Origin of the sequence: Micromonospora aurantiaca ATCC 27029, from assembly GCF_000145235.1 — a bacterium.
Taxonomy (GTDB): Bacteria; Actinomycetota; Actinomycetes; order Mycobacteriales; family Micromonosporaceae; genus Micromonospora; species Micromonospora aurantiaca.
Genome location: NC_014391.1, coordinates 5,878,994 through 5,991,335 on the forward strand (window position 1 = coordinate 5,878,994; position 112,342 = coordinate 5,991,335).

The following is a 112,342-nucleotide window of genomic DNA, read 5'->3' on the forward strand; positions in this document are numbered from 1 at the left end:
GCCGCCGCCCGGCCCGGTGCCGGCGGGCGGCGTGCACGCGGCGGGGGTCCAGTGGGGCGGTGGGCTGGTCACCTGTCGACGGGCGGGCGGGTGCCTCGTCACTCATCGGCGGGATCGGCCGGCGCGACGGGGTCGGCGGGCGGGTCGACGACCGGCGGTGGATCGACAGCGGGTGGCGGCGGCACCTCGGCGGTGGGGGCGGTGGGCGGCGCGGTGGTGGCCGCCGGGGTGGTCCGCGGCACGGTCGGGGCGGTCCGGGTCGGCCGTGGGTACCGAGGGCTCGGCGAGGCCGTGGCGGCGGGGGCGACGGAGGTGGCCGGCACCCGCACCGGAGCGGTCCGGACGTCGGCGGGCGCGTCCGGCGTGGGACGGGTCACAGCGGGCGCGGGCGACGCCGGCGGGTTCGGCGAGGGCAGCCGCTGCTCGCTGGTCGGCTCGACGAACGGGATGACGCTGTCCGGGGTGATCGGCCCGCCGGCGAAGCTGACCCCGACCATGACCGTGTAGACCACACCCGCCGCGCCGGCGCAGTAGGCGAGACGGCGCAGCCGCCGGCGTCGCCGCCCGCTCGGGTCGACGAAGACGGGGGGCGATTCCGGTACGATGGGAATCAGTGCGGTCGGGCCATCCACGCGGCAAGTGTAGATGCGAAAAAATCCCGCCTTCTCCCCTGGCTAGCCGGTGTGACCAGGCAGAACGGGCAGCACTGACCTCGATCTTGTAGGTTGGGTGCCGTGGCGCGCAGCGTGTACCTGACCGGCGTTGGTTCGGGCGGGGGAAAATCGACAGTGGCGCTCGGCCTGGCCGAGTTGTTGTCCCGCCAGGTGGAACGGATAGGTGCGTTCCGGCCGCTCGTCGCCGGTGACGGCACCGACCCGATCCTCGCCCTGCTCACCGAGCGCTACCGGATGGAACTGCCGGTCGACGAGCTGTACGGCGCCACGTACGCCGAGGCGAGCGCGCTCGTCGCGGACGGCCGCCGGGAGGAGTTGATCTCCCGGATCGTCACCCGCTACCGGGAGGTCGAGCGGCGCTGCCCGGCGATAGTGGTGGTCGGCAGCGACTTCGCCTACGGCGACGGCACCGGCCCCCGTGAGCTGGCCTTCAACGCCCGGCTGGCGACCGAGTTCGGCAGCGTCGTGGTGCCCGTCGTGGACGGGTTCGGGCAGACGCCCGACACGATCGCGGCGGCGCTGCGCGGCGCGTACCACGATCTGGCCGACCTCGGCGCGACGGTGATCGCGGCGCTGGCCAACCGCGTGCCGGAGCCGATGACGCTGCCCGAACTGCCGGTGCCCGCGTACGCGATCCCCGAGGTGCCGACCGTGTCGGCGCCGACGGTGGCCGAGGTGGCGGCGGCGCTGCACGGCACGGTGCTCACCGGCGACGAGACCGCACTCGACCGCGACGTGCTCGACTACGTGGTGGGGGCGGCGCACGTGCCGACGCTGCTGGACCACCTCACCGACGGGGCGCTGGTGATCACCCCGGGCGACCGGGCGGACCTGCTGGTGGCCGCCGGCGCCGCGCACGTGGCCGGGCAGGTGTCGCTGGCCGGGCTGGTGCTCACGCTCGGCGAGCAGCCCGATCCGCGGGCCATGCGCCTGGTCGAGCGGATGAACACCGGGCTCCCCGTGCTGTCGGTGCCGAGCGACAGCTACGACACGGTGGCCGCGTCCAGCCGGATCGAGGGCCGCCCCAGCACCGCCAACCCGCGCAAGGTCGAGGCCGCGCTCGGCGCGTTCGAACGCTGCGTGGACACCGACGACCTGGCCCGCCGGTTGCGGGTCAGCCGGTCCGCGCGGGTCACCCCGCTGATGTTCGAGAACGACCTGATCGACAGGGCCCGCGCCCGGCGCCGCCGGCTGGTGCTGCCCGAGGGCGCGGACGAGCGGATCCTGCGCGCGACCGAGGTGCTGCTGCGCCGGGGCGTCGCCGAGATCACCCTGCTCGGCCGTCCGGACGAGATCGCCCGGCGGACCCGGGAACTCGGCGTCGACCTCGGTGACGCCCAGGTCGTCGACCCGGTGACCAGCCCGTGGCGGGACGAGTTCGCGCAGGCGTACGCGCAGTTGCGCGCCCACCGCGGCGTCACCGTGGAGCTGGCGCACGACATCGTGGCGCAGCCCAACTACTTCGGCACGATGATGGTGCAGACCGGTCATGCCGACGGCATGGTCTCCGGCGCCACCCACACCACAGCCGCCACCATCCGCCCGGCCTTCGAGATCATCCGGACCGTGCCCGGCGTCTCCGTCGCCTCCAGCGTCTTCTTCATGCTGCTCGCCGACCGGGTGCTGGTCTACGGCGACTGCGCCGTCAACCCCGACCCCGACGCCGACCAGCTCGCCGACATCGCCATCTCGTCGGCCGACACGGCGGCCCGGTTCGGCATCGAGCCGCGGGTGGCGATGCTGTCGTACTCCACCGGCAGCTCCGGCGCCGGCGCCGACGTGGAGAAGGTCGCGGCGGCCACCAAGCTGGTCCGGGAACGCCGGCCGGACCTGCTGGTCGAGGGTCCGATCCAGTACGACGCCGCGATCGACCCGCAGGTGGCGGCCACCAAGCTGCCGGACAGCCCGGTCGCGGGGCGGGCCACGGTGTTCATCTTCCCGGACCTGAACACGGGCAACAACACGTACAAGGCGGTGCAGCGGTCGGCCGGAGCGGTGGCGGTCGGGCCGGTCATGCAGGGCCTGCGGCGGCCGGTGAACGACCTGTCCCGCGGCGCCACAGTGCCGGACATCGTCAACACGGTGGCGATCACCGCCATCCAGGCCGCCGCGGAGGCGTCGGAATGAGCCGCATCCTGGTCCTCAACAGCGGATCCTCGTCGGTCAAGTACCGGCTGTACGACGGCGACGACGTCCTGGACAAGGGCACGGTCGAACGGATCGGCGAACCCGGCGGCGGGCCGGCCGACCACGAGAGCGCGGTCCGGGAGATCATCGGCCGGCTCGACCTGACCGGGCTGACCGGCGTCGGCCACCGGGTGGTGCACGGCGGGCGGAAGTTCAGCGCGCCGGTACGCATCGACGACGCGGTCGTCGCCGCGATCGAGGATCTGGTGCCGCTCGCGCCGCTGCACAACCCGGCCAACCTCGCCGGCATCCGGGTGGCCCGGGAGGCGCTGCCGGACGTCCCGCAGGTGGCCGTCTTCGACACCGCGTTCCACCACACGCTGCCCGAGGCCGCCGCCACGTACGCGATCGACAAGGCCATCGCCGAGCGGTACGGGGTGCGCCGCTACGGCTTCCACGGCACCTCGCACGCGTACGTCTCGCGTCGCGTCGCCGACCTGCTCGACCGCCCGTACGACCAGCTCAACACGATCACGCTGCACCTGGGCAACGGGGCGAGCGCGTGCGCCGTCCAGGGTGGGCGCAGCGTGGCCACCTCGATGGGCATGTCCCCGCTGGAGGGCCTGGTGATGGGCACCCGCAGCGGCGACCTCGACCCGACAGTCATCTTCCACCTGCGCCGCGAGGGCGGCATGGTGGTGGACGACATCGACGACCTGCTCAACCACCGCAGCGGCCTGCTCGGGCTGACCGGCGTCAACGACATGCGCGAGGTGCTGGCCCGCCGCGACGCCGGTGACCCGGACGCGACGCTGGCGTTCGACGTCTACTGCCGCCGGATCACCGGCTACGTCGGCGCGTACTACGCGCTGCTCGGCCGGGTCGACGCGATCGCGTTCACCGCCGGGGTCGGCGAGCACGCCGCGCCGGTACGGGCGGCGTCGCTGGCCGGACTGGAGCGGCTCGGTGTCGCCGTCGACCCGGCGCGCAACGATGGTCACGGCGACCGGCTCGTCTCCCCCGACGACGCGGAGGTGGCGGTGCTGGTGGTCGGCACCGACGAGGAGCGGGAGATCGCCCGCGAGACCCGCGAGGTGCTCGGCGTCTGACCGCCCGGCCCTCCGCGCGGCCGGGCCGGATCAGCCACGGTCAGCCCGGGTCAGCCGGGTCAGCTCGGGTCAGCCCAGGGCGATCCAGGCGACCAGGGCGACCACCACGACGGCGGCGACGGCCACGCCGGCGATCAGCGGCAGGCGGGACGGCGCCGACGCCGACGCGGCCGGCTCGGGAGAATCGACGAAAGCGCGGAACTGCGCGGTGTTGCCACTCGGGTCGGTGTAGTTCTCAGCCATGCGGCTGACCCTAGCGAAGCCGACCGGACCGGAATGTCCCGCCGGGCCGCCACCTGCGGATCCGGGTGGCGGGATCGGGCAAACCCGGCCACCCGGTGGAGGCGGGAGCCGCCCGGGTGGCGGCACCGACCGGCCCGGACGGCGGGCGCGGGCCGACCGCTCGGCTGCCTACCGTGCAGGTGTGAGGGGGCAGCGGCTGGTCGCCGCGCTGATGACGGCGCTGCTGGCCGGTTGCGGCCCGGCCGTGGCCACGCCCGACCCGGTCCCGGCCGCCGTCGGGCCCGCGCCGGAGCGCCCGTACTCGGTCGGGATGCGACAGTTCACGCTCGACCCGGACGGCAGGCGGCCGCTGCCGGTCACCGTCTGGTACCCGGCGCAACCGTCCCCCGCACCCCCTGACGTCGTCGACCCGCCGGTCGATCCCGCCGCCGGGTCCGACGTGTCCGGCCCGTCCGGGCCGCGCGCTGCGGCGGCCCTGCCGTCTCGCCCATCGGTCTTCGCGGCCCCCTCCGGCTCCGGCCGCGCCACACCGGCGAGCCCCGGCCCGGAGCGCGGACCGCGTGTGCGGCCGGGTGCGCCGTTCGCGGCCGGACGCTTCCCGGTGGTCCTCTACAGCCACGGGCTGCGCAGCCTGCCCGCCCTGCACGCCGCGCTGACCACCCGCTGGGCCGCCGCCGGGTTCGTGGTGGTCGCACCCACCTATCCGCGTACGAACCAGCGCGCCCGCGCCTACACCCGCGACGACGTGCGCAACCAGCCCGCCGACGCCTGGCGACTGATCCGTCATCTGGTCCGGCTGGGCGCCCGCCACGGGGATCCGCTCGGCGCGCACATGGCCGTGGACCGGTTCGCCGCCGCCGGGCACTCGGCCGGCGGGCACACCACGCTCGGCATGTTCGCCTCCGGGCAGCCGTCCCCGGTACGGGCCGGAATCGTGATCGCCGGTGGCCGGATGGTCGCCGGGCTCTCCCGCCCACTCGCACCGATGCTGTTCGTGCACGGGAGCGCCGACCGGATCGTGCCGGAGTCGATCGGCCGGGCCGCGTACGCCCGCTGCCTCGGGCCGGCCGCCTTCCTGAGCCTCACCGGCCAGGGCCACGGCGAGTACCTGACGCCGGGACGGCCCGGCTTCGCCCAGGTGCTCGCCACCACCACCGACTTCCTGCGCTGGACGCTCTACGCCGACCGCGCCGCCCTGCACCGCCTCCCCACCGACGCGACAGCGCCCGGCACCACCCTCACCACCCGCGCCCTCCCCACCTGAAGCGTCCCGCCCCCACCTCCCACCCTCCCCCTTGTCCCGTCGATCATGAAGTTGACGGCGTTCGCTGTCCGGTTTGTCGCCGCCAACTTCATGATCGACCGGGTCTGGGCGGGGGGTGAGGGTCTGGGCGGGCGGCGGGGTCCGGGCGGGGTGGGTAGCGTGCGCGGGGTGGACGGGGTGGCGGGCCGGCAGCTGAGGGCCATTCGGGAGGTCGTCGACGTCGCGGGCGCGTGCGGGATCGACGTGTGGCTGCGCGGGGGCTGGGCGATGGACTTCCACCTCGGCGAGGTGACCCGTCCGCATGTCGACGTCGACTGGTACTGCTGGCGGCGCGACGCCGAGACGCTGGCCGACCGGCTCGGCGCGCTCGGCTGGCGCCCCGACCCCCGGATGCCCGCCACGACGCAACTCGACCTGCTGCGCGACGACGTCGAGCTGAGCTTCGCGTACCTCGACCGGGACGCGGACGGCCGGGTCGTCGTCGGCGCCGGACCGTGGGCGGGCACCGCCCTGCCGGAAGGCATGCTGGCCGGGCCGCCCGGCCGGATCGGCACGCTCGCGGCACCGGTGATCAGCGTCGCCGCGCAGATCGAGTTCAAGGAGATGTTCCCGGTCTGGATGCCGGAACGCCAGCGCCGGGCCAAGGACGCCGCCGACCTGGCTCGTCTCCGGGCGTCAGCGGGCGGTCACCCGCCGCGCTGACCGGGCCTGGTAGCCGCGATCGCGAGGCACAATCGAGTTCATGCGCCGTCGTCCCGCCGCCCTGATCACCGCCGCCGTGCTCGGCGCCGCCCTCACCGGCTGCTCGGAGCAGCCCACCGCCCCGGCCGGGCGGCCCGCCCCCGACGCCCCACCGACCAGTGCCACGCCGGCGCAGCGCGTACCCGCCGGCAAGGCGCCCACGGAGAGCTTCGCGGTCGGCGTACGCCAGGTGAAGCTGAACCGCGACGGCGACCGGCCGTTGCCGGTGACGCTCTGGTACCCGGCGGCGGGCGCGGCCGGTGGCGCGGTCGAGCGTTCCGCCCCGGCGGCGGACGGGCGGTTCCCTGTGGTGCTGTTCAGCCACGGGCTCAGCGCCCGGCCGGAGGACTACCAGGCGCTGCTGACCCGCTGGGCGGCGGCCGGGTTCGTGGTCGCCGCGCCGCGTTTCCCGCACACCTCCCGGGGCACCGACGGCAACCCGCTGGACGTGCTCAACCAGCCGGCCGACGTGTCGTACGTGCTGACGCGCGTGCTCGCGCTGGGCGAGAAGGCGGGCGATCCGCTGCGCGGCCGGCTGGACCCGGAGCGGGTGGCCGCGACCGGGCACAGCGCCGGTGGCGTGACCACGATCGGGCTGTTCACCGCGGGCCGGGACGAGCGGCTGGACGCGGGCATCGTCTTCGCCGGCACCGCGCTCGGTGTGGGCACCGCGTTCGCCGGTGCCGCCGCGCCGCAGCTGTTCGTGCACGGCGAGGCCGACGAGGTGGTGTCGTACGCCGCCGGCAAGGCCGTGTACGACGTGGTGCCGTGGCCGAAGGCGATGCTCAGCCTGCCGAAGGGTGACCACGGCCGGGCGCTGCTCGGCGACGGCAAGGCGCTGGGCGTGGTCGCCGACACCACTGTCGAGTTCCTCCGCTGGACGCTCTACGGCGACCCGGCGGCGAAGAGGCGCCTCCCGGCCGACGCCGCCCGGGGCGGCCTGGCCACCCTCGACGATCGCCTGTAAGGAAGGGCCCCTTCTTAACGTCTCCGGTAGAGAAGGGGCCCCTTCTTAACAGGCCGTCCGCACGGCGCGCGCCGTCCGCGTCAGGCGGTGTGGTCGACGACCACCTTGCCGAAGACCTCACCGGAGTGCAGCCGGGCGAACGCCTCGGAGATCTCGCTGAACGGCACCACCCGGTCGACCACCGGGCGCACCTCGTGCTCGGCGCAGAACGCGAGCAGCTCGGTCAGCTCGTCCGGGGTGCCCATCGAGGTGCCGAGGATCTCCAGTTGCATGGCGAAGACCCGGCGCAGGTTGATCTTCGGCTCGTGCCCGGAGGTGGCGCCGGAGACCACGATCCGGGCCGTCGGGGCGGCCGACTTCAGCGAGTGGTCGAAGGTGGCCGCGCCGACCGTCTCGATCACCACGTCGACCCGTTCCGGCAGCCGTGCGCCGGGCTCCAGCGCGGTCGCGCCCAGCTCGGCGATCCGCTCCCGCTTGGCGGCGTCGCGGCTGGTCGCGTACACCCGCTTGCCGAGCGCGACGCCGAGCGCGACGGCCGCGGTGGCCACGCCACCGCCGGCGCCCTGGACCAGCACCGACTCGCCGTCGGCGACCCGGCCCTTGGTGGTCAGCATCCGCCAGGCGGTGAGCCAGGCCGTGGGCAGGCACGCCGCGTCGGTGGCCGACAGGCCGTCGGGCAGCGGCAGCAGGTTCATCCGGGGTACGGCGACACGCTCGGCGAACGTGCCCTGGTAGTGCTCGGAGAGGATGGAGACCCCGCGCGGGTCACCGGGGGTGGGCACCACCGGGTAGATGACCACCTCGTTGCCGTCCGGGTCGGTGCCGACCGCGTCGCAGCCCAGGATCATCGGGAGCTGGCCGGCGGTCAGGCCCACGCCGCGCAGCGACCAGAGGTCGTGGTGGTTGAGCGAGCTGGCCCGGACCTGCACGGTGACCCAGTCGTCCTGCGGGTGGGTCGGCTCGGGACGGTCGCCGACGGCGAGCGCGGCGAGCGGGTTGTCGGCGTCGAAGGCCGAGGCATAGGCAGCACGCATGATCGGCACGGTAACAAGCTGAGCAGCAGTTAAGAAGGGGCCCTTCCTCTACCGAAGGCGTTAGGAAGGGCCCCTTCCTTACATCTCAGCGGCGGGCGACCCCGTCGCGGCGGGCGGCCTCCGCGACGGCCTCGGCCACCGCCGGGGCGACTCGCGGGTCCAGCGGCGACGGCACGATCGCGTCGGCGGTCAGCGACTCGGCCACCACGCCCGCGATGGCGTCGGCGGCGGCCACCTTCATCGAGTCGGTGATCCGGGTGGCCCCGGCGTCCAGCGCACCCCGGAACACACCCGGGAACGCGAGCACGTTGTTGATCTGGTTCGGGTAGTCGCTGCGCCCGGTGGCGACCACCGCCACGTGCCGGGCGGCCACCTCGGGGTGCACCTCAGGGGTGGGGTTGGCCAGCGCGAACACGATGCCGCCGGGGGCCATGCCGGCCACCGCCGCCTCCGGGATCTGGCCGCCGGAGACGCCCACGAGCACGTCCGCGTCGCGCAGCGCCTCGGTGATGTCGCCCTGGCGGCCCTCGGCGTTGGTGAGCTCGGCCAGTTCGGCCTTGGTGCCGGTCAGCTCGCGGTGCCGGCCGATGATGCCGCGCGAGTCGCACACCACCACCCGGTCCGGGTCGACGCCGCCGGCGATCAGCATCTTGGTGACCGCCACCCCGGCCGCGCCCGCGCCGCTGACCGCCACCCGCAGGTCACCGAGCTTGCGGTTGAGCAGCGCCGCGGCGTTGCGCAGCGCGGCGAGCACCACGATCGCGGTGCCGTGCTGGTCGTCGTGGAAGACCGGGATGTCCAGCGCCTCGTCGAGCCGGCGCTCCACCTCGAAGCAGCGCGGGGCGCTGATGTCCTCCAGGTTGATCCCGCCGAACGAGGGCGCGAGCGCCTTGACCGTCGCCACGATCTCGTCCACGTCCTGGGTGTCCAGGCAGACCGGCACCGCGTCCACGCCGGCGAACTGCTTGAACAGCACCGCCTTGCCCTCCATCACGGGCAGCGCGGCGCGCGGGCCGATGTTGCCGAGACCGAGTACTGCGGAACCGTCGGTGACCACGGCGACGGTGTGCGACACCCAGGTGTAGGTGTCGACGAGCGCGGGGTCGGCGGCGATCGCCTCGCACACCCGGGCCACACCGGGGGTGTACGCGAGGGAGAGGTCCTCGCGGCTGGTCAGCGGCACTGTGGAGGCGACTGCCATCTTGCCGCCGACGTGCAGGCGGAAGACGGGATCGGCGGGGTCCGGGGTGGACGAAGACATGGTGACTCCAGGATCTGTCGAGCAGACGGACCGGCCGGCGTGGTCAGCGGTGGTCAGCGACCGGCGGCGCGGCGGTGCGGGGGTCACCCGGGCACTTTTCGAGCATAGTCACGCTTCGGCACCCAGTATGTGAGCGGGGTCATATCCGCTCCGGTCGTTACCGTCCCCTGACCCGTCCCGGACGCGGCCACCAGCGGGCCACCACCCGGCCCCGGACGTCGGCCACGCCGTACGCGCGGGAGTCGTCGGCGACGAACTCGTTGTCGCCGCGCAACCACCATCCGCCGTCGCGGGGTTCCACCGCCCGCTTGACGACGAGCAGGTCGGGACGGCTGCGGAACACGGCGACGACCACGTCGCCGGGGCGTACCGGCCGGCCTTTCGTGCGGACCAGCACCGCGTCGCCGTGACGCAGCGTCGGGGCCATGGACGGGCCGGTCACCAGCACCGGCACCAGCGGGCCGCGCAGGGCCGGAGGTTCACCGGTGGGCGCCATGTCACCTCCCAGCCCCGGAGGGCGTCTCCAGGAGTAATGTCGTCTTGGATCATCGCAAACAACCCATGGAGGACCCTGATGCGCCTTCCCCGCATCCTCACGCCCCGGGTGACGGCCAGCGCTCACTGCGACCTGCCCTGCGGCGTATACGACCCGGCCCAGGCCCGGATCGAGGCCGAGTCGGTCAAAATGATCTGCGAGAAGTACCAGGCCAACACCGACCCGGAGTTCCGCACCCGCGCCATCCTGATCAAGGAGCAGCGGGCGGAGCTGGTCAAGCACCACCTGTGGGTGCTCTGGACCGACTACTTCAAGGCGCCGCACTTCGAGAAGTACCCGCACCTGCACCAGCTGTTCAACGAGGCCACCAAGCTGGCCGGCGCGGCCGGCGCCAAGGGCGGCACCGACCCGGCCAAGGCCGACGAGCTGCTGGCGAAGATCGACGAGATCTCGAAGATCTTCTGGGAGACCAAGCAGGCGTGACGTCGCCCGACGGCACTCCGACGATCCGGCCGGTACGTCCCGAGGACGTACCGGCCGTCGTCGCCATGGTGCACGAACTCGCCGAGTACGAGCGCGCGCCCGAGCAGTGCCACCTCACCACGGCACAGCTCGACGCGGCGCTGTTCGGCCCGTCCCCGGCGCTGTACGGCCACGTCGCCGTCGACGCCTCGGACCAGCCGGTCGGCTTCGCGCTCTGGTTCCTCAACTTCTCCACCTGGGCCGGCGTGCACGGCATCTACCTGGAGGACCTCTACGTCCGCCCGGACGCCCGGGGCACCGGCGCGGGCCGGATGCTGCTCGCCACGCTGGCCGCGATCTGCGTGGAGCGCGGCTACCAGCGGCTGGAGTGGTGGATGATCCACTGGAACCCGGCGGCCCGCTTCTACGCCGCGATCGGTGCCACGCCGATGGACGAGTGGACGCCGTACCGCCTGGCCGGGCCGGCGTTGCACGAGCTAGCGACGCACGCGACGGCCGCGCCCACGCGCCCCGCCCGCTGACCGGGTAGAGTCCCGCACCGGGGGGAGGAGCCGTGACTCAACTGACCGGGCACCCGACGACCGATGACGACGTCGTCCACCTCACCGTGCCCGCCGACGGTGGTTACCTCGGCGTGCTCCGCACCGCCACGGCCGGCCTCGCGGCCCGGCTCCAGTTCGCCCTCGACGAGATCGAGGATCTGCGCATCGCCGTCGACGAGGCGTGCGCCATGCTGCTCGCCATCGCCACCCGCGACGCCGAGCTGGAGTGCCGGTTCGCGGTGACCGACGACGCCCTCACCGTCGAGGTGACGGTGCCGACGGTCCGGGGCGCCACGCTGCCGTCCGAGTCGTCGTTCGCCTGGAAGGTGCTGACCGCGCTGACCACCGGGGCGAACGCCCACGCATCAGGCGGCCGGGCCACCATCTCGCTGCTGACCCGCCGCGCCGGCGGCTTCTGACCGATGCGCGGCTTCTGACCGACGCGCGGCCACGGCCCGGCGGCGTCCAGACCCGGCTGCGCCCCAGGCCCGGCTGCGGTCCAGAAAGGGCCGCGTCAAGACCGGGCGGCGCTCAGCGGGCCGACTCGCCGAATCCCAGCGCGCGGTTCGTCGGACCGCTCACCAGCAGCCCGACCATGCCGATCCCGAGCGCCATCAGCGGCACCCCGAGCCAGCCCATGCCGCCCTCGATCATGAACCAGCCGACCGGCAGCAGCATGAGCTGGAGCACGATCGCCGGCGCACGAGCCCCGGCTCGGCGGCGGGACAGCGCGCCGCCGAGCGCCCAGAGCGCCACCGCGCCGCCGACGGCGAAGACGGTCACCAGCAGCGCCGAGGTCAGATCCGTCGTGTCGGCGGTGAGGTCGGACCAGATGAGCCACACCGCGATCAGCCCCAGCGCCACCGCCTGGGCACGTAGCAGGAGCACCGCGGCGCGCAGCGTGCCGGGGAGCGGGTCGGAGTCGATCGTCACGGGCGCCACGATACCGGTGGGTAGTCGCGGTACAGTGCCGCCCATGCGGGCCGTCCTGGTGGTCAATCCGAAGGCCACCACCACCAGCGAGCGCAGCCGGGACGTGCTGGTCCGGGCGTTGCGCAGTGAAGTCGACCTGTCGGTGCGCTACACCCGCCGACGGGGCCACGCCACGGATCTGGCCCGGGAGGCCGCCCAGGAGGGCGTCGACCTGGTCGTCACGCTCGGCGGTGACGGCACCGTCAACGAGGTGGTGAACGGCCTGATGGCGGCGGAGCCGCCGACGTTCCGTACCGGACAGACCTCGGCCGAGCGGCTGCCCGCGCTGGCCACCGTGCCGGGCGGTTCGACGAACGTGTTCGCCCGCGCGCTCGGGCTGCCCCGGGAGTGGCCGGACGGCACCAGCATGATCCTGGAAGGGCTGCGACTGGGCCGGTCCCGCACGATCGGGCTGGGCCGTGCGGACGACCGCTACTTCACGTTCTGCGCCGGCTTCGGGCTGGACGCGGCCGTCATCCGCCGGGTGGAGCAGGCCCGCAAGAAGGGGCGCGTCTCCACCCCGGCGCTCTACTTCCGTTCCACAGCGAGTCAGTACTTCGTCGGCTCGGACCGCCGCCACCCGTCGATCACGCTGGAGCGCCCGGGTGAGGCGCCCGCGACGGAGTTGGCCACGGCGATCATCCAGAACACCGCGCCGTGGACGTACCTGGGCGACCGCGAGATCAACCCGAACCCGGAGGCGTCGTTCGATCTCGGGCTCGACGTGCTCGCGTTGCGGCGGCTGCGGGTCGCCAGCACGGCCCGTACGGCGGTGCAGTTCTTCTCGAAGCAACCGGATCCGCACGGCAAGCAGGTGTTGCGGCTGCACGACGTGGCGGAGTTCACGCTGGTCTCGGACCGGCCGTTGCCGTTCCAGCTGGACGGGGACTACCTCGGCGAGCGGGAGAAAGTCCGATTCACATCCGTACCGGCCGCACTGAGAGTAATCTGCTAGGTCTCGGGTATCCCAGTCGGTTGACGCGGACCGCCCGCCGCGCGGGCGCGGTGGCCGCCACGCCGAGGAAGGGTGCCGGAAATGTCAGCAACGTCACGCAGACCGTACTACATTGATTATCGACTGTGGCACGCCGGGTAACCAGGGCTCTGGCAAACCCGGACAAATGGGTGGTGAGCCCGCTCACTGTTCGGAGTTTTTCCGAGCGTCACCCTTGACATCGCTGTAGTTCGTGAAAGTATTCACAAGCGAACTCGTGTTGCCGGGACATTGCCTGGATATGCTCGTTCGGTTGAGCTGTTCCAGCAGGTCCGGGCATCCCACAGCCTGCTCACGCTGCGCCGAATTGATGGATGCTGACCGTCACCATTCGGCAATGCGGACGCATATAGAAATAGCAACAACGAAGCGTTATCTGGCCACCCACTAAGAATGAGGAGTGTTGCCGCCATGGACTGGCGCCACGATTCGGTCTGCCGCGACGAGGACCCGGAGCTGTTCTTCCCGATCGGGACGTCCGGCCCGGCCCTCCTTCAGGTGGAGCAGGCGAAGGCCGTCTGCCGGCGCTGCCCCGTGACCGACCAGTGCCTGCAGTGGGCGCTGGAGTCCGGTCAGGACGCCGGCGTCTGGGGTGGGATGAGCGAAGAGGAGCGTCGCGCGGTGAAGCGCCGCGGCGGCCTCCGGGTGCTGCGCGCTCACTCCGCCTGACCCGTACACGCTGACCGCCCCGGCCGGGATTCCGGCCGGGGCGTTCTGCTGTCCCGGACCGGGTCAGCCCGCCACCGCCTCCACCCGCCGCCGGACCAGGTCCGCCAGCTCCGGCAGGTCGGTCAGGGGGTCCGCCACCGCCACCGCGCCGGCCGACCGGGCCGACGCGCGTACCCCGTCGTGGAACCGGCCCGGCGCCAGGAAGTAGGCGGCCACCGCGACCCGGCGGGCGCCCGCGGCGCGCAGTCGCGTGACCGCGCCGCCGACCTCCGGGGGCGCCGCCGAGGCGTACGAGACGCGGCAGGGCACTCCGAGCCCGGCGCCGAACGCCGCGGCGACCCGGCCCACCGAGGCGCGCGCCGCCGGATCCCGGGTACCGGCCGCCGCCAGCACCACCGCGTCCAGACCACCCGGCCCGTCACCGGTCGCCTCCGCCAGACGGCGGCGCAGCCCGTCCAGCAGCCCGCCGTCCACCCCGCCGCCGGTCGGCCCCAGCACGTCCGTCACCCGTACCTCGATGTCCGCGCCGGCCGCCGCGACCGCCGCCGGGATGTCCACCTTCCGGTGGTACGCGGCGGTCAGCAGCAGCGGCACCAGGACCGCCCGGGAGTGACCGGCGTCGGCCAGCCCGCGCAGCACCTCGGCCGGCCCGGGATCGGTGTGGTCGAGCCAGCTCGGCAGCACCGGACGGCCGGGGCAGGTGTCCGCCACGGCCCGGGCCAGCGCCCGGGTCGCCTCCGCCGCACGCGGGTCACGGCTGCCGTGCGCCACCAGCACCACCGGCGGCCCGGCGCTCAGGTGTGCAGGCCGCACTCGGTCTTCTCGAACATCGCCCAGCGCCCGGCGCGCGGGTCCTCCCCCGCCTTCGTCCGCCGGGTGCACGGCCAGCAGCCGATCGAGCCGTAGCCGCGGGCGAACAGCTCGTTGACCGGGATGTCGTACCGGGCCACGTAGGCGTCCACCTCCCGCTGCGTCCAGGCCGCTATCGGGTTCACCTTGACCTTGCCGCGCCGCGCGTCGAAGCCCACCACCGGCGTGTTCGCCCGGGTCGGCGACTCGTCCCGGCGCAGCCCGGCGGCCCAGGCGTCGTACCCGGACAGCGCCCGCTCCAGCGGCTCCACCTTGCGCAGCTGGCAGCAGTCGTCCGGGGACCTGTTGAACAGGCGCGGACCGTACTGGCCGTCCTGCTGCCCCACAGTCATCCGCGGCCGGATCGAGCGCACCCGCACCGGCATCCGCCGGGCCACCTCGTCGCGGACCCGCAGCGTCTCCGGGAAGTGCAGGCCGGTGTCCAGGAACACCACGTCGACGCCGGGCGCGACCCGGGAGACCAGGTGCGCCACCACGCCGTCGGCCATCGAGCTGGTCACGCAGAACCGCTCGCCGAACGTCTCCACCGCCCACCGGGCGATCTCGATCGCGGGCGCGTCGGCCAGCTCCCGGCCGGCCTCCTCGGCCAGCGCGCGCAGCTCCTCCGGGTCGCGGCGCGTCGGCTCGGCCGCGCCGATCAGGCCGAGGCCGGCGGCGGAGACGAGGCCGCTCACCGGGTCACCGCCCGGCTCAGCAGGCCGGTGAACTTCACCGCGAAGACCCGCGCGCAGGCGTGGCACTCCCAGGCGCCGTGCCCGGCCTCGTGCGGTCGCAGGTCCTCCTCGCCGCAGTACGGGCAGTAGAGAGGCGCAGATCGGGCATCGCTCATCGGAGCTCCTCCTCGTCGGCTCTGATCACCCAGTTGGCGAACGTCTCACCCTCGGTCCGGCCGGCCAGGTAGCGGCGGGCGAGCCGTTCCACGTACTCCGGAAGCTCCTCGGCGGTGGTCTTCAGACCGCGCAGCTTGCGGCCGAAGCCGGCGGTCTGCCCCTGCGCCATGCCGAGGCCGCCGCCGAGGTGCACCTGGAAGCCCTCGACCTGCCGGCCGTCCGGGCCGACCACGAGCTGGCCCTTGAGCCCGATGTCGGCGACCTGGGTGCGGGCGCAGGCGTTCGGGCAGCCGTTGAGGTGGATGGAGATGTCCGCGTCGAAGTCGCGCAGCCGCTCCTCCAGGCGGGCGACCAGCTCCTCACCGCGCCGCTTGGTCTCGACGATGGCGAGCTTGCAGAACTCGATGCCGGTGCAGGCCATCGTGCCGCGCCGCCAGGCCGACGGCCGGGCCTCCAGGCCGATCCCGCGCAGCGCCGCGACCAGCGAGTCGGTCCGCTCCGGCGCCACGTCCAGCACGAGCAGCTTCTGGTACGGCGTGAGCCGCACCCGGTCGCTGCCGTGCGCCTCGACCACGTCGGCGAGCTGCGCCAGCTGGGTTCCGGACACCCGGCCCACCACCGGGGCCGCGCCCACGTAGTTCGCGCCGTCACTCTGCCGGTGCACGCCGATGTGGTCGACCGGCTTCGCCGGCAGGTCGGCGGCCGGACCGTCGAGCAGCGTGCGGCCCAGGTACTCCTTCTCCAGCACCTCCCGGAAGCGCTCCACGCCCCAGTCGGCGACCAGGAACTTCAGCCGGGCCCGGTTGCGCAGCCGACGGTAGCCGTAGTCGCGGAAGATGCCGACCACACCGGCCCACACGTCCGGTACCTCGTTCAGCGGCACCCAGACGCCGAGCCGCTTGGCGAGCATCGGGTTGGTGGAGAGCCCGCCGCCGACCCACACGTCGAACCCGGGCCCGTGCTCCGGGTGCTCCACGCCGAGGAACGCGATGTCGTTCGCCTCGTACGGCGTGTCGACCAGCCAGGAGATCGAGGTCTTGAACTTGCGGGGCAGGTTGGAGTACGCCTTGTCGCCGACGTACCGGCGGACGATCTCGTCGATCGCCGGCGTCGGGTCGAGCACCTCGTCCCGGGCCACCCCGGCGACCGGGCTGCCCAGCACGATCCGGGGGCAGTCGCCGCACGCCTCGGTGGTCTGCAGGCCGACCGCCTCCAGCCGGCGCCAGATCTCCGGCATGTCCTCGACCCGGATCCAGTGGTACTGGATGTTCTGCCGGTCGGTGATGTCGGCGGTGTCCCGGGCGAACTCGCGGGAGATGTCCGCGATCACGCGGAGCTGGGCCAGGTTGAGCTGGCCGCCGTCCACCCGTACCCGGAGCATGAAGAACTCGTCCTCCAGCTCGTGCGGCTCCAGCACCGCGGTACGCCCGCCGTCGATGCCGGCCTTGCGCTGGGTGTAGAGGCCCCACCAGCGGAACCGGCCGCGCAGGTCCTGCGGGTCGATCGAGGCGAAACCGTTGTGGGCGTAGATGTTCTCGATCCGGTCCCGCACGTTCAGCGGGTCGTCGTCCTTCTTGATCCGCTCGTTGGGGTTGAGCGGCTCACGGTGTCCGAGCGCCCACTGCCCCTCGCCGCGTGGCCGGCGGGGCGCACGGGCGGCAGGCGCCGGGGTGTCGGGACGGGTCGGGGTGCTGCTGACCGCCATCGCGGCGTCCTCCATGGTCTGCTGCGGTGCCTGGAGCGCGGACGCGGCGGCCGGCCCTGGAGAGGGCCGTGGACGGCGATGTCGATGACGGCCGGCGCGAGTACGCGCCCGAGACGGAAAGGTCGGGCGTCGTCAGTGGGCCGGACAGATCGCGCTGCGCACGCGGCCGTAATCGACGTGGCGACGAGCCACGAAGCGGCGGACGACAGCGGCGGTCATGTGCCTCATGCTGCCACACCACGCCCCGCACGACCACAGCTCCGCACTGTGATCCCACATCACGGGCCCACCACCCCCACATCGACCCCCATCCCCCTCCCCGCCCTCTCCCCGGTGATCAAGGAGTTAGCGTCCCCCAACCCACCACCCCGGGCCGCAATCTCCTTGGTCAACAAGCTCAACCCCACCCACCCGCTCCATTGATCATGAAGTTGGCGGGGACAAAAGGGACGGTGCGTGCCGTCAACTTCATGATCGACCGGGTCCGGGCGTGGGGCCGGGGCGAGGGCCGGGTCGGGGGGCCGGGTGGGTGGGAATCGGTGGAGCGGACGGGCGGGAAGGGCTGGGCGTGTGAGGCTGCGGGGGTGAGGAGGTTCGCGCCCGCGTCCGTCCGCAGCCGGCCGGGTCCGGTGGTGTGGGTGATACCCGGACTGCTCACGCTCGCTGTGACACTGACCGGCATCGGGCACGCCCAGCCGTGGCGGGACGAGCTGGCGACCTGGAGCGCCGCCATTCGCCCGGTACCGGACCTGGTCCGGATGACCCGCACGATCGACGCCGCTACCGGGCCGTACTACCTGCTCGTGCACGGCTGGACCGCCCTGGCCGGCGCGTCGCCGACCGCGCTGCGGCTGCCTTCGGCGCTGGCCATGGCGGTGGCCGCCGCGCTCACCGCCCGCCTCGGCGCAGTGCTTGTCGGCCGGAGGGCCGGGCTGCTGGCCGGACTGCTGTTCGCGGTGCTGCCGGTCACCTCGCGGTACGGCCAGGAGGCCCGCCCGTACGCCCTCGCCACGCTGTTCGCCGTGCTGGCCACGCTGTTGCTGGTCGAGGCGCTGCGCCGGCCGACCTGGCGACGCTGGGCCGGGTACGCCCTCGCCGTCGCCGCGCTCGCCCTGCTCCACCTGATCGCGCTCACCCTGCTCGCCGCCCACGCCGTGGTGGTGCTGCTGACCGCCGCACGTGGCCCCGCGGCGGTCGTCGATCCGCCCGGCCGGTCCCGAGCCGAGATGCCCGACGCGAGCCGGCCATGCCGCAGACACCCGTGGCGTTCCACCCAGCCACGAGATCGAGCGCCGGTGGAACGCCACGGGTGTCACGGCGCCCCGCAGACACCCGCGGCGCTCCACCCAGCCACGAGATCGAGCGCCGGTGGAACGCCACGGGTGTCTCCCGGGAGCAGGGAGCACGGCACGGACGCGCCGGAAGCGGAACGGCAGGACGTGACCGGCGAGGCTCGGGAGGGGTCGGCGCCCGGCCGACGGGTGCTGGCCGGGTGGCTGCTGGCGCTGGTGCCGGTCGTCGTGCTCGTCACCCCACTGGCGCTGGTGGCGCGGGGGCAGCGTGGACGGCAACTCGACTGGGTGGACCCGGCGCGCCTGCCCGACCTGGCGGCGTTGCCGGGCGCGCTGGCGCAGAGCGGTGTCGTCGGCGGGTTCGTGCTCGCGCTCGCGGCGCTCGGCGCGGCCCGGCTGGGTCGCCGGGCGCTGCTGCCGGTCGCCGCCGTGCTGCTGCCGGTGGTGCTGGTCTTCGCCGCCGGAACGATTGTGCCGCTGTGGGTGACCCGCTACCTCGTCTTCACCGTGCCGTTCGCCTGTGTACTTGCCGGCGCCGCGCTGGCTGCCGCGCGGGTCACTCCCGCGCCAGCCCGAACGCCGGGAACAGCGACGCCCGCCGAACCCGAGCGCACGGCGACACCCGCCGCAGCCGGCCGCACTGCCGCGCCCGCGGAAGCAGAGCAAGGACCGACGTCGCCGCGCGGACGGATCGCGGCGGGAATCGCGGTGGTGGTCCTGGCCGGGCTGCTCGGGCTGCCCGACCAGGTGGCCCTGCGCCGTACCCACGAGTGGCCGCGCAGCGCACCCGTCGACTACGCGGGCGCGGCCGGGATCATCCGCGCCGAGCAGCGGCCGGGCGATGCGATCGTCTACTCGCCCCGGGACGGGTGGCTGTTCCCGGATCTCGGCATGGCGTACCACATGGGGCGGAGGCTGCCGCGCGACGTGCTCGTGGTCCGCGACCAGCGGCAGGACGCGAGCCTCTGGGCCGTGGAGTGCGACGACCCGGCGCGGTGCCTGGCCGGGGTGGACCGGGTGTGGCTGGTGGTCACCGGCCGCCGCCCCGACCCGCCGGCGGCGGTGCCTGGCGCGAAGGGCGACGCGCTGCGCGCGGGCTACACGGTGCGGCAGGTGTGGCCGCGGCCGGGGATCACGGTGGCCCTGCTCGTCCGGTGAGGCGGTCGGTGGTGCCGCGGGCCAGCGGTACGACGATGGCCGCCTCGGTGCCGCCGTCGGCGCCGTTGCGCAGGTCGATGGTGCCGCGCAGCTCGCCGGTGACGAGCGCCCGGACGATCTGGAGGCCCAGGTTGCCGCCGCGTTCGGCGTCGAACTGCTCGGGCAGCCCTCGGCCGTTGTCGGTGACAGTGACGTGCAGTTGCTTGCGGGCCCGGTGCGCGGAGACCACCACTTCGGGCCGGGGCGCGGAGACCACGGCCTCGGGCCGGGCCGCGTCCCCGGGCGACGGGGCAGCGGCCTCCTCGTCGGCCGGCGGGAAGCCGTGTTCGACGGCGTTGAGCAGCAGTTCGTTGAGCACCATCACCAGCGAGGTGGCGATCTCGGCGGGCAGTACGCCGAAGGTGCCGCGGCGGCGCATGCCCACGCTCACCTCGGTGGCGGCGACCTCGGTGGCGGCGCTGGCGACCCGGTCCACGATGCCGTCGAACTCGACCGCCTCGTCGCTGGACATGGAGAGCGTCTCGTGCACGAGCGCGATCGAGGCGACCCGGCGTACCGACTCTTCGAGCGCCACCCGCGCCTCGGGCATGGCGACCCTCCGGGCCTGGAGGCGCAGCAGCGCGGCGACGGTCTGGAGGTTGTTCTTCACCCGGTGGTGGATCTCCCGGATGGTGGCGTCCTTGGTGATCAGGGCGCGGTCGCGGCGGCGTACCTCGGTGATGTCGCGGACCAGCACCAGCGCGCCGATCGGCACTCCGGCGGGCATCAGCGGCAGCGCCCGGGTGAGCATGGTGGCGCCCCGCGCGTCGATCTCCCGGCGGGGTGGCGCCTCGCCGCGCAGCGCGGCGAGCACGGCGTTGCCGGCATCGGTGCCTTCGAGTGGGTCGCCGGCGAGCCGGCGATGCAGCTTGGCCAGATCCTCCCCGACGAGGTGGGAGGCGTAGCCGAGGCGGCGGTACGCGGACTGCGCGTTCGGGCTGGCGTAGGTGACCTTGCCGTTGGCGTCGAGCCGCACCAGACCGTCGCCGACCCGGGGCGCCGAGGTGGTCTCGCCGGGGTGCCGGGGCGGCGGGAACGTGCCGTCGGCGATCATCTGGGCGAGGTCGTCGGCCGTGGTCAGGTAGTTCAGTTCGAGCTGGCTCGGGGTGCGCGCGGTGGACAGGTTGGTGTCCCGGCCCACCACGGCGATCACCTCGCCGGCTTCACCGTCGCCGGTGCGCAGCCGGACCGGGATCGCCTCGTGGCGGGCCGGGACGTCGCCGTACCAGACCGGGTCGCCCTCGCGCCAGATCCGTCCCTGCCGGTGGGCCACCTCCAGGTGGGCCACCTCGGCCCCGCCGACGATGCGCCCGACCTGGTCGTCCAGGTAGGCGGTCGGCGCGGTGGTGGGACGGACCTGGGCCACGCAGAGGAACGTGCCGTCACCGTCCACCGGCACCCAGAGCAGCAGGTCGGCGAAGGACAGGTCGGACAGCAGCTGCCAGTCGCCGGCGATCCGGTGCAGGTGGTCGATGTCGGCCGGGCGGAGCGCGGTGTGCTCCTCGGCGAGGTCACGGAGGGTGGACACGCCACACAGCGTGCCACGCCGGACCTCACATCGTCGCCGTGACCTTCTTCAAGCCGCGCGGCGCGTCCGGGTCCTCGCCCCGGGCCAGGGCCAGGGACAGCGCGAGCCGTTGCAGCGGCAGGATGTCGAGCAGCGGCGCGTACCGCTCGTCGACCTCGGGAACCGCCATCCGGGTCTCGCCGACCTCGGCGGAGCCGACCACGACCACGTCGGCGCGGCGTTCGCCGAGGCGGGGCAGCACCTCGCGCATCGACGTGCCGCCGGGGCCGGAGCCGACCACGGCGAGCACCGGGACGTCCGGGTCGGTCATGGCGAGCGGGCCGTGCAGCAGGTCGGCGCCGGAGAAGGCGAGCGCCGGGAGGTACGACGTCTCCATCAGCTTCAGCGCCGCCTCCCGGGCGGTCGGGTACGCGTACCCCCGGCCGGTGGTGACGAGCTGGGCGGCGAACCGGTAGCGCGGGGCGAGCCGGGGCGGGGTGTCGTCGGCGAGCGTCTGCGCTGCCAGCTCGGGCAGGCGGCTCAGGGCGGCGTGCTCCTCGGCGGGCAGCACGCCGTCGCCGGCGCGTACGCCCTCGATCAGCATGAGCAGCGCGAGCAGCTCGGCGGTGTAGGTCTTGGTGGCGGCGACCGCGCGCTCGTGGCCGGCGGCGATGTCGACGCTCAGCTCGGCGGTCTCCACCAGCGGCGAGCCGGGGTTGTTGGTGACCGCGAGGGTGAGCGCGCCGGAGGCGCGGGCGACCCGCAGCACCTCGGCCAGGTCGGGCGAGCCGCCGCTCTGGCTGACGCCGACGACGAGCGCGTCGGAGAGGTCGGGCCGGGCGCCGAAGACGGTGATCGCGCTCGGGGAGGCCAGCCCGGCGGGCAGTCCGAGGCGGATCTCGGTCAGGTAGGCCGCGTAGAGCGCGGCGTGGTCGGAGGTGCCCCGGGCGGTGAAGACGACGTGCCGGGGGCGGCGTTCGGCGACGACGGCCGCCACCTCGGCGATGGCCGCCGCGTGCTCGGTGGAGAGCAGACGCTCGTAACCGGCCGGCTGCTCGTCGATGTCGGCGGCCATACCGGCCCCTGCTTGCGTCACTCCGGAACCTCCTTCTGCGCGTTTCCCGCGCGTTCGATGCTCAGTCTTGCACGTTTCAGTAGCCTCAATCAACGCAACGAGCAGGAGTGCGCAGTGGATCACTAACTGACGGAAGATCCCCTAGGCTTGCCCGGCTGACCGACCCGACCGGCGAGAGGACGACGTGCCCGAGGACGACGCCGCGCTGTCGGCGGAGGAGGAACTCGCGCTGGCCCGGCTGGCGCTGGGCGAGGGCGACCTGCGGCACGCCGCCGACCACGTGGCCGCCGCGCTGGTCCGCTCCCCCACGCTGCCCGAGGCGCACGAGACGCTCGCCCGGCTGAACGCGGCCAGCGGCGGCGACCTGGACCTCTTCCCGCTCGGTCAGCAGGCGTTCGTCGGCGCCGTGGTGGCCCGCGCGCATCTGCTCGCCGCCGCCGGCCGCTCCGCCGAAGGGCTCGACCTGCTCGCCGCCGCCACCGGCTACGCGCCGGCCGCGCCCTGGGCCGCAGTGCCCTGGGTGACCGCCACCGACCTGCCGGAACGCCTCGATCCCGAGCGCACCGCCCGGATCCTCATGCAGGTCTGCGCGGCGGCGCCGGACCCCGCGCCGCGCCGGCTGCGCGAGCCGCTCGCGCCGTACCTCACGCTGGCCCGCAACGCGATCACCGTCCATCCGGCCCATCCGCTGCTGCTGGGCGCGGCGTCCGCGCTGGCCCGGCGCCTCGGCGAGGTCACCCTCGCCGTCACCTGGGCCACCCGGGGGGTACGCGCACAGCCCACCAAACTCGGCGAGGTGTGGCTCGGGTACGCGTACCGCGGCGCCGGCCGGACCGCCGAGGCGCTCGCCGCACTGGAACGCGCTGTCGCGCTCGACCCCGACGACCTCGCTGTCTACGCGGACATCGCCGGCACGCTGGCCGACAACGGCCGGCTCGACGCGGCGCTGGGCTGGATCGACCGGGCGCTGGCGAAGGACCCCACGTTCGACTGCGCGGTGCACACCGCGCACCGGCTGCGCTACCTGCGCGACGGCGACGTGGACCACCTGGTGGCGCTCGCCGACTTCGTCCGCGACCACCCGGACGACACGCACGAGCACGGTGACCTCGCCGAGTGCTGCCGGGGCCGCCCCTGGCTCGGGCAGGTGACCCCGGCCGGCGACGACACCCCGGCCCTCGACGGTCCCGCCCCCTCGGCGGCAGCGGTACGGCGGCTCCAGCAGCTCGCGCACCCGGCGTGGGCGCACCCGCCGGCCGCGTACGACGCCGCGGTCGGGCTCGCCACACTGGACCTCGCCGACCTGCTCGCCCTGCTGGCACACCCGCCGGAGGCACCGGCGACAGCGCTGGGCCGGGTGCTCGGCGGGCAGGATCCGGCACTGTGGACGCGCTGCGCGCAGGTCTGGGCCTGCCTCGGCCTGCTGCACCACCGCACCGACGAGCCGTGGGAGCTGTCGACCCGGCGTCGGGTGCTGGGGGAACTGGCCGCCGGTGATCTCGGCCCGGCCGCCGAGGCGGCGCTGTTCGCCCTGGTCACCGCCGCCTGGGTGCACCCGGACACCCGCGCCGACGTAGCAGCGCTGGTGTCCGGGCGGATCGCCGAGGTGGCGGCCGGGCCGATGCGGCGCACCCCGGTGGCGGTGTCGCTGGCGTACCTGGCTCGGGCCACCCCGGCCCTCGACCCGGCCGCACGTGCCACCGCCGACTCGCTCATCGCCGGCGCCGCCGGCGGTCCGCTGCGCCGTCTCTGGCGACGATTCACAGCCCTGTTCCGCCGGAACTGACCGCCGCCACTTCGCCGAAGTGGCGCGATCAACTCGCCCTCGAACCCGCCACTACCCCGAGCTGGCGAGCAGCGGGCGCGAGGCACGTCAGGCGACGGGGGCCTTGCCGAGCGCGGCCTCGGCCTCGTCCTCCGGTGTGGCGCCGGCCGGCGGTACGTCGTTCGTCGCGCGCAGCGGCACCTCCTTGATGAACCAGGCGAGCACCGGTACGGCCACCGTGAAGAGGACCGCCCAGAAGAAGACGTGCGAGATGGCGTCGGAGAGGCCGCCGAGCACCGCCTCGCGCATCGGGCCGGTGAGCTTCTTGAGTGCCTCCAGGTCCATCGCGCCGCCCTCGCCGCCCGAGCCCGCGAACGCGGAACCGGCGGCCGAGTCGGCGAGGCGGTTGGCGAAGATCGCGCCGAAGAGGGAGACGCCGAACGAGCCGCCGATGGACCGGAAGAAGGTCGCAGCGCCGCTGGCCGCGCCGAGGTCCTTCTGTTCCACGCTGTTCTGCGCGATCAGCATCGAGGTCTGCATGAGGAAGCCCATGCCGACACCGAGCACGATCATGTAGATCGAGGACTGCGCCTTGCTGGTGTCCACGTCCAGCAGGCTGAGCAGGCCCATGCCGGCGACCATCACCACGCCGCCGACGATCGGGAAGACGCGGTAGCGGCCGGTCCTGGTGATGGTCCGGCCGACCACGAGCGACACCACGAGCATGCCGAACATGAGCGGGAGCAGCAGCAGGCCGCTGTTCGTGGCCGACGCCCCCTGCACGGTCTGCTGGTAGAGCGGCAGGAAGTTCATCGCGCCGAACATGGCGAAGCCGAGCAGGAACCCGATCACCGAGATCAGCGCGAAGTTGCGGTTGGCGAACAGGCTCAGCGGCAGGATCGGCTCCGGCACGCGCCGCTCCACCACCGCGAACGCGCCGAGGGCGAGCACCGCCAGCACGGCGAGGCCGAGGATCTGTGGCGATACCCAGTCGTACTCGTTGCCGCCCCACGTGGTCACCAGCACGATCGCGGTGATGCCGACGGACAGCAGCGCCGCACCCAACCAGTCGATCTTGTGCTCGGTGCGGTACTTGGGCAGGTGCATGGTGGTGGCGAGGATCAGCAGCGCCGCGCCGCCCAGCGGCAGGTTGACGTAGAACGCCCAGCGCCAGGAGAGGTTGTCGGTGATGAAGCCGCCGACGAGCGGGCCGGCGACCATGGCGATGGCCATGATCCCGGCGATCATGCCCTGGTAGCGGCCCCGCTCGCGCGGCGGGACCAGGTCACCGATGATCGCCATGACGCCGACCATCAGGCCACCGGCGCCGAGGCCCTGGACGGCACGGAACGCGATCAGCTCGGTCATGCCGGTGTCGGCGCCGCCGAAGACGCCGGAGCCGGACATGCCGCAGAGCGCGGAGCCGACCAGGAACACCACCACAGCGGTGAGGAAGACCGTCTTGCGGCCGTAGAGGTCGCCGAGCTTGCCCCAGATCGGCGTGGAGACCGTCGTGCCCAGCACGTACGCGGTGACCACCCAGGTGAAGTGGTCGGCGCCGCCGAACTCGAAGACGATCCGCGGCAGCGCGGTGCTGACGATCATGTTGTCGAGCATCGCGAGCATCATCGCGATCATCAGACCGAACAGGACGACCCGGACATTGGGTCTCGTGGTCACCTGGGCTGGTTGACTCATCGGTAGGCTCCCCCGCAGATCGGATGATCGACTTACTTGCCGCCCGGCTAGTTTGCTTACTAGCCGGACGGTAAGCTGATGGCGGGCGCACGTCAAGCGGATTGGAAGGATGTCGGCCGGTGAGGGAGACCACAGGTGGCACGCGCGAGCGGATCCAGGCCGTCGCCTTGGAACTCTTCACCGAGCAGGGCTACGAGAAGACGTCGCTGCGGGAGATCGCCGAGCGGCTGGGCGTGACCAAGGCGGCGCTCTACTACCACTTCAAGAGCAAGGACGAGATCGTCACCAGCCTGGTCGACGACCGGCTGCGCCGGATGGACGAGCTGATCGCCTGGGCCGCCGACCAGCCGCCCACCCTGGCCACCCGGCGCGCCCTGATCGGCAGGTACGCCGACAGCATGTTCGCCGGCGACCTGCCCCAGGTGATGCGCTTCTTCGAGCAGAACCAGACCGTGCTCAAGAGCCTCGTCGCCGGCCAGCAGATGCGGGACCGGATGATGCGGCTGGCGCACGAGCTGTGCCGGGGCGACGACTCGCCCGCCGCCCAGCTCCGCGCCGCGCTCACGCTGTTCGCGGTGCACAGCAGCTGGTTCGCGGTACGCGTGCCGGGCATCACCGACGACGAGCGCAAGCGGATCGCGCTCCAGGTGGCCGACGAGCTGCTCGCCAAGATCGGCGAGACCGGCCAGGGCTGAGCCGGTTCAGCCCGCCGCGGTCAGATCCAGCCGCAGGCCGCGCAGGTCGATGCCGGGCAGCGGCGTCCAGTCCTTCTCCGGGTACCTGACGAAACCGAGCCGCTCGTAGAGGCGGTGTGCGTTCGCCGCCATCCCGGCGCGGACGCAGATCACCACGGCGGTGCAGCCCAACTCCGTGGCGCGCGCCACGCACGCGGCCGCGAGCGCGGCGCCCGCGCCCCGGCCCTGCGCGGCCGGATCCACAGCGAGCATCCGGAACTCGGCCTCGCCCGGGCCGGCCAGTTCGGCGTACGGGGTGCCGGGCAGCACGAACGTCACCGCGCCGAGCACCTGGCCGGTGGCGTCGTCGACGGCCACCAGCACCTCGCCGGTCTCGGCGCGGCCGGCCACGTCGGCGAGCACCGGCGCGTACCCGCTCTCGTCCTTGAGCTGGCCGTCCGCCTCGTACGCGGCGACTGTCAGCCGGGCCACGGCCGGGAAGTCCGCCGGCTCGGCGCGGCGCACCCGCAGGCCGGTCAACCGATCTCCGCGATCAGGTCGCCGTCCTGCACCACGTCGCCCTCGTTGACCGCCAGCTTCTGCACCACGCCGTCGGACTCGGCGACCACCGGGATCTCCATCTTCATCGACTCCAGGATGACGAGGGTGTCGCCCTCGGACACCGTGTCACCGGCCGACACGACGACCTTCCAGACGTTCGCCACCATCTCGGCGCGGATCTCCTCGGCCATCTCGGCCCTCCCTCTCCCCGACAGCTCCCCGACAATCCTGCGAACGGTATCCAATCATGACGCCGGTCACGCCGGGCCGCGCACCACCGCCGCGCGCGATCCGCCCCGCCGCGCCCCGACCGCCGGCGACGGCACTAGCATCGTGCGGGTCGGCCACCGGCGAGCCCGGAGGGCCGCACCGCGACCTCCGCCGCGCCCAGCCGCGGACGGAACCGTGACCAGCACAAGGAGGCAGAGCATGGCGAAGAAGGCCCGCAAGAAGAAGGCCCGCAAGAAGAGCAGCGCCAACCACGGCAAGCGCCCCAACTCCTGATCATCCGATCAGGCGGCGCAGTCGCCGGACAGCGCAACGGCCCGGGTCCGTGATCGGACCCGGGCCGTTGCGTCGCTTGTCAGTCGGCCAGTTCGCGGGACTCGGTGCTCTCGAAGACCACCAGCTCGGTCAGCCGCAGGCGCAACCGCTCACGCAGCTTCTCCGGGGCCGCCTCGTTGCCGCAGCACCGGGCCACGAGCGCCTTGACCTCCTGCTCGATGCCGTACTCGCGCAGGCACGGCCCGCACTCGTCCAGGTGGTGCCGGATCAGCACCCGGCGCTCCTCGGCGCACTCCAGGTCGAGGTAGAGGTAGACCTCGGCGAGCACCTCGCGGCAGTCCGTCTCGTGCGGTTGTCCACAGCTCACGGTCACACCTCCCGGCCGGCGGCGGCGGTCGAACCCTTCTTCGACGAGGCGGCGCTGAAACCCCGCTCCGCCGCGTACTGCTCCAGCAGCTTCCGCAGATTACGTCGGCCACGGTGCAGACGGGACATCACGGTGCCGATCGGCGTGCCCATGATGTCGGCGACCTCCTTGTAGGAGAAGCCCTCGACGTCGGTCAGGTAGACGGCCAGGCGGAACTCCTCCGGCAACTGCTGGAGGGCCTCCTTGACGTCGCTGTCCGGCAGCCGGTCGAGCGCCTCCGTCTCGGCCGAGCGCAGGCCGCTGGACGTGTGCGACTCCGCCTCGGCGAGCTGCCAGTCGGTGATCTCCTCGGTCGGCGCCTGGATGGGCTGGCGCTGCCGCTTGCGGTAGGTGTTGATGTAGGTGTTGGTCAGGATCCGGTAGAGCCAGGCCTTCAGGTTCGTGCCCTGCTCGAACTGGTGGAAGGCGGCGTACGCCTTCAGGTACGTCTCCTGAACCAGGTCCTCCGCGTCCGCCGGGTTGCGGGTCATCCGCAGTCCGGCAGCGTAGAGCTGATCGACGAAGGGCATCGCGTCCCGCTCGAAGCGGGCCCTGCGCTCGTCCGTCTTCTCGGTGGTCAACCGCACATCCCCTCGCGTCGGATGCTTTCCCGCCGAGGATACGCGTACCCACCTACCGGCAGATTCACTTCCGGAGTGTGTGCCGGTGCTCACGACCGACGCCGCCGCGGGCCACTCCGGCGCGTCGAGCAGCCGCCGGAGCTGACGCTCGTCCCGTTCGTCCCGTTCCCGGCTCCGTGTCTCGATCGGCACCGGTCACCCCCCTCGCGCTGGCTCTGTCGTCGTCCAAGGGGGATAACGCGAGTTGTGGGGCATGGCATTCCTCCGGCCCCACCCGATCCTGGTCCCGGCCTCGGCCGCGACCGACGCTGGGACCAGGAAGGGCCTGGGAGGGTGGCCCCGGCGCGCCCGAACCGGGCGGCCGGCACCAACCGGTGCAACGACCCGCCGCGGCGGACGGTCACGGCGCGCGCCGCCCGGTCAGGACGACCACCCGTGTACGCGCAGCCAGTCCCGCACCACGGCGGCCGTGCCGGCCGGGTCGCCGCGCAGGTCGTGGCGCTCCCCCGGCCGGACCACCACCTCTATGCCGGGGCCGGACTCGGGCACGCCGAACGGATCCCGGTCGCCGTTGACGACGAGCGTGGGCAGGCCGGTGAGCAGTTCCCCGGCCCGGGATCGCTCCGGTCGTCCCGGCGGGTGCAGCGGGAACGCCAGTGCGACGACTCCGGCCGCCCCGACGGCGGCGGCGGTACGGCACGCCACCCGGGCGCCGCTGGACCGGCCCCCGACCACCCAGTGGCGCACCCGCGGGGCACGCCGGCGCAGGTCGGCCAGCACCGCCGTCCACGCCTCGTCGAGGTGCCCGGCGGGAGCGGGCGCGCGTCGCCCGGCAACCCGGTACGGCTGGGTCACCAGGGCCACCCCGGCCCCGGCGGCGAGCACCGCGTCCCGGACGGCGGTCAGGTCGGGCGCGTCCACGTCACCGCCGGCGCCGTGACCGAGCACCAGCACCGTGGTGCCGTCGGCGGGTGGGTCGAACCGGAGCCGGGCGGGCCCCCGTGGTGTGTCGATCTCGTCGTCGTGCCGCACCGGCTCATTCTGCGCGGCCGGCCGGCCCGCCGGTGATCGGGCGCGGAAACGGACGTCGCCCGCGGCCTGCCGGAGCGGGCCACGGGCGACGTCGGGATCAGCTCAGCGGGACCAGCGTGAGCAGGCGGTCGCGCACCGGCGGACCGGCGTCGTCGAGCGCGTCCGGATCCGGCTGCACCTCGCTGCGCCAGGCCACCAGCATGGCGCGCCGCTCACGCGGCGTGGTGCCGCCCCAGACGCCGTGACAGTCGCCCACCTCCAGCGCCCAGGCCAGGCAGGAGCCCTGGACGTCGCAGGTGCGGCAGAGCGCCACCGCCGCGTCGGCCGGTTCGTTCGGTGCCGGAAAGAACGTCTCCGGATCGACGTTCTGACAGGTGCCTCTGGTGCGCCACGCGTCGTCCTGGCGTCGTTCGCTCAGCGCCCGCAGCAGTCGCGGATCGCGCCGCGCGGCGGCTACCTCGTGCGGACGCGGCATACGTGCCCGTGTCAATACACCCACCTCCCCCGTGGGAACCGGCGTAGATCTTTACAAGATCGATGGGTGTCATCCGCCCCGTGCGAACAGACGCCCATCACCGGCGCTGTGTTCTATCGCATTCGAATACGTAAGGACAAGAGTCTTCAATGAAACTGACTGAACGTCCGGGCGACTTTTCCGGCCCAACCCCGGCAAACGGGGCACGCAAATGTGGCGGAGCGTGATCAGAAGAGCGTCGGTCCGGCGGCCGTCCCGACACCCGCCGGAGCCACCGCGGCGATCAGCTCCGGGCCGTCGTTGCGGACGTCGCCGACGGCCCGGGACACGGGCCGGATCTCCAGCCCGGCGAGCAGGCCGGCGTCCGGCGGCGCGAGCAGTTCTGCCGGCTCCTCGGCCGGGCCGAGCCATTCCGCCCAGCGCTCCGGCGACAGCAGCAGCGGCATCCGGTCGTGCACCTCGGCCAGCTCGCCGACCGCAGCGGTGGTGAGCACGCTGAACGTGAGCCGGGCCGCGCCCGCCGACTCCCACACGGACCAGATGCCGGCGAAGGCCAGGACCGAGCCGTCCCGCGGGGTCATGAAGTAGGGCTGGCGTCCGCCGTCGGCGAGGCGGACCCACTCGTACCACCCGTCGGAGGGGACCAGGCAGCGGCGGCGGGCGAAGGACGGCGCGTACGCCCGGCTGGTGGCGACCGTCTCGGCTCTCGCGTTGATCATGCGGGCGGCCCCGGCGGCGCTGCGCGACCACTGCGGGAGCAGGCCCCAGCGGCCGAGGGAGAGCAGCCTGTGCCCCTCCGGGGCGAGCCGGACCAGCGGCACCGGGTCGGTCGGCGCGACGTTGTAGTCCGGCGCCACCCCACCGGTCTCGTCGGCCGACTCGAACAGCGCGCTCAGATCGGCGGCGCTCCGGGTCGTGGCGTACCTCCCGCACATGGCGCCTACGCTAGCCGCATCCGGACGTTCCGGCTGTCCCGCCCAACGGGAGCAGCGGCGACGGGCGGTTCCACCGGCCCGTGAGCTTGGCAGAATGTAACGGTGAGCAATCCGACCGCGACGAGTCCGCCGCAGCCGTGGACCGCGCCGACCGCGAGCGACCCGGTCGCCGCGACGCTGCGCCTGCCCGGTTCCAAGTCGATGACCGCCCGGGCCCTGGTGCTCGGCGCGCTCGCCGGCGGGCCGTCGACACTCGCCCGTCCACTGCGCGCCCGGGACACCGAACTGATGGCCGGTGGCCTGCGCGCACTCGGCGCCCACATGTCGATCTCGGACGACGACCGCTGGCTGGTCCGTCCCTACCCGCTGGCCGGCCCGGCGCACGTCGACGTCGGCCTGGCCGGCACCGTGATGCGCTTCCTGCCCCCGGTGGCCGGGCTGGCCGCCGGGCGGGTCACGTTCGACGGCGACCCGCACGCCCGGACCCGGCCGCTCGGGCCGCTGATCGGCGCGCTGCGCACGCTCGGCGTCCGCATCGACGCGCCCCCGGCCGGCAGCCTGCCGCTCGTCGTGCTCGGCGCGGGGCGGGTGACCGGCGGTGACGTGGTGATCGACGCCTCCGCGTCCAGCCAGCTCGTCTCCGGTCTGCTGCTCGCCGCGCCGCGTTTCGACAGGGGCGTCGTGGTCCGGCACGAGGGGCCGCCGGTGCCGTCCGCGCCGCACCTGCGGATGACGGTGCAGATGCTCCGCGCCGCCGGCGCCGCCGTCGACGACACCACGCCCGACGTCTGGACGGTCGAGCCGGGCCCGCTGTCCGGGCGCGGGTGGGAGATCGAACCGGACCTGTCCGGCGCCGCGCCGTTCTTCGCCGCCGCGCTGGTCACCGGCGGCGAGGTGACGCTCCAGGGCTGGCCGCGCAGCAGCCTCCAGCCGGTCGAGCAGCTCCGCGAGCTGCTGCACCGGATGGGCGGCGAGGTGAGCCTCGGCACCGACGGCCTGACGGTGCGGGGCACCGGCACCGTGCGCGGGCTGGACGCCGACCTCTCCGACGTGGGCGAGCTGACCCCGGTGCTGACCGCGCTCACGCTGCTCGCCGACGGCCCGTCCCGGCTCACCGGCATCGGCCACATCCGCGGTCACGAGACCGACCGGGTCACCGCCCTGGCCAAGGAGTTCACAGCGCTCGGCGCGGACATCACCGAGACCCGCGACGGCCTGGACATCCGGCCCCGGCCGCTGCGCGGCGGGACGTTCCGCACGTACGCCGACCACCGGATGGCGCACGCGGCGGCGGTGGCCGGGCTCGCCGTCCCCGGCATCGAGGTCGACGACGTGGCGTGCACCTCCAAGACCATGCCGGAGTTCCCGGCACTATGGTCGGGGATGGTGACAGGCAAGAACTGACAGCGGGGGGACGTCCTGACGACGAAGCGGCGCGAGTACGACGAGGACGACGTCCGGGTACGACCGGGCCGGTCCTCGCGCCCGCGTACACGCACCCGGCCCCGGCACGCAGACGCCGTCGACGGCTTCGTCATCGCCGTCGACCGGGGCCGCTACACCTGTGTGATCCCCGGCGCCGGACCGGACGCGCCGCTCGTGACCGCCATGCGCGCCCGCGAGCTGGGACGCAAGTCGGTGGTGGTGGGCGACCGGGTGGGGCTGGTCGGGGACACCTCCGGTGCGCCGGGCGCGCTGGCCCGCATCGTGCGCATCGCCGAGCGGACCTCGGTGCTGCGGCGTACCGCCGACGACGACGAGACCACCGCCGAGGGGCGGCTGGAACGGGTGGTGGTGGCGAACGCCGACCAGTTGGTGATCGTCAGCGCGCTCGCCGACCCGCCGCCGCGTACCGGGTTCATCGACCGCTGCCTGGTGGCCGCGTACGACGCCGGCATCGAGCCGCTGCTCTGCCTCACCAAGGCCGACCTCGCCGGCCCGGAGGCGGTGCTCGGCTACTACACCGAGCTGGAGCTGCCGTACGTGCTGATCCGCCCGGACTCCGACCTGGCCGCGCTGCGGGCGCTGCTCGCCGGCCGGGTCTCGGTGATGGTGGGCCACTCCGGGGTGGGCAAGTCGACGCTTGTCAACCGCCTCGTCCCGGAAGCCGAACGGGCGGTGGGCACGGTCAGCGCGATCGGCCGGGGCCGGCACACCTCGACCAGCGCGGTCGCGCTGCGCCTGCCCGCCGAGCCCGGCGCCGAGGGCGACACCGGCTGGATCGTCGACACCCCGGGGGTACGCAGCTTCGGGCTGGCCCACGTGTCCGCTGAGAGCCTGCTGCACGGCTTCCCCGACCTGGTCGAGGCGACAGTCGACTGCCCGGCCAACTGCCCGCACACCGCCGACGAGGCGGACTGCGCGCTCGACGCCTGGGTGACCGCCGGGAAGGCCGACGCGCGCCGGCTCGCCTCGTACCGCCGGTTGCTGGCCTCCCGCAGCGGCGAGGGCGACCCGCGCGAGCCGGAGCGCAACCCCGGCGACCCGCTCGCCGGGTCCTGAGCGGCGGACCGGCGGCGACCCGCCGTCGAAGGCCGGGCCGCCGCCACTAGCGTGTCAGTCATGACCGGGTACGCCGACGACCTCGCCCTCGCCCACCTGCTCGCCGACGCCGCGGACGCCGTCTCCTCGGCCCGGTTCCGCGCGCTCGACCTGCGCGTCGAGTCGAAGCCGGACCTGACGCCGGTCTCCGACGCGGACACCGCCGTCGAACGGGAGATCCGGGCGCTGCTGGCCGAGCACCGTCCCGGTGACGGCCTGCTCGGCGAGGAGTACGGCGAGCAGCCGCCGGCCGGCCCCGACGGGCGGCGCTGGGTGATCGACCCGATCGACGGCACGAAGAACTTCGTCCGGGGCGTACCAGTCTGGGCCACCCTGATCGCGCTGCTGGAGCACGACCGGCCGGTGCTCGGCCTGGTCTCCGCCCCGGCGCTGGGCCGCCGCTGGTGGGGCGCGCTCGGCGCGGGCGCGTTCGCCGGCACCGGTCCGGCGGACGGCACGCCGATCCGGGTCTCCGGCGTGACAGCGCTCGGCGACGCGAGCTTCTGCTACTCGTCGCTGACCGGGTGGGAGCAGGCCGGGCGGCTGGACGCGGTGCTCCAGCTCATGCGCGACACCTGGCGCAGCCGGGCGTACGGCGACTTCTACGGCTACATGCTGCTGGCCGAGGGGGCACTGGACGTGATGGTGGAGCCCGAGCTGTCGCTGTGGGACATCGCCGCGCTGGTCCCGATCGTCACCGAGGCGGGCGGAATCGTCACCGACCTGGCCGGGCGGCCCGCCCCGGCCGGCGCCGACTCCGCCGACATCAGCGCCGTGGCCAGCAACGGGGCGCTGCACGACGACATCCTGGCCCGGCTCGGCCGTCCAGCCGAGCGCTGACCCGGGGGAAGCCTCTATCCTCGCCAGGTGGTTTCCTCCGGTTGGTGCTTCCTGGCGGCGATGATCATCGCGTACGGCTTCGCCAACCTTCTCCAGTCGGTCGCAGCCGCGCGGACCACAGTGCACCACACGTTCGATCCCGGGCTGCTGCTGCGCCTCGCCGGGCACCGGACGTACCTGATCGGCCTGGCCTGCCAGGTCGTCGGCTTCGTGCTGGCCTTCCTGGCCCGCCGTGACCTGCCGTTGTTCCTGGTCCAGGCCAGCGTGGCGGCCGGGCTCGGGGTGACCGCCGTCCTCGGCGTGCTGGTGCTCAAGTGGCGGCTGCCCGCAGCCGAGGTGGTGCTGCTGGTGCTGCTGTTCGCCGGCATCACCGCGCTCGTCCTCTCCGCCCAGCCCGCGCCGTCGCGGCAGCTCGGCACCGCCGGGCTGGTCGGCCTGGCGGTGGCGGTGGTCGCGATCGCCGCTTCCGGCTTCTTCGCCGCCCGGCTGCACGGCGCGCTCGGGTCGGTGGTGCTCGGCTCACTGGCCGGGATGGCGTTCTCCGCCGCCGCGGTGGCGGCCCGCCCGCTCGCCTCGGCCGGGTCGGTGGAGGCGTTCGTCCGTGACCCGCTGCTCTACCTGCTGATCGTCCACTCGGTGATCGGCCAGCTGCTGCTCGGGCTGGCCATGCAGCGCGGGTCGACCACGGCGGCGGTGGCCGCGATGGACGCCGCCGGCGCGGTGCCAGCGGCGATCGTCGGCCTGCTGCTGCTCAACGACAAGATCTGGCCCGGCCGGGAGTGGCTGGCCGGGCTCGGCTTCCTGGTGACGCTCGCGGCGGTGGTCGGCCTGACCCGGTACGCCGAACCGCAGCACCACCACGCCGGCGCCCGCCAGAAGGCAATGGTGGGCGCCGGGATGGTGCCGGTTCAGGCCGCCTCGACCGGCCCGCGTTCGGAGACGACCACCTCGACCGGCGGCGTCACCTCGACCGGCGTCGGCTCGATCGGCGTAGCCGGGCGGCGCCGCCCGATCACCCGCTCGTAGAGACGCTCCAGCGCGGCGGCGGTCCGTTCCCAGGTGTAGCTGCACCGGACCCGGTCCACCGCGGCGTGCCCGTACGCGAACCGGCCGGCGTTGTCCGACAGCAGCCGGCGCAGCGTGACTCCGAGCATGCGCACGTCACCCGGCGGCACCAGCTTGCCGGTCACCTCGTCCACCACCGCGTCCGCGATGCCCCCCATGGCGTAGCCGACCACCGGCACGCCGCAGGCCATCGCCTCCAGCGACACCCGCCCGGCCGACGCGTAGTGCGGCGTGCAGGCCACCAGATCGGCGGAGCGGTACCAGGTGGCCATCTGGTCGTGCGGCACCGCGCCGACCAGCTTCACCTGCTCCGCCACGCCCGCCCGTTCGGCCAGCTCGCGCAGCCGGCGCGCCTCGGCGTGCCCGTCCAGCCGCTCGGCCGGCGGGCCGCCCGCGATCACCAGCTCCGCGTCACCGACCAGCCGCATCGCCCGGATCAGGTCGTCCTGGCCGTGCCCGGGCGCGAGCCCGCCGACGGAGAGGATCCGCGGCCGCTGGTCCCGCGGCGCCGCCTCGCCGTCCGGGTGGAACTGGCCGGTGTCCACCCCGGTCGGCACCATCGCCACCGACGTCCGTTGCAGGCCCATCCGGGTCAGCTCGTCGACCTCGTCGTTGCACTGGGCCACCGCCACGTCCACGGCCCGGGTCAGCGCCCGTTCCAGCGGGATGCGCTCCCCCGGCCCGCTGTACTCCCGGCCGAGGTGACGCAACTGCTCCACGCCGAGCGAGTGGAACGTCTGCACCACCGGGATGTCGGTCGCGCGTACCGCGTGGGCGGCCGCCAGCCCGCCGACCCAGTAGTGCCCGTGCACCACGTCGGGCGTCCAGTCCCCGGCCCACTGCCCGGCCAGCCAGCGGCCGTACTCGGCGACGAACGGGACCAGCTCGGCGGTGGAGAGCATGTCGGGCGGGCCGACCGGGACACGTTCCACCCGGTAGCCGTCGAGTTCGGTCAGGGCGGGCTGGGCGGACGCGGCACGACGCTCGTAGACGCGGACGTCATGGCCCCGGGCGGCGAGCTCCGCCGCCACGCGCGCAATGTGCTCCTGCGTCCCGACAGTGGGACCGTCGGTGGACGAGCCGGCGTGCGCGCATACAAGGCCGACGCGCATGGTGCACCTCCATGCGTTTCTCGCGAGCGGGGTCTCCGGTCAGAGCGTCCCATTAACCCAGGTCCGGTGCGTCCAAACCTGACAGATCGGGGTCACCCGGCCAGTGCGTCCCGTGGGCGGGACAGCCGACCGATGCCGATCACCGGCGAAAACGGTCGGCATGACCGCCCCGGCCCGGGGTACCGACGGGGAATGCCGCTGACCCGCAGCCTCTCCGACGCCACAGTCGTCATCACCGGCGCCTCCAGCGGGATCGGCGCGGCCACCGCGTACGCGCTGGCCCGCCGGGGCGCCGACGTGGTGCTGGCCGCCCGGACCGAGTCCGCGCTGCGCCGGGTCGCGTCGTTCTGCCGGGAACTGGGCGGGCGCGCCCTGGTGGTGCCCACCGACGTGACCGACCCGGAGGCGGTGGAGCGGCTGGCAGGGCGGGCGGTGGCCGAGTTCGGCCGGATCGACGCGTGGATCAACAACGCGGCAGTGGGCACCGTGGGACTGTTCGACGAGATCCCGGTGGCCGAGTTCCGCCGGGTGGTGGACGTGAACCTGCTCGGCGCCGTGTACGGGACGCGGGCCGCGCTGCCCTGGCTGGGCGCGGCCGGCGGCGGGGTGCTCGTCAACAACGCCTCGGTGCTGGCCGAGGTGGCGATGCCGTACCAGTCGGCGTACAACGCGACGAAGCACGCGATCCGCGGGCTGGCCGACACGGTGCGGCAGGAACTACGGGTGACCGGCCGGGGGAACATCTCGATCTGCACCGTGCTGCCCGCCACCATCGACACGCCGTTCTTCCGGCACGCGGCCAATCACTCCGGCCGGGAGCTGACCCCGCCGCCGCCGGTGTACCCGCCCGAGATGGTCGCCGAGACGATCGTCCGGCTGCTGCGCCGGCCCCGGCGCGAGGCGTACGCGGGCGGCGCGGCCCGGCTGATCGGCCTCCAGTGGCGGCTCGCCCCGGCATTGGCCGAGCGGGCGCTGGGCTGGTACACCGCGCGCACCCAGTTCGGTCCCGGCGTACGCGACGACTCCACAGGCGCCGTGTTCACGCCGGACTCGGCGGCGGAGCGGACCGACGGATGGTCCGGCCGGCGCGGGCAGGTGCTGCGGCTGACCGCGGCGGTCGGGCTGGCCGCCGGCACGGCTGTCGGCACGGTGGCGGCGCTCAGCCGCCGGTCCCGGGCCGGCCGGCCGTGAGTCCCGTCGACCGGACCGGTGCGCGGGCGCGGACCGACGTGCACAATGGGGCGATCATGCCGACGGATGCGCGTTGCCTGGTGGAGACCGACGAGTCCTCCCCGACGGTCCGGCTGACCGGGGTCCTCGACCGTTCCGAGGTGGAGGCCGTACGGGACGCGCTGCTCGCCCGGCTGTGGCGGCACCCCGGGGTGCTGCTCGTGGACCTGTCCGGGGTGCGGATCCCCGACCCGGTGGCACGCGACGCGCTGGACGAGGTCTGCCGGGCGGTCGACGACTGGCCCGCCGCGCGGCTGCTGCTCGACCCGCACGGGCCGCCACCGGACGCCCCGCCCGAGCCGCTCGACGCCGAGCTGCCCCCGGTGGCCGAGGCCGCCCGGGAGGCGCGGGTGCTGGTGGCCGGCGGCTGCGCCAGGTGGGGACTGCCGGAGCTGACCGAGCCGGCCTGCATCGCGGTCACCGAGATGGTCAACAACGTGGTGGCGCACGCGGTCACGCCGATGACGCTCCGGCTGGCCCCGCGCGGCGGCGCGCTGCATCTTGCGGTGCGGGACCACTCGACCGGGCGGCCCACGTACGGCGGTCCGGCGCCGGTGGACTCGGTGGGCGGGCGGGGGCTGCTGCTCATCGACACGGTGGCCCGGCGCTGGGGCAGCACGGCGCTGCCCGACGGCAAGGTGGTGTGGTGCGTGCTGTACGCCGAGGACGAGGCGGCGTACCGCAACTGAGGTGCTTTTCGCACTGTTTCTCCCGATCCACCCGGCCGGTCGCGGTTAGGCCGGGTAGCGCAGTGGGTAGTTCCCGGGCATGCGCGACGACGAGTACCCCACCCCCGTGTCCGATCCCGAGGCGGCGGGCCTGCCCGACACCGCCGACGACGACTCCACCGCGAACGACGACGTGCTGACCGGGCGCGAGGCGGACGGCCCCGAGCCGGCCCAGCTCCCCGGTGACCGCACGCCGGTCGCCGTGGACCAGTTCGGCACCACGGCGGAGGAGCAGCTCGACGGCGAGTCGCTGGACTACAAGCTCCAGCGCGAGCAGTACGAGCGTCCCGCCGACGACCCGCTCGCCGGCCCGGTCGACCCGGACATCGCCGCCGAGGCGGACAGCGAGGAGGCCGCCGCGCAGGCCCAGCTCGACGCCGACGTGATCGACCCGGGCCCGGTCTCGGACCCGCACTCCCCGGTGTCGGTGTACGACCACGGCCAGCTCGGTACCGTCGCCGACCACCAGGTGGGCCGGCTGGTCGAGCCGGACGAGGGCGCACACACCGACCAGGAGACCGACAACGTCGCGTACGACGCGGGCGCGGCCGGTGGCGGGGCCAGCGCGGAGGAGCTGGCGGTGCACGAGACCCGGCCGCCGGAGGCGCGCTGACCGCTCAGTCGTCCAGGCCCCGCTCGATGGCGTACCGGGTCAGCTCGACCCGGTTGTGCAACTGGAGCTTGCCCAGGGTGTTCTGCACGTGGTTCTGCACGGTCCGGTGGGACAGGCTCAGCCGGTCGGCGATCTGCTTGTAGGACAGCCCCTTGGCGACCAGACGCAGCACCTCGGTCTCCCGTTCGGTGAGCCGGGGTGCGTCGTCGTGCGGGGCGGGCGGCTCCGCGGCCAGCCGCCGGTACTCCCCCAGCACCAGCCCGGCCAGGCCGGGCGTGAACACCGGCTCACCGGCCGCCGTGCGGCGCACCGCGTCCAGGAACTCCGCCGGTGCGGCCGACTTGATCAGGTAGCCGGTGGCGCCGGCCTTGACCGCGTCCAGCACGCCCTGCGGCTCGCCGCTGGCCGAGAGCATGAGCACCCGCACGTCGGGCAGCGCGGCGCGCAGGCCCCGGATCACCTCGACGCCGGAGATGTCCGGCAGCTGGAGGTCGAGCACGACCAGGTCGGGACGGGCCGCGGCGGCCACCCGTACCGCCTGCCGCCCCTCACCACTGGTCGCCACCACCTGGTGGCCCGCCTCGGTGAGGTCACGGGCCACACCCTCGCGCCACATCGGGTGGTCGTCGACCACCATCACCCGGATGCTCACCCGCGGCTCCTCGGCACGACCAGCTCGATCTCGGTGCCGGCGCCGGGCGCGGAGACGATCCGCACCTCGCCGCCCAGGTCGGCCACCCGGCCCCGGATGGACTGCGCCACCCCGAGCCGCCCCTGCGCGGCGGCCTCCGCCAGCCGCCCCTCCGGGATGCCCGGTCCCTCGTCGCGTACCGAGACGGTCACCGTCTCCTCCTCGTCCTCGATCAGCACCCAGGCCCGCCCGCCGGCGTGCCGGGCCACGTTGTCGAGCGCCGCGCCGACCGCAGCGCCCAGCTCACCGGCGGCCCGCGCCGGCAACGGCACCGGTGTGGCGGGCGCGGACACCACGACGGTGGCCGAGGCGTACCTGTCGATCAGGTCGCGCAGATCCTGCTCGTCCCCGCCCGGGTCCGGCGGCGCGCCCGCCCGGCCGATCAGCGCCCGCAGCGCCGCCTCCTGCTCGCCGGCCAGCCGGGCCAGCTCGGCCGCCTCGCCGTCCAGGTCCGCGCCGCGCCGCCGGACCAGCGCGAGCACCTGGAGCACCGAGTCGTGGATGTCGCGGGCCAGCCGTTCCCGCTCGCGGGTGGCCGCCTCCAGCTCCACCGCCCGCTGCAACCGCTCCTCCGCCTGCACCGCCAGCCGGGCCACGTGCCCGACCACCACGCCGGCGAGCAGCATGAGGATCGCCCCGGTCAGCGCGGACGGGCTGATCCGGTCGCGGGTGGCGAGGTCGGCGCCGCCGAGGACGATCGCGGCCACCGCGCCGCGCCGCCGCCCGCCGGAGACCGCCCAGGCGAGCACCGGCCCGGCCAGCCAGGCGGCGGTCAGCATCGGCACCCCGGCGGCGAGCGCCGCGCGGCCCACCACCCAGGGCGTGACCAGGATGATCGCCAGCACCACGCCGAGGTCGGCCAGGAGCAGCGGCCAGCGCCGCCCGGCCGGACGGCCGTAACCGGCCGCCGTCACGCCGCTCCACGCCAGCATCGCCAGCAGGACACCGCCCGCGGCGACCGGGTGCGCGTAGCGGTCCGCGTCGCGCAGCACGACCAGTCCGACGTACGCGAGCGCGGCGAAGCGGAACACCGCTATCGATCGCCAGAAGGGGCCCTCGAGGCCGGAGGACGACGGCATGTGCGACACCCTGTCACAGCCGGTCCAGGGCACCCCGGGCGGTGCGGCCCGAGAAACCCTGACGTACGGTGGAAATGCCGCGAAAGTCGTCGAGAACCATCGTCGGGACGGGGTCATGACAGACGCAGAACTCCCCGCACCGCGTACGGTTGTGCCCATCGAACCTTCCCTGCTTCTCGCCACGGCCTTCGACCAGGCGCAGGTGACCGGGCTGCGGCACTCGGTCACCTCCTGTGCGCACGGCTCGGGCCTGTCCGGCCAACGGCTGGACGACTTCGTGCTGGCGGTCAACGAGCTGATCACCAACGCGGTCCGGCACGGCGGCGGGCAGGGCTGGCTGCGGCTCTGGGAGCGGAACGGCGAACTGGTCTGCGAGGTCGCCGACCACGGGCCCGGGATCAGCGAACGGCGGCTGCGCGACCGCGAGCGGCCCGCGCCGGACACCGCCGGCGGCTGGGGCCTCTGGCTGGCCCGGGAGCTGAGCGACGCGATGGAGGTGGAGACCGGCGACGCCGGCACCGTCGTCCGGATCACCGCCGCGCTCGCCACCCGCCAGCACGCCACCGGCCCACTGGACGGCTGACCCCGCCGCCGGCGTCAGGCGAACAGGGCGCTCACCGACTCCCCGTTGTGGATCCGCCGCATCGCCTCGGCCAGCGCCGGCGCCACCGACAGCACCTCCAGCTTCGGCACCCGCTTCTCGGCCGGGATCGGCACCGTGTTGGTGCAGACGATCTCCAGGACACCCTCCTGCCCGCCCAGCCGCTCCAGCGCCCCGCTGGAGAACAGGCCGTGCGTACAGGCCAGCCGGATCGAGCGGACCCGCCGCTCCCGCAGATGCGAGATCAGCTCGATCACCGTGCTGCCCTTGGCGATCTCGTCGTCCAGCACGATCACGTCCCGGTCCGCCACGTCACCGATGATCGTGCTGATCTGCACCCGGTCGTCGCTGTAGCGCTGCTTCGCGCCGGCCGCCACGGGCGTACCCAGCATCCGGGCGAACGCCGCGGCCTCCTTGGCGTTGCCCAGGTCCGGCGAGACCACCACCGCGTTGCTCAGGTCGTACCCCTTGAAATGGGCGGCCAGTTCGCGCAGCGCGTGCAGGTGGTCCACCGGGACGCTGAAGAAGCCGTGCACCTGCGGCGAGTGCAGCGTCATGGCCAGCACCCGGTCCGCGCCCGCGGAGGTGAGCAGGTCGGCGACGAGCCGGCCGCCGATGGAGATGCGCGGCGCGTCCTTCTTGTCCGAACGCGCGTACGCGTAGTGCGGCAGCACCACTGTGATCCGCGCGGCCGACGCGCCGCGGGCCGCGTCGATCATGAGCAGCAGCTCGACCAGGTGCTCCTGCACCGGCGGCACCAGCGGCTGGATGAGGAAGACGTCGCGCTCCCGGCAGTTCGCCTGCAACTGCACCTCCAGGCAGTCGTTGGCGAACCGGGACACCCGTACCGGGTGCAGCGGGACGTGGAGGTGGGCGCAGATCTCGGCGGCGAGGTCGGGATGGGCTGATCCGCTGAACACGGCAATGTCACGCACGTCTGATGATCGTACGGGCCGCCGGAGGGAGACGGTGGACGCTCGCGGCGGGTACGGTGCTGCCGTGACCGCAGAGTTCGTCGCCGCCATCGACCAGGGCACCACGTCCTCGCGCTGCATCGTCTTCGACCGGGCCGGTGAGATCGTCGCCGTGGCCCAGCGCGAGCACCGGCAGATCTTCCCCCGGCCCGGCTGGGTGGAGCACGACGCCGAGGAGATCTGGACGAACGTCGAGCACGTGGTGCGCGAGGCGCTGGCCAGCGCCGACATCGGCACCGAGTCGCTGGCCGCGGTGGGCATCACCAACCAGCGCGAGACCACTGTGATGTGGGACCGGGAGACCGGCCGTCCGGTGGCGAACGCCATCGTCTGGCAGGACACCCGCACCGGTCCGCTGCTGCGGGAGCTGACCGAGGCGTACGACGAGGAGCGGCTGCGGACCCGCACCGGCCTGACCCCGGCCACCTACTTCGCCGGCCCGAAGCTGCGCTGGCTGCTCGACAACGTCGACGGGCTGCGCGAGCGGGCCGAGCGCGGCGAGGTGCTGTTCGGCACCATGGACAGCTGGCTGATCTGGAAGCTGACCGGCCGGCACGTCACCGACGTGACGAACGCCAGCCGCACCATGCTGATGGACCTGGAGACGCTCGACTGGGCCCCGGAGCTGCTCGACGCGCTGCGCGTCCCGGCCGCCGTGCTGCCGGAGATCCGCAGCTCGGCCGAGGTGTACGGCACCGCCCAGGGGGTGCTGGCCGGGGTGCCGGTGGCGAGCGCGCTCGGCGACCAGCAGGCGGCCCTGTTCGGGCAGACCTGTTTCCAGCCCGGCGAGGCCAAGTGCACCTACGGCACCGGCAGCTTCCTGCTGCTCAACACCGGCGCCAGCCCGGTGCCGTCGCGGCACGGCCTGCTCACCACCGTGGCGTACCGGATCGAGGGCCAGCCCGCCGTGTACGCGCTGGAGGGTGCCATCGCGGTCACCGGCTCGCTCGTGCAGTGGCTGCGGGACAACCTCGGCCTGATCTCCTCCGCACCGCAGGTCGAGGAGCTGGCCCGCACCGTCGACGACAACGGCGGCTGCTACGTGGTGCCGGCCTTCTCCGGCCTGTTCGCCCCGCACTGGCGCAGCGACGCCCGGGGCGTGATCGCCGGGCTGACCGGCTACATCACCAAGGGACACCTGGCCCGCGCGGTGCTGGAGGCGTCGGCCTTCCAGACCCGGGAGGTGGTGGACGCGATGAACGCCGACTCCGACGTGGCGCTGCGCCGGCTGCGGGTCGACGGCGGGATGACCGGCAACGAGCTGCTGATGCAGTTCCTCGCCGATGTGCTCGACGTGCCGGTCGTGCGGTCCCGGATCACCGAGACGACCTGCCTCGGCGCCGCGTACGCCGCCGGCCTGGCCGTCGGGTTCTGGCCGGACCTGGCCACGCTGCGCGAGAAGTGGCGATCGGACGCGCAGTGGGAGTCGACCATGGACCCGGCGCACCGGGAGCAGGAGATGCGCCAGTGGCGCAAGGCGGTGCGGCGCACGCTCGACTGGGTCGACTGAGCGTCAGTCCCAGCGGTTGCCGGTCAGCTTCTCGTACACCTCGACGTAGCGGGTCCGGGTCGCCTCGATGACCTCGGCCGGCACCTCGGGGGCGGGCGGCTGCTTGTCCCAGCCGCTCGACGTGGCCCAGTCCCGCACGTACTGCTTGTCGTAGGAGAACTGGGCGCGGCCCGGCTGGTACGACTCGGCCGGCCAGAACCGGGACGAGTCGGAGGTGAGCACCTCGTCGCCGAGGACCAGCGTGCCGTCCGGCGCCCAGCCCAGCTCCAGCTTCGTATCGGCGATCAGGATGCCCCGCTCGGCGGCGATCTCCGCGCCGCGCCGGTAGACGTCGACGGTGATCTGCCGCAGCCGCTCCGCGACCTCCGGCCCGACCTTGTCCACCACCTGCTCGTACGTGATCGGCTCGTCGTGCTCGCCCTTCGGCGCCTTGGTCGACGGCGTGAAGATCGGTTCGGGCAGGATCGACGCCTCGACCAGGCCGCGGGGCAGCGGCACCCCGGAGACCGAGCCGGTGCGCTGGTATTCGGCGAAGCCGCCGCCGGTCAGGTAGCCCCGGGCCACGCACTCGACCGGCACCATGTCCAGCCGCCGGCAGCGGATCGCCCGGCCGGCGAACTCCGCCGGCACGTCCGTCGCGGAGATCACATGGTTCGGCACCAGGTCGGACAGCTGCTCGAACCACCACAGCGACAGCGCGGTGAGCAGGCGGCCCTTGTCCGGGATCGGGGTCGGCAGCACCACGTCGTAGATGGAGACACGGTCCGTGGCGACCAGGATCAGGTCCTCGCCGTCGGCGTAGACGTCCCTGACCTTGCCCGAGTGCAGAAGTTCCACGGCGCTAGTACACCATGACCGCCGGGGGTCGCCCGGCGCGCCCACCGGGCCCGCCCGGCGTTGACACCCCGCCGGGGGGCCGGTGAAATGATCCGTCCACCCCACCTTCGGAGAGACCTTTGCGCGCTCCGCAGTCCGTACCCCGTCCCGGGCTCGACCGGCGACGGTTCCTCGGCGCGCTCACCGGGCTGCCGATCGTCGGCGGGCTGCCGCTGCTCACCGGGTGCAGCCCGGAGGAGGTGGCCGCCGACGACGGCCCGATCGAGCTGTCCGTGTTCTGGTGGGGCGGCGCCCGCCGGGCCGCGGCCACGGAACAGGCGCTGCGGCTGTACTCGCAGCAGAACCCGCGGGTCAGCTTCCGGGTGACCTGGCAGGGGCTGGGCGGCTACTACGACCGGCTCGCCACCCAGGCCACCGGCGGGAACGCGCCGGACCTCTTCCAGATCGACGACACGTTGCTCGCCGAGTACGCGGGCCGGGACATCCTGCTCGACCTGACCCGGTACGTCGCCGACGATCGGCTCGACCTGCGCGAGGTGCCGGAGCAGCTGGCCCGCTACGGCCGGGTGGACGAGCGCACGGTGGGCGTACCGGCCGCGCAGACGAGCGCGGCGCTGGTGTTCAACCGCCGGCTGCTGCGCCGGCTGGGCCAGCCCGAGCCGCGTACCGGCATGTCCTGGAAGGAGTACGTGAGCTGGGCCGCGCGCGTCACGCGCGCCTCCGGCAACCGGGTGGCCGGCACCATGGACGCCTCCGGCGACTACCGGGCGTTCTGGCTCTGGCTGCGCGGCCAGGGCAGCGAGCTGTACCAGGGGCGGCAGCTCGGCTTCAGCTCCGCCGAACTGCTCGCCTGGTTCGAGTTCTGGGAGGTGGCGCGGTTCGACCGGGCCACACCGAGCGCCGCGCTGGTCGAGCAGGCCGACAGCGGCGAGCTGGCCCGCCAGCTCGTGGTCACCGGGCACACCGCAGCCTCCTTCGCCTGGTCGCACCAGCTGCCCGAGTTGCAGAGCCTGACCGACGACGAGCTGGGCGCTGTCGCCTTCCCGGGTACGCCCGCCGCCCAGTGGCCGCGCGCATCGATGTACTGGGCCGGTTTCCGGGGCACCCGCCACCCGGAGGCGGTGGTCGACGTGCTCGACTTCCTGACCACGAACGTGGCCGCCGGCCGGCTCCTCGGCGTCGAGCGCGGCCTGAACACCAGCAAGCAGGTGCGCTCGTTCGTCGGCGCGGAGGTGACCGGCCGGGCCGAGAAGCGCATGGCCGCGCTCGGCGCCGAGCTGGACGACCTGGCCGGCCCGTCACCCGCGCCGCCGCCGAAGGGGCACGCCGAGGTGCGCGAGCTGCTGATCGACGCGGCCGAGAGCATCCGCGGCAAGCGGGCCGGTGCCCGTACCGCCACCTCCCGCTTCATGGCGCAGGCGAACGCCGCCCTCGCCGAGTGACCCGCCCTGCCCCGCCCGGCGCGGGCGGGGCGGGCAGGGGTGTCAGCGCGGGGGGCGGTTGCGGCGGCCGCGGGTGAGCAGCACCACCAGCAGCACGATGCCGCCGACCACCACGAGGCAGCAGAGCAGGCCGAGGATGCCGAACCCGCCACGGGACCGCCGGCGCGCCGCCTCCACCACGATCTCGCCGGTGCCGGACGACGCCCAGGCCGCGACCGGTACGAAGACCGAGAGCACGACCGTACCGAGGACCGCGCCCAGGCGGCCCCACCACTTGTTCCATGCAGACATGTCCCCATCCTCGCCGAGGCCCGCAACCGGGGCACGGCGGACAGGGCGGATGTCTCCGGACACGTCGCGTCGTCGCCGCAGGCCGGGTGGCTTTACTCACGATTAGCCGTCCATTTGGACTGTTACGGTTTCCTGGTGACCTCCTCCCCGCCCTCGGTCCCCGCACCGGCCCTCGCCGGGAAGCGGGAATGGGCTGCCCTCGTGGTACTCGTCCTCGTGGTCCTTCTCCTGGCCGTCGACGGGACGGTCCTCTACCTCGCGGTCCCGTCGCTGACCGAGGACATCGGGCCCACCGCCACGCAGATCCTGTGGATCGGGGACATCTACGCCTTCGTGCTCGCCGGGCTCCTGATCACGATGGGCAACCTGGCCGACCGGATCGGCCGCAAGCGCCTGCTGATGATCGGCACTGTGGGGTTCGGCTCGGCGTCCGTGCTGGCGGCCTTCGCCTCCACCCCGGAGGTGCTGATCGCGGCCCGTGCGCTTCTCGGCCTGGCCGGCGCCACATTGATGCCGTCGACGCTCTCCATCGTCCGGTCGATCTTCGCCGATCGCGCTCAGCGGGCCCGGGCCATCGCGCTCTGGTCGGCCGGGGCGACCGCCGGGGCCGCGCTCGGCCCGCTGGTGGGCGGCGCGCTGCTGGAGCGCTTCTGGTGGGGATCGGTCTTCCTGATCAACGTGCCGGTCATGGTGCTGGCGCTGGTGGCGGGACGGCTGCTCCTGCCGGAGTCGAAGGGCGAGGCGCCGGCGCGGATCGACGTGGGTTCCTCGGCGCTGTCCATCGTCACGATCGTCCCGCTGGTCTTCGCCCTCAAGCGTCTGTTCAGTGACGGCGTCGACGCCCTCACCGTGGCGGCCACCGCTGTCGGGCTGCTGGCCGGATGGTGGTTCGTGCGGCGGCAGAACCGGCTGGCGGTGCCGCTGCTCGACGTCTCGCTGTTCAAGGTGCCGGCGTTCTCGGGCGCGCTTGCAGCCAACGTGCTGGCCATCTTCGGGTTCCTGGGGCTGCTGTTCTTCTTCTCCCAGTACCTCCAGCTGGTTCGCGGCTTCGGCCCCCTGAAGGCCGGCGCCGCCGAGCTGCCCGGGACACTCGCCGCGGTGCTCGTCGTGGCACTGATCGGCGTCCTGCTGTCGCGGCTGGGGGCGGGCCGCGCGATCGGGCTGGGACTGCTGGTCGCCGCCGTCGGGCTCGCCGTCATGGGGACGAGCGTCGACCTCCGGAGCTACTGGGGCCTGGGCATCGGCCTCGCCGTCATCGGGCTCGGCATCGGTGTCGCCATGACGCTCTCGACGGACGCCGTCGTCGGCGCCGTCCCGGAGCGGCGCGCGGGCGCCGCGTCGGCGGTGGCCGAGACGGCGTACGAGCTGGGCGGCGCGCTCGGCATCGCCGTCCTCGGCTCGTTGCACGGGCTGCTCTACCGTTCGTCGCTGACGCTCCCCGCCGGGACCACCGCCGCCGACCGGGCGCTGGCGGAGGACTCCCTGGCCGCGGCCGTGTACGGGTCATCGGCGCCCGGCGTCGTGGCCGCTGCGCAGGACGCCTTCGCCCAGGCGATGCAGTCCGCCACCTTCGTCGCCGCCGTCATCCTGGTCGGCGCCTCGGTGGTGGCCCGGAAGGTCATCCCCTCCGAGCCCGTGGCTGCTGGAGGTGCTCGTGCCGGCCACTGACCGTCGTCCGATCCGCGATCGCGCACGCACCCGGCGGGCCGTGCTGGACGCCGCCGAACGGGTGGTCACCCGGCACGGCGCCAACGTCAGCCTGGCCGCCATCGCCCGGGAGGCGGGTGTCACCAAGAGCGGCCTGATGCACCACTTCCCGTCCCGTGAGGATCTGTTCGCCGCACTGGTCGAGCAGGTGATCACCCGATTCTGGGAGGAGGTGAACGCCCACGTCGACCCCGGCGACGACCGGCCCGGCGCCTTCACCCGTGGTTACGTGCGCGCCCTCACCGGGGACAGCGCGTACCTGGCGGAACTGAACAGCGCCACCGGCCTGCTCGCGCAACTCGGGATCGACAGCATGGAGCACGTGCTCGCGGTGGATCCCGAGGACCCGGCGCGCTGGAACCGCGCCTTCGAGGCCGACGGCCTGCCGCCGGGCCGCGTCTGGGCCGTCCGGTACGCCGCGGAGGGACTCGCCATCGGCATCGGCACCGCCTATGTCACTGACGAGCAGCTCCGGCTGGCCCGCGCGGAACTGCTCGCCCTCACCGAGACGGCCCCGGAATGAGTTCAGGCCCGGAATCCGTGGATTCCGGGCCTGAACCTTGGTAGCGGGGACAGGATTTGAACCTGCGACCTCTGGGTTATGAGCCCAGCGAGCTACCGAGCTGCTCCACCCCGCGTCGGCTCACAAAGCTTATCGCACCCCGATCCTGGAGATCAGCCGGGTACCCGGATCCGCTGCCGACCGTTCCCGGGACGCCTCGGGCAGGAACGGCGAAGGGCCCCGGAGAGAACTCCGGGGCCCTTCGTCACGAGTAGCGGGGACAGGATTTGAACCTGCGACCTCTGGGTTATGAGCCCAGCGAGCTACCGAGCTGCTCCACCCCGCGTCGGCTCGACAACCGTAGCGCACCGACCCGGGCAGGCGCAAAACGGGTACTCAGTCCAGCCACCGCCGGATCGCCTCGACCGCCCGCCGGCTGTCCGCGTCGAACTGGGCGCGCTGGGTCGAGGTGCTCTCCCAGCCCTGTTCCCACAGCACCGTCACCACGTCGCCGGAACGCACCGCGCGTACCAGGTGCACCTCGTCGCCGCCGCTCGGATCGCCGTTGGCGTCCCGGTACGGCGTCCGCGTCTCGAACAGCACCGACTCGTCGCCGTACCCGCTGTCGGGCAGCAGACGCTGCCGCACCGTCACCGACGGCGTGCCCCGGGCGGGCTGCTCGGGGCACGCGCGTACCGCCCCGCGCAGCTCGGCCAGCGCCGCGCCGGCGCCGCCGGACCGGTAGATCGTGATGCTGTGCCGGTAGTTGCCGGACGGCACCTCGTCGGCCGGTGCGCCGGCCCGCCGGTACGGCAGCGACCGGGCCCGCTGCGCGACGACCCGCTCGTCGCCGGGCGTCGCGCCGCACAGCACCGGCAGGACCGGTCCCGGGCCGAAGTAGTTGCCGGTGCCGGCGTCGTTCGCGGCGGGCAGCACGAAGAACGCCCGGTCCGGGATCGTGGTCGGGGTCGCCGCGGCCGGAGGCGTGGTGGTCACGATCGGACTGCGCGAGCCGGAGGTGCGGCCGACGGCCGGCGGCGGCGTGGTGGGCGACGGCGCGACCGAGGGCGCGGCGGCCGACGGCCGCGGGGTGGGCGTACCCGCGGGGGGTGGAACCGGGACGGGCCCCGGCCCGGCGGCGAGCACCAGCCGGCTTCCGGCCACCGTGCCAGCGACCAGCCCGGCGGCGGCCAGGACGGTGATCGCGGCGCGGCGCCGGGCCCAGCGGTCGGCGCTGCGGCGCAGCCGGTCCGGTGCCGGCAGCACCCGCTCGTCGGTGTCGGCGGCGAGGGACCGGTAGTAGCGGTGCAGTTCACGCGACATCGTTGACCTCCAGCTCCTCGGCGGCGACGCCGGGCAACAGCTCGGCCAGCCGGGCCCGTCCCCGGGACAGCCAGGACTTCACCGTGCCGGTGGGCACGCCGGCCTCCCGGGCGATCTCCTCCACCGGCAGGTCGAACAGGTAGTGCAGGGCGAGCGCCTGCCGGTGCCGGGGCGGGAGCTGCCGCAGCGCCGCGACCAGCAGCACGGTGTCCTCGCCGGGCGGTCCGACGTCGGGTGGCGGGCCGGTGCGGCTGGCCGCGAGGCGCCACCCGCGCAGCCGCCGGAACCGGTCGGTCGCCAGCCGGCTGATCACCAGCCGCAGCCACGCCTCCGGCGCGGGATGGCCGGCGAGCTTCGCCCACTGCCGCCAGGCCCGGGCGTACGCCTCCTGCACGAGATCCTGGGCCTCGGCCGGGTCGCCGGCCACCGCGTAGCCGTACCGGACGGCCCGCCCGGACGTGCTGCGGTAGAAGTCGTCGAAGCTGTCCGCGTCCCGCATGTGCCCTCCCGCCCCCCACACGTTCACCTGCACTGTTGACGGCGCGGCGGGGTCCGGGGTTGCGGCCGGGGAGTCCGCTTCACGACACGAGCCCGTGGCCCGGGTGACCGTTGCGGTCCCGGACCACGGGCTCGTGGTGTCAGCTCGGCGTCAGCCGCCCGGTGTCGGCGCGGGGGACGTCGGCGCCGGTGGCGAGACGCTGCCCGACGGCGCCGGGTTGCCCGAGCCGTTCGCCGCGGCCTGGGCCTGCTGGAACGCGCTCATCGCCTCGTCCAGCGCCTTCAGCGCACGCCCGTACCGCTCGAAGTCGCCGGACGTCTGCGCGGCCTTGACCTCGGCGATCGCGGTCTGCACCCGGGCGGCCGCCTGGGCCAGCTCCCCGCTCATCGGCGGCGGCGTGTTGTTGTTGTCGCCCCCGGTGGGCGGCGGCGTGGGGTTGTCGTCGGTGCTGGGCGGCGGGTTGTTGTTCGGCGCCCGCTTGCCCTGCTCGACGAGCTGTTTGATGCCGTCGCTGAGGTTGTTGGCGAGCACCACGTACGAGCCGCCGTCACCGTAGGAGAGCAGCACCTTCTGCAACAGCGGGTACGCGTCCTGGCTGCTGCTCTTCACGTACACCGGCTCGACGTAGAGCATGCCGTCGGCGAACGGCAGCGAGAGCAGGTTGCCGTACTGCACCTGCGCCTGGTTGGACGAGAGCAGGTTGAGCTGCTGCCGGATGTCACCGTTGTTGGTCATCTGCTGGTGCACCTGCGTCGGCCCGGAGATCCGGGTCTGGTCCGGCAGCTCCAGCACCTCCAGCTTCGGCTGCCCGTCGACGTACGACCCGGAGACCAGCGCGGCGAGGTTCTGCCGCCCGTTCGGGGTGACCGCCGAGGTCAGCTGGAAGCGTGGACCGTCCTGCCCGGGGAACTGGGTGAACAGGTAGTACGGCGGCTGCTTCTGCCCGCTGTCCGGCGCGTCCGGCACGTTCGGCACCTGCCAGAAGTCCTGGCCGGAGTAGAAGTCGCCGGGGTCGGTGACGTGGAACTTGGTCAGCAGGTTGCGCTGCACCTTGAACAGGTCGGCCGGGTAGCGGAAGTGCTCGGCCAGCTCGGCCGGGATGTCGCCCTTGGGCAGCACCAGGTCGCCGCCGAACGCCTTGTTCCACGCCTTGAGCACCGGGTCGGTGTCGTCGTACGAGTAGAGCTTGACCGTGCCGTCGTACGCGTCGACAGTCGCCTTCACCGAGTTGCGGATGTAGTTGACGTTCTCCCGGGCGAGCTGGAACGTGCCCCGGCCGGTCAGCTCGTCGGCGGTCTCGGCCTGGAGGTTGACCCGCTCGGCGTACGGGTAGGTCGCGGCCGTGGTGTAGCCGTCGATGATCCACAGGACGCGCCCGTCGACCACCGCCGGGTACGGGTCGCCGTCGAGCGTGAGGAACGGCGCGACCTTCTCCACCCGGTCGCGCGGGTTACGCACGTACAGCAGCTTCGAGTTCTCGTTGACCGCCTCGGAGAGCAGGAAGTTCGACTCCTGCTCCTTGATCGCGTAGAGCAGCCGGCGCGGGAACGAGCCGATCTTGACGCCGCCCTCACCGGTGTAGGTGTAGTACTGCTCGCCGCCGGTGGAGGTGGGCCGGTCGAACTCGACGTTGCGCTCGCCGGTCTGCCCGACGATCGCGTAGTCGTCCGGCTCCATCCGCTCACCGTAGTAGATCCGCGGCTGCTGGGCCGGGATCTCCTCGGCCGGCGCGGAGCACGCCTCCTGTGCCTTGTCGCCGAGGAAGCCGGAGACGAAGTACGGCTGGCCGCCGCAGACCACCTGGTTCGCCGGGGCGGCCACCAGGCCGTACCCGTGGGTGTAGACGGTGTGGCGGTTGATCCAGTTGCTCTGCTGGTCGGTCAGCTCGCCGTAGTTGATCTCACGGACGCCGACCACGTAGTCGGAGGTCTTGTCCTTGACCGAGTACCTGTCGATGTCCAGCTTCGAGCCGAAGTCGTAGAAGCCGCGGACCTGCTGGAGCTGCGTGTACGTCTCGGAGACCAGCTGCGGGTCGAGCAGCCGGATGTTCGACACCACTGACGTGTCGGTGGCCAGGCTGGCGGGTGGAACGAGGTTGCTGGCCGCGTACGGTGTGGTCTTCGTGCCGTCGAGGCTGAACGCGGTGCGGGTGGCCTTGATGCTGCGTTCGATGTACGGCGCCTCCTTGTCCCGGGCGCTCGGCTTGACCTCGAACGTCTGCACGGCCCACGGGTAGATGCCGCCGATCGCCACCGCGGAGACGCCCAGCAGGGCCAGCGAGATGCCCGGCCAGACCAGGTTCCGCATGACGGCGTTGGAGAACACGATGATCGCCAGCGCCACCAGGACGGAGATCCAGGCGAGGATCTCCTTCGCCGGGAGCAGCGCGTTAACGTCGGCGTAGCCGGCGCCGTAGAGCTTGGCGCCCTCGTTGTACTCCAGCAGCATGGCCCGCCGGTCGAGCACGTAGGCGACGGCCTTGAGCAGCACGAACACGGCTACCAGCGTGCTGAGGTGGGCGCGGGCGGCGTTCGTCATCCGGTCGCCGACGCCCTGAAGGCGCACGCCGCCGAAGATGTAGTGCACCGCCAGCGCGCCGAGCAGCGACAGCACCACGACTGTGAAGCCGACGCCGAGCAGGTAGCGCCAGAACGGGAGCTGGAAGACGTAGAAGCCGACGTCGACGCCGAACTCCGGGTCCTTCACGCCGAAGTCGCCGCCGTTGCGGAACAGCAGCCACTGACCCCAGCGGCTCTGCGCGGAGAGGCCGGCGAACAGCCCGACGACGGCGGCGGCGAGCGCGATCCAGGTGCCGAGCCGCGGGCTCAGCAGCATCCGGTAGCGCTCCAGCGTGGCCTGCTCGGCCGAGTGCGGACGCATCTTGGGCCGCAGCCGGTGGGCCAGCCAGAGGTTGCCGCCGACGAGCAGCGCCATGCCGACGCCGACCACGAGGAACAGCAGCAGGCGGGTGGCGAGCACGCCGGTGAAGACCTGGGTGTAGCGGACCTCGTCGAACCAGAGCCAGTCGGTCCAGGCGTTGACGCCCCACCCGAGGAGGGTGAACAAGATGAACACCCCGATCAGGACACCGATGGTGACGCGTCCGCGCCGGCTCATCCTCGGTAAGGGACTGCTACGCATGACCACTGTTGGCTCCGCACGCTCGATGTGATCGGCTCCGACCAGGCACCAAGAGTACGGGGTGTTCCTGAGCACGTCGGGTCAAGGTCACGTCACGATCCGCCCGCCGGCCGCCGCCCGGCCCGCCTCAGCAGCGCGTCGGCTGTCCCCCGGCGCGCAGCGTCTCGAGTGCCTTCAATGCCTCACCCAGCGTGGCGACCCTCAGCAGCGGCAGTCCCGGCTGCGGGTTGCGGACCGCCTCGGCGCAGTTGTCGGCGGGCACCAGGAACGCCTTCGCGCCCGCGTCCTTGGCGCCGACCAGCTTCTGCGCGATGCCGCCGATCGGACCGACGCGACCTTCGTCGTCGATGGTGCCGGTACCGGCGATGATCTTCCCGCCGGTGAGGTCGGCCGGCTCCAGCTTGTCGATGATGCCGAGCGAGAACATCAGCCCGGCGCTCGGCCCGCCGATGTCACCCAGGTCGATCTTCAGGGTGAACGGGTGCGGCTGCTGCTGGTCGATCTCCACACCGATGCGCGGCCGGCCGTCCTGCTCGCGACTGGTCACCGTCGCCGTACCCGGGGTGTCACCCCGGGTGTAGCCGATCGTCAGCGCGGTGCCCGCGGGCTTCGCCCGGATCAGCTCGGTGAGCTTGGCCGCGCTCGTCACCGGCACCCCGTCGACCGACGTGACCACGTCGTCGGGGCGCAGCACGTCGACCGACGGGCCGCCCGGCGTGACCGCCTTGACCAGCACCTTGATCGGGTAGCCCAGCTCGCGCAGCGCCGCCGTCTCGGCGCTGGTCTGCGAGTTCTGGAAGTCCTCCGCGTTGCGCTTCTCGACCTCTTCCTGCGACTCCCCCGGCGGATAGACCAGCTCCCGCGGCACCACCGCCTCGTCCGAGGAGAACCATCCGGCCAGCGCCGATCGCAGCCGCACGGTCGGCTGCACACCGACAGTGGTGAGCCGGAGCTGACCGGCGGAGGTGGACGTCGCGCGGCCGGTCACCTGGATGACCTCCTTGCCGTCCTCACTGCCCAGCGTGTTCACCGTCGGACCGGGGCCGAGCACCACGTACGGCAGCGGCACGCTCAGCACGCCGACGCTGAGCAGGGCGGTGAGCAGGGCACCGAGGAGGACGGTCACGCCGCGACGTCTCATGGGCCAGAGCGTACCGATCCGTACCGTGCCATCCGGCGCGGTGACCGGCGGACTTCGCCCTCAGCGCAACGCCGAGTGGCACGACCTGCGGCGGGCCCCGCGTACCGTAGACGTCGTGCCTGATATTCCGTTCGGCTTCGCGCTCCCGGGTGGTCAACCACCGGACCCCAACGATCCCGCGGCGATGCAGCAGTTCATGTCGCAGTTGCAGCACCTGCTCTCGGCGCCGGGCAGCGGGCCGGTCAACTGGGACCTCGCCCGGCAGGTAGCCGCCAGCCAGCTCGCCGCCGCCGGCGACCCGGCGGTGTCGCCGTTCGAACGCAACGCGGTCGAGGAGGCGCTGCGCATCGCCGACCTCTGGCTGGAGCCGGCGACCTCGTGGCCCTCCGGCATCCGCACCTCGGTCGCCTGGAACCGCAACGAGTGGATCTTCAAGACGCTCGACGTGTGGCGCAAGCTCTGCGACCCGGTGGCCAGCCGGATGGTCGGCGCGATGGGCGACCTGGTGCCGCCGGAGGCCCGCGCCCAGCTCGGCCCGATGCAGTCGATGGTCGCCACGCTCGGCGGCGCCCTCTTCGGCGGCCAGCTCGGCCAGGCGCTCGGCTCACTCGCCGCCGAGGTGCTCTCCGCCGGTGACATCGGCCTGCCGCTCGGCCCCGCCGGCACCGCCGCGCTCGTCCCCGCCAACATCAAGGTGTACGGCGAGGGCCTGGAACTGCCCGAGGACGAGGTACGCCTCTACGTGGCCCTGCGCGAGGCCGCCCACCAGCGGCTGTTCCAGCACGTGCCGTGGCTGCGCGGGCACGTGTTGACGGCTGTGGAGAACTACGCCGCGGGCATCCGGGTCAACCGGGAGGCGATCGAGGAGGCGATGGGCCGGGTCGACCCGACCGACCCGGAGTCGATGCAGGCGATCGCCCTGGAGGGCATCTTCACGCCCGAGGACACGCCCGCGCAGAAGGCGTCGCTGGCCCGGCTGGAGACCGTGCTCGCCCTGGTCGAGGGCTGGGTCTGCCACGTCGTCGACAGCGCCGCCGGTGACCGCCTCCCCAACGTCGTACGCCTCGGCGAGGCGTTCCGCCGCCGCCGCGCCGCGGGTGGCCCGGCCGAGCAGACGTTCGCCGCGCTGGTCGGCCTCGAACTGCGGCCCCGCCGCCTGCGTGAGGCGACGGTGCTGTGGGCGGCGCTGACCGAGCACCGCGGCATCGCCGGGCGGGACGCGGTCTGGGGCCACCCGGACCTGCTGCCCTCCGACGACGACTTCGCCGCCCCGGAGGCGTTCGCCACGACGAGCACCGACCTCGACGACGAGCTGGCGAACTTCGACTTCTCCGCCCCCGGCGCCCCGGAGGAGAAGTCCCCGGGCGAGGACGACGACAAGCACTGACACGTACGCGAGCGGGGCCCGCACGGTTCACCGTGCGGGCCCCGTCCGCGTTCCCGCCCCCGCCCCGCCCTCGCCGCGCCCCGCCCATCTCACCGTCGATCTTGGACTTGTGGCGCCCAGGATGTCCCGAGTGCGGCTTCTGTGAGGTGCCACAACTCCAAGATCGGCGAATCGGCGGCAGGGCGGCCATGCGGGCAGCGCGGTGCGGGCAGGGCGGGCGCGGAGGCGGCGGGGTGGCGGAAGGTCTAGACGGGGCGGCCGGACAGCAGGGCGCGCGTCGCCTCCCAGCCCTCGACGGCCGGATCGAGTGCGGCCAGGTCAGCCGGGCCGCGCATCCGGTGCCAGCCGGCGGTGACCGCCACGTCGCCCGGGCTCGGTGCCGCCCGTCGCACCTCGGCCGGCGCGGTGGTGTCCAGGTCCAGCGTCGGCAGCCACGCCGGTACGGGCAGTCGCGCCGCCACTCCCAGCAGCCCGGTTCCGCTCCCCTCGACCGGGGCCACCGCCACCGGCCGGGTGGTGAGCGGCCGGAGCAGCTTGCCGAGCGTCAGACCGGGCACGTCCGGCGCGTCCGCCGCCACCACCGCCACCTGGTCGTAGCCGGCCGCCCCGCCGTCGCGGGCCGCCCGGTCACCGGCCAGCGCCGTGAACACCGCGTTCGGCGTGGGCTCGGGCACCTCGTACACCTGGGTGCCGGGCCAGACCACGGCGTCGGCCAGCCATCGGTCCCGGCTGGTGACCGCCACCGCGGTCTCCACCTCGTTCAGCGTGGCGAGCAGGTCCACCACGTCCTCGGCGAGCGCGGTACGCCATCGCGCCGGATCGATTCCGGGCGGCGTCCAGGTCACCGGGCCGAGCAGCGCCACCACCACACGTCGCGACATTCGCCGACCTTAACCCCCGCCCCACCCGCGTCCGTTCACGATCATGAGGTTGGCGGTGACGAAGCGGACGAAACGCCAGGCCAACTTCATGATCGACCGCGATGGGCGGTGGTCAGGGGATGGCGGCGGTGGCGGCCACGCCCTCCAGGTAGCCGCGGGCGCGCTCCGACCTCGGGTAGCGGGCGACCAGCGCCCAGAAGTCGGCGTTGTGACTGGGCACGATGAGATGCGCCAGCTCGTGCAGCAGCACGTAGTCGATCACCCAGTCGGGCATGTCCTGGACCCGGTGCGAGATCCGGATGGTGCGGTCGGCGGGCGTACAGGAGCCCCAGCGGCCGTTCTGGTTGGTCACCCAGCGGACGCTGGCCGGCGCGGCGGCCGACCCGTGTTCGGGCAGGTAGAGATCGATCAGGCGGGTGGCGCGGGCGAGCAGTTCGGCATCCGAGCGGGCCAGCCGTCCCTCGCGGGCGGCGAGCCGGGCGAGCATCCGGTCGACCCACTCGCTCTCCTCGGCCCGGGAGAACTGGTCGGGGATCAGCACGACGACGCGCTCACCGTCCCGGTACGCGGACACCGTGCGCCGCCGACGCTGGCTGCGCCGCACCTCGACGACGGGCTTCCGCGTCACGGCCATTACCGGTCCGCGCAGCCTCGGTTGACTGTCACGATGGAAAGCTAATGCGTACTGACCAGGACTCCGCAAGAGTCAACACGACGACACGCGCCCGGAAAGTGGCGGTTGATTGTCAGGAGTCCGGAAAAAATTCTTTGCGACGGTAGCTGACCATCACCTGACCGACCCTGTTCACGTTAAGTGATCTACGACGGGTGACTGTCGGAGGGCCGCGCGAAGCGGATCTGGGTGCATTCATCCGGCGTGTCCGCGCGAAACTGACTTATCCGACGTTACTCGGCATGCACACTCTCGACGTCGACTTGCTCACAGAGTCGGCGTACAGCTGACATGGAACCGCCCAGACCTGGGTAGGGTCCGCCAACCACGGTCAGGTGACTGACCGCGGAGAACCCCCGGCGCCGGTGCCACGCGTGGGCCGCCGCAGGGAGACCCGCCGGGACACCTCCGGCGGACGAGACGAGGAGGCTACCGTGGCCGACCAGGCCCAGACCTACAACGGTTACTGCGTGAAGTGCAAGGAGAAGCGGGACTTCGAGGGGCACGTGGAGGTCTCGAAGACCGGCATGAACATGGCCAAGGGCAAGTGCCCGGTGTGCGGCACAACAGTGAACCGCATCCTGGGCAAGGCCAAGGTCTGACCCGTACGGCAGAAGCGGAGGAGGACGGCCGTCGGCCGTCCTCCTCCGTCGTGTAGCCGACACAGTTACCGGCTGGTTGTGGAAAACCGGCGAGATCCTGTGGACAACGCTGGCCACGGCTCGCCGCACCTGTGGACAACGAGCGACGGAGCGCGTGGAGACGGTCACGATCAGTGGCGTGACCGATCCGACACCGCTCGTCCGTCCCGTCCTGCTGCCCGGCCTGACCCGGCTCTGGCGCGACCGGCACACGCTCCAGCTGGGCGAGCCGCCCGGCCGCGCGGTGCTGCTGGAGATGTCCTCGCCGGGAACGGCCCGCCTGCTCGACCTGCTCGACGGCACCCGCAGCGAACGCGCCGTGCTGGCCGGGGCGGGCGCCGCGCGAGTCCCGCCCGAGGAGGCACGCGCCCTGCTCGACACCCTCCGGGACGCCGGGCTGGTGGTGCCGGCACAGGCACTGCTCCCCCGCGAGCTGGCCGGAGCGGCCCGGGACCGGCTGGCCGCCGAGGCTGCCGCGCTGGCGCTCGCGTCGCCCGACCTGCCCGGCACACCGGCCCGGCTGCTGCGCCGCCGCCGTGCCGCCCGGGTGCTGGTCACCGGTACGGGACGCCTCGGCGCAGCGGTCGCCGTCGCGCTGGCCCAGGCCGGGGTCGGGCACGTCGTACCCGATCTGGCCGGCCCGGTCGGCGCGGGTGACCTGGTCGGGACCGGCCTGACCGCCGCGGAGCTGGGCCGTCCGCTGGCCCCGGCGGTACGCGCGGCGCTGGAACGATGCGCGCCCGGAACTGTCACCGGCCCGTCCCGGGCGGCCCGGCCGGACCTGGTGGTGCAGCTCGGCGTCGACCGTCCGGCCGAGCTGCTGGCCACCGGGTACGCCCGCCGGCGTCAGCCCCATCTGCTGCTCGACCTGCGCGGCGGCGTACCGGTGGTCGGTCCGCTGGTCCGCCCGCCCGCCGGCCCCTGCCTGCGCTGCCTCGACCTGCACCGCGGCGACCGGGATCCGGACTGGCCCGCGCTCGCCGCCCAGCTCGCCGCCGACCGGGGCGCGCGCGCCTGCGCCGCCGCCACCGGGCTCGCCGCGGCGGCCTTCGCCACGGCCGAGGTGCTGGCCCAGCTCGACGGCGCCCAGCCGGAGACGCTCGGCGGCGCGGTGGAGGTCCGGGGTCCGGGTCGCGTCCGCTACCGACGGTGGCCCCCACACCCCTCCTGCGGTTGCTGCCGGCGTCGCCCGATCCGGTCGGCCCCGGCCACTACCCGCCGCACGGCAGCAGCGGAGGCCCCGCGTCGGTAACAATGGCCGGGTGACCGACATCCCGCGCCGGGCCGTGTCCCGCACCGCCAAACTCGCCGCCCTGCCGCTCGGGTTCGCCGGTCGAACCGTCCTCGGCATGGGCAAGCGGGTGACCGGCCTCGCGTCCGACGTCATCTCCGCCGAGATCCAGCAGCGCACCGCCGAGCAGTTGTTCAGCGTGCTCGGGCAGCTCAAGGGCGGGGCGATGAAGTTCGGCCAGGCCCTGTCGGTGTTCGAGGCGGCGCTGCCCGAGGAGGTCGCCGCGCCCTACCGGCAGGCGCTGACCAAGCTCCAGGAGGCCGCGCCGCCGTTGCCTGCGGCGACAGTGCACAAGGTGCTCGCCGAGCAGCTCGGCCCGGACTGGCGCGACCGGTTCGTCGAGTTCGACGACACCCCGGCCGCCGCGGCGAGCATCGGCCAGGTGCACCGCGCGGTCTGGCGCGACCCGGGGTACGGGCCGAACGGCGGCCCCCAGCACCGGGACGTGGCCGTGAAGATCCAGTACCCGGGGGCGGGTGACGCCCTGCTCGCCGACCTCAAGCAGCTCTCCCGGCTCGGCGGCATGTTCCGGGCCATCCAGCCGGGGCTGGACGTGAAGCCGCTCCTGGCCGAGCTGCGCGAGCGCATCACCGAGGAGCTGGACTACGAACTGGAGGCGGAGTCGCAGCGGGCGTTCGCCGCCGCGTACGCCGACGACCCGGACATCTTCATTCCGGAGGTGCTCGACGCCGCGCCGCGGGTGCTGATCACCGAGTGGGTGGAAGGCATTCCGCTGTCCCAGATCATCCGGGAGGGCACCGAGGAGCAGCGGAACGAGGCCGGCCGGCTGATGGCCGAGCTGCACCTGTCCGCGCCGGAGCGGGCCGGGCTGCTGCACGCCGACCCGCACCCGGGCAACTTCCGGCTGCTCCCGGACGGCCGGCTCGGCGTGATCGACTTCGGAGCGGTGGCCCGGATGCCGCAGGGCACGCCCGAGCCGATCGGCCGGATCGCAGCACTGGCGCTGCGCGGGGACGCCGACGCGGTGGTGGAAGGGCTGCGCGCCGAGGGCTTCGTCAGCCGCACCGAGTCGATCGACGCCCCGGCGGTGCTCGACTTCCTGCGTCCGATGCTGGAGCCGATCGCCGCGGAGGAGTTCCGCTTCACCCGGGCCTGGCTGCGCGGCGAGGCGACCCGGCTGGCCAGCCCTCGCTCCCCCGCCTACCAGCTCAGCCGGCAGCTCAACCTGCCCCCGTCGTACCTGATGATCCACCGGGTCACGCTGGGTTCGATCGGGGTGCTCTGCCAGTTGGAGGCGAAGGCGTCCTACCGGTCGATCCTGGAACGCTGGCTACCAGGCTTCGCGCCGGTGGTCTGAGCGCAAGCCGGCGAGCGCGCGGGCACGGCGAAGGGGCGGTGACCTGTCGGTCACCGCCCCTTCCTCACGCGATCGTTCTACAGAACGCCCAGGTCGCGGGCCGACTGGCTGCGACCCCGCATGGCGACGGTACGGGCGGAACGGGTTGCCTCAGTGCTCGTGGTGGTGCGACCGGCCTGAGGCCGGCGCATTCGGGCCCTGGACAACGCTTCGTGGAGTAGTTGCATCTCGAATCCGTTCGGCAGGTTCAGCATCAGGGTTTCTCTCTCAGGTCGGCCGGTGGAGGGACACCGGCATCGGTCGGTTTCGGAACGTAGGTTTGTCAGGCTGCCAGCCGGACGGAGCTACGCGACTCGGACAGCCCGCTGGCCGCCAGTCGCGCCTCCGCCTCGACCCGGAGCTGCGCGTCACGGGCGAGGTCCTCCTTGCGCGGACGGCCACGGGGCCGCTTGCGCGGGACGACCGCGCCACGCTCGAAGATCTCGCCGCCCCAGACGCCCCAGGGCTCGGCTCGCTCCACCGCCCCGGCCAGGCACTCGACGCGCAGCGGGCAGTCCCCGCAGAGCGACTTGGCCAGCTCGAGCTCGGCGGGCGAGTCGGAGAACCACAGGTCGGGGTCGAACTTCCGGCAGGGCAGGTTCGCCTCCACGTCGACGCTCACGTCGAGGGGGGCCAACGCCAGACTCATCCTCCGGTCACCTCTCTCTCACTTCGATCTCGTGGATCGCATTCCGACGTACTTCGGCGGGACAAAAAAAACTGAGGCCGCGGATCCCGGTATGCGGGTTCCGCGGCCTCGAGGTGAGCCGGTGGTCTGATGGATCAGACCGGTCTACCTCGAGGTGGAACACCGCGGACATCCGTGCGCTTCTTGGCGCCATCGATGCCCTTGCCCGCGAAGCCACTGGTTCCCTCGACTCCGGCGATCGGCGCAACGGTCAGGTTCAGCTCGGCCTGAACCGGGACCTGGTGCACCTGCGGAGCCGACGGTCGAGCGGCGAGGGCCACCCGGACAGCCGACAGCGGAGCGACGGCAGACGGCATCGCCGCAAGACGCTCATAGGTGAAGATCTTCATTGGTGCCACCTCCCTACTCTCCTCGTGCCGACCGTGGACTCATCCCCTTTGAGCAGCCAGAACGGCGCCGCTCGCGAGGTGTGTCATGAGGCTATTCCTAGCCCTCGGGGGAGGGCAAACGATTTACGGCTAGTTTTCAGAAGTTTTCTGTGGGCAGACCTCGTCCACCGTGGCGCCCGCCACCAGGGCGAGCACCGTATCCCCGTAAAGCCCGACTTTTCGGGGCCCGATCCCGGCGATCGCCACCAGTTCCTCGGTGCGGCCGGGCTTCCGCTCGGCCAGCGCGGTGAGCGTGGCGTCGGTGAAGACCACGTACGCCGGCACCTTCTGCGCGCCCGCCACCCGCTGCCGCCACTCGCGCAGCCGCTCGTACAGCTCCTCGTCGATGTCCGACGGGCAGGTCGGGCAGCGGCCCAGTTTGCGGTCCGCGCCGGCGAGCAGCGTGGCACCGCAGATCCGGCACGAGACCACCTGCGGTCGGCGCCGCTCGGCCCGCCGCGCCGGCCCGCCGCCGCCGGCCCGCTCCCCGCCGCCGGACCGGTCGAGCTGCGGCAGGAACCGCGAGGGCCGCCGGGCCCGCCCACCCGGCGAGCGCGCGGTGGCGTACGACAGCCAGAGCCACTCCCGGGCCCGGGTGATCCCGACGTAGAGCAGCCGCCGTTCCTCCTCGACCTGCTCCATGGTCTTCGCGTACGTGGTGGGCAGCGTTCCCTCGGCCAGCCCGACCAGGAACACCGCGTCCCACTCCAGCCCTTTCGCCGAGTGCAGCGACGCGAGCGTCACCCCCTCGACTGTGGGCACGTGCTGCTGGGCGGCCCGCCGGGCGAGTTCCTCGGTGAACCCGGTCAGGCCCGGTTCCTCCTCGGCCTGCGCCGCGTACTCCTCGGCGAGCTGGACCAGCGCGGCGAGCGCCTCCCACCGCTCCCGTGCGGCGCCGCCGGGCGGGGGCGCGTCGGGCGCCCAGCCGACGGCGGTGAGCGCCTCGACCACGGCGGCCGGCAGCGGGGTTCCCGCGTCGGCCGACCGGGTGGCGGCGCGCAACGCGATCATCGCCTGGCGCACCTCGGGCCGCTCGAAGAACCGCTCCGCACCCTGGAGCACGTACGGCACCCCGGCCTCGGAGAGCGCCTTCTCGTACGCCTCGGACTGCGCGTTGGTGCGGAACAGCACCGCGATCTCCCGCGCCGGGGTGCCGCCCGCCACGAGCGCCCGGCAGCGGGCCGCGACCGCGTTCGCCTCGGCCGGCTCGTCGGTGAAGATCCGCAGTTCCGGTTCCGGGCCGGGCCGGCGCTGGCCGTGCAGCTCCAGCCGTAGCCGCGCCTCGGTGCCCCGGGCCTGCGAGATCACCGCGTTGGCGAGCCCGACCACCTGCGGGGTGGAGCGGTAGTCGCGGACCAGCCGGACGACTGTCGCGCCGCGGTGCAGGCGGGGGAAGTCGACCAGGTACGACGAGGTGGCGCCGGTGAACGAGTAGATGGTCTGGCTGGCGTCGCCGACCACTGTGAGGTCGTCCCGGCCGCCCAGCCACGCCTCCAGCAGCCGCTGCTGGAGCGGGTTGACGTCCTGGTACTCGTCGACCACGAAGTGCCGGTACTGGTTGCGCACCTGCTCGGCCACGTCCGGGTGCTCCTCGATGCCCCAGACCGCGGCGCGCAGCATGTCCTCGAAGTCGATCACCCCGTTGCCGCGCTTGAGCCGCTCGTACGCGTCGAACACGTCGGCCACCCGGGCCGGCTCGTACGGCGTCTCGCGCAGCGCCTTGGCCGCGGCGACGACGTACTCCCCGGGCTCGACCAGCGACGACTTGGCCCACTCGATCTCGGCGGACAGGTCCCGCGCGGCGGCCCGGTCGGCGCGCAGGCCGACCTTGGCGGCGGCGAGCGTGACCACCCGCACCTTGCTGTCCAGCAGCTCCGGCATGGCCCGGCCGGCCAGCAGCCGGGGCGCGAAGTAGCGGACCTGCCGCAGCGCCGCGGCGTGGAACGTGCGCGCCTGCACACCCTGCACCCCGAGCACGCCGAGACGGCTGCGCATCTCGGCGGCGGCGCGGGCGGTGAACGTGACCGCCAGCACATGCCGGCCGGCGATGTCCCCGGTCAGCGCCCGGTACGCGATTCGCGAGGTCACCGCCCGGGTCTTGCCGGTGCCGGCGCCGGCCAGGATGCAGACCGGACCGGCCGGAGCGGTCACCGCGGACCGCTGCTCCGGATCCAGCCCGGCCAGCACCCGTTCCGCCGCTGAGTGAACGCCCACAGCAGGGAATCATCCCAGCATCGTGTGACGTTGCAGCGGTTAGCCTGGCCTGATCGGACCGGGCGCGAGCCACCCCTTGGAGGACCAGACCATGCTGACGATGTATTCCACCCCGTGGTGCGGCTACTGCCACCGGCTGAAGTCGCAGCTCGACCGGGAGGGCATCGCGTACGAGGTGGTCGACATCGAGCAGGACCCGACGGCCGCGGACTTCGTGATGGGCGTCAACGGCGGTAACCAGACCGTCCCGACGCTGCGCTTCGCCGACGGCAGCGCCCTGACCAACCCTTCGATCACCCAGGTCAAGCAGCACCTGGCCGCGCTGCCCGGCTGATCCGCCCGCGACGCCACGAGCGGCCGCACCCGATCCGGGTGCGGCCGCTCGCCGTCGTTCAGGAACCACCGCGGCTGAGCACCCCGTCGTCGGCCGGCTTCCCGGGCGCCGGGATCCGCACCGGTCCGGCGACCGGCATGGTCAGCCCGCGCCCCCGCCACAGGTAGAGGCCGGCCGCCGTGGTGACCGCACCGACGAGTGCGAACAGCAGCCGGTAGTCGAACACGCCGACGAGCAGCGCGCCGGTGCCGATGGAGAGCGCCTGCGGGCCGCTGACCAGCGCCTCGGACGCGGCGGTGACCCGCCCCAGCAGCCGCGGCGGCGTCCGCCGCTGGATCAGCGTGTTCAACCCCACCATGGTCAGCGGCAGCGAGAGGCCGGCCAGCAGCAGCGCCACCACCCCGAGCCACAACCGGGGGTACGCGAGCGCCAGCGCGGCCGGCCCGAAGAACGTCACGCCCGCGGCGAGCGCGCCGACCTCGCCGAACCGGCGGACCACGGCGGCCGAGAACAGGCCGCCGACCAGCCCGCCGACGCCCTGCACCATGACCAGCACGCCGACGAACGCGGCGTCGCGGTGCAGGCCCAGATCGACGTACGCGAAGATCAGCGACTCGGTGAAGCCCATCACCAGCGAGCCGAGCCCGTACCCGAGCAGCGCCCGGCGCAGCGCCGGCTCGCCGGTCAGGTGCCGCAGCCCCGCGCCCAGTTCGGACGGCCCGCGCCGACCCGGCCGCGACGGCGTGCTCTCCTCCACGCGCAGCCGCCCGACCACCGCCGCCGCGACGAGGAAGCCGGTCATGGCCAGCAGGACCAGCAGCCAGCCGCCGACTGCGGCGTAGACACCGGCCCCGGCCAGCGGCCCGATCAGCCGCAGACCCTGCCGGACGGTCTGGAGCAGCCCGTTCGCGTCGGCGAGCAGATCGGGCGGAACCAGATGCCGGATCAGTCCGTTGAGCACGGCGGTGAGCGTGATGTACGAGAGTCCGTAGAGCGCGGCGACCACGTAGATCACCCAGACGTCGGACCGGTCCCGGACCGTGAGCAGCGGACCGAGCAGCACTGCCGCGACCAGGTTGGCGGCGATGAAGAACTGTCGCCTCCGGTAGCGGTCGACCACCCAGCCGACCAGCGGGGCGAGCGTCATCGGCGCGATGACCGCGAAGATGGTCGCCCCGGCCATGCTGTCCGAACCGGTCAGATCCATGACCCAGACGGCCAGGGCGAGCAGCAGGACCGACTCCGCCGCCATGCTCGCGACGAGCGCGGCGAACAGGAGACGGAAGTCGGGGCGGCGCAGGACGGTGCGCATCGGTTCCCTCCGGCAGGGGTGCGCCACCAGGGCGCGTCGGGGGCGGGCGCTGGTGAAGACACCCTCCACGGTCCTCTTTTTGTCTCGTGACACGCCCTTGCCGGAACCTCCGACGCCGGTCGCGCCGTCCATACTGACCGTGGGGGGCGAATTTCATACAGTTACCGTCGCGTCAAGCGACGGTCGACGGGAAAGAGGACGCCGTGCCTCCTGCCGTACCAGGCCCGATTCTGCGCCGTCGTCGACTCGGCATCGAGCTGCGTCGGCTCCGCGAACAGGCCGGTCTGACCGGTGACCAGGTCATCGAGCGGATCGGCTGGGCCTCCGCATCCAAGTTGTCCCGTCTGGAGAACGGCCGCAGCCGTCCCGACCCGGACGACGTGGACGTGTTGCTGACGCTCTACGGCGCCGACGAGGAGCAGCGCGCGGAACTGACCGGGATCACCCACGAGGCCGGCGACATGCGCGGCTGGCTGCGCAACTTCCCGGTGATGACCCAGCAGCAGCGCGCCTTCGCCGAGCTGGAGGCCGGTTGCGCGGAGATCTCCGAGTACAACCCGGTGCTGGTGCCGGGGCTGCTGCAGACGCCCGGGTACGCCCGGCACCGGATCATGTCCGCCGCGCAGGTCGCCGCCGAGGCCGGCGACCCGGAGACCGAGGATCCCGAGACCGAGGTACGCGCGCGGCAGGCCCGCCAGTCGCTGCTGACCCGCTCCCCCGACGTGCCCCGATACACGGCGGTGCTGGAGGAGGCGGCGCTCGGCCGCCGTGCCGGGCCACCGGAGGTGCTGCACGAGCAGCTCGTCCACCTGTGCGAGATGGCGCTGCTGCCGAACGTGACGCTGCGCCTGCTGCTGCGGGACACCCGGGTCGGTGACTGGTACCTTCCGCCGACCGCGTTCTCGGTCTACCGGTTCGCCGACCCCCTCGATCCGGAGACACTCGCCATCGAAGGTGGGTTCACCGACGTCATGTCGACCGAGGTAAACACCCTAAATCGCTATAAAGTGGTGTTCGAGTGGCTATGCTCGTCGGCGCTCTCCGCATCGGACACCCTCTCCTGGTTGATCGAGGCGACGGGACGGCTGACCGGCACGGCAGTCGAGTCCACGGTGGCGTACGGGCCGGCAACGGCGCCGGCCCAGCGACGCCGGGACTCGGGGCGCCTCACCACGGAACGGTGATCCGGCACGGACACCGCCCGCGCTCCGGCGTCGCTCGGACCCATCGGAGCACCTCACCAGGAGCAAGCACCATGAACGAGATCCACACCAGCACGACCGCCCGCTCGGGACGGCTCGCCGGCGCCGCCTGGCGCAAGAGCACCCGCAGCCAGACCTCCAACTGCGTGGAGGTCGCGCCGCTCGGCTCCGGGCCGGCCACAGTGGCGCTGCGGGACAGCAAGGACCCGAGCGGACCGGTCCTGCTGTTCGACCGGGCCGGATGGCTCGGCTTCCTCGCCGGAACGAAGAGCGGTCAGTTCGATCTGGACTGATCCGGCGAACCCCGGAGGGCCGTCGGCGTGCGCCGGCGGCCCTTCGCGCGTCCACCCCCGACAACGGTGCTGACCTGGGATCCCCCGATCGGTCGAGCTGGCGCGTTCCCCTTGCCGGGCTGTCACATCGGCGTAACATGACGCGGGAGTGACGTGGAAGTTCCAGCGTGTAACCGCCGATTGTCCGGGGGACACCATGCGGTTCCTGATCGTCCGCACCGAGATCCGTACCGCCGCCGACGCCGACATCGCCGCCGCCTGGGCCGGCGGGGGCCGCCTGCGGGACGAGACGAGCACGCCGGAGCCCCGCCGCCAGGTCGTCCACGCCGAGGACCGGGACGCCGCACTCCTGCTCGCCCGCGCACTGTCCGCCGTCGGTGCGGTACGCACGGGCCGACACCGGGTCAAGGTGCTGCCGATCGAGGAATCCGCTCCCGGGCACCCGTACCGCTGGGACGGTGGATGACCGGACGCTGACGTCCGTCGTGGCCGGACCGGCCTCCCCCGCCGTTTATCCGCCTCACCCGGCCTCGACGGCACGTGTTCCCGGCCCGCGACCGTCGCGGCAACGACGGTCCGGGTCGGGGCCGCGCCCCACCCCCGTTCCAGCCGGCCCAGGTCCGCCCGGCCCAGGTCCGCCCGGCCTCGCCAGTTCGGGGAGGTGGCTGCATCCCACCGGCCTGGACCACACCACTTCCCCGGGCTGGTGCCACCCACCAGCCGAAACCCGCCAACCCGACCGCGAGTCCCGCCGCACGCACCCCCCCGGTGGCACGACCACCGAAACCCGGCCGACCCACCAGCTCGGCGAAGTGGCGGCATCCCACCCACCCCCACCCCGCCAGTTCGGGGAGGTGGCTGCATCCCACCGCCCTCGACCACACCACATCCCCGAACCGGCGCCGCCGCACCAACCGAACACGCCAACCGACGAGGGCCGGGCCGGGTCAGCAGTGGCCGTCGAGCCAGCGGTGCACCAGGAACAACGCGATCGACGACGGCGGCGGCAGGACCAGCCGGTCTCCCCCGCCCACCGGCACCGGCTCGCCCGCCAGCGCCGCGCCGATCTCCCGGCGGGAGAACCAGCGCGCGTGCGCGATCTCGGCCAGGTCGACCCGGATCGGCGCGTCCGCGTCGGCACGTGCCAGGAAGCCGAGCATCAGCGAGCCGGGGAACGGCCAGGACTGGCTGCCCACGTACGCGATCTCCTCGACCGGGACGCCCACCTCCTCGCGGACCTCGCGCAGCACGGCGGCCTCGGCCGACTCGCCGGGCTCGACGTATCCGGCCAGGCAGGAGTAGCGGCGCTGTCCCGGGGTGCGCGGCCAGGCCGCGTTGTTGCCGAGCAGGCAGCGGCCGTCCGGGCCGTCCACACCGTCGTGCACCAGCACGATCATGGCCGGATCGGTACGCGGCCAGACCCGGCCGCCGTCCGGGTCGATCCGCGACCAGCCGGCCTCGTCGGCGCTCGTCGCCTTGCCGGTCGTCGACGAGTAGCCGTGCCGCAGGTGCCAGTTGAGCAGCGCCAGCGCGGTGGTGAACAGGCCCGCGTCCCGGTCGGTCATCAGGTGGCCGACCTCGCGCAGGTGAGCCGGGCGGGTGTCCGGCAGCGCCGGCAGCGGCCCGTCCACCGCGAACACGGGTACGCCGTCCGGCTCGACGCCGAGGAACATCGGCACCGACCGGGGTACCTCGGGCAGCTCACCGGGGCCGACCAGGACCAGCTCCGGCGGGGTAGACGCGCCCCGGACCAGCGCCCGCCCCTCGGCGGTGGAATCCAGCACCAGCACCCGGGCCCGTTCCCACGCCTCGGTCAGCCAGGCTGGATCGGTACGCCGGTGCGCGGCCCGGTCGAGCGTCGACCGGGCCAGCGGCGGGTCGGATTCGCCGCTCATGCCGATTCCGTACGCACCGGTGTCAGCGCGGCGAGCGAGTCGGCCACCCGTTCGGCGTCGCCGAGCACGACTGTGACCGCGCGGGCCGGGGCCAGGTAGCGGGCGGCCACCTCGGCCACGTCGTCCACTGTCGCGGCGGCCAGCCGGGCGGCGTGCTCGGCGAGGAAGTCCAGCCGCAGCCCGTTGCCGGCGTACGCGCTGGTCAGCGACGCGAGACCGGCCTGGGTGGACATGCCGAGCTGGAGCGTGCCGAGCGCGTACTGGCGGGCCTGCTCCAGCTCGTCGGCCTTCGGCGGCACCGTCGCCAGGCGGCCCAGCTCGTAGTTCGTCTCCACCAGGGCCGCCGCTGTCACCTCGGTGGCCACCTCGGCGCCGGCGACGAGCAGCGAGCCGGCCACCGAGTGCTCCACGAGCGAGTGCGGCCCGTACGTGTAGCCCTTGTCCTCGCGGATGTTCTCCACCCAGCGGGAGGAGAAGTAGCCGCCGAAGATCAGGTTGGCGAGCTGCAACGCGGCGTGGTCCGGGTGGGTGCGGGGCACGGCCGGCAGCGCGAGTCGTACCGAGGACTGCACCGATCCGGGCCGGTCGACGAGCAGCAGCGGCCCGGGTTCCAGCGGCGGCGCGGGAGGCAGTTCGGCGACGTGGCCGTCACCGCGCCACCCGGACAACGCCTGCTCGGCCGCGTCCAGCGCCCGGTCCGGCGCCACGTCGCCGACGAGCACCAGCACCGCGCCGGCCGGATGCACCCGCTCGGCGTGCAGCCGGCGCAACGCGGCCGGGCGGACCGCCCGCACCTGGTCCGGGTCGGGCGTCTGCACCGCGTACGGGTGCCGGCCGTACACCCGCTTGAGCAGCGCGGTCCGGGCCAGGTGCGACGGCTGGCTCTGGGCGACCTGGATGCGGTCGACCAGCCGGTCCCGCTCGGTCTCCACCCAGTCCGCGGGGTAGGTCGCACCGGTGAGCACCTCGGCGAGCAGCTCCAGCATCCGGTCCAGGCCGGTGACCAGGCCCGCGCCGGAGAGCATCAGCCGGTCCGGGTCGAGACCGGCGGTCAGCCCGCCGCCGACCTTCTGCAACTCGGCCGCCAGCTCGGTGGCGCTGTGCGCCTCGGTGCCGGAGAGCATGGTCTGCGCCAGCATCGCGCCGCGGGCCAGGTGGGTGCGCCCGAACGGCATCCACAGTCGCAGCTCGACGAGCGGTACGGAGGAGCGGCGTACCGCGATCACGGTGAGGCCGTTGCGGAGCGTGCGCTCGGCCTGCTTGGGCACCTTGAGGCGGCGGTTCGGGCGCAGCGCCGGCAGCGGCCGGACGGTGGTGGTGGTCATCGGGCACCTCCGGGAACGACCTCGACTGCCGCGCGGCGCTCGGGCCGCAGGGTGGCGGCGGCGGCGCGGACCTGTTCCTCGGTCACCTCGCCGACCAGCCGGGGCAGGTCGTTGAGCAGGCCGGGTTCGCCGCGCTGCTGTTCCAGCACCGCCATCCGCAACGCGCGGCCGAGCACCGCATCCGTGTCGCGCAGCAGGTGGGTGGCCATCCGGGCCTGGGTACGCGCCAGCTCCCCGTCGGTCAGCCCGTCGGCCGCCAGCCGGTCCAGTTCCTCGTCGACGGTGCGCAGCACCTTGTCCACGTCGCCGCCGGGCGGCAGGTGGGCCTGGAGCAGCAGCGCGGTGGGGTCGCGCACGTCGAACGGGTCGCCCATGAAGCCGAGGTACCCGCCGAGGCCGGTGACCGACCGGTCGCGCTGCACCAGCCGCTCGACCAGCCGGGAGGCGTCGCCGTCGGTGAGCACCTCGGCCAGCACCACGTAGGGCAGGTAGCCGGCGAAGTCACTGATCGGGTCGGGCACCCGCCACGCGCCGGCCACGGCCGGGAGCGGGGCCAGCGCGTCGGTGTACGTGCTGCGCCGCTCGGCGGTCAGATCGGGTTCGGCGAAGTCGGGCCGCTGCGGGGCGGGCCGGGCCGGCACGTCCCCGAAGTGCCGCTCGATGAGCGTGGTCGCCTCGGCCACGTCGATGTCGCCGCTGACCGCGAGCACCGCGTTGCCGCTGGCGTAGTAGCGGCGGAAGAAGTCGGCGGCGTCGGACACGGTGGCCGACTCCAGGTCGACGAAGGAGCCGTAGCCGTCGTGCGCGTTGGGGAAGGTGTCGAACATCACCGGGGGCAGCGTCAGCCAGGGAAACCCGCCGTACGGCCGGTTCAGCACGTTGACCCGGATCTCCTCCTTCACCACGTCCACCTGGTTGCGCAGGTTCTCCTCGGTCAGCCGGGGGCCGCGCATCCGGTCGGCCTCCAGGAACAGCGCCCGTTCCAGTGCGTTGGCGGGCAGCGTCTCGAAGTAGTCGGTGTAGTCCAGGTGGGTGGAGCCGTTGAACGTCCCGCCCGCGCCCTGGACGTGCCGGAAGTGGGCCAGCTTCTCCAGGTTCTCCGAGCCCTGGAACATCAGGTGCTCGAAGAGGTGGGCGAACCCGGTGCGTCCCTCGGGCTCGGAGCGGATGCCGACGTCGTAGACCACAGCGACCCCGATGACCGGGGCGCTGCGGTCCGGCGTGAGCACCACGCGCAGGCCGTTGTCGAGGGTGAACCGTTCGACCGGGTACTTCGTCGCTGGGATCTTCGCTCTCCGCGTCGGCACGAGATCGACACTAGCGCCTCGGTACCGGCTCTACCGCCGGTGTGCCCTGGCCGAACGGTGGACTGTCGCGGGACGGGACTTGACGCCGGCGGCCGCTTGCCCCACTCTTCCTACCAACTAAATAGGAATACTGCGGATTGGACATTCGATGAGAGGGCTTCCCCTGCGCCGCCTGGTCACCCTGGCGACCCTGGCCGCCGTCGGCGCGGCCACGCTCGGCACCACCGCCGCCTGCGGCGAGGACAGCGACGCCGCCGCCGGTTCCGGCCCGGTGACGCTGCGCCTGGGCTACTTCCCCAACATCACGCACGCCCCGGCCGTGGTCGGCGTCGAGAAGGGGATCTTCAAGGAGAAGCTCGGCAGCGACGTCGAGCTGGACACCAAGACGTTCAACGCCGGCCCGGCCGCCATCGAGGCCGTCTTCTCCGGCGCGCTCGACGCCACGTACATCGGCCCGAACCCGACAGTGAACGCCTTCTCCAAGTCCAAGGGCGAGGCGGTCCGGGTCATCTCCGGCGCCGCGTCCGGCGGCGTCGCGCTCGTGGTCAAGCCCGGCATCACCTCGGTGGAGCAGCTGCGCGGCAAGAAGATCGCCACCCCGCAGCTCGGCAACACCCAGGACGTGGCGCTGCGCTTCTGGCTCAAGGAGAAGGGCCTGGAGACCACCAAGGAGGGCGGCGGCGACGTCAAGATCGTGCCGCAGGAGAACGCGCAGACGGTCGAGACGTTCGGCAGCGGCGCCATCGACGGCGCCTGGGTGCCCGAGCCGTTCGTCTCCCGACTGGTGAACGCCGGCGGCAAGGTGCTCGTCGACGAGCGTGACCTCTGGCCGGACAAGAAGTTCGTCATCACCAACCTGCTGGTCAGCACCAAGTTCCTCAAGGCGCACCCGGACGTGGTGAAGAAGCTGGTCGAGGGCCAGGTCGCGGCGAACGAGTTCGTCAACAGCAAGCCGGACGAGGCGCAGCAGGCCATCTCCGACCACATCGGCAAGATCACCGGCAAGCCGCTCGACCTCAAGCTGATCAAGCAGGCCTGGCCGACGCTGGAGTTCACCAACGACCCGATCCCGTCGTCGCTGAAGACCGGCCTGGACCACGCGGTCGCGGTCGGGCTCACCCAGCCGGTCGACCTGAACGGCCTCTACGACCTGAAGTACCTCAACGAGGTGCTCAAGACGCAGGGCAAGGCCGAGGTCAGCCAGCCGTGACGTCGACGAGCACGACCCCGCGCAGCGCGACCGGCTCGGTCGCGCTGCGCGGCGTGACCAAGGTGTACGGCCAGGGCGAGCAGGCGGTCCTGGCGCTGGACGGGCTGTCGCTGGACATCGCGCCGGGCGAGTTCGTCTGCATGGTCGGCGCGTCCGGCTGCGGCAAGAGCACGCTGCTCAACCTGGTCGCCGGACTGGACCGGGCCAGCGGCGGCGCGATCGAGCTGGGCGAGGGCGTCAACCCGGGACTGATGTTCCAGGAGCCGGCGCTGTTCCCGTGGCTGACCGTCGAGGGCAACATCGAGGTGCCGCTGAAGCTGCGCGGACTCCCCCGCGACCAGCGCAAGGAGCGGGTGGCCGAGCTGCTGCGCACGGTCCACCTGTCCGAGTTCGGCCGCAAGCGGCCGCACCAGCTCTCCGGCGGCATGCGGCAGCGGGTCGCGCTGGCCCGCACGCTCGCGCTGGAGACGCCGGTGCTGCTGATGGACGAGCCGTTCGGCGCGCTGGACGCGATGACCCGCGACATCCTGCACGACGAGCTGGAGCGGATCTGGACCGAGCGCAAGCTCACCGTCCTGTTCGTCACGCACAACGTGCGCGAGGCGGCCCGGCTCGCCGACCGCATCGTGCTGCTCTCCAGCCGACCCGGCCGGATCATCTACTCCACCGAGGTCGCCGTGCCGCGCCCCCGGCGGATCGACTCGCCGGAGGTCTCGGCCATCGCCGCCGAGGTCACCGACCGGCTGCGCAAGGAGGTGGGCCGGCATGGCCAGTGACACCCTCACCGGGTCGGCGCGTACGGACGCGGAGATCTCCGGACTCGACGCGCTGGAGATCGCCGGCCGGGAGAAGGGCCCGTCCCGGGTACGCCGCCTGTGGTCGGCCACCTGGCCCAAGTTCGCTGCGCTCGCGCTGGCCGTCGCCGTCTGGCAGGCGGTGGTCTGGTCCGGATGGAAGGAGCCGTGGGCGCTGCCCGGCCCGGCGGTGGTCTTCGGCGACCTCGGGGACTACCTGCTCAGCTCGGCGCTCTGGGAGGGCCTCGCCACCACCGCCCGGCGCGCGGCGGTCGGGTTCGCCGCCGCGGTCGCGGTCGGCCTGCTGCTCGGCCTGGGCGTGGCCCGGGTCAAGGTGCTCCGGGCCGCGCTCGGCTCGATGATCACCGCGTTGCAGACCATGCCGTCGATCGCCTGGTTTCCGCTGGCCATCCTGCTGTTCCAGCTCAGCGAGCAGGCGATCTTCTTCGTCGTGGTGCTCGGCGCCGCGCCGTCGGTCGCCAACGGCGTCATCCACGGCGTGGACTACGTGCCGCCGCTGCTGGTCCGCGCCGGCCGCAACCTCGGCGCCCGAGGGCTCAACCTCTACCGGTACGTGATCGCGCCGGCCGCGCTCCCCGCCATCGTGGCCGGGCTCAAGCAGGGCTGGGCGTTCGCCTGGCGCAGCCTGATGGCCGGTGAGCTGCTGGTGGTCATCGCCACCCGCACCTCGATCGGCGCGCAGCTCACGTACGCACGCGAGCTGAGCGAGGCACCCCGCCTGATGGCCATCATGATCGTCATCCTGGTCGTGGGCCTGCTCGTGGACACCGCGTTCGGGGCCGCCGACAAGGCGATCCGCCGCCGCTGGGGCGTGCTGGACCAGGCCGGCAACTGACGTCGTGTACATCTCCGCGCGCGCCGACTACGCGCTCCGGGCCATGCTCGCCGTCGCCGACGCCGCCGTCACCACAGGCGACCCGGCGGCCGGCGGCGGCGAGCTGGTCAAGGCGGCGAGCCTGGCCGAGAGCCAGGGCATCCCGCTCAGCTTCCTCCAGGGGATCCTGCTCGACCTGCGGCGGGCCGGACTGCTGCACAGCCACCGCGGCACCGAGGGCGGGTACGCGCTGACCCGCCCACCGGACGAGATCAGTGTGGGCGACGTGCTGCGCGCGGTAGGCGGCGCGATCACGAGCGTCCGGGGCATTCCCGCCGACCGGGCCGGCTACCACGGTGTGGCCACCGGCCTGCGGGACGTGTGGCTGGCGGTGGACGGCGCCATCGCCCTGGTCGTGGACCGGACCACGCTCGCCGATCTGCTGAGCGACCGGGCCACGGCGCCCTGACGCGCGTCCGTCACGGGGCCGGCGGCGGGACCGCATGATCGCTGTGCGGAAGCCCAGGGCGACGCGCCCGGGCGGTCGTCGGCCGCAGAGGCATGACTCCCGGCCGATATGACTCTGGGGCATATTTATGCCTGAGGGTCATATCGGTATCTCGGCATCGTCCGCCCTGGGCGGCTACTGAGTGTGCGGGGCGCGCATCCCGGGCGTGAAGCTGCGGGCGGCGCCGCGATCCGGCGAGCCGCCGTCGGACGGCTGCCACGGCCCGAACGCGGCCACCGCGGCGAGCGCCAGGCCGGCCCCCGCCACCGCGAGCACCAGCACCACTTCCCGCGCTCCGCCCGATCCGGCTTCCCCCGCCATGAACCGCTCCCTCCGCGTCCGGCCGACCCCCCGACCGGTCCCCCGCGCAGCAGCATCACCGTCGGGTTCCGGTCGCACAGTCGGGCAGCCGACCGAACATCGACTGATTCCCGACTCAGGAGCGAACTCTCCGCCCGCTCGGAAGCGGCCCGCCCGGAAGCGGCCCGCCCGGAAGCGGCCCGCCCGGAAGCGGCCCGCCCGGAAGCGGCCCGCTCGGAAGCGGCCCGCTCGGAAGCGGCCCGCTCGGAAGCGGCCCGCTCGGAAGCGGCCCGCTCGGAAGCGAGCCGGTCAGGCGCAGGCCGCGGTCAGCGGCGGCGCGGGCGCCGGCGAGGACGGGTTCCCGGGGCGGGATGCGCGGCGGCGGGCGCGGTGATGGTCACCGGCACGCCGGACGGCTCCCGGGCGCCGGTGAGCCGGCTCAGCTCGCTGTCGCCGGCGCGTACCCGCGTGGTCTTGGGGTTGATGCCCGCGGTGGTCATCAGCCGGGCGACGTCGCGGCGCTGGTCCGGCAGCACGAGCGTGACCACAGTGCCCGACTCCCCGGCCCGGGCGGTCCGGCCGCCCCGGTGCAGGTAGTCCTTGGCCTCGGTGGGCGGGTCGGCGTTGACGACCAGGTCCAGCCCGTCGACGTGGATGCCCCGGGCCGCCACGTCGGTGGCCACCAGCGCGGTGACCTGGCCGGTGCGGAACTGCTCCAGGATGCGGGTGCGCTGCGGCTGCGACTTGCCACCGTGCAGCGCCGCCGCGCGTACGCCCTTGGCGAGCAGCTGGCGGGCCACCCGGTCGGCGCGGTGCTTGGTGGCGATGAAGACGATGGTGCGGCCCTCGCGGGCGGCGATGTGCGCCAGCGCGGCCGGCTTGTCCTCCGCGTCCAGGTGCAGCACGTGGTGCGTCATCGCGGTGACGGTGGCGGTGCCCGGGTCGACGGAGTGCGTCACCGGGTCGGTGAGGAACCGGCGGACCAGCCGGTCCACGCCGCGGTCCAGCGTGGCCGAGAACAGCATCCGCTGCCCGCCCGGCGCGACCTGCTCCAGCAGCTTCGTCACCTGCGGCAGGAAGCCCATGTCGGCCATCTGGTCCGCCTCGTCCAGCACGGTGATGGTCACCTGGTCCAGCCGGGCGTCCCCGCGGTCGATCAGGTCGTGCAGCCGGCCCGGCGTGGCCACCAGCACCTCGGCACCGGCGCGCAGCGCGGCCGCCTGCCGGGTCAGCGAGAGCCCGCCGACCACTGTGGCGCAGCGCAGGCCGAGCGTGGCGGCGTACGGGGCGAGCGCTTCGGTGACCTGCGCGGCCAGTTCACGGGTGGGTACGAGCACCAGCGCGAGCGGGCGGCCCGGTCGGGCCCGGCGGCCGGCCGTACGGTGCAGCAGCGGCAGCCCGAACGCGAGCGTCTTGCCGGAGCCGGTACGGCCCCGGCCGAGCACGTCGCGGCCGGCCAGCGAGTCCGGGATCGTCGCCGCCTGGATCGGGAACGGCGCGGAGATGCCCTGCGCGGCCAGCTCGGAGACGAGCGCCGGGGCCAGGCCGGTGGCGGCGAACGTGGGCAGGGTGGTGGTCATGCGGAAAGCCTTCCTCGACGCGGCACGTGTCGAGGAAGGGCGCCGGACAGCGGCGCGTCACCGGCGTCGCCGGTGGTCACAAGCACGAACCGAAAGGGACGGGCCGGCCCGGCAGAGGCGGGCCGGCCCGTGCACCACGCCCGAGAGGGCGCGATGGTGGTGCCGGTTGATCCGAAGATCAGAGCGGGCGGATGTTCTCCGCCTGCGGGCCCTTCTGGCCCTGGGTCACCTCGAACTCGACCCGCTGGTTCTCGTCCAGGCTCCGGTAGCCGGAGGTCTGGATCGCCGAGAAGTGGGCGAAGACGTCGGCGCCGCCGTCGTCCGGGGTGATGAAGCCGAAGCCCTTGTCAGCGTTGAACCACTTGACGGTGCCAATTGCCATGTGTTTCGTCTCCTTGACGGAACGGTCGGCCCGCACGTGTTGCGGGCCGGAGAGGAGCACCCCGCGCGTGGAATACGCGGCGTGCCTGTCGCTGCTGGTCGCCCCGCCCGGAGAACTCCGGACACAACAAAGAGCGCCTGGGGCCACAATCCGCCAGGCGCACACAGAGTCTCTGGAAACCAAAACTGCAACCCAGCCAACGTATCACGGATTCGCGCGCTCCGGGAGATCCCCCGGGATTTCCGGCACGGCGGCCACCAAGGCGGCCAGTCCCTCCGCGTCGAGCAGATCGGCCGGGCGGACGGTGGCGGAGTCCCGCACGTAGTGGAACGCGGCGCCGACCCGGTCCACCGGCACCCCGGCCAGTTCCGCCCAGGCCAGCCGGTACACAGCCAGCTGCACCGCCGCCGCGTCGGCCTCCCGGCCGGCCGGCTGCCGCCCGGTCTTCCAGTCGACCACGTCGTAGCGCCCACCCGGGCGGGCGAACACGGCGTCCATCCGCCCCCTGATCACCACCCCGGCGATGACAGTGGCGAACGGCACCTCCACCTCCACCGGCACCCGGTCGGCCCACTCGCCGGCCAGGAAGCGCTCCTGCAACTCGGCCAGCGCCTCGTCCGGGGCCGCGTCCTCGTCCGCCGCGCCGGGCAGCTCGTCCACGTCGAGTAGCCGGTCGGTGCCGAAGCGCTGCTCCAGCCAGGCGTGGAACGCGGTGCCGCGCCGGGCGTACGGGTTCGGTTCGGTCGGCATCGGGCGGCGCAGCGTACGGGCCAGCGCCTCCGGGTCGCGGCGCAACGCCACGAGCTGGGTCACCGAGAGCTGGCCGGGTAGTTCGACCTCGACCGCCTCGGCCTGCCGGGCCAGCTCCGCCCGCTCGGCGAGCAGGAGATCGGCCTCGCGCCGCCAGCGGGCCACCTCGGCGTCGTCCGCCGCTCCCGTGGTGGCGAGCACTGCCGCCTCGCGACGGGCCGTCTCCGGGTCGGCCAGGTGGCGGCGGACCAGCGCCGCCGCCTCGGTCAGCGCCGGGCGGCGGGTGCCCAGCGGGTCGGCCGGCCACTCGGCCCGCAGCACCGTCTCGGTGGTCGGGTTCACCGCGTCCCCGGCCGGCTCCGGCGTCCACGCGTCCACCACGTGCCCGTCCCCGCCCGCCAGGCAGGCGTCGTGCACCTCCCGCAGGAACACCGACGGGCCGCGGAACCGCTTGGTCCCCTCCCCCCACCAGTAGCCGGAGCAGAGCAGCAGCCGACGCGGGCGGGTCACCGCCACGTACGCCAGCCGGCGCTCCTCCCGCTCGTCGTGCGCCCGCCAGGCGTCGGTGAAGTCGGTCAGCGCACGGGCCACGCCGCGCTGGTCCTCCGCCTCCGGCAGGGCCAGCTCGGGCAGCCCGTCCGCGTCGCCGCGCAACGGGAACGGCAACACGCCCAGCCCGCCCAGCCAGTGGTCGGAGTTGCGGACCGGCCCCGGCCAGACGCCCCGGGTCATCCCCGCCACCGCCACCACGTCCCACTCCAGGCCCTTCGCGGCGTGCGCGGTGAGCACCTGCACCGCGCCGGCCACCACCTCGACCTCGCCGGGCGCCAGCCCGCGCTCCTCGTCCTCGGCGGCGGCCAGGTAGGCGAGGAAACCGGCCAGCGTGGCGCCGGGCGTCTCGCCGCTGAACCGGGCCGCCACGTCGCCGAGCGCGTCCAGGTGCGCGCGGGCCAGCCCGGCGTCGCCCGCGCCGTCCCGGCCGGCCCGGACCGCCACCTCGACGTCGAGCCCGATGGTCCGCTCGATGTCCGCGATCAGCTCCGGCAGGGACTGGTCCAGCCGGTAGCGCAGCAGCGCCAGCTCCATCCCGTACGAGCGCAGCCGCGCGTAGCCCTCGGCCGAGTACGCCTGCGCCGGCCCCAGGTCCGCCAGCGCCTCCACGAGCGTCGCCTCGTCCAGCGCGTCCACGGTGATCTCCGGGCCCTCGTCGCCGGTGAGCTCCCGGCGGCTGCGGGCGATGGCGCGGGCCCGGCGGTGCAGGGCGACCAGATCACGCGGGCCGATCCGCCAGCGCGCGCCTGTCAGCAGCCGCAGCAGCGCCGCCCCGTCGGTCGGGTCGGCGAGCACGCGCAGCGTGCACACCACGTCCCGTACCTCAGGGGTGTCCAGCAGCCCACCCAGGCCGACCACGTCGACCGGCAGTCCGCGGGCACGCAACGCCGCCTCGATCGCCGGGATCTGGCTGCGCAGCCGCACCAGCACCGCAGTGGTCGGGCGGCGGTCGGCCGGGATGTGCTCGGGCAGCGCGCCGGGCATCCCGGCCGCGCCCCGCCAGGCCGCCAGCACGCTGTCCGCGATCCAGTCGGCCTCGTCGGCGTACGTCTCCAGCAGCGCGCAGTGCACGGTGCCGCCGGCCTGCCCGCCCGGCGTGCGGTGCGGGATCGGGTCGCGGACGCTGAGCGCGGCGTGCAGTTCCGGCACCCGCGCGCCGGCCGCCCGCAGCGGCACCGACAGCGTGTTGGCGACGCCGAGGATCTCCGGCCGGTTGCGCCAGCTCGTGGTCAGGCTGAGCACGTCGGCGGGGCTGCCGTCGGTGCGGGCGAACTCGGCCGGGAACCGGTCGAGCGTGCCGGCGCTGGCCCCGCGCCAGCCGTAGATGGACTGGCAGGGGTCGCCGACCGCGGTGACCGGGTGGCCGCCGCCGAACAGCGCGTTGAGCAGCACCACCTGGGCGTGGCTGGTGTCCTGGTACTCGTCGAGCAGCACCACCCGGAACCGGTCCCGCTCGATCACCCCGACGCCGGGATGGTCGCGGGCCACCCGGGCCGCGCGGGCGAGCTGGTCGGCGAAGTCCATCGCCTCGAAGTCGTCCTTGCGCCGGGCGTACGCGCGCACGAGCGGCAGCAGCTTCAGCCGGGTCCGCTGGAGCTGGAGCGCCTTGCGGACGTCGGCGTAGACCCGGCCCGGCCGGGACTGCACGTCGGCGAAGAACCGGCCGGTCCAGGCGGCCAGCTCGTCCGGGTCGACCAGGTGCTCGTCCAGCTCACCGGCGAGCGCCAGCACGGCGTCGGTGATGGTCGACGGCATCCGGTCCACCTCGGACATGTCGCCGTCGTAGTTGCGCACCAGCAGGTCGACCAGCTGCCAGCGGGACGCCTCGGTGAGCAGCCGGGTGGTCGGCTCGTACCCGGCGCGCAACCCGTGCTCGGTGACGATCCGCCCGGCGTACGAGTGGTACGTGGACACGGTCGGCTCGCCCGCCAGCGGGTCGTCGTGCGGATCCCGGCCCTGCCGGCCGAGCCGCCGGATGAGCTGGTCGAGCCGGGTGCGGACCCGGTGCGCCAGCTCGCCGGCCGCCTTGCGGGTGAAGGTGAGGCCGAGGATGTGCTCGGGGCGTACGTAGGAGTTGGCGACCAGCCACATCACCCGCGCGGCCATCGTCTCGGTCTTGCCCGAGCCGGCGCCCGCGACCACCAGCAGCGGCTCCACCGGCGCGGCGATGATCGCGGCCTGCTCCCGGGTGGGCGCCGGCAGCCGCAGCAGCCGGGCCAGCTCGACGGGCGTGTAGCGGGGCCCCGCGTCGGCGGTGCGCGGCGCGGGCGTGGCGGAGGCGCCGAACAGCGCCGGCTGAACAGTCATGGTCCAGTCTTTGTTCGCGACTGCGGGGCTCGCAAAACCGGCTCACTCCTCGCGCTCACGGCTGGTTCTCCGGTGGCGGCTCGACCACCTGGCGGCCCTGGCCGGACACCGGGCAGCTGGTGCGTACCGGGCAGACCCGGCACTTGGAGTTGGCCACTGCGGCGAACGTCGAGGCGGCCATCGTGTCTGCGGTACGGCGCACCAGCGCGGTGGCCCACCCGGCCTCCGGGCCCTCCCCGGCCGCCGCCTGGGTCTGCTCCTTGGCGTCCCGCGCGCCGGTGCCGAGCTGCACCAGCGCCGCCCCGCCCGGTTCCTCGCCGAACTCGGCGAACCCGCCCGCCTCCACCGCTGCCTGGTACGCGCCGAGCTGCGGATGCTCGGCCACCTCCCGCTCGGTGACAGCCGTCGACTTGCCGGTCTTCAGGTCGATCACCACGAGCCGCCCCTCGTCGTCGACCTCCAGCCGGTCGACCCGGCCGGTCAGCTCGATCGGACGGGACGGGTCGTCGAGGCGGACCGCGAACTCGTGCTCGATCGCGAGCAGCCGGCGCGGGTTGCCGGCCAGCCAGCGCAGCAGCTTGTCCACCATCGCCTCGGCGCGCTGCCGCTCCGGGCCGGCCATCCACCGGGCGGCCAGCTCGATCGCGTCGAACCGGGCGGCCACGTACTCCAGCAGCGCCTCCCGGTCGACGCTGGCATCCTCGGCCAGCATCGCGGCGGCGTGCACCAGGTTGCCCACGCCCTGCGCGGCGCTGGCCGGGCCGCTGCCGCCGTGCCGTTCCAGCAGCCAGCGCAGGCTGCACCGCAACGCGCTCTCCATCGCCGACGGGGTGACCCGCACCGGCTCGCCCTCGTCGACGAGCGGCCGGTCGTCGGACAGGCCGCGCAGCCCCCACCAGTCGTCCGGGTGCGCGCCGGGCACGCCGGCGGCGGCCAGCCGCGCCAGCTCACCCGCCGCCGCGTGCCGCCGGGTGATCGGCGTCGCCGGGTCGGTGACTGCGGTACGCAGCTCCGCCACCAGCGCGGACAGGGTGAGCCCACGCGGCGGGAGGGTGACCGGGAGCGCCGCGGGCGGCCCGTCCTGCGGATGCTCGTCCCCGTGCGGCACCGGCCCGTCCACGATGCCCCCGCGCATGGCCGTACGTGTCGGTCCGTTCCCGGTCGGTCCGTTTCCGGTCGCGTTCGGGCCGGTCGGATTCGGGCCGGTCGGAGCCGGGCCGGTCGGGTTCGGGCCGGTCGGGGCGGTGCCGCCTCCGCCGGTGGCGGGTGGGTCGGCGGCGGCCAGTTCGTGCAGGAAGCGGCTCGGCTGCTCCTCGTGGTCGTCCCCGCCGACAGCGGCGGACGCCACGGCGGTGACCAGCAGCCGCCGCCGCGCCCGGCTGATCGCCACGTGGAACAGCCGCCGCTCCTCGTCCAGCAGCGCCGACGTCTGCCCGACCAGGCTGGCCCGCAGCCCGGCGCCGTCGGCGCGACCGGCGAGCACGTCGACGAGCCGCTCCGAGCCGAGCAGGCTGCCGCGCAGGCGCAGGTCCGGCCAGACGCCCTCCTGCACCCCGGCCACCGCGACCAGATCCCACTCCAGACCCTTGGCGGCGTGCGCGGTGAGCAGGCGTACCGCGTCGCCCCGGTCGGCGGCGGCGGCGAGCGTGTCGGCGGGCAGCTCCTGCCCGAGGACGTGGTCGAGGAACACCTCGGTACGCGCGCCGGGCAACCGGTCGGTGAACCGGGCCGCCGCGTCGAAGAGGACGAGAACGGCGTCCAGGTCACGGTCGGCGGCCTCGGCCCGCCAGCGCTGGGCGGTCTCGTGCTCGCCGGTGGCCGCCCGCCCCCGGGTGATCGCCCCGGCCCAGCGTTCGGCCAGCCCGCTCTCCCGCCACACCGCCCAGAGCACGTCCTCGACTGTGGCGCCGGGCCGGCCGGCCGTCTCCCGGGCGGTCGCGAGCAGGTGCGCCACGGCCTGCGCGGGGGCCGCCCAGCGACGCTCGATGGTGGCCAGTTCGGCCGGGTCGCGAAGTGCCTCCACCAGCAGCTCGCCGGAGGGACGGCGGTCGCCGGCGGCCAGCGCCAGCGCCCGCAACCCCTGGCGCAGCCGCCGTTCGGCCAGCGGGTCGGCCCCGCCCAGCGGGGAGTGCAGCAGCGCGACCGCCGCCTCCTCGTCCAGCCGGTCGGGTTCGAGCGCGCAGCGCAGCAGGAGCAGCAGCGGGGCGACCGCCGGCTGGAGGTGCAGCGGCAGGTCCTCGCCGTGCACGACGGTCGGCACACCGGCCGTGTGCAGGGCGCGCCGCAGCGACGGCAGTTGCCGGCCGGTGGAGCGGACCAGCACCGCCATCCGGGACCACGGCACGCCGTCGAGCAGGTGCGCCTCGCGCAGGGCGTGCGCCAGCCACGCCGACTCGCTGGTGGCGGACCGGAACGTCAGTACCTCCACCGTTCCGGCGGGCACGCCGGGAAGCGGGCGCAGCCGCCGGTGCCCCGCCGGGCCGCGCAGCCGCCGGGCCAGCCGGGCGGTCGCCGCCAGCAGTTCCGGCCCGGCCCGGTACGAGGTGGTCAGCGTGACCTGCGCCGCCGGAGCACCGGAGGCGGTGCGGAAGCGGTGCGGGAACGTGGTGACGCCCGCCGGGTCGGCGCCGCGGAACGCGTACGTGGACGAGTCCGGGTCGGCGAACGCGACGAGGGACCGGCCGCCTCCGGCCACCACGGCGAGCAGGTCGAGCTGGGCCGGGTCGGTGTCGGCCAGCTCGTCGACGTACACGTGGGTCAGGCGACGACGCTCGGCGGCGAGCAGTTCGGGGTCGTCGAGCAACATGCCGGTGGCGGCGCGCACCAGTTCCGCCGGGTCGTACGCCACCGAGCCCCGGTTGCTCACGTCGCGCAGGGCGAGCACGGCGACGTACTCCCGCAGGAAGCGCGCGGCGGCCGGCCAGTCGGCGCGGCCCAGCTTCTCGCCCAGCCGGGCCAGCTCGACCGGGCCGACGCCGCGCTCCGCGGCACGCATCAGCAGGTCGCGGAGCTGCTGGGCGAACGCCCGGGTACGCAGCGCGGGGCGCAGGTCCTCCGGCCAGCCGACCGGGTCGTCGCCGGGTTCCTCCCCCACCACGTCGAGCAGCTCACGAATGATCAGGTCCTGCTCGGGGCCGGTGAGCAGCCGGGGCGAGGGCTCACCGCGTTCGGCAGCCGCGCGGCGCAGCAGCCCGAAGGCGTACGCCGGGAACGTGCGCACCAGCGGCTCACGGATCACCCGGTGCCCGCCCTCGGCGATGCGCGCCTCGATCCGGTGGCGCAGTTCGGTGGCGCCACGCCGGCCGAAGGTCAGCACGAGGATCCGCTCCGGGTCGACACCCTCGGCCACGCGGGCCGCGACCGCCTCGACGAGCGTCGTCGTCTTGCCGGTGCCAGGGCCGCCCACGACGAGCATCGGCCCGTCGGTGTGCGCGATCACCTCGGCCTGCACCGGGTCCACCGCACGCACACGGCTCAGGCCCTGCCCGGCCCCGGTCTCCCGGGTCTCGTCGCCAGTCCGCGCTTCTTCGCCCCCCGCATCCGGCGTGGTCGCGGGTGGGGCAGCTCCGCGTGTGCCGGTGCCGGGTGTCGCGGGAGTCGTGGCGTCGGCGGGCGGCGTGATGGGCTCCGGGTGTGCGGCATCGCCCGCCGACCCCCCGGATCGCGGCTCCGCATCAGCCGGCCCACCGGGCCGACCCACCCCCTGCCCCGCCCCGGCGTCGTGGGTGACCCCCGCCTCCGCGCCGCCGGGCCGGCGCACCAACCGGTACGCCTGCATCACCGACATCCCACCACGCCGGTACGACACCCGGAAACCGACCGCCGTCCCGTCCGTCACCAGCTCACCTGCCCGCGGCGTGCACCACTGCCCGGCTCTGCCACACACCCCTAGATCAACACCACCTCGGGGAAATGGCCACATCACACACGCCCGGACACCACCACCTCCCCGAAATGGTGTCGATCAAGCCCGCCGAAACGGTGGTGAACAAGGACGGGCCGACCGGACGGGCGGGGTGGGTCAGGTCAGGCGGGTGTCTATCAGGTCCAGGGCGGCGGGGACGCTGTCGGCGACCAGCAGCAGGTCCAGCGCGGCCGGCTTGAGGAACCGCTGCTCACCGAGCCCGCGGATCCAGTCGAGCAGCGGCCGGTAGAAGCCGTCCACGTCGACGATCACCATCGGCTTGGCGTGCAGGGCCAGGGTGGCGGTGGTCCAGACCTCGAACAGCTCGTCGAGCGTGCCGAGCCCGCCGGGCAGCGCCACGAACGCGTCGGACTTCTCGTCCATCAGCGTCTTGCGGCTGGCCAGGCTGTCGGTGACCAGCAGCTCGTCGGAGTCCAGGTCGGCGACCTCCAGGTCGACCAGGGACTGCGGGATGACGCCGACGGTGCGACCGCCGGCCGCCCGCGCGCCCTGCACCACGGCGCCCATCATCCCGACGCAGCCGCCGCCGCTGACCAAGGTGTGGCCGCGCCGGGCCAGTTCCTCACCGGTCTCGGTGGCGAGCGCCAGCCAGCGGGCGTCGAGGGTACGGGAGGACGCGCAGAAGACACAGACGTTGGCCACGGGTCAGCTCCGTCCCGCCGGGCCCTCGGGGGCGGCCTCGGCGGCCGCGCGCTGGTCGGCGGCCACCCGGGCGACCGCCTCCTCGCGGACGGCTTCCTGCTCGGCGGAGAGCACCGCCTCGGCCTCCACGATGTGCCGGACCGCCTCGTTGACGTCGTCGGTGAGGCGGATCAGGTCGAGGTCGGCCGGGCCGATCTTGCCCTCGGTGGCCATGGTGCCGCGCAGCCAGTCGAGCAGGCCCTGCCAGTAGTCGGTGCCCATCAGCACGACCGGGAAGCGGGTCACCTTGCCGGTCTGCACCAGGGTGAGCGCCTCGAACAGCTCGTCCAGGGTGCCGAAGCCGCCGGGCAGCACCACGAACGCCTGGGCGTACTTGACGAACATGGTCTTGCGGGCGAAGAAGTAGCGGAAGTCGATGGCCAGGTCGACCCAGTCGTTGAGGCCCTGTTCGAACGGCAGCTCGATGCCGAGCCCGACGGAGAGGCCACCGGCCTCACCGGCGCCCCGGTTGGCGGCCTCCATCACGCCGGGACCGCCACCGGTGATCACCGCGTACCCGGCCCGGGCCAGCGCGCCGCCCAGTTCCTCGGCCATCCGGCACTCGGGGCTGTCCGGCTTGCTGCGGGCGGAGCCGAACACGCTCACCGCCGGGGGCAGGTCGGCGAGGGTGTCGAAGCCCTCGACGAATTCGGACAGGATCCGCAGCGCGCGCCAGGCATCCTTGGTCTTCCAGTCGCTGCGTCCCCGGGAGTCGAGCAGCCGCTGGTCGGCCGTACTCGTCGGAATCGCCCGGTTGCGCAGCGTCACCGCGCCGCGGTGCCGTTCTCCCCGGTGCCGCTCCCCCCGCTGGCCGTGCCCGGCCGACATTCCGCTGCTCTCGCCCATGGGGTCACCGTAGTAGAGCGGCTCCGGCGGGGCGCGCAGGCCCGGGAGCCGAAGAAATCTTTGGGATCCGGGCAACTAATTCGGTCGCACGTACGTCTTACTATTCACATACCCGGTATACCCCGGGCGACGCGCCTTCGGGGGAGGAGCCAGCGTTGATCAGTAACAGCGAGATGATCCGGATCCGCCGTCAGATGCAGCGGCGGATCCGTGACGTGGTGGCCGAGCGCCGCCGCGCCCGGATGATGGAGACCCACCGGTCCGACCTGACCGGCGAGACCGGCGAGGCGGAAGCACCCCTGACGACGACCGTCTGACGGTCCCGGGGTCCGCGAGGCGGGCGCGGACCCCGGGATCGCAGCGCGTCAGGCCGGGGCCAGCCAGCGGTGCAGCGTCGCCGCGCCGTCCCGGATCTTGGTCAGTTCGACGTGCTCGTCCTTGTGGTGCGCCAGGTTCGGGTCGCCGGGGCCGAAGTTCAGCGCCGGAATGCCCATGGCCGCGAACCGCGCCACGTCCGTCCAGCCCAGCTTGCCGATCGGCGCCGCACCGACCGCCGCCAGGAACTCCTGCGCCGCCGGGCTCTCCAGTCCGGGCGGCGCACCGGCCGCCGCGTCGGTGACCTCCAGCTCGAAGCCGGCGAAGACCTCGCGCAGGTGCGCCTCGGCGCCCGCCGGGTCGCGGTCCGGGGCGTACCGGTAGTTGATCTCGATCTCGCAGCGGTCCGGGATGACGTTGCCGGCCACCCCGCCGGTGATCCGCACCGCGTTGAGACCCTCGCGGTAGTCGCAGCCCTCGATCGTCACCCGGCGGGCCTCGTACGTGGTCAGCCGCCGCAGCACCTCGCTCGCGCCGTGGATGGCGTTGACGCCGTGCCAGGAGCGCGCCGCGTGGGCCCGCTCGCCGTGCGTGGTGACCACCGCCCGCATGGTGCCCTGGCAGCCCGCCTCGACGATCCCGTACGTCGGCTCCAGCAGCACTGCGAAGTCGGCCTCCAGCCACTCGGGGTGGCTCTGCGCGACCAGGGTGAGGCCGTTGTACTTCGACTCGATCTCCTCGGCCTCGTAGAAGAAGTACGTGACGTCGTAGCGCGGGTCGGGCAGCGTCACCGCCAGGTGCAGCGCGAAGGCGACCCCGGACTTCATGTCGGAGGTGCCGCAGCCGTACATCAGGTCGCCACGCATGGTCGAGGGGAAGTTGCCGTTGAGCGGAACGGTGTCCAGATGGCCGGCGAGCACCACGCGCTGCGCCCGACCCAGGTCGGTCCGGGCCATGACGGTGTTCGAGTGCCGGTAGGTGGTCAGGTGCGGCACACCGCGCAGCACCTCCTCGACGCAGTCGGCGATGGCCTTCTCGTTGAGGGATACCGACTCGATGTCGACCAGGGCGCGGGTCAGCGCCACCGGATCGGCCAGGACCTCGGGGGTCAACGGGTTCTGCATGTCTCGCACGGTACCGTCATCCTCGGTGGGCGCGAGGGACACGTGCCGCGCCCCCGGCCGCGAGCAGCGGCGGACGCCGCCGCCGGAACGAGAGGTGACACAGTGACGTCCGCACCATCCGCCTGGGGCATCGGCCTGGCCACCGTCACCGCGCAGGACCAGGTGCTCGACACCTGGTACCCGACCGGCAAGCTGGGTCTGGGCGAGCTGCCTCTGGTGCCCGGCGAGGACCGGGCCGACGTGCTCGACCTGCCTCCGGGCGCGATCGGGGAGCGGGCGCTGCCCGGGTTGCGCACTGTCGAGGTGACCACTGTGATCGGCTCGCTGGACGACCCGATCAAGGACGCCGCCGACGCGTACCTGCGGTTGCACCTGCTCTCCCACCGCCTGGTGCGGCCCAACGAGCTGAACCTCGACGGCATCTTCGGCAAGCTGGCGAACGTGGCCTGGACGTCGGCCGGGCCGTGCCCGCCGGAGCGGGTGGACGAGCTGCGTGTCATCGAACGGGCCGCCGGCCGCCACCTGTCCGTGTACGGGGTGGACAAGTTCCCCCGGATGACCGACTACGTGGTGCCGTCGGGGGTGCGGATCGCGGACGCGGACCGGGTCCGGCTGGGCGCGTACCTGTCGTCCGGCACCACCGTGATGCACGAGGGCTTCGTCAACTTCAACGCCGGCACGCTCGGCACCTCGATGGTCGAGGGCCGCATCGTGCAGGGTGTGGTTGTCGGCGACGGTTCCGACATCGGCGGCGGCGCCTCGATCATGGGCACGCTCTCCGGCGGCGGGACCGAGAAGGTGCGCATCGGTGAGCGGAGCCTGGTCGGAGCGAACGCCGGTGTCGGCATCACGCTCGGCGACGACTGCGTGGTGGAGGCGGGCTGCTACATCACCGCCGCCTCGAAGATCACCCTGCCGGACGGCCGGACGGTCAAGGCCCGCGAGCTGTCCGGCGTCGACGGGCTGCTGTTCTGGCGCAACTCGGTGACCGGCGCGCTGGAGGCGAAGCCCCGCACCGGCCAGGGCATCGCGCTCAACGCCGCGCTGCACGCCAACGACTGAGCCGTACCCCCGTCCGGGTCCGCGACGGCGACCGCCGCGCGGACCCGGACGGCCGGCTCACCGCAGACGGTACGCCTGGATGATCCGCTGGGTCACGGTGTTGCCGGCGTCGTCACGGGCGGTGGCCCGCAGCGACGCGTACCCCGGGCCGGCCGGGTGCCGGACGGTGGCCGTCCACGCCCCGCCCTGCTTCTTCAGCGCCGCCTTCTGCCAGGTCTTGCCACCGTCGTAGGAGACGTCGACGGTGAGCGCCACGACCCGGCCGGACGGCGCGCCGGGCTGACGCTGCACCGTCACCGGCACGGTGAACGTCCGGCCCGCCGGGGCCGAGCTGTCCGCCGCCAGCGGCGGGGTGAACCGGACCGCCATGGCCGGCAGCCGGGCCGGCACGTCGCCCGGTACCCGCTTGGAGCGGAACGTCCAGCTCGCCGAGACCTCGGTGCTCAGGTCGGCGAAGCCGCGCGTCGCACTGGTCTCCAGCCGGTAGTTCGCCGTTCCCGGCGGCACTGTGAACTCGCCGTAACCCGGGTAGGGCGACTCGTCGACCAGCTTGCCGTTGCGGTAGAGCCGGGTGTGCTCGGTGTCGTTGAGCGAGCCGCCCGGGTGCCCGGCCGCGTCGCTGTGCACCGGCAGCGAGACGATGACGGTGTCGCCGGTACGGGTGATGCCCTGCTCCGGCCACTGCGGCTGCGGGAACGACGGGCCGAACGGGGCCTTGTTCCACTCGTCGCGGTAGCTGTGCCCGGCCCGGTAGCGGGTCGGCACTCGTTCCAGCGCCGCCCGCGGCTCCAGCCAGCCCTCCTCGGCCCGCTCACCGAAGGCCAGCTCGGCGCTCCAGCGGGTCCGGGTGACGCTGAGGTGGTCGATCCGCTTGCCCGGCACCTGGACGGGCAGGACGATCGCCGAGCCGCCCATGTTGTAGTCGCGCTCCGCGTAGACGACCAGTTCGTTGTCCATCCCGGCGTAGCCGGCGGCGAACCGGTTCGTGACGGTGGCCAGGTCGGCCGGCCGGTAGTGCCGGACGAAGCCGGTCGGGAACCGGCCCGGGAACAGGTCGTTCAGGCCGTAGAAGTACGGGCTGCGCTCGGGCGCTGTCGGCTCGACCCACTGGCTGGCGAGCGCGCCGACGAAGACCTTGTCGGAGACGGTACGGCCGATCTGGGCCGAGTAGAGGCCCTCGAACCTGTCGGTCCACAGCCCGAAGCTGTTGTAGTAGTCGCCGAATCCCCAGGCCGCTGTGAGGTCGATCAGCAGTGGCGCCGCGCCGCGCTGCGGCACCGTGGTGCGGATCGGCTTCGCCCGCCGGGCGTCCAGCGCGAGCCGCTGGTTCCCGGCGACCACCAGTTCCGGCTGGGCGAGGAAGGAGACCTCCGACCAGCCCTGGTCACCGTCGACGAAGATCAGGCTCTGTACGCCGTACCGGCCCTTCGGCACCCGGATCCGGGTCTCGCCGCCGGTGCCGTAGACGTCCCGGTAGGTGCCGTCGTCGAGCCCGAGCAGGACGGTGTAGTACCCGTCGGTCAGGGCACCGGAGCGGTTGCGGTGGGTCACGGTCAGGTCGTAGCTCTCCACCTCGCGGTCGACAGCGAGCGGGGTCACCACCACCGCGTCGCCGGCGCGGGCGAGCAGGCGGCCGGTCCAGTAGCCGTCGGCGCCGCCGAGCCGGGTGTCGATCACCACTGTCACCTGGGCGCTGTCGCCCGCCGGAACGGTGAGCCGCGAGGTGCTGAGGGTGAGCATGCCGGCCGGCGCGGTCCGCCCGCCCGGTCCGGTGAACTCGGTGCTCAGGTCCAGCGTGAGCGGGGCGGTCCCGCCGTTGCGGTAGGTGACGGTCCGGCTGATCGGCTTGTCGTCGGTGTGCGGCCAGGTCGCCACGCCGAACGAGACGGACGCCGGCTCGCTCGTCACCTGCTGGGTGATCGCGCGGGCGACGTCGACCCGGCCCGCACCCTGCTGGAACGCGGTCTGCTCCGGGTGCGGCTTCGCCGAGGCCATCAGCGTCGCCTTGTAGCGCTCGGGCGTCCAGCCGGGGTGCTGCTGGGCGAGCAGCGCGACCGCGCCGGCCACGTGCGGGGCGGCCATCGACGTGCCGGACAGCGAGGCGTACCGGTCCCCCACCGGGTCGCCGATCTGGCCGTGCGCGGCCCGCGCGGCCACGATCTCCACACCCGGCGCGGTGATGTCCGGCTTGATCGCCCCGTCGCCGACGCGGGGCCCGCGGCTGGAGAAGTCGGCGAGCACGTCGTCCCGGTCCACCGCGCCGACCGCGAGCGCGGCGTCGGCGGTGGCCGGCGAGCCGACCGAACCGTCGGCGCCGTCGTTGCCGGCGGAGATCACGAACAGCGTCCCGTGCTGCTCGGTGAGCGTGCCGACCGCCTGCTCCAGCGGGTCCACCTCCGGGGTGTCGCCGCCGCTGAGGCTCATGTTGACCACGGTGGCGTGCTGCTCGGCCGCGGCCCACTGCATGCCGGCCAGGATGGCCGACTCGGTGCAGCCGTAGACCTCGCAGACCTTCCCGGACAGCAGCGTGGCGTCCGGCGCCACGCCCCGGTACTTCCCGCCCGAGGCGGCGCCGCTGCCGGCGATGGTGGAGGCCACGTGCGTGCCGTGCCCGACGATGTCGTCCGGGTCCGCCTCCTCGGTGAAGTTGCGCGACTCGGCGACCTTGCCGGCCAGGTCCGGGTGGCTGAGGTCGACGCCGGTGTCGAGCACCGCGACCCGCACGCCCTTACCGGTCCAGCCGGCGGCCCAGGCGGTCGGCGCGCCGATCTGCGGCACGCTGTGGTCGAGTGTCAGCCGCCGCCGGCCGTCGAGCCAGATCCGGTCGACACCCCCCGCCGCGTCGAGCCGGGCGCCGGAGCGGTCGGCGCTCACCGCCTTCCAGAGCGCGCCGGTGTCGCCCTTGTCGGCGACGACGGCCGCGCCGGCGATCGCCGGCAGGTCGCGGGTCACCCGCGCGCCGGCGAGCGGGGCCGCCGTCCGCCGGGCCACCCCCGGCCGGTACGTCACGAGCAGCGGTACGCTGCCGCGCCGCGCGTCGTCGTACCCGGCCTCGATCAGCCCGCTCACGTCGAACAGGCGCCGGTCGAGCTTGCCGGCGCGGACCAGCGGGAGCGCGTCCTGCGGCATCACGGTGAGCCGGTCGCGCTCCCGCCCGACCAGGAACTGAATGTTGGCGCGGCCGGCGCCGGGGCGTACCGCGGCACGGCCGCCCGAGGCGACTGTGACCCGGTCGCCGGTGATCAGGGTGACGGTGACCGGGCCGGCGCCGGGCTGGGCGGACGGGCCGGTAGGGGCGGACGGGCCGGTCGGTGCGGTGGGCGCGGCGGCCAGCGCGGGCACCGGCAGGCCGAGCGCCAGCGCCAGGCCGAGGCCGAGCGCCGTCATCTTTCTGCGGTTCCGGAGCAACCTTCCTCCTTCGTCGGACGTTTCATCGAAGAGAGACACATCGACGCGGGTATCAGGATTGCATACCGCGTATGCATCGGGAAGTCGCCGATCCGACGGAACCGCCGACCCGGTCCCGGGCGGGCCGGGACGATCGAGCAATGACCTCCATGAAGGACCGGATGCTGGCCGGCGAGCAGTACATCGCCGACGACCCCGCGATCATCGCCGATCTGGAGCGCGCGGCCCGGCTCGGCGAACGCTTCAACCGCAGCTCCGCCGACGACCCGGCGGGCCGCCTCGCCGCGCTGCGCGAACTGCTCGGCTCACTCGGCGACGACGCCTGGGTCCGGCCGCCGCTGTACTGCGACTACGGCTTCCAGACGCACATCGGCCCGCGCACCTTCGTCAACTTCAACGCGGTCCTCCTCGACGTCGCCCGCATCACCATCGGCGCGGACGTCCAGATCGGACCGAACGTGCAGCTGCTCACCGCCACCCACCCGGTGGAGCCGGAAGCGCGCCGGGCCAAGTGGGAGTCGGCCCAGCCCATCACCATCGGTGACAACGTCTGGCTCGGCGGGGGCGTGATCGTGCTGGCCGGGGTGACCATCGGCGAGAACACGGTGGTCGGCGCCGGCGCGGTGGTCACCCGCGACCTACCGGCCAACGTGGTGGCGGTGGGTAACCCCGCTCGCCCGATCAGGAACCTGGGTCAACCGTCCTGAGCTGCGGGAACAACCGTTCCAGCGGATGCGGATTCCCGTCCGGTCACGCACTCTGGGTAGTAGTGCGTTTACCGGGAGGCACAATGGAACGGGTCCTCGAACTGCGGGTGCACGGGGTCTCCAACACCCCGCCGGATCAGCTGCTCGGCCTGACCGCCGGTGTCAACGGTGACGGTGCGCAACCAACACTGGTCGCCGGCGGTCAGACCACCGGCTTCTACCGGTCCAGCACCGCCGGCCGGGACGACCCGATCACGGTCGAGGCGTACAGCTGGGGGCAGTTGACCTCCGGCGCGCGGACCCGGCGGGACGTGGAACGGGCGCTGTGGACGCTGATGCTCCCTTTCGCGCTGGCGAACGTCGCGCTGCACGCCCGCGCCGGCATCCCGCCCGACCCGGACCAGGAACGCTGGGCCAGCCGGTCCGGCATCACCGCCTGGTTGATCCGCCTGTTCTGCCTGAGCCTGACCTGCACGCTCGTCGTCACAGTGACCGGCGTCGGAGTGGACCTGGTCGGCTGGCAGTGCGTGGACGCGGCCTGCCTCGGCCGGCTCCCCGGCCCGTGGGAGTTCCTCGGCGACTCCTGGTGGCGCGAGGGCACCCGGGCGCTCGCGCTGGGGCTGCTGCTGCCGCTGCTCGTGCTGGCCGCGATCGGGCTCGTCGCCTTCCGCACCTACCAGTACGAGGCGCAGATGCCCGCCGACCCGCACCACCACGCGCCGGCCCGGGAGGATGGTGAGCCGGTCGAACGACCGAACCCGCGCGAGCCCCCGCAGAACCCGCTCCAGGACCCGACGTTCTGGAACGGGGAAGGGCAACTGCGCCGGGCCGCCGTGCTGCACCTGTGCACCGGCGCCGTCAGCGCCGCAGCCGTACCGGTCGCCGCGGTGCTGATCATGGATCCGCCGCGCGGCGTACGGGCCGCCGTCGCCTGGCCCACTGTGGCGCTGCTCGCCGCCGTGGTGGTGATCGCCGTGGTAGCGGTCGCCCGTCCCTGGCTGAGCCGACGGCAGGGCGCCACGCCGCTCGGCCGGTGGAGCGCGGCGGTCGCGACGCTCACCGCGCTCGGACTGGTCGGGGCGTTCGTCCTGCTGCTGCTCCCCGACGGGACGGCCGGGCAGCCGCTGTCGGCGTACCGGCCGCCGGACGGGTGCGCGGCGCAACCGGGCACCGCCGGCTGTCGCGCCGACCGGTCACTGCCCGGGTACGACACCGCGATCGCCTGGCTCGTCGCGTACCAGGTGCTGTTGCTGCTCGCCATCGCCGCGGCGAACCGCTCCGGCCGCCGGGCGCTGATCGGACCCGCCACCGGGATGCTGCTGCTGCCGCTCGGCGCGACATGGATCGAACGCGGCCTGCCCGTGCTGCCCGCCGCGCCGGACGAGCTGCACACCTGGATGCTGGTCGGCCCGGCCGTCGCGCTGGCCGCCGCCGGACTGTTCCTGCCCCGTCTGCGGCCGGCGGTGCCGACCCAGCCGCTCGGCGCGTACACCGATCTCGCCTGGCATGGCTGCGCCCCGGCGGTCATCGCCGGGTTCGGCTGGATGATGGCGGTGGCGTACTGCGCCGGGCTGCTCTACTGGGTCAGCGACCGGCTCGACGCGTCGGCCGAGCCGAGCGGCCCGAGCCGGGTCGTGCCGCCACTGGCCGTCTTCTGGGCCGGGCTGGCCTGCGCGATCGGCCTGGCCGCGCTGATCGCGCTGCTGATCCGGGCCGTCGTCCTGCTGCACCGGCTGCGCCGGTTCGAGTACGCCGGGCTGGCCGCCACGCCCGGTCTGTCCGCGCACGACCTGCGGCGCTGCCGCGACGTCAGCACCTACCGGGCACTGCACCGGCTGGTCGGCGAGCACGCCGTGCGGCTCGTGGGCTGCTACGCCGCGTTCTGCGCGATCCTGGTCACCCTCTGCTGCGCCGCCGCGCTGTCCGGCGAACGGCCCAGCCCGCTGTCCCCGTCCGGCTGGCAGACCGCCATCCACTGGACCGCCGAGCGCGGCGACACGCTCCTCGGCTGGCTGCCGGTGGTGATGGCGGCGCTCGGGCTGCTCGTCTACCGCACCGACTCGGTACGCCGCTCGGTCGGCGTGATCTGGGACGTGTGCACGTTCTGGCCCCGGGCCGCGCATCCGCTCGCGCCGCCCAGCTACGCCGAACGGGCCGTACCGGAACTCCAGACCCGGGTGGCGGGCCTGCTGGCGCTGCCGCCGCACCACGGCGACCGGATGGACGGCGTCATCCTCTCCGGGCACAGCCAGGGCACCGTCATCTGCGCCGCGGTGCTGCTGCAACTGCCCCGCCGGTGGCGGCGACGGACCTGGTTCTTCTCCTACGGCTGCCAGCTCACCCGGCTCTACGGGCGGGTCTTCCCGTCCTACTTCGGGCCGGAACGGCTGCGGGCGCTGGCCGGCGCGCTCACCTGGCCCGGCGGGCACGTGGCCTGGACGAACTTCTGGCGGGACACCGACCCGCTGGGCTGGCAGGTCAGCGCTGGTCAGCGGGACGTGCCGGTGGCCGACCCGGAGGCGCTGCACCCGTCCGGCGGCGAGGTGGCCGACCCGCCCATCCGCAGCCACAGCGGTTATCCGGAGGCGGTGGAGTTCACCCGCGAACGGGCGGTGGTGTCCAGGCTGCTGCGCCGCACCGTGCCGTCACCCCGGCAGCGGACCGGCTGACCTCGCCCGGCCTCCCGCCCGCGACGGACCGGCGCCCCGGCCCGGCGTCACGCCTGCGGCGGGTCGGCCAGGCGTACCACCAGGTCGGCGTGCCCGGCCGTGCCGGCGACCCGCCGGGCGTTCTCCTCGTCGCTGCCCAGAGCCCACGCGCGGGCCTGCTCCGGCGACTTCCCGTACGCCTCGTGGCGCGCGGTGAGCCGGCGCAGCCGCAGCTCCGCATCCAGGTCCAGGAACCAGATCTGGTGTACGAGCGTGCGCACCTCCTCCCACGGGTCGTCCCGCAGCAGCAGGTAGTTGCCCTCGGTGACCACCAGGCGCACCTCGGGCGGCACCTCGATCGCCCCGGCGACCGGTTCCTCCAGGTCGCGGCGGAACTCCGGCGCCCATACCGACGTCGGTTCCACCCGGCGCAACCGGCGTAGCGTGGAGACGAAGCCGTTGACGTCGAACGTGTCCGGCGCGCCCTTGCGGTCGGCCCGGCCGAGCCGCGCCAGCGCCGACCCGGCCAGGTGGAACCCGTCCATCGGGACCAGCCGGGCGACCGGGCCGAGCGCGGCCACGATCCGTTCCGCCAGCGTGGACTTGCCCGCGCCGGGCGCGCCCGCGATGCCGAGCAGCTGACGCGGGCCGTCCTCGGCCAGCGCGCGTGCCCGGGCGACGAGTTCGTCGAGCCCGAACACCTCCGCCTGTGGCATCAGCCCAGCACCGGCTCGCTGATGGTGAACCGCGCCTCGACCGCCGCCTGCACCGGCTGCGGCGCCGGGTCCAGCTCCAGCTCGCGCTCCGGCTCGCCGGAGCGCGAGTACGCCGCCCCGACCATCATCATCGGCGGCCCGGCGCTCATCCCGGTGTCGGACAGCTCGCGCAACGCGATCACCTGGGCGCCGAGCGCCTCGGCGTACTCCCGGGCCCGGACCAGCGCGTCGGCGATCGCGGCCTGCCGCGCCTCCCGGTAGGCCGGGCTGTCCGGACGCAGCGACCACACCGGCCCGGCCACCTCGACCTGCTCCTGGTCGGCCAGGCGGAGCATCAGGTCACCGAGCGCGGTGAAGTCGGTGGTCGTCACTGTGGTGCTCACGCTGCCCTGGTAGGCCACCACCCGCTCGCCGGCGCGCTTCGTCACCGGCCAGACGTGGACCTGGCCGGTCTCCCGGCGCTCCACCACGGGCCCGGCCGCGTCGAGCAACGCGCGCACCGCGGCGGCCCGTTCGGCCAGCCGGGTCAGTGTGGTCTCCCGGTCCCGGTCGCGCGCCACCGCTGTCACGGTGAACCGGGCCAGCTCGGGAGCCACCTCCCGGTACGCCTCACCGCGTACCGCCACGACCGGTGCGTCAGCCATGCCGCTCAGCCTAACGGCGGGGTGGCCGGCAGGTGCCCCATGTAGGTGACCGCGCCGGCCGCCTCCCGCACCTCGCTCAGGTGGCCGCCCGCCGCACCCAGCTCCCGCAGGTACGCCAGCTCGCCCGCGTGGTCGGCGGCCGCCGGGAACTCCCGCCGGTGCGCGCTGAACACGCGTGCCCGCAGCGTGGAGCGGACGTCCCGCCCCTCGGCGAACCGGTCGGCCAGCGCACCGGCGTCGCCGGCGCGCAGCGCCTCGGTCAGCTCGGTCAGGAACGCGCCGAGCGCGTCCAGCTCGGCGAGCACGCGGTCCCGGTTGCCGAGCAGCATGTTCGCGGTCCGCTCGGGTGGCCCGCCGGCGACCCGGGTGCCGTCGGAGAAGCTGCCGGCGGCGAGCGTCAGCACCGCGTCCCGCAACGCCGACCGGTGCACGGTGCCGGCCAGCGCGCCCGCCAGCACGTGCGGTACGTGCGAGGCGAGCGCGGCGGCGCCGTCGTGCTCCGGGGCGGACATGGGCACCACCCGGGCGTGGAAGACGTCCACCAGCAGCACTGCCAGCCGCCGGAACGCGCCCAGGCCGGTCGGCCCCGGGCAGAGCACCCAGGCGGCGCCGTCGAGCAGGTCCGGGCCGGCCGCGGCCGCGCCGGCCCGGTCCGCGCCGGCCATCGGATGGCCCGGCACGAAGCGGTGCCCGAGCCCCTGAACGGTGGCGGCGGTGCTCACCTCGGCCTTGACGCTGCCCACGTCGGTGAGCACGCAGTCGTCGTCGGTCACGGCGGCGACCCGGGCCAGTGTCGTCGGCAGCGTGGGCAGCGGGCCGCAGAGGAACACCACGTCCCGGCCGGTGACCGCCTCCTCGACCGTGTCGGGCGCGTCGACGCCCCGGTCGCGTACCTGCCGGCGGGCCGCCGGATCGGGATCCCAGCCGGCGACGTCGAGCCCGGCGTCGCGCAGCCGCAGCAGCACCGAACCGCCGATCAGCCCGGTGCCGACCACCGCTGCCCGCGCCAGCCCGCCCGCCACGTCAGGCCCCGGCGAGCCGCCCGGCCACCGCGTCCACGTGCTCGTCGGACTCGGTGAGGGCCACCCGGACGTGCCGGGCGCCGGCCGGGCCGTAGAAGACACCGGCGGCCACCAGGATGCCCCGGCGGGCCAGCCGGTCCACGGTCTCCCAGCAGTCCTCGTCCCGGGTGAGCCAGAGGTAGAGCCCGGCCTCCGAGTGCTCGACGGTGAAACCCGCGGCGGTGAACGCCTCGCGCAGCTTCTCCCGCCGGACGCGGTAGCGCTCGCGCTGGGCGTCGGCGTGCTCCTGGTCGCCGAGCGCGGCCACCATGGCGGCCTGCACCGGGGCGGGCACGATCAGGCCCGCGTGCTTACGGATCTTGAGCAGCTCGGCCACCAGCGCCGGATCGCCCGCGACGAACCCGGCCCGGTAGCCGGCCAGGTTGGAGCGCTTGGACAGCGAGTGCACCGCCAGCACACTGTCGTACGAGCCACCGCACACCTCGGGCGAGAGCACCGAGACGGGCTCGGCGTCCCAGCCCAGCGGCAGGTAGCACTCGTCGCTGGCGACCACCGCACCGCGCTCACGCGCCCACTCGACCACCTTGCGCAGGTGGGCGGCGGGCAGCACGCGGCCGGTCGGGTTGCCCGGCGAGTTGACCCAGACCAGGCGGACCCGGGGATCCGGGCCCAGCGCGGTCAGCGAGTCGGTGCGTACCGTCGTCGCGCCGGCCAGCCGGGCCCCGTCCTCGTAGGTCGGGTAGGCCACCGACGGCACCACGACCACGTCACCGGGGCCGAGCCCGAGCAGGGTGGGCAGCCCGGCCACCAGCTCCTTGGAGCCGATCGTCGGCAGCACGCCCAGGCCGTCGACGCCCGCGCCGCAGGCCCGCGCGACCCAGCCCGCGATCGCGTTCCGCAGGGCGGGCGTACCGGCGGTCAGCGGGTAGCCCGGTGCGTTGGACGCGTCGGCCAGGGCCTGCCGGATCAGGTCTGGCACCGGGTCGACCGGCGTGCCCATCGACAGGTTGATGAGACCGTCCGGGTGCGCCGCGGCCGTGGCGGCCGCGGCGTCCAGGGTGTCCCAGGTGAAGTCGGGCAGCCGTGCCGAGACCGGCGTACGCCGGTTCAGTGGCCCTCGCCGCGCGGCGGCTGCGCGGCGACGAAGGTGGCGTCCTTCTCCACCTTGCCGATCTTCGAGGCGCCACCGGGCGAGCCCAGGTCCTCGAAGAACTCGTAGTTGGCCCCGGTGTAGTCCTTCCACTGCTCCGGGACGTCGTCCTCGTAGAAGATCGCTTCCACCGGGCAGACCGGCTCACAGGCACCACAGTCGACGCACTCGTCGGGGTGGATGTAGAGCATCCGGTTGCCCTCGTAGATGCAGTCGACCGGGCACTCCTCGATGCATGCCTTGTCGAGCACATCCACGCACGGCTCGGCGATGATGTAGGTCACCGGTCTTCTCCTCCGCAAGACTCGTCGCGATCAACCGCAACGGTAAGAGCCTAGTATCTCGCCGGGGAGGGGGTCGATCGTGCTCCGACAGCAGGACGTGGGACACCGGATCGTGGTCCGCCGGATTGTGGGGATTCGCGAGGGCCGCACGCTGTTCTCCGACGCGCTCGGCGAGCTCGTGGAGCTGAGCGAGACCCACATCACTCTGTCCACCGACGCCGGGCCGCTGCGCGTACCGGTGGCCGAGGTGCACCGGGCAAAGCGGGTGCCACCGGCCCGGCGGCCCACCGCCGCCGCCGTGGTCGCGCTGGAGCTGGCCGCCGACGAGGCGTGGCCCGCACCGGTACGCGGACGGCTCGGCGACTGGCGGCTGCGCTGGGCCGACGGCTGGACCGGGCGGGCGAACAGCGCGCTACCCGTCGGCGACCCGGACCGCCCGCTGCCCGCCGCGCTGGACGCGGTGCAGCGCTGGTACGCCGAGCGCGGCGGGTCCGCCCTGGTGAACACCCCGCTGCCGCTGGCCGCCCCGGTCGGCGCGGAGCTGGACGCACGCGGCTGGACGTCCCGGCCCCCGGTGCTGGTCCAGACCGTCCCGCTGCGCACCCTGACCGTGCCGCCCGCTGTTCCGCTGCCGACCTCCACCCCGCTGCCGGCCGACGCCCCCGCCGGCGTCCCCGCGGATGTGCCGCCGGTGACGCTGACGGACGCGCCCGCCGACGACTGGCTGGCGATCGCCGCCGGCCGCAAGGGCGGGCTGCCGGACGCCGCCCGGCAGGTGCTCACCGGGACGCCCCGGGTCCGCTTCGCCGAACTGCGCGAGGACGGCCGGCTGCTCGCGGTCGGGCGGGGCACGGTGACCGGCGCAGGCCGCTGGCTCGGCGTCAGCCTGCTGGAGACGGTGCCGGAGGCACGCCGTCGAGGGCTCGCCGCCACTGTCGTACGCGCCCTGGCCGGCTGGGGCGCCGCTGAGGGCGCCACCCACACGTTCCTCCAGGTCGAACAGAGCAACAGCGGCGCTGTGGCGCTCTACCGCGGGCTCGGCTTCACCACCCACCACACCTACCTGACCCGGGTCGCCCCGGCGGCCTGAGCGGCGCTCCGGTCAGCGCCGGACGATCCTGCGGGGCCGGGTGCGCTTCATCTCGGCGTACCGCTTGAGCTGGCGGGACCGGTAGTCCCGGCCCAGCGCGGTCAGGATCAGGTAGCCGACCAGCACGCCCGCCGCGGTGGCCGCGAGATAGAGCCAGATCTGGGCGAAGAACAGGCCCGCGCCGCCGCCGAACGGGTTCTCCCCGACCAGCAGCGGACCGACGAACACGGTGAGCGCCAGCGCGACCGCGACCGCGGCGGCCAGGTCGCCGGCCCAGCGGCCCAGCGGCCGGTCGGCGCCCCACCGGAACGCGGTGCCCGCCAGGATCAGCCCGATGACCAGGAACATGGCGAGCGAGACGCGGCCGGAGGCGGTGTCGTCGTCCGGGAACGCGAGTTTGATGACCAGCCGGGCCACCACGTTCACCCCGAACAACGCGGCCGCCAGCACGCCTACCGCACGCCACCGCTGACCCATCGCACGCCTCCCGCCGTACCGCCCGCTCCCTCGGCGGGCCTCCTGGCAGGAATGTCTACCACCGCGAGCTGTGCGGCGTCAGCACCTCACCGTGCGTCGGGCGGCGTCACCAGGTGCCGGAAGCCCAGCACCGCGAACGTGACCGCGCCGGCCACGATCAACGCGAGGCCGAGCACGTTGTCACCGGCGAGCGCCAGATCGCCCTCGACGGTCCGGAACCCCCCCACCACGATCACCAGGAACCACGGCAGCGCGCCGAGCGCCACCGCCCAGCGCGTACCCGTCGACCGGTGGGCGAACCGGCCCAGCAGCACAGTGGTCGCCACCACCGCGACGACGCCGGCAGCCACCAGGCCGACACCGAGAAGCGCCCGCAGCCCGCCGGAGCGGCCCTGCACGGTCTCCCAGGCCCAGGTCGCGAAGATCAGGTCGAGCAGCGCCAGCAGGACGCCGGCCCAGACCGTCACGACGCCGCCGGCCACCCGCAGCGCGCGGTCGAGCACCCGCTCCGCCGGGCTCGGCGTGGCGGCCGTCGGCGGCTGCTCGGGAAGGGTCGACACGGGTACGGCCGGCAGCGTCACCGGAGACCGGCCGCCGCGACCGGGGACCGCTGCGTACCGTCCAGGGCGATGCCGGCGAAGAGGTCGTCCTCCCAGCCGTACGGGCCGGCGCCCGGCCCCTTCTCGCCGACCGCGAGCGTGAAGTACTCGACGCCCATGAACTCGCCGCCGAAGTTGCCGGCGATCGAGTAGAGCCAGGAGTTCGCCGGGATCTGGGTGGCGTGGGCGCGCATCGCCGCCTCCTTGGCGGCGTGCTGGTCGGTGCCGTCGATCCGGGCGGCGATCTCCGCGTCCGGCGTGCCGAACGGCAGCTCGTCGGCGCTCTCGATGCCGGCGAACGGATTGTCCGAGGACTCGGTGAACGTCTCCAGGCCCGCGTCGAGGACGCTGCGCGGCATCGCCGTCCAGTAGACCTTCGCCGGGGCGATCCCCTCGGCCGCGGCCAGCTCCACCGCCCGCATCGCCACCCGGTGCGCCTGGATGTGGTCGGGGTGGCCGTAGAAGCCGTCCGGATCGTACGTGACGAGAACCTGGGGACGGACCTCGCGGATGACCTCCACCAGGTACCCGGCGGCGGTGTCCAGGTCGGCCTGCCAGAACGCCCGGGGGTGCTCGTTGGTGGCCAGGCCCATCATGCCGGAGTCACGGTAGCGGCCCGCCCCGCCGAGGAACCGGTGGTCGGTCACGCCGAGCACGGCGCAGGCGGCCGCCAGCTCACCGATCCGGTAGCCGCCGAGCTGGTCCGCCTCGGCCGCGCCGAGCTGCGCCAGGGCCGGGACGTGGATCTCGCCCTCCTCGCCCAGCGTGCAGGTCACGAGCGTGACGTGGGCACCGGTGGCGGCGTAGTGCGCCATCGTCGCGCCGGTGCCGATCGACTCGTCGTCGGGATGCGCGTGGACCAGCAGAAGGCGTCGGTCGGGCAGGGTCGTCACGCCCGTCACTCTAACCGGCGGTCCTGCCCGCTCGACGGTGATGCGTCCGCCCAGGTCGGCCACATCACCTCCGGCGCCCGCCTACTCTGCAGGCGTGGACTTTCCCGAGCTGGCCGCCCGTACCCGTCGGTTCAGCCACGGGGCGCCGCGCGCCGTCACCGTCGCGGGCGACGGCGCCCGGGTGATCTTCCTGCGTTCCGCGGGACCGGAGGACCCGGCCGACGCGCTCTGGCTGCTCGACGTCGACAGCGGCGAGGAACGACTGGTCGCGGACCCGGCGGTGCTGCTGGGCACGGACGCCGAGCCGGCCCGCCTCGCCCCCGGGGAACGGGCGCTGCGCGAGCGGTTGCGGCTCAGCTCCGGCGGCATCGGCTCGTACGCGCTGGACTCGGCCGGCCGGGTCGCCGCGTTCGCGCTGGCCGGGCGGCTGTTCCGGGCCGACCTGGTGCACGGCGACGTGATCGAGGTGGCAGCGATCGGGCCGGTGATCGACCCGCGGCCCGACCCGGCCGGTGAGCGGCTGGCGTACGTCACCGACGCCGCCGAGGGGGTGCGCCGGGGTCAGTTGCGGGTGGTGGAGCCGGACGGTACGGACAACCTGCTCGCCGGTGAGGACAGCGGTGTCACCTGGGGTCTGGCCGAGCACATCGCGGCCGAGGAGTTCCACCGCTACCGGGGCTACTGGTGGGCGCCGGACGGGCGCAGCGTGCTGGCCGCCCGGGTCGACGAATCACGCCTGGAACGCTGGTACCTGCACGACCCGGCCGACCCGGCGAGCCCGCCGACGTCGCTCGCGTACCCCGTGGCGGGTGGGCCGAACGCGGAGGTGAGCCTGCACCTGCTCGACCTCGACGGCGGCTGGGTCGACGTGCACTGGGACCGCGAGACCTATCCGTACCTGAGTTCCGTGGACTGGACCGAGGGCGGGCCGCTGATCACGGTGCTGCGCCGCTCGCAGCAGCACGGCCTGGTGCTCGCGGTGGACCCGCGCACCGGGGAGACGCAGGTGCACGCCGAGCTGGCCGACCCGCGCTGGGTGGAGCCGATCCCCGGCACCCCGGCGCACCTGCCCGACGGGCGGGTGCTGGTCGGCGGCGAGCTGGCCCACGACGGGTACGACGCGCGTTGCCTGTTCGCCGACGGCACGCTGCTCACCCCGCCGTCGCTGTACGTGCGGCGGGTGGTCGGGCGGCTGCCGAACGGCCCGAACGCGGCGGCCGACCTGCTGGTGGAGGCGAGCGAGGGCGAACCGAGCCAGCGTCACCTCTACCGGGTGCGCACCACGATCGGCGGCGGCATGGACGCCCGCCGGATGGGCAGCGACCCCGGCTGGCACACCGCCTCGATCGGCGGGTCGACGCTGGCCGTGGGCATCGCGTCGCTGGAGCACGCCGGCGTCCGCTGGCGGGTGTGGCACGGCGACCGCGAGGTCGGCGAACTGCGCTCGTTCGCCGCCACCTGCTCGTACGCGCCGCGGCCGACGATGGTCCGGGTGACCGACCGGCGGCTGCCCAGCGCCGTGCTCTACCCGGCCGAGCACGTCAAGGGCACCCGGCTGCCGGTGCTGCTGGACGTGTACGGCGGCCCCGGCCACCAGGAGGTGGTCGCGGCCCGCAGCGTCTGGCTGGAACGGCAGTGGTGGGCCGAGCAGGGCTTCGCGGTGGTCACCATCGACAACCGGGGTACGCCGGGCATCGCGCCGTCGTTCGAGAAGGCGATCCACAGGCGGGTCGCCGACGTGATCCTCACCGACCAGGTGGACGCGCTCACCGCGCTCGCCGACAAGCACCCGGATCTGGACCTGGGACGGGTGGCGGTGCGCGGCTGGTCATTCGGCGGCTGGCTGGCCGGGCTCGCGGTGCTGCGGCACCCGGAGTTGTTCAAGTGCGCGATCGTCGGCGCGCCGGTCACCGACTGGGCGCTGTACGACACCGCGTACAGCGAGCGCTACCTGGGCATGCCGGACGACGGGATGGACGTGTACGCCCACCACTCGCTGGTCGAGCTGGCCGCAGAGCCGCTCGGCGATCCGGCGCAGGCCCGGCCGATGCTGCTGGTGCACGGCCTGGCCGACGACAACGTGCTGGCTGCGCACACGCTGCGGCTGTCCGCGGCGCTGCTGGCGACGGGCCGCCCGCACGCGGTGCTGCCGCTGACCGGCGCGAGCCACCTGGCCGCCGGCGGCGTGTCCGAGCGCCTGCTCCGGCTGGAGCTCGACTTCCTCCGCCGCTACTTGTAAGGAAGGGCCCCCTTTTAACGCCTGCGGTAGAGGAAGGGCCCCTTGTTAACGCCTCGCGTTAACAAGGGGCCCTTCCTTCACCTACGGGCTACTGCTTGACGTACGCGTTGACGAAGTTCGGGTAGCCGAACACGGAGGAGATGAACACCCCGCCCGCCTTGGAGCCGTGCACGTTGTACGCCACGTCCACGTAGAGCGGCACCACAGGAGCGTGCTCCTTCATGATCCGCTCGTCGAGCTTGCCCCACTCCGGGCCCTGCTCGGACGGCGGCAGCGCCAGGATCCGGTCCATCTCGGCGTTGATCGCGTCGTCGTTGAAGTACGACTGGTTGCTGTTGCCCTCGGCCTTGATGGTCCGGCCGTCGTAGAGCACCGGCAGGATCGACGCGCCGCTCGGCCAGTCCGCCGCCCAGTTACCGATGTACAGGTCCCAGGGGTTGTTCTTCTTCTTGACCTCGTCCAGCTTCGCGTCGTCCGGGATGTTCCGGACGGTGATCTTGAAGCCGGCACGCTCCAGGTTGCCCTTGAGCTGGACCGCCTCCGCCTGCTCGGTCGTGTTGTCGGCGACGCCGAGGACCAGCTCGGGCGTCTGGCCGCCGAGCAGTTCCTTGGCCTTCTCCACATTGCCGTTGGCGCCAGCCGGGTACGCGTCGTACGCCTTGTAGCCGATGGTCGACGGCGGCATCAGCGTGGTGATCGGCTGCGCGACGGTCTGGCCGCCGAGCGCCTTGACCAGGCCCTCGCGGTCGATCGCGTAGTTGAGCGCCTGGCGGATCTTCAGGTCCTTGACCCGCTGGGTGTTGATCACGAGCTGGTTGGCGCTCGGGGTCGGGGACAGCAGCGTGCGGGACTTCAGCGCCGGGTCACCGGCGACCTTGGCCACGAGCGAGGCAGGCACCGAGTTGAACGCCAGCGCGCTCTGGTCGGCGCCGTTGTCCGCGATCACCCGGTTGTTGGCGGCGTCGGCGGTCGGCCCGAAGCTCCACACGAACTGGTCCGGGTACTGGTGCCGCACCGGGTCGGTCTTCGCGTCCCAGTTCGGGTTGCGGTCGAGCGTGAGCTGCACTCCGACCTGATTCTTCGCGATCTTGTACGGGCCGGACGAGAACGGCTTCTGGTCCAGGTTGACCCCGGTGTCCTTCTCCGGCTTGAGCGGCGCCGTGGTGGGCAGCGAGACCGCGAACGGCAGGTCGCAGCGCGGCTTGGCGAACTCGAAGCGCAGCGTCTTGTCGTCCGGCGTGGTCAGGCCCGGCGGCAGCGACGTCTTGTTCTTCTTGAAGTCCCACTTGGTGTCGTACTGCGCGGTGTCGGCCAGCCACTCCTGGATGTAGGTGGGGCCGCCGGTGAGGTCCGGGTCGAAGGAGCGGGCGATGCCGTACGCGATCTCCTTCGAGGTGATCGGGCTGCCGTCCTCGAACTTCACCCCGTCCTTGATGGTGAATTCCCAGACCTTGCAGTCGTTGTTGACGTTCTTGCCCGGGGTCTCGGCCAGGTCACCCACGAGGACCAGGCCACCCTTGCCGTCGTCCTTCCAGGTGGTCAGGTAGCGGGCGAAGAGCGGGTTGGCCATCAGACCGGCGAACGAGTACGTCCGCTGCGGGTCCAGGTGGGAGATGGGGGTCTCCCGGATGATGGTGAACGTCCCGCCCTTGGCCGCGCCGTCGATCTCGGCGGCCGGTCCCTGCGAGTCCTTGGGATCGGTCGCGATGACCCCGGTCTGCTGCCGGTTGCCGTCCACCTTGGTGCCTTCGCCCGTGTTCTCCGAGCAGGCACCGAGTGCCACAACCAGTGCGATGGCGCCGCCAGCGGCGGCCGCTGCGCGTGGTCGCATGTCCTACCTCCTCCACCCGTGCGCCGAGCGCATCCGCCGACGTCCCGAGGATCGTAAAGAAGAAAAGCTACGAGTTGGATAACAGTTGTCGATAAATTTCGTCGCGGTTCAGCCGAGCCGTACCCGCGGGTCGATCACCGCGTAGAGCAGGTCCACCACCACGTTCGCCAGCACCACGAAGACCGCCGCGATCAGCACGGTCGCCATGATCGTCGGCAGGTCGCCCGAGCGGACCGCGTCGACAGCGGTACGCCCCATCCCGTTCAGACCGAATGTCGTCTCGGTGATCACCGTGCCGCCCAGCGCCCCGCCCACGTCCAGACCGGCGATCGTCACCACGGGTGTGATCGCGGCTCGCAGCGCGTGCCGGCCGTACACCTTGCGTTTGGCCAGGCCCTTCGCCCGCGCGGTCCGGACGAAGTCCTCCGAGAGCGTCTCCAGCATCTGCGCCCGGGACAGTCGCGCGTAGATCGCGGAGAAGAGGAACGCCAGCGCCACCCACGCCAGCACCAGCCCGCTCGTCCACTTCAACGGATTGTCGAACAACGAGGTGTAGCTCGGCACCGGCAGCAGGCGCAGGTTGTAGACGAAGACGATGAGCAGCACCGCGCCGACGAAGTAGAGCTGCAACGAGGCGCCGGTGAGCGAGAATCCGATCGCCGCCCGGTCCAGCCAGCTGCCCCGGCGCAGCGCCGAGAGCATGCCCAGGCCGACGCCGAGCAGCAGCCACAGGATCGCCGCCGGGATGACGATGCTCAGCGTCACCGGCAGCACCCGGGCGATGGTGTCGGAGACCGCCTCGTTCGACACGTACGACCAGCCGAGGCAGGGGGCGTCGCACCGGCCGCCCTGGGCGCTGCCCAGGTCCCGGCCGGTGAAGATGCCCTTCATGTAGCCGGCGTACTGGCTGATCAGCGGGTCACGCAGGCCCAGCTCCTGGCGGACCCGCTCCAGTCGCTCCGGGTTGCAGTTCTTCGGGCACATGCCGGTGACCGGGTCGCGGGGTAGCGCGAAGAACATCAGGAAGCTGAGCACGCTCACCGCGAACAGCGTGAGCGCGGCGGACAGCAGCCGGCGGATGAGGAATCGCGTCATGGGCCGGCCTCCTACCGGGACGACTTCGGGTCGAGCGCGTCGCGCAGCGCGTCACCGAAGAGGTTGAAGGCGAACACGAGCGCGAAGATGGTGATGCCCGGGAAGAAGACGTACGCCGGGTCGGTCTGCAGGTAGTCGAGGCTGCGGTAGATCATGCGGCCGAAGCTCGGCGTCTCGTCGGTGAGGCCGACGCCGATGAACGACAACGCGGCCTCGCTGGTGATGTACTGCGGCACCGCCAGCGAGAAGGCGACCAGGATCGGCGCCCAGGCGTTCGGCAGCAACTGGCGGAACAGCATGTGCCCGAGGCCCGCGCCGCTGGCCCGCGCCGCCTCCACGAACTCGCGTTCGCGCAGCGCGATGATCTGACCCCGGACCAGCCGGGCCGTACCGGTCCAGCCGAACAGGGCGAAGATCGCGATGAGCACACCGATCTGGAAGTACGCCGGCACGGCCTCGCGCTGTCCGTAGAAGCGCAGCGCGACGGTCGGCATCAGGGCCAGCGCGATGATCAGGAACGGCATGGCCAGGGTCAGGTCGGTGATCCAGTTGATCACCGTGTCCAGCCAGCCGCCCAGGTAACCGGCGAGCGTCCCGAGCGTCACACCGATCACCGCGGTCAGCACGGCCGCCGCGAACGCGATGAACAGCGACGTCCGCAGCCCGTGCACCATCCGGATGAAGATGTCCCGCCCGAGACCGGGTTCCAGGCCGAACCAGTGCTCACCGGTCACGCCGCCGGCGTAGCCCAACGGCATGCCGTAGCCGTCGAGGCGGCTCTGGAACTGCTCCTTCGGCCCTACCCCGTACAGCGCCTCGATGAGCGGCACGGCGAGCGCGACGAGCACGAAGAACGCCAGCAGGCCGCCGCTGATCAGCGCGGTGCGGTCCCGCTTGAGCCGCGCGAGGGCGAGCTGGCCGGGTGACCGGCCGACGAACTCCTTCTTACCGCTCTCGTCGCCCTCGCCGGGCGACTCGATCTCGGCGAGCGCGACGCCCTCGACCGGCGACAGGCTCATTGGGACACCTCCACGGGTTCGCCGGTCGGCACGCCGACCGGTCCGCTCTCCGGGTAGTGGCAGGCGGCGAGCTGCCGGCCGTCGTCCCGGGTGGTCAGCGCCGGCTCCTCGGCGGCGCACCGGTCGGTGGCCTTCCAGCAGCGGGTACGGAACCGGCAGCCCGACGGCGGGTTGAGTGGCGTGGGCACGTCGCCGGTGAGACGGATCCGTCCGGCGGGCCCGAGCGTGGTGACGTCCGGGATCGCCGACAGCAACGCCCGGGTGTAGGGGTGCTGGGGGCGGGTGTAGATGTCGTCGCGGTCGCCGATCTCGACGATCTTGCCGAGGTACATGACGGCGACGCGGTGGCAGAAGTGCCGCACGACGGCGAGGTCGTGGGCGATGAACACGAACGCCAGGTCCAAGTCGCGTTGCAGGCTGCGCAGCAGGTTGATGACCTGCGCCTGAATCGACACGTCCAGGGCGGAGACGGGTTCGTCGGCCACGATCAGCTTCGGCTTCAAAGCCAGGGCGCGGGCGATGCCGATGCGCTGGCGTTGCCCGCCGGAGAACTCGTGCGGATACCTGTTGTAGTGCTCCGGATTCAACCCGACCAGTTCCAGGAGTTCCTGGACCCGTTTCTTGACGCCGCCGGGTGGGGTGATGCGGTTGACCTGCAACGGCATCGCCACGATCCGCCCGACCGTGTGGCGGGGATTCAGCGACGCGTACGGGTCCTGGAAGATGATCTGCAGGTCCTGCCGCAGCCCGCGCAGCTCACCACGTTTCGCGTGGGTGATGTCCCGCCCCGCGAACTCGATCGACCCGGCGGTGGGTTCGAGTAGCCGCACGAGCATCCGCCCGGTCGTGGTCTTCCCACACCCCGACTCCCCCACCAGGCCGAGGGTCTCGCCGGGGCGCACGTCGAAGTCCAGCCCGTCCACGGCCCGCACCGCGCCGGTGGTGCGCAGCCCTTGCCGGACGGGGAAGTGCTTGGTCAGGCCGCGCACGGACAGCAGCGGCTCGGTCTCGGTGCTCATCGGGCCACCCCCACCTGGGCTACCTCGTCGCGGTAGATCCGCTCGCGATCCCCCGCCGACAGATGGCAGGCGACCAGGTGACCCGGCGCTCCGGCCTCCCGCAGCTCGGGCACCTCGGTGCGGGACCGGTCGCCGTTCACGTCGGCCCACCGGCACCGCGGATGAAACGCACACCCCGACGGCAGGTTGATCAGACTGGGCGGGTTACCCGGAATCGGCAACAGGTCCGCGTCCGCGTCACCGTGCAACGACGGCACACTCGACAACAACCCCCACGTGTACGGATGCTGCGGCGCCCGCAACACCCGCTCCACACTCCCGTGCTCCACCGCCCGGCCCGCATACATCACCAACACGTCATCAGCCACCTGACTGACCACACCCAGGTCATGCGTGATCAACACGATCGCCGACCGGAACTCCTCCTGCAAATCACTGAGCAGATCCAGGATCTGCGCCTGCACCGTCACATCCAACGCCGTCGTCGGCTCATCCGCGATCAGCAGATCCGGATCATTCACCAACGCCATCGCGATCATCGCCCGCTGCCGCATCCCACCCGAGAACTCATGCGGATACTGATCGAACCGCCGCGCCGGCTGCGGAATCCCCACCCGGCCCAACATGTCCACCGCCCGCGTCCGCGCCTCCCGCCGACCGGCCCTCGGATGATGCACCCGGTACGCCTCAGCGATCTGCCTACCCACCGAGTAGTACGGATGCAACGCCGACAACGGATCCTGGAAAACCATCGCCATGTCCCGGCCCCGCAGCCGCCGCACCTCCTCCTCACCCAACCCCACCAGCTGACGCCCACCCACCGAGATCTCCCCCGAGATGGTCGTCCGCCTCGCGTTGTGCAAACCCAGGATCGCCAGCGACGTCACGCTCTTACCGGAACCGGACTCCCCCACGATCCCCAGCGTGCGACCCCGCTCCACGGCGAACGACACACCGTCCACGGCCCGCACCACACCGTCCTCGGTGTCGAACCGCACCCGCAGATCCCTGACCTGGAGATAGGGCCCGTCGCCGGAGCGCTGCTCCGGCACCTCCGGGCGGTCCGGCTCCCCGGACGGCACCGCCTCCGACCTGCCCATTGACCGCCTCCCCTTCGGTGATGAAGAGAACCTACAGGAAATCCCCAGAGGCGAAAATAAGCTACATCGAGCGGTCTGTCAGCGGTCCGAGCGTAACGACTCGGTCTCCCGTCCGCACGCCCCTCACCTGGGATATTCACAGCCGCGATTGGGCGTCGCCGCCTCGTCGCCGCACTTGTGGTGCGACGATGGTCCCGGCGACGAAGGGACGATTCCCGTCGGCACGAGGTGGAGGCGACGATGACCGCGGCGGTGTTCGGCCACGACGGCCCGTGGACCGAAGAGGAGTACCTCGCCCTCGGCGAGACGCGGCAACGCGTCGAACTCTTCGACGGGAGCCTGCACGTGACACCGGCACCGACCCCGCGGCACCAACGAATCCAGCGGAACCTCGGCAACCTGCTGGAGGCCGCGGCCCGGCACGTCGGCCTGGAACTGCTGGAGCCGGTGAACGTCCGGCTCCGGCCAGGCCGCATACCGATTCCCGACCTGGTCGTCACCGAGCCGATCGACTTCGACCAGCCGATGATCGAGGCGCGGGACGTGCGGCTCGTGTGTGAGGTCATCTCACCGGGCAACGCGGCAACCGACAAGGTGCTCAAGATGCACTACTACGCCGCCGCGGGGATCGAGTGGTACCTGCTGGTGGAGCAGGAAACCGGCACGCTGCACCTGCACCGGCGGCAGGGTCGGCACTACCGCGAGGTGTCGGTGACCAAGCCCGGTTCCGCGCTGGAGCTGACCGAGCCCGTCCGGGCCACGATCCGGCCGGCGGATCTCGTCCCCTGACGGATGTCGGTGCGCTCGCCTAGGGTCGGGCGCATGAGCGAGCGTCGAGCGACCCATCAGGACAGCGCATGAGCGAGTTCGACGCGGCGACCGCCGCCGTCCAGGCCGCTCTCGACGCGGGCGCCCGCTACGCCGACGCCCGGGTCATGCACCGCCGCTACGAGTCGATGTCGGCCCGCAACGGCGACATCGAGGAGCTGAGCCAGGACGAGAGCATCGGGCTGGGCGTACGCGCGCTCGTCGGATCGGGGTGGGGCTTCCACGCCGTACCCGATCTGTCCGACGCCGCGGCCCGCGACGCCGGCCGGCGCGCCGCGGCGATCGCCACCGCGAGCGCGCGGGTTCCCGGTCCGCCGATCGACCTGGTGCCGGCCGAGGCGGCGGTGGCGAGCTGGGCCTCGGAGTGTGCCGTCGACCCGCTCGGGGTGCCACTGTCGGACAAGGGCGACCTGCTGGTCCGCGCCACGGCGACGATGCGCGAGCACGGCGCCGACCTGGCCGAGGGGCTCTACCAGATCTGGGACACCTCGAAGTGGTTCGTCTCCAGCGAGGGCCACCGGATCGACCAGCACATCCGGGAGTGCGGCGGCGGCATCTCGGCCACCTCGATCGGTGACGGCGAGACCCAGCGGCGGTCCTACCCGAGCTACCGCGGGCAGTACGGCACCACCGGCTGGGAGCTGGTCACCTCGCTCGACCTGG

At 73.4% G+C, this 112,342-nt stretch carries 108 protein-coding genes and 2 tRNA genes (2 of these 110 cut by a window edge); 46 read left to right on the top strand and 64 right to left on the bottom strand.

All coding sequences use genetic code 11. The features are described from left to right. Both MICAU_RS26060 and MICAU_RS32875 read right to left on the bottom strand, forming a co-directional pair. On the bottom strand, nt 1-106 hold the start of the coding sequence (locus tag MICAU_RS26060) for a bifunctional polysaccharide deacetylase/glycosyltransferase family 2 protein (protein ID WP_013288342.1). 2,225 nt of this gene lie to the left of the window's left edge; 106 of the gene's 2,331 nt are visible here — the first part of the coding sequence; the start codon lies at nt 104-106; the stop codon falls past the left edge of the window. Beyond that, complete coding sequence (locus tag MICAU_RS32875; protein WP_174361740.1) at nt 99-632, bottom strand: hypothetical protein; 534 nt, start codon at nt 630-632, stop codon at nt 99-101. The genes MICAU_RS26060 and MICAU_RS32875 overlap by 8 nt, the downstream gene beginning before the upstream one ends. A 93-nt stretch (nt 633-725) precedes the next feature. On the opposite strand from MICAU_RS32875, the gene pta reads away from it, so the two are divergent. Both pta and MICAU_RS26075 read left to right on the top strand, forming a co-directional pair. Then, on the top strand, nt 726-2,801 hold the full coding sequence (pta, locus tag MICAU_RS26070) for a phosphate acetyltransferase (protein ID WP_085985949.1): 2,076 nt from the start codon (nt 726-728) through the stop codon (nt 2,799-2,801). Continuing rightward, complete coding sequence (locus MICAU_RS26075; RefSeq protein WP_013288345.1) at nt 2,798-3,910, top strand: acetate/propionate family kinase; 1,113 nt, start codon at nt 2,798-2,800, stop codon at nt 3,908-3,910. The genes pta and MICAU_RS26075 overlap by 4 nt, the downstream gene beginning before the upstream one ends. A gap of 69 nt (nt 3,911-3,979) precedes the next feature. On the opposite strand, the gene MICAU_RS32775 is transcribed toward MICAU_RS26075, so the two are convergent. Beyond that, entirely contained in the window at nt 3,980-4,153 is a 174-nt protein-coding gene (locus tag MICAU_RS32775; protein ID WP_013288346.1) for a hypothetical protein, read from the bottom strand. Between the two features lie 181 nt (nt 4,154-4,334). Here MICAU_RS32775 and MICAU_RS33500 point away from each other — a divergent pair, with 181 nt between their 5' ends. The 3 genes from MICAU_RS33500 to MICAU_RS26090 all read left to right on the top strand — a co-directional run bounded on the left by MICAU_RS33500 (nt 4,335) and on the right by MICAU_RS26090 (nt 7,125). Beyond that, the gene (locus tag MICAU_RS33500) at nt 4,335-5,417 is read left to right on the top strand and encodes an alpha/beta hydrolase family protein (protein WP_013288347.1); all 1,083 of its coding nucleotides are present in this window, start codon (nt 4,335-4,337) and stop codon (nt 5,415-5,417) included. 159 nt (nt 5,418-5,576) lie between these two features. Then, the gene (locus tag MICAU_RS26085; RefSeq protein WP_030271861.1) at nt 5,577-6,119 is read left to right on the top strand and encodes a nucleotidyltransferase domain-containing protein; all 543 of its coding nucleotides are present in this window, start codon (nt 5,577-5,579) and stop codon (nt 6,117-6,119) included. 40 nt (nt 6,120-6,159) lie between these two features. Continuing rightward, complete coding sequence (locus MICAU_RS26090; RefSeq protein ID WP_013288349.1) at nt 6,160-7,125, top strand: alpha/beta hydrolase family protein; 966 nt, start codon at nt 6,160-6,162, stop codon at nt 7,123-7,125. Nucleotides 7,126-7,205: 80 nt separating this feature from the next. Here the strand turns inward: MICAU_RS26090 and MICAU_RS26095 are convergent, their stop codons facing one another. The 3 genes from MICAU_RS26095 to MICAU_RS26105 form a co-directional block, all read right to left on the bottom strand. Further along, nucleotides 7,206-8,168: a zinc-binding dehydrogenase gene (locus tag MICAU_RS26095; RefSeq protein ID WP_047894354.1), complete on the bottom strand. Its 963-nt coding sequence runs from the start codon at nt 8,166-8,168 to the stop codon at nt 7,206-7,208. 76 nt (nt 8,169-8,244) lie between these two features. Then, nucleotides 8,245-9,420, bottom strand: a complete 1,176-nt coding sequence (locus MICAU_RS26100) for an NAD(P)-dependent malic enzyme (RefSeq protein WP_013288351.1) — start codon at nt 9,418-9,420, stop codon at nt 8,245-8,247. A gap of 157 nt (nt 9,421-9,577) precedes the next feature. Beyond that, nucleotides 9,578-9,916 carry a S26 family signal peptidase gene (locus MICAU_RS26105; protein WP_013288352.1) on the bottom strand — a complete coding sequence of 113 codons (339 nt, stop codon included), beginning with the start codon at nt 9,914-9,916 and terminating at the stop codon, nt 9,578-9,580. A gap of 78 nt (nt 9,917-9,994) precedes the next feature. On the opposite strand from MICAU_RS26105, the gene sodN reads away from it, so the two are divergent. From sodN to MICAU_RS26120, 3 genes are read left to right on the top strand one after another with little or no spacing between them, the layout of a single operon-like run. Continuing rightward, nucleotides 9,995-10,399 (top strand): superoxide dismutase, Ni, encoded by a 405-nt coding sequence (sodN, locus tag MICAU_RS26110; protein WP_013288353.1) that lies wholly within the window; start codon nt 9,995-9,997, stop codon nt 10,397-10,399. Beyond that, nucleotides 10,396-10,920 carry a GNAT family N-acetyltransferase gene (locus MICAU_RS26115; protein ID WP_013288354.1) on the top strand — a complete coding sequence of 175 codons (525 nt, stop codon included), beginning with the start codon at nt 10,396-10,398 and terminating at the stop codon, nt 10,918-10,920. The genes sodN and MICAU_RS26115 overlap by 4 nt, the downstream gene beginning before the upstream one ends. A 32-nt stretch (nt 10,921-10,952) precedes the next feature. Continuing rightward, on the top strand, nt 10,953-11,360 hold the full coding sequence (locus MICAU_RS26120; protein WP_013288355.1) for an ATP-binding protein: 408 nt from the start codon (nt 10,953-10,955) through the stop codon (nt 11,358-11,360). A gap of 112 nt (nt 11,361-11,472) precedes the next feature. Here the strand turns inward: MICAU_RS26120 and MICAU_RS26125 are convergent, their stop codons facing one another. Next, nucleotides 11,473-11,874, bottom strand: coding sequence for a hypothetical protein (locus MICAU_RS26125; protein ID WP_041799346.1), 402 nt, complete (start codon nt 11,872-11,874; stop codon nt 11,473-11,475). Nucleotides 11,875-11,917: 43 nt separating this feature from the next. Here MICAU_RS26125 and MICAU_RS26130 point away from each other — a divergent pair, with 43 nt between their 5' ends. Together MICAU_RS26130 and MICAU_RS26135 are read left to right on the top strand one after the other, a co-directional pair. After that, on the top strand, nt 11,918-12,868 hold the full coding sequence (locus MICAU_RS26130; RefSeq protein WP_030271872.1) for a diacylglycerol/lipid kinase family protein: 951 nt from the start codon (nt 11,918-11,920) through the stop codon (nt 12,866-12,868). A gap of 450 nt (nt 12,869-13,318) precedes the next feature. Further along, nucleotides 13,319-13,576 carry a WhiB family transcriptional regulator gene (locus MICAU_RS26135; RefSeq protein ID WP_013288358.1) on the top strand — a complete coding sequence of 86 codons (258 nt, stop codon included), beginning with the start codon at nt 13,319-13,321 and terminating at the stop codon, nt 13,574-13,576. Between the two features lie 63 nt (nt 13,577-13,639). On the opposite strand, the gene MICAU_RS26140 is transcribed toward MICAU_RS26135, so the two are convergent. Genes MICAU_RS26140 through MICAU_RS26150 form a run of 4 tightly spaced genes read right to left on the bottom strand, consistent with a single transcriptional unit; the run spans nt 13,640 to nt 16,981 of the window. Continuing rightward, nucleotides 13,640-14,389 (bottom strand): sirohydrochlorin chelatase, encoded by a 750-nt coding sequence (locus tag MICAU_RS26140; RefSeq protein ID WP_041799111.1) that lies wholly within the window; start codon nt 14,387-14,389, stop codon nt 13,640-13,642. Next, nucleotides 14,371-15,120 (bottom strand): phosphoadenylyl-sulfate reductase, encoded by a 750-nt coding sequence (locus tag MICAU_RS26145; protein ID WP_013288360.1) that lies wholly within the window; start codon nt 15,118-15,120, stop codon nt 14,371-14,373. The genes MICAU_RS26140 and MICAU_RS26145 overlap by 19 nt, the downstream gene beginning before the upstream one ends. Further along, nucleotides 15,117-15,275, bottom strand: coding sequence for a hypothetical protein (locus tag MICAU_RS32780; RefSeq protein ID WP_013288361.1), 159 nt, complete (start codon nt 15,273-15,275; stop codon nt 15,117-15,119). Before MICAU_RS32780 ends, MICAU_RS26145 begins: the two co-directional genes overlap by 4 nt. Further along, nucleotides 15,272-16,981, bottom strand: a complete 1,710-nt coding sequence (locus MICAU_RS26150; protein ID WP_013288362.1) for a nitrite/sulfite reductase — start codon at nt 16,979-16,981, stop codon at nt 15,272-15,274. Before MICAU_RS26150 ends, MICAU_RS32780 begins: the two co-directional genes overlap by 4 nt. Before the next feature lie 584 nt (nt 16,982-17,565). On the opposite strand from MICAU_RS26150, the gene MICAU_RS26155 reads away from it, so the two are divergent. Next, the gene (locus MICAU_RS26155) at nt 17,566-19,431 is read left to right on the top strand and encodes a glycosyltransferase family 39 protein (RefSeq protein WP_041799112.1); all 1,866 of its coding nucleotides are present in this window, start codon (nt 17,566-17,568) and stop codon (nt 19,429-19,431) included. On the opposite strand, the gene MICAU_RS26160 is transcribed toward MICAU_RS26155, so the two are convergent. Together MICAU_RS26160 and MICAU_RS26165 are read right to left on the bottom strand one after the other, a co-directional pair. Further along, a complete protein-coding gene (locus MICAU_RS26160; protein WP_013288364.1) occupies nt 19,406-20,998 on the bottom strand; it encodes a PAS domain-containing sensor histidine kinase in 1,593 nt (530 codons plus the stop codon). The genes MICAU_RS26155 and MICAU_RS26160 overlap by 26 nt on opposite strands. Nucleotides 20,999-21,023: 25 nt before the next feature. Continuing rightward, nucleotides 21,024-22,052 (bottom strand): SIS domain-containing protein, encoded by a 1,029-nt coding sequence (locus MICAU_RS26165; RefSeq protein ID WP_041799113.1) that lies wholly within the window; start codon nt 22,050-22,052, stop codon nt 21,024-21,026. A gap of 184 nt (nt 22,053-22,236) precedes the next feature. Between MICAU_RS26165 and MICAU_RS26170 the strand changes: the two genes are divergently transcribed. Next, nucleotides 22,237-23,838, top strand: coding sequence for a tetratricopeptide repeat protein (locus MICAU_RS26170; protein WP_013288366.1), 1,602 nt, complete (start codon nt 22,237-22,239; stop codon nt 23,836-23,838). An 87-nt stretch (nt 23,839-23,925) separates the two neighbouring features. Here the strand turns inward: MICAU_RS26170 and MICAU_RS26175 are convergent, their stop codons facing one another. Then, nucleotides 23,926-25,515, bottom strand: a complete 1,590-nt coding sequence (locus tag MICAU_RS26175; RefSeq protein WP_013288367.1) for an MDR family MFS transporter — start codon at nt 25,513-25,515, stop codon at nt 23,926-23,928. A 119-nt stretch (nt 25,516-25,634) separates the two neighbouring features. Here MICAU_RS26175 and MICAU_RS26180 point away from each other — a divergent pair, with 119 nt between their 5' ends. Further along, nucleotides 25,635-26,210, top strand: coding sequence for a TetR/AcrR family transcriptional regulator (locus MICAU_RS26180; RefSeq protein ID WP_013288368.1), 576 nt, complete (start codon nt 25,635-25,637; stop codon nt 26,208-26,210). A gap of 6 nt (nt 26,211-26,216) precedes the next feature. Here the strand turns inward: MICAU_RS26180 and MICAU_RS26185 are convergent, their stop codons facing one another. After that, on the bottom strand, nt 26,217-26,729 hold the full coding sequence (locus tag MICAU_RS26185; RefSeq protein ID WP_013288369.1) for a GNAT family N-acetyltransferase: 513 nt from the start codon (nt 26,727-26,729) through the stop codon (nt 26,217-26,219). After that, complete coding sequence (locus MICAU_RS26190; protein ID WP_013288370.1) at nt 26,726-26,941, bottom strand: biotin/lipoyl-binding carrier protein; 216 nt, start codon at nt 26,939-26,941, stop codon at nt 26,726-26,728. Before MICAU_RS26190 ends, MICAU_RS26185 begins: the two co-directional genes overlap by 4 nt. A 238-nt stretch (nt 26,942-27,179) precedes the next feature. Here MICAU_RS26190 and MICAU_RS33705 point away from each other — a divergent pair, with 238 nt between their 5' ends. After that, nucleotides 27,180-27,254 (top strand): 50S ribosomal protein bL37, encoded by a 75-nt coding sequence (locus MICAU_RS33705; RefSeq protein WP_369752275.1) that lies wholly within the window; start codon nt 27,180-27,182, stop codon nt 27,252-27,254. Nucleotides 27,255-27,333: 79 nt separating this feature from the next. On the opposite strand, the gene rsrA is transcribed toward MICAU_RS33705, so the two are convergent. From rsrA to MICAU_RS26220, 5 genes are all read right to left on the bottom strand, one after another. Further along, the gene (gene rsrA, locus MICAU_RS26200; RefSeq protein ID WP_013288372.1) at nt 27,334-27,621 is read right to left on the bottom strand and encodes a mycothiol system anti-sigma-R factor; all 288 of its coding nucleotides are present in this window, start codon (nt 27,619-27,621) and stop codon (nt 27,334-27,336) included. Nucleotides 27,622-27,623: 2 nt separating this feature from the next. Continuing rightward, nucleotides 27,624-28,433 (bottom strand): sigma-70 family RNA polymerase sigma factor, encoded by an 810-nt coding sequence (locus MICAU_RS26205; protein ID WP_013288373.1) that lies wholly within the window; start codon nt 28,431-28,433, stop codon nt 27,624-27,626. A 228-nt stretch (nt 28,434-28,661) separates the two neighbouring features. Further along, entirely contained in the window at nt 28,662-29,273 is a 612-nt protein-coding gene (locus tag MICAU_RS26210; RefSeq protein ID WP_013288374.1) for an alpha/beta hydrolase family protein, read from the bottom strand. A 97-nt stretch (nt 29,274-29,370) separates the two neighbouring features. After that, nucleotides 29,371-29,763 (bottom strand): WhiB family transcriptional regulator, encoded by a 393-nt coding sequence (locus MICAU_RS26215; RefSeq protein ID WP_013288375.1) that lies wholly within the window; start codon nt 29,761-29,763, stop codon nt 29,371-29,373. Nucleotides 29,764-29,975: 212 nt separating this feature from the next. Further along, nucleotides 29,976-30,683 (bottom strand): SOS response-associated peptidase, encoded by a 708-nt coding sequence (locus MICAU_RS26220; RefSeq protein ID WP_013288376.1) that lies wholly within the window; start codon nt 30,681-30,683, stop codon nt 29,976-29,978. Between the two features lie 102 nt (nt 30,684-30,785). Between MICAU_RS26220 and aroA the strand changes: the two genes are divergently transcribed. The 4 genes from aroA (at nt 30,786) to MICAU_RS32115 (ending at nt 35,090) form a co-directional block, all read left to right on the top strand. Continuing rightward, nucleotides 30,786-32,087 (top strand): 3-phosphoshikimate 1-carboxyvinyltransferase, encoded by a 1,302-nt coding sequence (gene aroA / locus MICAU_RS26225; protein WP_013288377.1) that lies wholly within the window; start codon nt 30,786-30,788, stop codon nt 32,085-32,087. A gap of 162 nt (nt 32,088-32,249) precedes the next feature. Beyond that, entirely contained in the window at nt 32,250-33,185 is a 936-nt protein-coding gene (gene rsgA, locus MICAU_RS26230) for a ribosome small subunit-dependent GTPase A (RefSeq protein WP_013288378.1), read from the top strand. Between the two features lie 60 nt (nt 33,186-33,245). After that, nucleotides 33,246-34,064, top strand: a complete 819-nt coding sequence (gene hisN, locus MICAU_RS26235) for a histidinol-phosphatase (protein ID WP_013288379.1) — start codon at nt 33,246-33,248, stop codon at nt 34,062-34,064. A gap of 60 nt (nt 34,065-34,124) precedes the next feature. Beyond that, entirely contained in the window at nt 34,125-35,090 is a 966-nt protein-coding gene (locus MICAU_RS32115; RefSeq protein ID WP_030275121.1) for a hypothetical protein, read from the top strand. Here the strand turns inward: MICAU_RS32115 and MICAU_RS26240 are convergent. After that, complete coding sequence (locus MICAU_RS26240) at nt 34,973-36,241, bottom strand: glycosyltransferase (RefSeq protein WP_013288381.1); 1,269 nt, start codon at nt 36,239-36,241, stop codon at nt 34,973-34,975. The two genes, MICAU_RS32115 and MICAU_RS26240, sit on opposite strands and share 118 nt — an antisense overlap. Before the next feature lie 192 nt (nt 36,242-36,433). On the opposite strand from MICAU_RS26240, the gene MICAU_RS26245 reads away from it, so the two are divergent. From MICAU_RS26245 to MICAU_RS26255, 3 genes are all read left to right on the top strand, one after another. Next, complete coding sequence (locus MICAU_RS26245; protein WP_013288382.1) at nt 36,434-37,432, top strand: SDR family oxidoreductase; 999 nt, start codon at nt 36,434-36,436, stop codon at nt 37,430-37,432. A gap of 56 nt (nt 37,433-37,488) precedes the next feature. Continuing rightward, the gene (locus MICAU_RS26250; protein ID WP_083791369.1) at nt 37,489-38,160 is read left to right on the top strand and encodes an ATP-binding protein; all 672 of its coding nucleotides are present in this window, start codon (nt 37,489-37,491) and stop codon (nt 38,158-38,160) included. 79 nt (nt 38,161-38,239) lie between these two features. Next, nucleotides 38,240-38,812 (top strand): DUF5709 domain-containing protein, encoded by a 573-nt coding sequence (locus MICAU_RS26255; protein WP_013288384.1) that lies wholly within the window; start codon nt 38,240-38,242, stop codon nt 38,810-38,812. Between the two features lie 4 nt (nt 38,813-38,816). On the opposite strand, the gene MICAU_RS26260 is transcribed toward MICAU_RS26255, so the two are convergent. Both MICAU_RS26260 and macS read right to left on the bottom strand, forming a co-directional pair. After that, nucleotides 38,817-39,449: a response regulator gene (locus MICAU_RS26260; protein ID WP_030275127.1), complete on the bottom strand. Its 633-nt coding sequence runs from the start codon at nt 39,447-39,449 to the stop codon at nt 38,817-38,819. Nucleotides 39,450-39,460: 11 nt separating this feature from the next. Then, nucleotides 39,461-40,582, bottom strand: coding sequence for a MacS family sensor histidine kinase (gene macS / locus MICAU_RS26265; protein WP_013475260.1), 1,122 nt, complete (start codon nt 40,580-40,582; stop codon nt 39,461-39,463). A 115-nt stretch (nt 40,583-40,697) separates the two neighbouring features. Between macS and MICAU_RS26270 the strand changes: the two genes are divergently transcribed. Then, a complete protein-coding gene (locus MICAU_RS26270; protein ID WP_013288387.1) occupies nt 40,698-41,165 on the top strand; it encodes an ATP-binding protein in 468 nt (155 codons plus the stop codon). Between the two features lie 14 nt (nt 41,166-41,179). Here MICAU_RS26270 and MICAU_RS26275 read toward each other — a convergent pair whose 3' ends face one another. Further along, nucleotides 41,180-42,118, bottom strand: a complete 939-nt coding sequence (locus MICAU_RS26275; protein ID WP_013288388.1) for a ribose-phosphate diphosphokinase — start codon at nt 42,116-42,118, stop codon at nt 41,180-41,182. A gap of 64 nt (nt 42,119-42,182) precedes the next feature. Here MICAU_RS26275 and glpK point away from each other — a divergent pair, with 64 nt between their 5' ends. Continuing rightward, nucleotides 42,183-43,667, top strand: coding sequence for a glycerol kinase GlpK (gene glpK, locus MICAU_RS26280; RefSeq protein ID WP_218917875.1), 1,485 nt, complete (start codon nt 42,183-42,185; stop codon nt 43,665-43,667). A gap of 3 nt (nt 43,668-43,670) precedes the next feature. On the opposite strand, the gene MICAU_RS26285 is transcribed toward glpK, so the two are convergent. Beyond that, nucleotides 43,671-44,504: a phosphoribosylaminoimidazolesuccinocarboxamide synthase gene (locus MICAU_RS26285; protein ID WP_013288390.1), complete on the bottom strand. Its 834-nt coding sequence runs from the start codon at nt 44,502-44,504 to the stop codon at nt 43,671-43,673. A gap of 119 nt (nt 44,505-44,623) precedes the next feature. Here MICAU_RS26285 and MICAU_RS26290 point away from each other — a divergent pair, with 119 nt between their 5' ends. Further along, nucleotides 44,624-45,946, top strand: a complete 1,323-nt coding sequence (locus MICAU_RS26290; protein WP_013288391.1) for an ABC transporter substrate-binding protein — start codon at nt 44,624-44,626, stop codon at nt 45,944-45,946. A 42-nt stretch (nt 45,947-45,988) separates the two neighbouring features. Here the strand turns inward: MICAU_RS26290 and MICAU_RS26295 are convergent, their stop codons facing one another. Further along, on the bottom strand, nt 45,989-46,237 hold the full coding sequence (locus MICAU_RS26295; protein ID WP_013288392.1) for a hypothetical protein: 249 nt from the start codon (nt 46,235-46,237) through the stop codon (nt 45,989-45,991). A gap of 135 nt (nt 46,238-46,372) precedes the next feature. Between MICAU_RS26295 and MICAU_RS26300 the strand changes: the two genes are divergently transcribed. Further along, nucleotides 46,373-47,905, top strand: coding sequence for an MFS transporter (locus tag MICAU_RS26300; protein ID WP_013288393.1), 1,533 nt, complete (start codon nt 46,373-46,375; stop codon nt 47,903-47,905). Then, complete coding sequence (locus MICAU_RS26305) at nt 47,892-48,467, top strand: TetR/AcrR family transcriptional regulator (RefSeq protein WP_013288394.1); 576 nt, start codon at nt 47,892-47,894, stop codon at nt 48,465-48,467. Before MICAU_RS26300 ends, MICAU_RS26305 begins: the two co-directional genes overlap by 14 nt. Before the next feature lie 38 nt (nt 48,468-48,505). On the opposite strand, the gene MICAU_RS26310 is transcribed toward MICAU_RS26305, so the two are convergent. The 6 genes from MICAU_RS26310 to MICAU_RS26335 form a co-directional block, all read right to left on the bottom strand. Next, nucleotides 48,506-48,582 (bottom strand) — tRNA-Met (locus MICAU_RS26310). 136 nt (nt 48,583-48,718) lie between these two features. Next, nucleotides 48,719-48,792: transfer RNA gene (locus tag MICAU_RS26315), tRNA-Met, on the bottom strand. Nucleotides 48,793-48,842: 50 nt separating this feature from the next. After that, nucleotides 48,843-49,769, bottom strand: a complete 927-nt coding sequence (locus tag MICAU_RS26320) for a hypothetical protein (RefSeq protein ID WP_013288395.1) — start codon at nt 49,767-49,769, stop codon at nt 48,843-48,845. Then, nucleotides 49,759-50,268 (bottom strand): RNA polymerase sigma factor, encoded by a 510-nt coding sequence (locus MICAU_RS26325; protein WP_013288396.1) that lies wholly within the window; start codon nt 50,266-50,268, stop codon nt 49,759-49,761. The genes MICAU_RS26320 and MICAU_RS26325 overlap by 11 nt, the downstream gene beginning before the upstream one ends. A gap of 150 nt (nt 50,269-50,418) precedes the next feature. Further along, nucleotides 50,419-53,409 (bottom strand): UPF0182 family membrane protein, encoded by a 2,991-nt coding sequence (locus MICAU_RS26330; RefSeq protein WP_225319643.1) that lies wholly within the window; start codon nt 53,407-53,409, stop codon nt 50,419-50,421. A gap of 127 nt (nt 53,410-53,536) precedes the next feature. Next, entirely contained in the window at nt 53,537-54,550 is a 1,014-nt protein-coding gene (locus MICAU_RS26335) for a YlbL family protein (RefSeq protein ID WP_030273878.1), read from the bottom strand. 115 nt (nt 54,551-54,665) lie between these two features. Between MICAU_RS26335 and MICAU_RS26340 the strand changes: the two genes are divergently transcribed. Continuing rightward, entirely contained in the window at nt 54,666-55,937 is a 1,272-nt protein-coding gene (locus MICAU_RS26340; RefSeq protein ID WP_082171395.1) for a zinc-dependent metalloprotease, read from the top strand. A 245-nt stretch (nt 55,938-56,182) separates the two neighbouring features. On the opposite strand, the gene MICAU_RS26345 is transcribed toward MICAU_RS26340, so the two are convergent. Together MICAU_RS26345 and MICAU_RS26350 are read right to left on the bottom strand one after the other, a co-directional pair. Continuing rightward, nucleotides 56,183-56,818 carry a hypothetical protein gene (locus tag MICAU_RS26345; RefSeq protein WP_013288400.1) on the bottom strand — a complete coding sequence of 212 codons (636 nt, stop codon included), beginning with the start codon at nt 56,816-56,818 and terminating at the stop codon, nt 56,183-56,185. A 112-nt stretch (nt 56,819-56,930) separates the two neighbouring features. After that, nucleotides 56,931-57,452 carry a M48 metallopeptidase family protein gene (locus tag MICAU_RS26350; RefSeq protein WP_013288401.1) on the bottom strand — a complete coding sequence of 174 codons (522 nt, stop codon included), beginning with the start codon at nt 57,450-57,452 and terminating at the stop codon, nt 56,931-56,933. Between the two features lie 473 nt (nt 57,453-57,925). On the opposite strand from MICAU_RS26350, the gene MICAU_RS32560 reads away from it, so the two are divergent. The 3 genes from MICAU_RS32560 to MICAU_RS26360 all read left to right on the top strand — a co-directional run bounded on the left by MICAU_RS32560 (nt 57,926) and on the right by MICAU_RS26360 (nt 60,741). Next, the gene (locus tag MICAU_RS32560) at nt 57,926-58,093 is read left to right on the top strand and encodes a DUF5679 domain-containing protein (RefSeq protein ID WP_007464795.1); all 168 of its coding nucleotides are present in this window, start codon (nt 57,926-57,928) and stop codon (nt 58,091-58,093) included. Between the two features lie 178 nt (nt 58,094-58,271). After that, the gene (locus MICAU_RS26355; RefSeq protein WP_141722597.1) at nt 58,272-59,384 is read left to right on the top strand and encodes a hypothetical protein; all 1,113 of its coding nucleotides are present in this window, start codon (nt 58,272-58,274) and stop codon (nt 59,382-59,384) included. A 10-nt stretch (nt 59,385-59,394) separates the two neighbouring features. After that, on the top strand, nt 59,395-60,741 hold the full coding sequence (locus tag MICAU_RS26360) for an ABC1 kinase family protein (RefSeq protein WP_013288403.1): 1,347 nt from the start codon (nt 59,395-59,397) through the stop codon (nt 60,739-60,741). A 322-nt stretch (nt 60,742-61,063) separates the two neighbouring features. Here MICAU_RS26360 and MICAU_RS26365 read toward each other — a convergent pair whose 3' ends face one another. From MICAU_RS26365 to MICAU_RS26370, 3 genes are all read right to left on the bottom strand, one after another. After that, nucleotides 61,064-61,429, bottom strand: a complete 366-nt coding sequence (locus MICAU_RS26365; RefSeq protein ID WP_013288404.1) for a WhiB family transcriptional regulator — start codon at nt 61,427-61,429, stop codon at nt 61,064-61,066. Nucleotides 61,430-61,563: 134 nt separating this feature from the next. Beyond that, nucleotides 61,564-61,818, bottom strand: coding sequence for a hypothetical protein (locus tag MICAU_RS32120; RefSeq protein ID WP_013288405.1), 255 nt, complete (start codon nt 61,816-61,818; stop codon nt 61,564-61,566). A gap of 129 nt (nt 61,819-61,947) precedes the next feature. Beyond that, nucleotides 61,948-64,071 (bottom strand): ATP-dependent DNA helicase UvrD2, encoded by a 2,124-nt coding sequence (locus MICAU_RS26370; protein ID WP_013288406.1) that lies wholly within the window; start codon nt 64,069-64,071, stop codon nt 61,948-61,950. A 91-nt stretch (nt 64,072-64,162) separates the two neighbouring features. Here MICAU_RS26370 and MICAU_RS26375 point away from each other — a divergent pair, with 91 nt between their 5' ends. Then, a complete protein-coding gene (locus MICAU_RS26375) occupies nt 64,163-64,405 on the top strand; it encodes a mycoredoxin (RefSeq protein WP_013288407.1) in 243 nt (80 codons plus the stop codon). Between the two features lie 58 nt (nt 64,406-64,463). Here the strand turns inward: MICAU_RS26375 and MICAU_RS26380 are convergent, their stop codons facing one another. Further along, complete coding sequence (locus tag MICAU_RS26380) at nt 64,464-65,717, bottom strand: MFS transporter (protein ID WP_013288408.1); 1,254 nt, start codon at nt 65,715-65,717, stop codon at nt 64,464-64,466. A gap of 203 nt (nt 65,718-65,920) precedes the next feature. Between MICAU_RS26380 and MICAU_RS26385 the strand changes: the two genes are divergently transcribed. From MICAU_RS26385 to MICAU_RS26395, 3 genes are all read left to right on the top strand, one after another. After that, a complete protein-coding gene (locus MICAU_RS26385) occupies nt 65,921-66,901 on the top strand; it encodes a helix-turn-helix domain-containing protein (protein ID WP_013288409.1) in 981 nt (326 codons plus the stop codon). 71 nt (nt 66,902-66,972) lie between these two features. Further along, nucleotides 66,973-67,212: a DUF397 domain-containing protein gene (locus MICAU_RS26390; protein WP_013288410.1), complete on the top strand. Its 240-nt coding sequence runs from the start codon at nt 66,973-66,975 to the stop codon at nt 67,210-67,212. A gap of 196 nt (nt 67,213-67,408) precedes the next feature. Next, entirely contained in the window at nt 67,409-67,678 is a 270-nt protein-coding gene (locus tag MICAU_RS26395) for a hypothetical protein (RefSeq protein WP_013288411.1), read from the top strand. Nucleotides 67,679-68,159: 481 nt separating this feature from the next. Here the strand turns inward: MICAU_RS26395 and nudC are convergent, their stop codons facing one another. The 3 genes from nudC to MICAU_RS26410 are packed head-to-tail and all read right to left on the bottom strand — an operon-like array spanning nt 68,160 to nt 71,739. Next, the gene (gene nudC / locus MICAU_RS26400; RefSeq protein WP_013288412.1) at nt 68,160-69,107 is read right to left on the bottom strand and encodes an NAD(+) diphosphatase; all 948 of its coding nucleotides are present in this window, start codon (nt 69,105-69,107) and stop codon (nt 68,160-68,162) included. Beyond that, on the bottom strand, nt 69,104-70,432 hold the full coding sequence (locus tag MICAU_RS26405; RefSeq protein WP_013288413.1) for a M16 family metallopeptidase: 1,329 nt from the start codon (nt 70,430-70,432) through the stop codon (nt 69,104-69,106). Before MICAU_RS26405 ends, nudC begins: the two co-directional genes overlap by 4 nt. After that, nucleotides 70,429-71,739: a M16 family metallopeptidase gene (locus MICAU_RS26410; protein WP_013288414.1), complete on the bottom strand. Its 1,311-nt coding sequence runs from the start codon at nt 71,737-71,739 to the stop codon at nt 70,429-70,431. The genes MICAU_RS26405 and MICAU_RS26410 overlap by 4 nt, the downstream gene beginning before the upstream one ends. 148 nt (nt 71,740-71,887) lie before the next feature. Here MICAU_RS26410 and MICAU_RS26415 point away from each other — a divergent pair, with 148 nt between their 5' ends. Genes MICAU_RS26415 through MICAU_RS26430 form a run of 4 tightly spaced genes read left to right on the top strand, consistent with a single transcriptional unit; the run spans nt 71,888 to nt 75,047 of the window. Next, nucleotides 71,888-72,949, top strand: coding sequence for an ABC transporter substrate-binding protein (locus MICAU_RS26415; RefSeq protein ID WP_013288415.1), 1,062 nt, complete (start codon nt 71,888-71,890; stop codon nt 72,947-72,949). Next, complete coding sequence (locus MICAU_RS26420) at nt 72,946-73,725, top strand: ABC transporter ATP-binding protein (protein WP_013288416.1); 780 nt, start codon at nt 72,946-72,948, stop codon at nt 73,723-73,725. Before MICAU_RS26415 ends, MICAU_RS26420 begins: the two co-directional genes overlap by 4 nt. Continuing rightward, nucleotides 73,715-74,599 carry an ABC transporter permease gene (locus MICAU_RS26425; RefSeq protein WP_013288417.1) on the top strand — a complete coding sequence of 295 codons (885 nt, stop codon included), beginning with the start codon at nt 73,715-73,717 and terminating at the stop codon, nt 74,597-74,599. The genes MICAU_RS26420 and MICAU_RS26425 overlap by 11 nt, the downstream gene beginning before the upstream one ends. Nucleotides 74,600-74,603: 4 nt before the next feature. Next, nucleotides 74,604-75,047: an RrF2 family transcriptional regulator gene (locus MICAU_RS26430; protein WP_013288418.1), complete on the top strand. Its 444-nt coding sequence runs from the start codon at nt 74,604-74,606 to the stop codon at nt 75,045-75,047. A gap of 174 nt (nt 75,048-75,221) precedes the next feature. Here the strand turns inward: MICAU_RS26430 and MICAU_RS26435 are convergent, their stop codons facing one another. The 7 genes from MICAU_RS26435 to MICAU_RS26465 all read right to left on the bottom strand — a co-directional run bounded on the left by MICAU_RS26435 (nt 75,222) and on the right by MICAU_RS26465 (nt 86,391). Further along, nucleotides 75,222-75,407, bottom strand: coding sequence for a hypothetical protein (locus MICAU_RS26435; RefSeq protein ID WP_013288419.1), 186 nt, complete (start codon nt 75,405-75,407; stop codon nt 75,222-75,224). A gap of 305 nt (nt 75,408-75,712) precedes the next feature. Then, entirely contained in the window at nt 75,713-76,966 is a 1,254-nt protein-coding gene (locus tag MICAU_RS26440) for a DEAD/DEAH box helicase (protein WP_013288420.1), read from the bottom strand. 178 nt (nt 76,967-77,144) lie between these two features. Next, nucleotides 77,145-77,348: a transcription antiterminator/RNA stability regulator CspE gene (cspE, locus tag MICAU_RS26445; RefSeq protein WP_013288421.1), complete on the bottom strand. Its 204-nt coding sequence runs from the start codon at nt 77,346-77,348 to the stop codon at nt 77,145-77,147. 204 nt (nt 77,349-77,552) lie between these two features. Further along, the gene (locus MICAU_RS26450; protein WP_013288422.1) at nt 77,553-80,957 is read right to left on the bottom strand and encodes an ATP-dependent helicase; all 3,405 of its coding nucleotides are present in this window, start codon (nt 80,955-80,957) and stop codon (nt 77,553-77,555) included. A gap of 55 nt (nt 80,958-81,012) precedes the next feature. Beyond that, nucleotides 81,013-84,735, bottom strand: a complete 3,723-nt coding sequence (locus MICAU_RS26455; RefSeq protein WP_013288423.1) for an ATP-dependent helicase — start codon at nt 84,733-84,735, stop codon at nt 81,013-81,015. 243 nt (nt 84,736-84,978) lie between these two features. Next, nucleotides 84,979-85,524 carry an LOG family protein gene (locus MICAU_RS26460; protein WP_013288424.1) on the bottom strand — a complete coding sequence of 182 codons (546 nt, stop codon included), beginning with the start codon at nt 85,522-85,524 and terminating at the stop codon, nt 84,979-84,981. A gap of 3 nt (nt 85,525-85,527) precedes the next feature. Continuing rightward, complete coding sequence (locus tag MICAU_RS26465; RefSeq protein ID WP_013288425.1) at nt 85,528-86,391, bottom strand: LOG family protein; 864 nt, start codon at nt 86,389-86,391, stop codon at nt 85,528-85,530. Between the two features lie 173 nt (nt 86,392-86,564). Between MICAU_RS26465 and MICAU_RS32785 the strand changes: the two genes are divergently transcribed. Then, on the top strand, nt 86,565-86,726 hold the full coding sequence (locus MICAU_RS32785) for a hypothetical protein (RefSeq protein WP_013288426.1): 162 nt from the start codon (nt 86,565-86,567) through the stop codon (nt 86,724-86,726). Between the two features lie 48 nt (nt 86,727-86,774). Here the strand turns inward: MICAU_RS32785 and dapE are convergent, their stop codons facing one another. After that, on the bottom strand, nt 86,775-87,848 hold the full coding sequence (gene dapE, locus MICAU_RS26470) for a succinyl-diaminopimelate desuccinylase (protein WP_030273854.1): 1,074 nt from the start codon (nt 87,846-87,848) through the stop codon (nt 86,775-86,777). 102 nt (nt 87,849-87,950) lie between these two features. Here dapE and dapD point away from each other — a divergent pair, with 102 nt between their 5' ends. Further along, nucleotides 87,951-88,910 carry a 2,3,4,5-tetrahydropyridine-2,6-dicarboxylate N-succinyltransferase gene (gene dapD, locus MICAU_RS26475; RefSeq protein WP_013288428.1) on the top strand — a complete coding sequence of 320 codons (960 nt, stop codon included), beginning with the start codon at nt 87,951-87,953 and terminating at the stop codon, nt 88,908-88,910. A gap of 57 nt (nt 88,911-88,967) precedes the next feature. Here the strand turns inward: dapD and MICAU_RS26480 are convergent, their stop codons facing one another. After that, on the bottom strand, nt 88,968-92,297 hold the full coding sequence (locus tag MICAU_RS26480; RefSeq protein WP_167545746.1) for a S8 family serine peptidase: 3,330 nt from the start codon (nt 92,295-92,297) through the stop codon (nt 88,968-88,970). Nucleotides 92,298-92,458: 161 nt separating this feature from the next. Here MICAU_RS26480 and MICAU_RS26485 point away from each other — a divergent pair, with 161 nt between their 5' ends. Together MICAU_RS26485 and MICAU_RS26490 are read left to right on the top strand one after the other, a co-directional pair. Then, nucleotides 92,459-93,025: a sugar O-acetyltransferase gene (locus tag MICAU_RS26485; RefSeq protein ID WP_013288430.1), complete on the top strand. Its 567-nt coding sequence runs from the start codon at nt 92,459-92,461 to the stop codon at nt 93,023-93,025. Between the two features lie 83 nt (nt 93,026-93,108). Further along, nucleotides 93,109-95,694 carry a hypothetical protein gene (locus MICAU_RS26490; protein ID WP_013288431.1) on the top strand — a complete coding sequence of 862 codons (2,586 nt, stop codon included), beginning with the start codon at nt 93,109-93,111 and terminating at the stop codon, nt 95,692-95,694. A 47-nt stretch (nt 95,695-95,741) separates the two neighbouring features. Here the strand turns inward: MICAU_RS26490 and MICAU_RS26495 are convergent, their stop codons facing one another. The 5 genes from MICAU_RS26495 to fdxA are packed head-to-tail and all read right to left on the bottom strand — an operon-like array spanning nt 95,742 to nt 99,489. Then, a complete protein-coding gene (locus tag MICAU_RS26495) occupies nt 95,742-96,389 on the bottom strand; it encodes a nucleoside/nucleotide kinase family protein (protein ID WP_013288432.1) in 648 nt (215 codons plus the stop codon). Further along, a complete protein-coding gene (locus MICAU_RS26500; protein ID WP_013288433.1) occupies nt 96,389-97,033 on the bottom strand; it encodes an SIMPL domain-containing protein in 645 nt (214 codons plus the stop codon). Before MICAU_RS26500 ends, MICAU_RS26495 begins: the two co-directional genes overlap by 1 nt. Nucleotides 97,034-97,038: 5 nt before the next feature. After that, a complete protein-coding gene (locus tag MICAU_RS26505) occupies nt 97,039-98,055 on the bottom strand; it encodes a prephenate dehydrogenase (RefSeq protein WP_013288434.1) in 1,017 nt (338 codons plus the stop codon). 1 nt (nt 98,056) lies between these two features. Further along, nucleotides 98,057-99,166: a succinyldiaminopimelate transaminase gene (gene dapC / locus MICAU_RS26510; protein ID WP_013288435.1), complete on the bottom strand. Its 1,110-nt coding sequence runs from the start codon at nt 99,164-99,166 to the stop codon at nt 98,057-98,059. Further along, nucleotides 99,163-99,489 (bottom strand): ferredoxin, encoded by a 327-nt coding sequence (gene fdxA / locus MICAU_RS26515; RefSeq protein ID WP_007464872.1) that lies wholly within the window; start codon nt 99,487-99,489, stop codon nt 99,163-99,165. The genes dapC and fdxA overlap by 4 nt, the downstream gene beginning before the upstream one ends. Before the next feature lie 79 nt (nt 99,490-99,568). Between fdxA and MICAU_RS26520 the strand changes: the two genes are divergently transcribed. After that, nucleotides 99,569-100,579, top strand: coding sequence for a GNAT family N-acetyltransferase (locus MICAU_RS26520; RefSeq protein ID WP_013288436.1), 1,011 nt, complete (start codon nt 99,569-99,571; stop codon nt 100,577-100,579). Between the two features lie 12 nt (nt 100,580-100,591). Here the strand turns inward: MICAU_RS26520 and MICAU_RS26525 are convergent, their stop codons facing one another. The 3 genes from MICAU_RS26525 to mshB all read right to left on the bottom strand — a co-directional run bounded on the left by MICAU_RS26525 (nt 100,592) and on the right by mshB (nt 102,557). After that, nucleotides 100,592-101,056 (bottom strand): hypothetical protein, encoded by a 465-nt coding sequence (locus MICAU_RS26525; protein ID WP_013288437.1) that lies wholly within the window; start codon nt 101,054-101,056, stop codon nt 100,592-100,594. 86 nt (nt 101,057-101,142) lie between these two features. Then, complete coding sequence (locus MICAU_RS26530) at nt 101,143-101,616, bottom strand: hypothetical protein (RefSeq protein ID WP_412535472.1); 474 nt, start codon at nt 101,614-101,616, stop codon at nt 101,143-101,145. Nucleotides 101,617-101,633: 17 nt separating this feature from the next. Continuing rightward, entirely contained in the window at nt 101,634-102,557 is a 924-nt protein-coding gene (gene mshB, locus MICAU_RS26535) for an N-acetyl-1-D-myo-inositol-2-amino-2-deoxy-alpha-D-glucopyranoside deacetylase (RefSeq protein ID WP_174361742.1), read from the bottom strand. 85 nt (nt 102,558-102,642) lie between these two features. On the opposite strand from mshB, the gene MICAU_RS26540 reads away from it, so the two are divergent. Then, nucleotides 102,643-104,787, top strand: a complete 2,145-nt coding sequence (locus MICAU_RS26540) for a S9 family peptidase (protein WP_013288440.1) — start codon at nt 102,643-102,645, stop codon at nt 104,785-104,787. Nucleotides 104,788-104,875: 88 nt separating this feature from the next. Here the strand turns inward: MICAU_RS26540 and MICAU_RS26545 are convergent, their stop codons facing one another. The 5 genes from MICAU_RS26545 to MICAU_RS26565 all read right to left on the bottom strand — a co-directional run bounded on the left by MICAU_RS26545 (nt 104,876) and on the right by MICAU_RS26565 (nt 110,851). Then, nucleotides 104,876-106,618 (bottom strand): ABC transporter substrate-binding protein, encoded by a 1,743-nt coding sequence (locus MICAU_RS26545; RefSeq protein WP_013288441.1) that lies wholly within the window; start codon nt 106,616-106,618, stop codon nt 104,876-104,878. 108 nt (nt 106,619-106,726) lie between these two features. After that, complete coding sequence (locus MICAU_RS26550; RefSeq protein WP_013288442.1) at nt 106,727-107,713, bottom strand: ABC transporter permease; 987 nt, start codon at nt 107,711-107,713, stop codon at nt 106,727-106,729. 11 nt (nt 107,714-107,724) lie between these two features. Beyond that, the gene (locus tag MICAU_RS26555; RefSeq protein ID WP_013288443.1) at nt 107,725-108,732 is read right to left on the bottom strand and encodes an ABC transporter permease; all 1,008 of its coding nucleotides are present in this window, start codon (nt 108,730-108,732) and stop codon (nt 107,725-107,727) included. Next, a complete protein-coding gene (locus tag MICAU_RS26560) occupies nt 108,729-109,751 on the bottom strand; it encodes an ABC transporter ATP-binding protein (RefSeq protein WP_013288444.1) in 1,023 nt (340 codons plus the stop codon). The genes MICAU_RS26555 and MICAU_RS26560 overlap by 4 nt, the downstream gene beginning before the upstream one ends. Continuing rightward, complete coding sequence (locus MICAU_RS26565; RefSeq protein WP_013288445.1) at nt 109,748-110,851, bottom strand: ABC transporter ATP-binding protein; 1,104 nt, start codon at nt 110,849-110,851, stop codon at nt 109,748-109,750. Before MICAU_RS26565 ends, MICAU_RS26560 begins: the two co-directional genes overlap by 4 nt. 240 nt (nt 110,852-111,091) lie before the next feature. Between MICAU_RS26565 and MICAU_RS26570 the strand changes: the two genes are divergently transcribed. Both MICAU_RS26570 and MICAU_RS26575 read left to right on the top strand, forming a co-directional pair. Next, nucleotides 111,092-111,640 carry a Uma2 family endonuclease gene (locus tag MICAU_RS26570; RefSeq protein ID WP_013288446.1) on the top strand — a complete coding sequence of 183 codons (549 nt, stop codon included), beginning with the start codon at nt 111,092-111,094 and terminating at the stop codon, nt 111,638-111,640. A 68-nt stretch (nt 111,641-111,708) separates the two neighbouring features. Further along, nucleotides 111,709-112,342, top strand: partial view of a TldD/PmbA family protein gene (locus tag MICAU_RS26575; RefSeq protein WP_013288447.1) — the beginning only. It continues 803 nt past the right edge of the window; only the first 634 of its 1,437 coding nucleotides appear in the window; it begins with the start codon at nt 111,709-111,711; the stop codon falls past the right edge of the window.

Bases quoted from the DNA above. Each gene is read 5' to 3' on its own strand.
- MICAU_RS26350 (WP_013288401.1), bottom strand. From the start codon at position 57,452: ATGGCCGTGACGCGGAAGCCCGTCGTCGAGGTGCGGCGCAGCCAGCGT.
- MICAU_RS26390 (WP_013288410.1), top strand. From the start codon at position 66,973: ATGAACGAGATCCACACCAGCACGACCGCCCGCTCGGGACGGCTCGCC.
- MICAU_RS26500 (WP_013288433.1), bottom strand. From the start codon at position 97,033: ATGGCTGACGCACCGGTCGTGGCGGTACGCGGTGAGGCGTACCGGGAG.
- MICAU_RS26175 (WP_013288367.1), bottom strand. From the start codon at position 25,515: ATGAGTCAACCAGCCCAGGTGACCACGAGACCCAATGTCCGGGTCGTC.
- MICAU_RS26450 (WP_013288422.1), bottom strand. From the start codon at position 80,957: ATGACTGTTCAGCCGGCGCTGTTCGGCGCCTCCGCCACGCCCGCGCCG.
- MICAU_RS26075 (WP_013288345.1), top strand. From the start codon at position 2,798: ATGAGCCGCATCCTGGTCCTCAACAGCGGATCCTCGTCGGTCAAGTAC.
- MICAU_RS32780 (WP_013288361.1), bottom strand. From the start codon at position 15,275: ATGAGCGATGCCCGATCTGCGCCTCTCTACTGCCCGTACTGCGGCGAG.
- MICAU_RS26250 (WP_083791369.1), top strand. From the start codon at position 37,489: ATGCCGACGGATGCGCGTTGCCTGGTGGAGACCGACGAGTCCTCCCCG.
- MICAU_RS26365 (WP_013288404.1), bottom strand. From the start codon at position 61,429: ATGAGTCTGGCGTTGGCCCCCCTCGACGTGAGCGTCGACGTGGAGGCG.
- MICAU_RS26490 (WP_013288431.1), top strand. From the start codon at position 93,109: ATGGAACGGGTCCTCGAACTGCGGGTGCACGGGGTCTCCAACACCCCG.
- MICAU_RS26545 (WP_013288441.1), bottom strand. From the start codon at position 106,618: ATGCGACCACGCGCAGCGGCCGCCGCTGGCGGCGCCATCGCACTGGTT.
- MICAU_RS26345 (WP_013288400.1), bottom strand. From the start codon at position 56,818: ATGTCGCGACGTGTGGTGGTGGCGCTGCTCGGCCCGGTGACCTGGACG.
- MICAU_RS26240 (WP_013288381.1), bottom strand. From the start codon at position 36,241: ATGCGCGTCGGCCTTGTATGCGCGCACGCCGGCTCGTCCACCGACGGT.
- MICAU_RS26465 (WP_013288425.1), bottom strand. From the start codon at position 86,391: ATGTCGGCCGGGCACGGCCAGCGGGGGGAGCGGCACCGGGGAGAACGG.
- MICAU_RS26435 (WP_013288419.1), bottom strand. From the start codon at position 75,407: ATGGCGGGGGAAGCCGGATCGGGCGGAGCGCGGGAAGTGGTGCTGGTG.
- MICAU_RS26325 (WP_013288396.1), bottom strand. From the start codon at position 50,268: ATGCGGGACGCGGACAGCTTCGACGACTTCTACCGCAGCACGTCCGGG.
- MICAU_RS26255 (WP_013288384.1), top strand. From the start codon at position 38,240: ATGCGCGACGACGAGTACCCCACCCCCGTGTCCGATCCCGAGGCGGCG.
- MICAU_RS26485 (WP_013288430.1), top strand. From the start codon at position 92,459: ATGACCTCCATGAAGGACCGGATGCTGGCCGGCGAGCAGTACATCGCC.
- MICAU_RS26245 (WP_013288382.1), top strand. From the start codon at position 36,434: ATGCCGCTGACCCGCAGCCTCTCCGACGCCACAGTCGTCATCACCGGC.
- MICAU_RS26330 (WP_225319643.1), bottom strand. From the start codon at position 53,409: ATGCGTAGCAGTCCCTTACCGAGGATGAGCCGGCGCGGACGCGTCACC.
- MICAU_RS26105 (WP_013288352.1), bottom strand. From the start codon at position 9,916: ATGGCGCCCACCGGTGAACCTCCGGCCCTGCGCGGCCCGCTGGTGCCG.
- MICAU_RS26190 (WP_013288370.1), bottom strand. From the start codon at position 26,941: ATGGCCGAGGAGATCCGCGCCGAGATGGTGGCGAACGTCTGGAAGGTC.
- cspE (WP_013288421.1), bottom strand. From the start codon at position 77,348: ATGGCAATTGGCACCGTCAAGTGGTTCAACGCTGACAAGGGCTTCGGC.
- MICAU_RS26565 (WP_013288445.1), bottom strand. From the start codon at position 110,851: ATGGGCAGGTCGGAGGCGGTGCCGTCCGGGGAGCCGGACCGCCCGGAG.
- MICAU_RS26220 (WP_013288376.1), bottom strand. From the start codon at position 30,683: ATGTGCGGGAGGTACGCCACGACCCGGAGCGCCGCCGATCTGAGCGCG.
- MICAU_RS26165 (WP_041799113.1), bottom strand. From the start codon at position 22,052: ATGGCCGCCGACATCGACGAGCAGCCGGCCGGTTACGAGCGTCTGCTC.
- MICAU_RS26320 (WP_013288395.1), bottom strand. From the start codon at position 49,769: ATGTCGCGTGAACTGCACCGCTACTACCGGTCCCTCGCCGCCGACACC.
- MICAU_RS32120 (WP_013288405.1), bottom strand. From the start codon at position 61,818: ATGAAGATCTTCACCTATGAGCGTCTTGCGGCGATGCCGTCTGCCGTC.
- MICAU_RS26100 (WP_013288351.1), bottom strand. From the start codon at position 9,420: ATGTCTTCGTCCACCCCGGACCCCGCCGATCCCGTCTTCCGCCTGCAC.
- MICAU_RS26405 (WP_013288413.1), bottom strand. From the start codon at position 70,432: ATGACCACCACCACCGTCCGGCCGCTGCCGGCGCTGCGCCCGAACCGC.
- MICAU_RS26525 (WP_013288437.1), bottom strand. From the start codon at position 101,056: ATGGGTCAGCGGTGGCGTGCGGTAGGCGTGCTGGCGGCCGCGTTGTTC.
- MICAU_RS26425 (WP_013288417.1), top strand. From the start codon at position 73,715: ATGGCCAGTGACACCCTCACCGGGTCGGCGCGTACGGACGCGGAGATC.
- MICAU_RS26570 (WP_013288446.1), top strand. From the start codon at position 111,092: ATGACCGCGGCGGTGTTCGGCCACGACGGCCCGTGGACCGAAGAGGAG.
- MICAU_RS26440 (WP_013288420.1), bottom strand. From the start codon at position 76,966: ATGACCACCACCCTGCCCACGTTCGCCGCCACCGGCCTGGCCCCGGCG.
- macS (WP_013475260.1), bottom strand. From the start codon at position 40,582: ATGCCGTCGTCCTCCGGCCTCGAGGGCCCCTTCTGGCGATCGATAGCG.
- nudC (WP_013288412.1), bottom strand. From the start codon at position 69,107: ATGAGCGGCGAATCCGACCCGCCGCTGGCCCGGTCGACGCTCGACCGG.
- MICAU_RS26375 (WP_013288407.1), top strand. From the start codon at position 64,163: ATGCTGACGATGTATTCCACCCCGTGGTGCGGCTACTGCCACCGGCTG.
- MICAU_RS26270 (WP_013288387.1), top strand. From the start codon at position 40,698: ATGACAGACGCAGAACTCCCCGCACCGCGTACGGTTGTGCCCATCGAA.
- MICAU_RS26455 (WP_013288423.1), bottom strand. From the start codon at position 84,735: ATGCAGGCGTACCGGTTGGTGCGCCGGCCCGGCGGCGCGGAGGCGGGG.
- sodN (WP_013288353.1), top strand. From the start codon at position 9,995: ATGCGCCTTCCCCGCATCCTCACGCCCCGGGTGACGGCCAGCGCTCAC.
- MICAU_RS26335 (WP_030273878.1), bottom strand. From the start codon at position 54,550: ATGAGACGTCGCGGCGTGACCGTCCTCCTCGGTGCCCTGCTCACCGCC.
- MICAU_RS26260 (WP_030275127.1), bottom strand. From the start codon at position 39,449: ATGGTGGTCGACGACCACCCGATGTGGCGCGAGGGTGTGGCCCGTGAC.
- MICAU_RS26380 (WP_013288408.1), bottom strand. From the start codon at position 65,717: ATGCGCACCGTCCTGCGCCGCCCCGACTTCCGTCTCCTGTTCGCCGCG.
- MICAU_RS26480 (WP_167545746.1), bottom strand. From the start codon at position 92,297: ATGACGGCGCTCGGCCTCGGCCTGGCGCTGGCGCTCGGCCTGCCGGTG.
- MICAU_RS26555 (WP_013288443.1), bottom strand. From the start codon at position 108,732: ATGAGCCTGTCGCCGGTCGAGGGCGTCGCGCTCGCCGAGATCGAGTCG.
- hisN (WP_013288379.1), top strand. From the start codon at position 33,246: ATGACCGGGTACGCCGACGACCTCGCCCTCGCCCACCTGCTCGCCGAC.
- MICAU_RS26135 (WP_013288358.1), top strand. From the start codon at position 13,319: ATGGACTGGCGCCACGATTCGGTCTGCCGCGACGAGGACCCGGAGCTG.
- MICAU_RS32775 (WP_013288346.1), bottom strand. From the start codon at position 4,153: ATGGCTGAGAACTACACCGACCCGAGTGGCAACACCGCGCAGTTCCGC.
- MICAU_RS26150 (WP_013288362.1), bottom strand. From the start codon at position 16,981: ATGGCGGTCAGCAGCACCCCGACCCGTCCCGACACCCCGGCGCCTGCC.
- MICAU_RS26130 (WP_030271872.1), top strand. From the start codon at position 11,918: ATGCGGGCCGTCCTGGTGGTCAATCCGAAGGCCACCACCACCAGCGAG.
- dapE (WP_030273854.1), bottom strand. From the start codon at position 87,848: ATGCAGAACCCGTTGACCCCCGAGGTCCTGGCCGATCCGGTGGCGCTG.
- MICAU_RS26550 (WP_013288442.1), bottom strand. From the start codon at position 107,713: ATGACGCGATTCCTCATCCGCCGGCTGCTGTCCGCCGCGCTCACGCTG.
- MICAU_RS26395 (WP_013288411.1), top strand. From the start codon at position 67,409: ATGCGGTTCCTGATCGTCCGCACCGAGATCCGTACCGCCGCCGACGCC.
- MICAU_RS26415 (WP_013288415.1), top strand. From the start codon at position 71,888: ATGAGAGGGCTTCCCCTGCGCCGCCTGGTCACCCTGGCGACCCTGGCC.
- MICAU_RS26560 (WP_013288444.1), bottom strand. From the start codon at position 109,751: ATGAGCACCGAGACCGAGCCGCTGCTGTCCGTGCGCGGCCTGACCAAG.
- MICAU_RS32115 (WP_030275121.1), top strand. From the start codon at position 34,125: ATGATCATCGCGTACGGCTTCGCCAACCTTCTCCAGTCGGTCGCAGCC.
- MICAU_RS26295 (WP_013288392.1), bottom strand. From the start codon at position 46,237: ATGTCTGCATGGAACAAGTGGTGGGGCCGCCTGGGCGCGGTCCTCGGT.
- MICAU_RS26090 (WP_013288349.1), top strand. From the start codon at position 6,160: ATGCGCCGTCGTCCCGCCGCCCTGATCACCGCCGCCGTGCTCGGCGCC.
- MICAU_RS26495 (WP_013288432.1), bottom strand. From the start codon at position 96,389: ATGCCACAGGCGGAGGTGTTCGGGCTCGACGAACTCGTCGCCCGGGCA.